Origin of the sequence: Pseudomonas kulmbachensis, from assembly GCF_963681935.1 — a bacterium.
GTDB classification, from domain to species: domain Bacteria; phylum Pseudomonadota; class Gammaproteobacteria; order Pseudomonadales; family Pseudomonadaceae; genus Aquipseudomonas; species Aquipseudomonas kulmbachensis.
Map to the genome: position 1 here is coordinate 4,229,369 of NZ_OY817088.1, position 112,589 is coordinate 4,341,957.

Genomic DNA, 112,589 nt, shown 5'->3' on the forward strand with positions numbered 1-112,589 from the left:
CCGGTAACCACCAGCGACAGCGGCGAGGTCACGGTTTTGTCCGTGCCCTCTTCGCTCCAGCGGGTTTGCATCGACATTGAGTCCTTGCCCACCGGAATGGTGATGCCCAGCTCAGGGCACAATTCCATACCGACTGCTTTTACGGTGTCGTACAGACGGGCATCTTCGCCCGGGTGACCGGCAGCCGACATCCAGTTGGCCGACAGCTTGATATCGCTGATCTTGCCAATGCGCGAAGCCGCAATGTTGGTCAGGGTTTCGCCGATAGCCATGCGGCCCGATGCAGGAGCATCCAGCAGTGCCAGCGGAGTACGCTCGCCCATCGCCATCGCTTCACCGGTGTACACGTCGAAGCTGGTGGCGGTGACGGCAACGTCAGCCACTGGCACTTGCCACGGACCAACCATCTGATCACGAGCAACCAGACCGGTAATGGTGCGGTCGCCGATGGTGATCAGGAAGCTTTTGCTTGCCACGGCCGGGTGATGCAGAACGCGTTCAACGCACTCGCCGATGCTCAGCGCAGCTGGATCGAAGTCATCGCCCAGCTCTTGCTCACGCACTGCCGAACGGTGCATGCGCGGAGCCTTGCCCAGCAACACTTCCAGTGGCATATCCACCGGGCTGTTACCGAAGTGGCTGTCGGTGACCGTCAGTTGCGGCTCGGCAGTGGCTTCACCGACTACGGCAAACGGGCAACGCTCACGTTCGCAGATCGCCTGGAAGCGGTCGAAGTCTTCGACGCCCACGGCCAGAACGTAACGCTCCTGGGATTCGTTGCTCCAGATTTCGTGCGGGGCCATGCCCGGCTCGTCATTTGGAATGTTGCGCAGTTCGAAACGGCCACCGCGGTCGCCATCATTCACCAACTCAGGGAAGGCGTTGGACAAACCACCAGCACCCACGTCGTGGATAAAGCTGATCGGGTTCTTGTCACCCAACTGCCAGCAGCGGTCGATCACTTCCTGGCAACGGCGTTCCATTTCCGGGTTTTCGCGCTGTACCGAAGCGAAATCCAGGTCAGCCGAGCTTGCGCCGGTAGCCATCGAGGAAGCAGCGCCGCCGCCCAGGCCGATCAACATCGCCGGGCCACCGAGCACGATCAGCTTGGAGCCTACGGTGATTTCGGCTTTCTGTACGTGTTCGGCGCGGATGTTGCCCATGCCGCCAGCCAACATGATTGGCTTGTGGTAACCACGGACTTCTTCGCCACGCGGGGTGGTGATGGACTGCTCGAACGTACGGAAGTAGCCGGTCAGAGCCGGACGACCGAATTCGTTGTTGAATGCAGCGCCGCCCAGCGGGCCTTCGATCATGATGTCCAGCGCGGTAACGATGCGCTCAGGCTTGCCGTACGGCACTTCCCACGGCTGTTCAAAGCCCGGGATCTGCAGGTTGGATACGGTAAAACCGGTCAGGCCGGCCTTTGGCTTGGCGCCACGACCGGTTGCGCCTTCGTCACGGATCTCGCCACCGGAACCGGTCGCTGCACCCGGGAACGGGGCGATCGCGGTTGGGTGGTTGTGGGTCTCAACCTTCATCAGGATGTGAACAGGCTCCTGCACCGCACCGTACTGGCGGGTATCAGGATCCGGGAAGAAACGCCCGGCAACACTGCCGACGATGACCGAAGCGTTGTCCTTATAAGCAGACAGAACGCCTTCGCTGTGCATCACGTAGGTGTTCTTGATCATGCCAAACAGGCTTTTTTCCTGGCTTTGACCGTCAATATCCCAACTGGCGTTGAAGATCTTGTGGCGGCAATGCTCGGAGTTGGCCTGGGCAAACATCATCAGTTCGATGTCATGCGGGTTACGGCCCAAACCGTTGAAGGCATTGACCAGATAGTCGATTTCGTCTTCGGCCAGCGCCAGGCCCAACTCGATGTTGGCTTTTTCCAGCGCGGCGCGACCGCCACCCAGCACGTCAATCGCAGTCAGCGGCTTGGGTTCGGCGTGACTGAACAGACCGGCAGCCTGTTCCAGGTTACCCAGCACGATTTGCGTCATGCGGTCGTGCAATGCAGCGGCTATCAGTTCAGCATCAGCGTCGCTGAATTGACCGGCAACGTAAAACGCAATGCCGCGTTCCAGGCGCTGGATTTTAGCCAGGCCACAGTTACGGGCAATGTCGCTAGCCTTGCTGGACCAAGGGGAGATGGTGCCAAACCGCGGCAACACCAGGAACAATCGGCCACTCGGCTCTTGGACCGGCACGCTTGGGCCGTACTTCAGGAGACGAGCCAGTACCTGCTGTTCATCGCTGGTCAGCTCACCGGTGGTATCGGCAAAGTGGGCGAATTCAGCATACAAACCAGTGACAGCCGGAACCTTGAGGCTCAGTTGTGCAAGGAGTTTGCTGTGGCGAAAGGCAGAAAGGGCAGGAGCGCCGCGCAGGATCAACATCTTCGGGACAGCCTCGGGAGGGGTATGCTTTGAGGCCCGGCATTCTAGCCTAAACCGTTCGCCACGGCACCCGAAACGGCACACCTGAAGCACACCAAACGTCACTAATCGACCAAAGCCTTATTCTTTATGGCTATCAGCCGCTTGGCGAATGCTCACTTATGATCTTTAAACATTGACGCAACCCCCATTCCACAAGGGTTTCAGCTATTTTGACGGCTGTTATCAGAACCTTCGAAAATTGTCGAGATATGGCACCTGCGCTGCTTTGCGTATACTGCGCGGATGTTTTCTCTAACTGATATCCGCCAGCGTGGAGCCAGATGGCTCCTCGCAACCGGACTCTTCCTGATGCTCGGTGCCTGCGTTGAAAAACCCAGCACCCTTGAGCGCGTAAAGGAGGATGGGGTACTGCGGGTGATTACCCGTAACAGCCCCGCGACCTACTTCGAGGATCGCAATGGCGAAACCGGCTTTGAATACGAGCTGGTGAAACGCTTTGCCGACGATTTGGGGGTAGAGCTGAAAATCGAAACAGCTGACAACCTGGACGACATGTTCAATCAACTGGGCCAGCCTAACGGCCCGGCTTTAGCTGCTGCCGGTCTGGTCAGCAGCGAGAAGCGCCTGCAACAAGCCAAGTTTTCTCACCCGTACCTCGAAGTCACACCGCAGATCATCTATCGCAACGGACAATCGCGCCCCACGTCCGCTGCCGATCTGGTCGGCAAGCGCATCACCGTCATGAAAGGCAGCTCCCACGCCGAACAGCTCGCCGAACTCAAAAAGCAATATCCCGGCATTGAATACGACGAATCCGATGCCGTCGAAGTCGTCGACTTGCTACGCATGGTGGATGAGGGTCAGATTGATCTGACACTGGTCGACTCCAACGAAGTGGCCATGAACCAGGTGTACTTCCCCAATGTGCGCGTGGCGTTCGATCTGGGGGATGCCCGCAGCCAGCGCTGGGCGGTCGCGGCAGGTGAAGACAACAGCCTGCTCAACGAGATCAATGCGTACCTGGACAAGGTCGAAAAAAACGGCACCCTGCAACGCCTCAAAGACCGTTACTACGGGCACGTGGATGTACTTGGCTATGTCGGCGCCTACACTTTCGCCCAGCACTTGCAGCAGCGTCTGCCCAAGTACGAAAAGTTCTTCAAGGACGCCGCCAAAAAAGAACAGATCGACTGGCGACTGCTGGCCGCCATGGGTTATCAGGAATCCTTGTGGCAACCCGCCGTTACGTCCAAAACAGGCGTTCGCGGCCTGATGATGCTGACCCAAAACACTGCGCAGGCAATGGGTGTATCCAATCGCCTGGACGCCAAACAAAGCATCATGGGCGGTGCCAAATACCTCGCGCTGATCAAGAGCGAGCTCGACAGTGATATTGAAGAGCCTGACCGGACCTGGTTTGCGCTGGCGGCCTATAACGTTGGCGGTGGCCATCTGGACGACGCACGCAAGCTGGCCAAGAAAGAAGGCCTGAACCCGAACAAGTGGCTGGACGTGAAGAAAATGCTGCCTCGCCTTGCGCAGAAGCAGTGGTACAGCAAAACCCGCTACGGCTATGCCCGAGGCGGCGAGCCAGTGCACTTTGTGGCCAACATCCGTCGTTACTACGACATCCTGACATGGGCTACACAACCGCAACTTGAAGGCGATCAGGCCGCTGACAGCAAGCTGCACATCCCCGGTGTCGACAAGACCAAGCCGAAGGAAGAGCCGCAGCTCTGACAAAAAGCGTCATTTCGTAGCAGCTACCGAAGGAACGAGGCTGCGTTCGGCGGCGCAGCCGTCGTGAAACCTGAATAACTCGATATATCTGACACATTTAGGCGTCTGATTTGCGACGACTACGTCGCCGAACGCAGCCTCGTTCCTTCGGCAGCTGCTACAAGGGGATTAAGCCTTCGCCGCCGCCAGGATCAGCGCTTTCATCTCGGCCACAGCTGATTTGAAGCCCACGAACAATGCGTGCGCCACCAGCGCATGGCCAATGTTCAACTCGTTGATGCCCTTGATCGCAGCCACTGCCTCTACGTTGTGGTAGTGCAAGCCATGACCGGCATTCACGATCAACCCCTGAGCCAGGCCAAACGCCACACCATCGGCCACACGCTGCAGCTCCTCAGCCACTTCGGTCGGGGTTTGTGCATCGGCATAACGCCCGGTGTGCAGTTCGATAGCGGGCGCGCCCACGCGCTTGGACGCTTCTATCTGACGCTCGTCCGCATCGATAAACAGCGAGACTTCACAGCCGATTTTAGCCAGACGATCAACCGCCGCCTTGATCCGCGCTTCTTGCCCGGCAACATCCAGACCACCTTCGGTGGTCAGCTCCTGGCGCGTTTCAGGCACCAGGCAGATATGCGCCGGGCGAATGCGCTCGGCAAATACCATCATCTCTTCGGTTACGCCCATTTCGAAATTCATGCGCGTTTGCAGCACATCCTTGAGCAGCAACACATCACGCTCCTGAATGTGCCGGCGGTCTTCGCGCAGATGCACGGTGATGCCATCGGCGCCCGCCTCTTCCGCGTCCAACGCAGCCTTGACCGGATCAGGGTAACGCGTGCCGCGAGCCTGACGCAGCGTAGCTACGTGGTCGATATTCACGCCGAGAAGAATGCGGTTGCTTTGGGTCACAGGGGCTCTCCTGAAGAGTTGAAGATTCGGCGCACAGCATACCGGTCTATTCAGGGCTTGCGAAACAACTCACGACTGGCCAGAGGCTTGCCAGCCAAATGAACGGCCAGTGCCTGACGCATCAGGCGCTTGGCGGCCGATAATGCGCCAGGCGCAGCCCAGTCCGCCTCGGCCATCGCATGCAGCTGCGCGCCATGAAACAGCCCCGGCTGTTGCAGCCAAACCCGCTCCAGCCCTGCATCAACCTGCAGGCGGTACATGCCATCGGCCTCTACCGGTTCGCCGTGAATATCGACGCTCAGCGAAAAGCCGTAACCCAGATCGTCCAGCAAACGCCATTCGAACGCCCGCAGCAAAGGCTCCAGCGGTCGGCCTTCGGCCAACGCCAGCAAGGTCGCTGCGTAGTGATCAAATACAGCAGGATGAGGGTCTTCAGCCGGCAACAGCCGAATCAGCAATTCGTTGAGATAGAGGCCGCTGAACAGCGCTTCGCCATTGAGCCAGGTTGAAATCCCGGCGCTTTCCATGCGCCCGACGTTTTTCAGCTCGCCACGCCCGCGAAACTCGATTTCCAACGGAACAAAGGGCCGCGCCAACGTACCGGCCTTACCCCGCGCACTGCGTAACACCGCCCGCAGGCGCCCTTGAGGCGTGATGAAATCAACCAGCGCGCTGGTTTCACGATAGGGTCGACTGTGCAGGACGTAGGCGAGCTGGGGGACGATGGGCTTGCTGGACATGGAGTTTTGTATACGCCTGAAATCACCGTGGGAGCGAGCCCGCTCGCGAAGGTCTGAAGAGCGCTGCGATTATCCAATAAACGCGCACTATCGTTAACGACCTTCGCGAGCAGGCTCGCTCCCACGGGTAGAGCTGTGTTTACAAGTCGCCGTAGCCCAGGGAACGCAGGGCGCGTTCGTCGTCGGACCAGCCGCCTTTCACTTTAACCCACAGGTTCAGCATGACCTTGGAGTCGAACAGCAGCTCCATATCCTTGCGCGCCTCGGTGCCGATACGCTTGATGCGCTCGCCCTTGTCGCCAATGATGATTTTTTTCTGACCGTCACGCTCAACCAGAATCAAGGCATGGATATGCAGGGTTTTGCCCTGCTGCTTGAATTCTTCGATCTCTACGGTGATCTGGTACGGCAGCTCTGCACCCATCTGGCGCATGATTTTTTCGCGTACCAGTTCGGCGGCCAGGAAGCGGCTGCTGCGGTCGGTAATCTGGTCTTCCGGGAAGAAGTGCTCGTTCTCCGGAAGGTGATCGGCGATCACACGCTCCAGCGCTTCGAGGTTATGCCCGTGTTGAGCCGAAATCGGAATGATCTGGGCGTTCGGCAGTTGCTCCTGAAGCCAGCTCAGGTGCGGCATCAGCTCGGCCTTGTCTTCGATACGGTCGGTCTTGTTCAGCGCCACGATCAATGGACCGGTCACGTACTGAACGCGCTCCAGCACCATTTGGTCTTCGTCGGTCCACTTGGTGCGGTCCACGACGAAGATCACCACGTCAACGTCTTTCAACGCTGCCGAAGCGGTTTTGTTCATGTAGCGGTTCAGGGCCTTTTCGCCGCCTTTGTGCATGCCCGGGGTATCAACGTAGACCGCTTGCACGGTGCCTTCGGTCTTGATGCCCAGCATGTTGTGGCGAGTGGTCTGCGGCTTGCGCGAAGTGATCGCCAGCTTTTGACCCAAAATGTGGTTCAGCAGTGTGGATTTACCCACGTTTGGTCGACCAACAATGGCAACGTAGCCACAGCGAGTTGCAGTTGTATCAGTCATGGCCATTCTCCACGCCAAGGGCTATCAGTGCTGCGGCGGCCGCTACCTGTTCGGCAATACGACGGCTCACACCCTGACCCCGGCTTTTTTCATTCAATAGGGCAATTTCGCACTCAACGAAGAACGTGCGGCAATGCGGTTCGCCCTGGATATCTACCACTTCGTAACGCGGCAGATCGCAGGCACGCGACTGCAAGAACTCTTGCAGGCGGGTCTTTGGATCTTTATTGGTATCGACCAGAGTCAGGGTCTCGAACTCACTGGCAAGCCAGGCCAATACGCGGTCGCGGGCGGCATCCATGCCCGCATCCAGGTAAATGGCGCCAATCAGCGCTTCAAGGGCGTCGGCCAGAATCGATTCACGGCGAAAACCGCCGCTCTTCAGTTCGCCAGAGCCCAGGCGCAAGTACTCGCCTAACTCAAAACCACGAGCCAGTACGGCCAGGGTTTCGCCTTTTACCAAGCGCGCGCGTAGACGCGACAACTGGCCTTCACGGGCCAACGGGAAGCGGTCAAACAACGCTTCGCCAGCAACAAAATTGAGAATGGCATCACCCAGGAACTCAAGACGCTCGTTATTGCGCCCCGCGAAACTGCGGTGTGTCAGGGCCAGAACCATCAGTTCCTGGTCTTTGAAGGTATAACCGAGCTGACGCTCTAAACGTTCTAAAGAAAAACTCACGATTTACCCACGCTGAGTTCGTGGCCGAATGTCACCACCGGACCGATATAAGGGATCAGTGATGCTCGTTTATCGCATAGCAAATGGACAGGGAACAGGCTGTTCGCCGCCGTCACACTTAACGCTTTGTTCAAATCCACATCCTGAATACTCAGGCACACGACTTATTCGTACACCTGAAAAGCATTCGGCGCTGTTATTAACAGCGCCGTCTTGACTACTTGATCAGACCAACCCGCGAGAAGTTCGGCAGGTTGCTCGCCTTGGGCTCTGGCCAGCTCATCCAAACAGCAAAGGCCTTGCCGACGATATTCTTGTCGGGAACCATGCCCAGCTCGTCTTTGGGAATGTTCGGATCATCCCAGTAACGGCTGTCGTTCGAATTGTCACGGTTGTCACCCATCATGAAGTAATGCCCGGCCGGAACCGTCCACTCCTTGTCAGGTGGCGCACGGTAGCGGCTCATTTCCTTGCGGATCATGTGCTCGACCTCGCCCAGCTTCTCTTTGTACAACTCGGCACTGCCCAGGGTTCCTGGTTCGGTGCCCACCAGTTGCTCGGCAACCAGTTGATCGTTGACATACAGATGCTTGTCGCTGGTGTAGCGAATCTTGTCGCCCGGCAGGCCAACTACACGCTTGATGTAGTTAACCGTCGGATCGCTTGGGTAGCGAAACACCATCACATCGCCCCGCTTCGGATCACCCACTTCGATGACTTTCGTATCGAGTACCGGCAAGCGGATCCCGTACGAAAACTTGTTCACCAAAATGAAGTCGCCCACATCCAGGGTCGGCTTCATCGAGCCGGACGGGATCTGGAACGGCTCAACCAGAAACGAACGCAGCACCAACACGATGAACAAAACCGGGAAGAACGACTTGCCGTATTCAACCAGCAGCGGTTCCTTGTTGAGCTTTTCGACTACCTGCCTATCAACCGGCGTAACGCTGGCTTGATAGTTGGCAATGGCCTTGCGCCGGCGAGGAGCCAGGAAGACCAAATCGAGCAGCGCCAGCAAACCGCACACGGCAACAGCAATGACCAGCAACAGCGGGAAATTTAGTGACATAGGACCTAGCTATCCAACCTGAGCACTGCAAGGAAGGCTTCTTGTGGAATTTCCACGTTACCCACTTGCTTCATGCGTTTTTTACCGGCTTTCTGCTTTTCCAACAGCTTGCGCTTACGGCTAACGTCACCACCGTAGCATTTGGCCAGTACGTTTTTTCGGAGCGCTTTAACAGACGAGCGCGCAATGATTTGGCCACCAATGGCAGCCTGAATTGCCACATCGAACATCTGACGCGGAATCAGCTCTTTCATTTTCTCGGTCAACGCACGCCCTTTGTAGTGAGCGTTGTCGCGGTGAACGATCAATGCCAGCGCATCAACTTTCTCGCCGTTGATCAATACATCCAGCTTGACCAGATTAGCCGACTGATAACGGTTGAAATGGTAATCAAGCGAAGCATAGCCGCGACTGGTGGACTTGAGACGGTCAAAGAAGTCCAGAACCACTTCGTTCATCGGCAAGTCGTAGGTCACTTGAACCTGAGAACCCAGGAACAGCATGTCGTGCTGAACGCCGCGTTTTTCAATACACAGGGTAATGACGTTACCCAGGTGCTCTTGAGGCACAAGGATATTGGCGCGCACGATCGGCTCGCGAATGTCTTCAATAGAAGATACATCCGGCAGCTTGGACGGGTTATCGACGTAAATCGTTTCGCCAGTCTTGAGCAGCAGTTCGAAAATTACGGTTGGCGCCGTGGTGATCAGGTCCAGGTCGTACTCGCGCTCAAGGCGCTCCTGAATGATCTCCATGTGCAGCATGCCGAGGAAGCCGCAACGGAAGCCGAAGCCCAGCGCGTCGGAGCTTTCCGGGGTGTACTGCAGCGACGAGTCGTTCAGCGTGAGCTTTTGCAGGGCTTCACGGAAGTCTTCGAAATCGTCAGAGCTTACCGGGAACAAACCGGCATAGACCTGCGGCTGAATACGTTTGAAACCTGGCAGTACGTCAACATCAGGGGTTGAGCTCAGGGTCAGGGTATCGCCCACTGGCGCACCGTGAATGTCCTTGATGCCCGCAATGATGAAGCCTACTTCACCGGCTTTCAGATCAGCGGTAGCCGTGTGCTTGGGGTTGAACACACCCACGCTGTCTACCAGGTGCATCTTGCCGGTGGACTTGACCAGAATCTTGTCACCCTTTTTCACGCGGCCGTGGCGCACGCGAACCAGGGACACAACGCCCAGGTAGTTGTCGAACCAGGAATCGATGATCAACGCTTGCAGCGGATCTTCGTAGTTACCGGTTGGCGCAGGGATGGTATGCACCAGGCGCTCAAGCACCTCGTCCACACCCAGGCCGGTCTTGGCGCTGCAGGTCACGGCATCAGTGGCATCGATGCCAATGATCTTTTCGATCTCTTCTTTCACGCGATCAGGATCAGCCTGCGGCAGGTCGATCTTGTTCAATACCGGCATGACCTCAAGGCCCTGCTCGATAGCGGTGTAGCAGTTGGCGACGGACTGGGCTTCTACGCCCTGCCCCGCATCAACTACCAGCAAAGCACCTTCACAGGCCGCCAGGGAACGGCTGACTTCATAGGTGAAGTCGACGTGACCCGGGGTATCAATGAAGTTCAGTTGATAGGTAATGCCATCTTTGGCCGTGTAGTACAGAGTAACGCTGTGGGCCTTGATGGTGATCCCGCGCTCACGCTCCAGATCCATGGAATCCAGTACCTGGGCTTCCATTTCGCGCTCGGCGAGGCCGCCGCACATCTGGATAAAACGATCGGCCAGCGTCGACTTGCCATGGTCAATGTGGGCGATGATGGAGAAATTGCGGATATGACTCAAATCACTCACGGGTCAACACTCAAAAAAGTCGCAGGCAGACTGCCCGCCGAAAAATAGCCGGGAATTGTACCTGATCCTCTCGCCAAGCGTCACGTTCACAGGCCAATGGACACCTACAAAAAAGCCCCTGTCGCGAGATAGGGGCTTCTGGCGAACTCAATGAAGGCTTGTCAGCCTGCTCGACGCAGCAGCCAGATGCCTGCCAATGCACAGATTGCAGTCGGTGCCAGCACCGCGAACAACGGCGAGAAACCGAACACCAGGCTCATCGGGCCCAGCAGGTCCTGGGCAATCTTGAAGGTGAAACCCACCAGCACCCCGGTAAATACCCGCTGGCCAAGAGTAACAGAGCGCAATGGGCCGAAGATGAAAGATATGGCCATCAACACCAGAGCAGCAGTCACCAGCGGCTGTAATACCTTGACCCAAAATGCCAGCCAATAACGGCCATTATTCAGCCCCTGTTCCTTGAGGTAGTGGATGTAGCTCCACAAGCCAGCGATCGACAGCGATTCAGGCGCCATGACCACGGTACTAAGCAGCTGCGGGCTCAACGAAACGTCCCAGCTTTCTTCCGGAACCTTGATCACTTCAGTGCTGCGATCGTGAAAAACCGTGGTACTGACGTCGTTCAACTGCCAGTGCCCCTGATCGAACTGCGCACGCTTGGCGAAGCTCGCCGATAACATGTTGCGCTCTTTATCGAAGCGATACCGGGTCACACCATAGAGCAGCCCGTTGGGCTGAACAGCGTTGATATGGATGAACTCATCACCCTGGCGGTGCCACAGGCCATGCTTGGAACTTTGCGCATCACCACCACCTTGCGCCAGTGCGCGGTTGGCCTGGGCAAGGTTTTCAGAGGCGGGTACTACGTACTCGCCAATCAGCACACCTGCCAGCATCAAGACCAGCATCGGCTTCATCACGGCCCAGACAATGCGCCCCAGGGACACACCCGCCGCGCGCATGATGGTCAGCTCACTGTTGCTTGCAAGACCACCCAAACCGATCAGGCAGCCGATCAACGCTGCCATCGGCAACATTTCGTACAAGCGACGCGGAGCAGTCAGCATTACAAAGCTGAAAACGTCCATGATGGTGTAGCTGCTGCTGATACTGCGCATCTCGTCGATCAACGCAAACAGCAGCGCCAGACCCAGAATAATCCCCAGTACCGCCAAAATTGCCATCAACACACTGCTACCAATGTAGCGGTCGAGCTTAACCACGGGTCATCTCCTTGGCACTACGGCGACTCGCCAACTTCAAGCGCAGCGGCTCCCAGTACATCAGCCCCAGGCCAATGATCAGGAACAGGGCATGTACCCACCACAAGCCCAACACCAAAGGAATCTTGCCGCCCTCAAGCAGGCCTCGGCCCCAGGTCAGCATGCTTAGATAGGCCATATAAAGAAGAATGGCCGGCAACAGTTTGAGGAAGCGCCCCTGACGCGGATTTACCCGCGACAGCGGCACTGCGATCAAGGTCACGATAAACACCAAAAACGGGAAGGCAATACGCCATTGCAACTCGGCGACCGAGCGCGGCTCCGGGTTGCCGATCAGGTTTCGTGTCGGGATCGCATCGCGGTCCGTCACGTCATTACTGACATCCGGCTTCGGTAGCAATACACCGTAGGTGTCGTATTTGATGGCGCGATAATCAGCCTGCCCAGGGTTGCCGTCATAGCGGTAGCCGTTGTCCAGAATCAACCAACGGCTGCCGTCGGGGCGAACCTCCTGACGACCTTTTTCAGCCAGCAACACTGAAATATTGCGGTCCTTGGCGTCCCGCCCGAGATTCTTTTGAGTAATGAATACGCCGGACAAATGGGTCCGGTCATTGGTCAGCTCTTCGGTGTAAGTAACCCGCGAACCATCGCTCAACGACTGAAAGCGCCCGGCTTCCAGGGTGTCGAACTCGGTCAGGGCATCCTGTTTGTTGAGCAACAACTGAAATTCATTGGCACCCTGCGGGGCCAGACTCAGGCTGAGCCAGGCCACGATCAGTGCAACCAGTGCGGCAGGTGCCATGGTCATGCCCAGCAGACGTTGCTGGCTCATGCCGGTAGCCGACAGCACGGTCATCTCGCTCTCGAGGTACAAGCGCCCATAAGACAGCAAAATGCCCAGGAACAGCCCCAGCGGCAGAATCAACTGCATGAAGCCTGGCAGGCGAAAGCCCATGATCAGGAACAATGAGCCTGGATCCAGTGCGCCCGAGGCGGCCTGAGCCAGATATTTGATGAAACGACCGCTCATGATGATGACCAGCAGCACAGCGCTGACAGCGCTCAATGTAAGCAGGACTTCGCGGGATAGATAACGGAAGACGATCAAACCAGACACTCCAGGGTCGTCAGGCTAAGGCGGCCAAACAAGCAGCATAACGAGTCGGTTCAGGCTCATGGGGATGAGCTGAGCCGTTTAAAAAGATGGTGCATTATCCTGTGAATGGCCGCCCCTGTCACTGCGCAGTCTTGAAAGTGGCAAGTTGGCCCTATACCGGGGTTGTCAGGCTCGTCCGACGGGGTTCAAACTGCCCGCCTTGTCGCCAGCCTGGATCGCAGGTGAAGCGCCTCCTCTATCAAGCAAGCAAACAGCATTGTTTGTGCGCATGTTGACTATTTGACTCAGGGACCCCGACATGGAACTGGTTGTAAAAAGCGTTAGTCCAGAAACGTTGAAAACGGCCACTCTGGTGGTCGCCATTGGTGAAGGCCGCAAGTTGGGCCCTACCGCCAACGTTATCGACGAACTCACCGGCGGCGCTATCAGCGCAGTCCTCAAGCGCGGTGATCTGGCCGGCAAAGCCGGTCAAAGCCTGCTGCTGCACAGCCTGCCCAACCTCAAGGCCGAACGCGTACTGCTGCTGGGCACCGGCAAGGATGAAGAACTGGGCGACCGCCCGTTCCGTAAAATCATCAGTGCCGCGCTTGGTGTCCTCAAAGGCCTGGGCGGCAGCGACGCGGTGTTCGCACTCGACGAACTGGTGGTCAAGGGTCGCGACAGCTACAGCAAAACCCGCCTGCTGGCCGAAACCCTGATCGACGGTGAGTACACTTTCGACCGATTCAAAAGCCAGAAGGCCGAACCTCGCTCCCTGAAAAAAATCACCCTGCTGACCATCAAGGCTGCACAGGCCGAAGTCCAGCGTGCCGTAACCCACGCCCAGGCGATTGCAGCGGGCATGTCGTTCACCCGCGACCTCGGCAACCTGCCGCCAAACATCTGCCATCCGACCTTCCTGGCAGAACAGGCCAAGGAGTTGGGTAAAGAATACAAAGGTCTGAAAGTCGAAATTCTCGACGAGAAGAAGATCAAGGATCTGGGCATGGGCGCGTTCTACGCCGTGGGCCAGGGCAGCGACCAGCCGCCACGCCTGATCGTGATGAACTACGCCGGCGGCAAGAAATCCGAAAAACCGTTCGTACTGGTCGGCAAAGGCATCACCTTCGACACCGGCGGCATCAGCCTCAAGCCGGGCGCGGGCATGGACGAAATGAAGTACGACATGGGCGGTGCCGCCAGCGTGTTCGGCACCCTGCGCGCCGTGCTTGAGCTGAAACTGCCGATCAACCTGGTATGCATTCTGGCTTGCGCCGAAAACATGCCAAGCGGCGGCGCTGCGCGTCCGGGCGATATCGTGACCACCATGAGCGGCCAGACCGTCGAGATCCTCAACACCGACGCCGAAGGTCGCCTGGTGCTGTGCGATGCCCTGACCTACGCAGAACGCTTCAAGCCACAGGCCGTAATCGACATCGCCACCCTGACCGGTGCCTGCATGGTTGCACTGGGCGCCCACACTTCGGGCCTGATGGGCAACAACGACGAGTTGATCAACCAACTGCTGGAAGCCGGCAAGCAAGCCGACGACCGTGCCTGGCAATTGCCGTTGTTCGACGAATACCAGGAGCAACTGGACAGCCCGTTCGCCGACATGGCCAACATCGGCGGCCCTAAAGGCGGCGCCATCACCGCTGGCTGCTTCCTGTCGCGCTTCGCCAAGGCCTATCATTGGGCCCACCTGGACATCGCGGGCACCGCATGGGTCAGCGGCGGCAAGGACAAGGGCGCCAGTGGCCGTCCAGTCCCCCTGCTGACCCAGTACCTGCTGGATCGCGCCAACGCTTGAAGCTGACAATCCAAGGCTGCGCCGCTTGACGGCGGCGTAGCCCGGATTCAGGAACCGCAATGACCCAAGAATTAACCAAAGAGCCGACCAAAATCGACTTTTATATCCTGCCCAGCGCCGAACCCTCGGCGCGGCTGGATTTTGCCTGCAAACTCACCGAGAAGGCCTGGCGCCTTGGCCACCGCGTGTATTTGCACTGCACTGACGCCGCACAACGCCAGGATCTGGATGAACGTTTGTGGCGTTTCAAGGGCGAAAGCTTCGTGCCCCACAGCAACACCGAAGATGAACCCGATGGTGTAGTTGTCATGGGTTGCACGGATGCCCCCCTGTCCCATCAGGACTTGCTGATCAACCTGGACCTTAAAGTCCCGGAATTCTTCAAACGCTTCGCCCGCGTGGCTGAAGTAGTGGTCGAAGACCCCGCCGTTCGACTGGCCGCACGGGAGAGTTTCCGCTTCTACCGTGAACAGGGCTATCCTCTGCAAGACCACAAGTTACAACGACTCTGAGCACACGATGGACACTTCAAATTCGCCGCAAAAAGCCGCACACCTGCTCGATGATCTTGAATCCATTCGCAAGCTGCTCGGCGATGAGGGCCTGCAACCGCCGCTGCTGACGGAGATGGTCGGCCAACAGGATCCACAGATCCCGTTGCTGTCTGAAGTGATCAGCGATGAAGAAGAGCCCGAGCCAGCCCAAATACCACTGGTCGGCATAGCTCCGGCCCCCGTGGCAGAAAAAGCCCCGGACGCGCTGTTGGTGCATCTGGACAAAGAACTGCGCACTGCTGCGCAAGCGATCATGCAAGACGTGATCAACGACTTCGCCCCGCATATCGAAACCGAGATCAAACGCCGCCTCGATGCGCATATGGAGCGCCTGCTCGCTCAACACCAGAGCTGATCCGGGTCTTGTAGCAGCTGACGAGCGGAGCGAGGCTGCGTTCGGCTGCGCAGCAGTCATAGGTCAGACACCTCGGCGCGTCAGATAAACTGAGAACTCGGACTTTACGACTGGTTCGCAGGCTAACGCAGCCTCGTTCCTTCGCCAGCTGCTACAAATTTTTCCTGCACCACACCACAACTCGCCCTGCGCCTCCCACCCCGCTATACTTGTCGGCTTTCCTGAATTAATGCCAATAGGGTCCCGCCGCGCATGGATAAGACCTACCAGCCGCACGCCATTGAAACTTCCTGGTACAAAACCTGGGAAGAAGAGAATTATTTTGCCCCGCAAGGCGCGGGCGACCCGTACACCATCATGATCCCGCCGCCGAACGTCACCGGCAGCTTGCACATGGGTCACGGTTTTAACAACGCGATCATGGACGCACTGATCCGTTTCCGCCGCATGCAGGGTCGCAACACCCTGTGGCAGCCGGGCACCGACCACGCGGGTATCGCCACCCAAATGCTGGTTGAGCGTCAGATCGAAGCACAAGGTCTGAACCGCCATGACTTGGGCCGCGAGAAGTTCCTGGACAAGATCTGGGAATGGAAAGACCAATCCGGCGGCAACATCAGCCGTCAGATCCGTCGCCTTGGCTCGTCCGTAGACTGGAGCCGCGAACGCTTCACCATGGATGACGGCCTGTCCGAAGCCGTGAAAGAAGCCTTTGTTCGCCTGCACGAAGACGGTCTGATCTACCGCGGCAAGCGTCTGGTCAACTGGGACACCAAGCTGCACACCGCAATTTCCGACCTTGAAGTGGAAAACCACGACGAGAAAGGTTTCCTGTGGAACCTGCGCTACCCGCTGGCTGACGGCGCCAAAACCGCCGAAGGTCTGGATTACCTGGTGGTTGCTACCACCCGTCCAGAAACCATGCTCGGCGACGCTGCCGTTGCGGTAAACCCGGAAGACGAACGCTACAAGGCCCTGATCGGCAAGTTTGTTGAGCTGCCACTGGTTGGTCGCCGCATCCCGATCATCGCTGACGATTACTGCGATCCTGAATTCGGCACCGGCTGCGTGAAAATCACCCCGGCCCACGATTTCAACGACTACGAAGTCGGCAAGCGCCATAACCTGCCACTGCTGAACATCTTCGACAAAAACGCCAAAGTGCTGCCTGCTGCTCAGGTGTTCAACCTCGACGGCAAGCTGAACGAAACTGTCGATGGCACCCTGCCGGCCAAATACGCCGGTCTGGATCGCTTCGAAGCGCGCAAGCAAATCGTGGCGGACTTTGACGAAGCCGGTCTGTTGGTCAGCGTCGACGATCACGCCCTGAAAGTACCGAAAGGCGACCGCTCGGGCACCATCATCGAGCCGTGGCTGACCGACCAGTGGTACGTGTCGACCAAGCCATTGGCAGAACCAGCGATTGCCGCCGTTGAAGACGGCCGCATCGCGTTCGTGCCAAAGCAATACGAAAACATGTACTTCTCGTGGATGCGTGACATCCAGGACTGGTGCATCAGCCGTCAGCTGTGGTGGGGCCACCGCATTCCGGCCTGGTACGACGAATCGGGCAAGGTCTACGTAGGCCGCGACGAAGCCGAAGTTCGTGCCAAGCACAACCTGGGTCCGGACGTTGCGCTGCAACAGGACAACGACGTGCTCGACACCTGGTTCAGTTCGGGTCTGTGGACGTTCTCCACCCTGGGCTGGCCAGAAAAAACCGACGCGCTGAAAACCTTCCACTCCACTGACGTGCTGGTGACCGGTTTCGACATCATTTTCTTCTGGGTTGCCCGGATGATCATGCTCACCATGCATTTGGTGAAGAACGAAGACGGCACCCCGCAAGTTCCGTTCAAGACCGTGTATGTACACGGTCTGGTGCGTGACGGTCAGGGCCAGAAGATGTCCAAGTCCAAGGGCAACGTCCTGGACCCGCTGGACATCATCGACGGTATTGAACTCGAAGACCTGGTGGCCAAACGCACCACCGGCCTGATGCAGCCAAAACTGCTGAAGAAAATCGAGAAGCAGACCCGCGACGAATTTGCCGACGGCATCGCCAGCTACGGCACCGACGCCCTGCGCTTCACCTTCTGCTCGCTGGCATCCACCGGTCGTGACATCAAGTTCGACATGGGCCGCGTTGAAGGCTATCGCAACTTCTGCAACAAGATCTGGAACGCGGCGCGCTACGTGCTGGACAAGGGCGAAGACTGCGGCCAGAACGGCGAAGCCTACGAACTGTCGCTGGCCGACCGCTGGATCATCTCGCAGTTGCAACGCACCGAAGCCGAAGTGACCCGTCACCTCGACCAGTTCCGTTTCGACCTCGCGGCACAAGCCTTGTACGAGTTCATCTGGAACCAGTACTGCGACTGGTACCTGGAACTGTCCAAGCCTGTGCTGTGGGACGAAAACGCTCCGGTAGAACGTCAGCGCGGCACCCGCCGCACGCTGGTACGTGTACTGGAAGTGGCCTTGCGTCTGGCGCACCCGTTCATGCCGTTCATCACCGAAGAAATCTGGCAGCGCATCGCGCCGCTGGCCGGCGTTGAAGGCAAGACCATCATGCTGCAACCGTGGCCGGTGGCTAACGAAGCACGCATCGACCAGGCTGCCGAAGACGATATCGAATGGCTCAAGGGCTTGATGCTCGGCACGCGTAACATCCGTGGCGAAATGAACATCGGCCCGGGCAAACCGTTGCAGCTGTACCTGAAAAACGTCAGCAGCGAAGACCAGCGCCGTCTGACCGAGAACGATGCCTTGCTCAAAAAGCTGGCTAAACTCGAATCGATCACTGTGTTGCAAGATGGCGCCGAAGCACCTCTGTCTGCTACCGCTCTGGTAGGTGAGATGGAAGTACTGGTGCCAATGGCCGGCCTGATCGACAAAAATGCAGAGTTGGCGCGCCTGGACAAGGAAATCCAGCGCTTGCACGGCGAAGTTGCGCGAGTGGGCGGCAAATTGTCGAATGCCGCGTTCGTTGACAAGGCTCCGGCCGAAGTCATCGAAAAAGAACGTGCCAAATTGGCCGAAGCCGAACAGGCCTTGAGCAAATTGGCAGACCAGCACGCGCGGATTTCCAGCCTGTAAATACGCTGCGCACCTGATCGCGGGCAAGGCCGCTCCCGCAGGGTTTAACTCTGCAGGAACGGGCTTGCCCGCGATTGCTTTTGTGGAATGAATTGAACATGACTACCCCACGTACTTCCAAAGCCACACGCCACAAGCCCAAGGCTGCCAGCGATGCCAAGCCGGTCGAGCCACGGGTCAAACCCAGCCTGCACCCGCGCAACCGCCATCAGGGCCGCTACGACTTCCCTCAGCTGATTTCGGTATGTCCGGAGCTGGCCGAGTTCGTGATCATCAACCCGTACGGTAAAGAGAGCATCGACTTCGCCAACCCGACTGCCGTGCGCGTATTCAACCGTGCCCTGCTCAAGGCGTTCTACGGCATTGCTCACTGGGATATCCCGGCCGACTACCTGTGCCCGCCTGTCCCGGGTCGTGCTGACTACGTGCACTTCCTGGCTGACCTGCTGGCCAGCATGAACGACGGCGAAATCCCGCGCGGGCAAAACGTTCGCGTACTGGACATCGGCATGGGCGCCAACTGCGTCTACCCGCTGATCGGCCATAGCGAATACCGCTGGCAGTTCCTGGGCACCGAAGTCGACCCAACAGCCGTCAAAGCGGCCAAGGCAATCGTGCAGTCCAACGGCCTGAACAAAGCCATCAGCCTGCGTCTGCAACCCAACCCGCAGAAAATCCTGCTGGACCTGCTGGAAAGCAGCGAACGCTTCGACCTGACCATGTGTAACCCGCCGTTCCACGCATCCCTGGATGAAGCGACGCGCGGCAGTGAGCGTAAATGGCGCGCATTGGGCAAGGCGGATCCAAAGCGCAAGCTGCCGGTTCTGAACTTTGGTGGCCAGGCGGCCGAGTTGTGGTGCGAAGGCGGCGAACAGCGCTTTGTCACGCAACTGATCCGCGAAAGCATCCAGGTGGGTCGACAAATTCTGTGGTTCAGCGTTTTGGTATCCAAGGCATCGAACTTGCCGGCCATCCAGACTGCGCTGAAAAAAGCCGGTGCGCGGGAAAGCCAAGTGGTGGACATGTCCCAGGGCAACAAGCAAAGCCGCTTTGTGGCCTGGACCTTCCACGACAAAGAGCAGCAGCAGATGTGGCGTGAAAAGAACTGGAAGTAAGTGCATAAGCCTGTAGCCGCTGCTGCGGGCTGCGATAAGGCCTGAAGGGCCTTCAAAAAGCGGGGCTGCCTCGCAGCCCATCGCAGCCTCGTACCCCGTCAGCGGCTACAGGATTTGCGCCCATAAAAAAGCCGCGCCCGGACTTGTCCGGGCGCGGCTTTTTTAATACTTACTTGTTAACAGCGTCAGTCAGGCCTTTGGCCACAACGAGCTTGATAACTTTTTTGGCTGCGATTTCGATGGCAGCGCCAGTCGAAGGGTTACGGCCAGTACGGGCAGGACGCTCGGTCACTTTCAGTTTGCCAATACCTGGCAGAGTGATTTCGCCGCCATTTTCCAATTGATCAGCAACGATCTGAGCCAGTTGGTCCAGAGCGTTACGCGCGGTAGTTTTTGGCGCGTCGATAGCTTCAGCGATATCGGCGATCAGTTGGTCTTTAGTAATAGCCATTGAGATGTTCCTTCCCTATCAAATTCATTTGGTTTGCAGAGTGCAATGTCAGCCATCGAGCCAGATCTCAAGGGTCTGGCACACCCGCCAGCTTTCACGACGAATCGCGTATGTAGATAGCAAAAACGGGGTTTGGTTCGACCTGACACATGCTGAATGCACGCTTTACGCCGTTTCCGAGCGCAAGACCGGGCAAAACTAGCACAGAGACGGTGAAATATCCGCCTCTACCTGGGCTTTTGGTCAGCTTTATCGCCTTAAAACCGTAAAAAAACCGTCTGAAGCAGTCTCAAGCCCCCCAAACTCCGACCTATCGCTCAGGTGCGGTACACTTGGCGTCTTTGCGGGGTACGCCCCCTGTCCTCTCATTACTCGCCGAGAAGCCCATGCCGATCCGTCATTGCATCGTCCATTTAATTGACAAAAAACCCGACGGTACGCCCGCAGTTCTCCACGCCCGTGACTCTGAACTGGCCGCGTCTCAAGCCATCGAGAACATGCTCGCTGACCTCAACGAAAGCTATAACGCCAAGCAAGGTAAAGCCTGGGGCTTTTTCCATGCGGAGTCCGGCGCGCATCCGTTCAGCGGCTGGCTCAAGGAGTACCTCGATGGCGGTAAAGATTTCACCGCTTTGAGCCGCATTGCAGTCGAGCACCTGCAAAAGCTGATGGAGGAGTCCAACCTCTCAGCCGGTGGCCACGTACTGTTTGCCCATTACCAGCAAGGCATGACCGACTATCTGGCCATCGCCCTGCTGCACCACAGCGAAGGCGTGGCGGTGACCTCGGAGCTGGACGTGACGCCTTCGCGCCATCTGGACCTTGGCCAACTGCATCTGGCCGCGCGGATCAACATTTCCGAGTGGCAAAACAACAAGCAGTCCAAGCAGTACATTTCGTTTATCAAAGGCAAAAACGGCAAGAAGGTGTCGGAGTACTTCCGCGACTTCATCGGCTGCCAGGAAGGCGTCGACGGCCCGGGCGAAACCCGCACCCTGCTCAAGGCCTTCAGCGACTTCGTAGAAAGCGAGGACTTGCCCGAAGAGTCCGCCCGCGAAAAAACCAAGACCCTGGTCGATTACGCCAGCAGCCAGGCCAAAATCGGCGAGCCCATGGGCCTGGCAGAGTTATCAGAGCTGATCGACGAAGAGCGTCCGAAAGCGTTCTACGACCATATCCGCAACAAGGACTACGGCCTGTCGCCAGAGATTCCGGCAGATAAACGCACCCTTAACCAGTTCCGCCGCTTCACCGGGCGCGCTGAGGGGCTGTCTATCAGCTTTGAGGCCCACCTGCTGGGTTCCAAGATCGAATTCGACGAAGAAGCCGGCACGCTGGTGATCAAGGGCCTGCCGACCCAACTGCTCGACCAGCTCAAGCGCAGCAAGTAATGCTCAACGGTATTTTGAAGAAAGTCCTGTTTGTTCTGGTGGTAGTGGTCATTTTCCAGAACTGGGGCAAGATCGAGCGCATGCTCAACCCCTCGGGGGTCGTGCCTGAACAGACCAGGGCCAACGCCCGGGTGGTGCTGTACTCCACCGAGTGGTGCGGCTACTGCAAGGCCACGCGGCGGTTTCTGGATGAAAAAGGCATTCCGTTCAAGGAGTTTGATATCGAGAAAGACCCGGCTGCCCGTCAAGCCTACGAGGCCCTGGGTGGACGCGGAATTCCGATACTGGACGTGAACGGCACGCTACTCAGGGACTTCAAACCGGATGCGATACTCGCGGCGTTGAAATAACATCACACCACTCTTGCTGTAGCCGCTGACGAGGAACGAAGACTGCGATCGATCGCAGCCTTCGTTCCTCGTCAGCGGCTACAGGTGAAAACCGTCTCTGCCTGGCTTTGTACCAAACATTCCTTGGCGCTTTTCCTGAGCTTTTTGATCAGCCGTTCCTGGCGCAAGGCTTCGCCTTTATCGGGCCAAGTCTCGACATACACCAAAGCCACGGCCGGGCTTGAAGCAAAAAAGCGCGCGCCCTTACCGCTTTGATGCTGGGCAAAGCGGCGCACCGGGTCATCGCTGATACCGCAATACAGCGAGCCATTGGCAGCCCGCACCAGATAAACAAACCAGGGTTTTGCGCTCACCTTCAACGGCTGGCCTGAAAGGCCTTGAGCCCTTTTTGGGCCTGAGCCCGGATGGCGTTTTTCACCAGCGGCGTCCACCCCAACAACAAGCCCTTTGTACCCAACGCCTGACGCGACCAGCGCCAGAGGTCAAAGTGATCGTGGTGCTCGCAGATCTTGCCGTCGCGAAACACAAAGCGCGCCTGAATATCATTGACCACCGTAGCCCCGGTCTGGCTGAACACATAGGTTGCCACCCAGTGCGCACTGCCGCGCTGCCCGTCGGCCTGAACCTGATCGAAAGTCAGGCTGAAGTCCTTGGCCCGCGAAGTCAGCATGCGCCACATGTCAGCAGCACTCTGTCCACGCAGCTCGCCAAACACCGGATCGCTGAACAGCACATCGTCGGTGTAACAGGCGGCCATGGCTTGCGCATCAAGCTGCTGGAAGGCCTGATAAAAGCGCGTAATCAAAGCTTGATGGTCTTGGCTCATGGCAGGGTCCGTGCGGGTCAGGAATCCGAACACGATAATCTGCCATGAACAGAAACACTATGGGCCTCAGACTTTCTCGCTCTGCACATTCACGTACAAGGATCGGCCAGCACCGAGCCCGGCGATAATGGCGCCCAGGCCGATGACCGCGAAAATCCAGCCCACCGCATTCCAGCCACCGGTCAATTCATGCACTACACCGACGGCCAACGGCCCCATCGAAGCCACGGTATAACCAATGCCCTGGGCCATGCCCGACAGGTTGGCCGCGACATGAGCGTCCCGCGAGCGCAGCACTATCATGGTCAAGGCCAAACTGAACGTACCACCCTGCCCCAGGCCAAGCACAATCGCCCAACCCCACAAACCTTCGATGGGGGCATAAAGACAACCGAACAGACCGGCCAGGGTCATCGCCATTACCAGCACAATTGCCAGCCGTTGATCTTTACCCCGCGTTGCCAGCCACGGGGCGCTCAATGCCGTGATCAATTGCACGATGACCGAGCCGGACATCACCAGCCCTGCCTGGGTTGGGGTCAAACCGCGACCAATCAGAATTGAGGGCAACCAGCCAAAAACGATGTAAGACAACGAGGATTGCAGCCCCATATAGAGCGTCACTTGCCAGGCCAATGGATCACGCAGCAAGCCGCGCACGCGATAAGCAACGTTGTGTGAGCCCTGACGTTTGCCCACTTGGGGCAACCAAAAAATGGCTGCTAACAGTGCGGGTAATGCCCAAAACCCAAGTCCCATGGCCCAGCTCTGGCCCAGCGACTCACTAAGGGGCACCGTCGCGCCCGCCGCCAGTGCCGCGCCCAAGCACAGGGCCATGGTGTAAACCCCGGTCATGGTCCCGGCATGCCCGGCGAAATCACGCTTGATAATGCCAGGCAGCAGTACGCCAATTACTCCGATACTGGCTCCGGCCAAAATACTCCCGGCAAACAGCCCGACCTCACCCAGGCAACTGCGCAAGACAATGCCGCCACCCAGCGTAAAAAGAATCCCCAGCACCACCCGTTCCGTCCCGAAACGTCGGGCCAGGATCGGCGCCAAAGGCGCGAACAGCCCCAGGCAAAGCACCGGTAAGGTGGTCAACAAGCCTGCCTTCGCTGCCGACAAACCAAGACTGTCCGAGACCTCGCCAAGCAATGGCGCCATGCTCGACAACGCCGGACGCAGGTTCAGCGCCACCAGCACCAGCCCCAACAGCAGCAGCCAGGGGCGCAGCACGACGGGTGGCGTGTGTTGCACCTGCTCATCGTCAATTTCGGCGTCGATCAGTAACTCTTCCAGCTCATCCAGATGACGAGCGGGCTCAACGCTGGCATTGGCGATTGACGAGGGGTGACTCATGGCTTGCTCCGGCTCAGGGTTCATTGATCAACGTCCGGCACAGCGCCATGGCTCGTTGCGGGTTTTGTTGTTCTACGGCTTCCAGTAACTCGACATGCAGATCAAACACCAACTGACGTCGCGGATGAATATCCATCGTCTTGCGCAAATGATTGGTCACGACGCTCGAGGTGTAGCGGTACAACTCGCTCAAGGCAGGGTTGTGCGCGGCATCAATCAGCCGCTGGTGAAATACCAGGTCGCAGCAGATATAGGTATCGAGTTCGCCGTGGTAATGCTGGCCACTGGCATTGAGTGCCTGATGCAACAGCCGCAAGTCCTCATCGGTGCGACGCAAGGCCGCCAGGCCAACCGCTTCGACTTCAAGGATTTGCCGCATCTCCCGGCCCTGCTCCATCGAGCACGATGACAACGCACGCAGCGTGTCCATCGGGTCGACGCGCCCACGCAGGTAACTGCCGTCGCCCTGACGGATTTCAATCAACCCGGCAAACGCCAGCACGCGCATCGCTTCACGCACAGTGTTACGGCTGATGTTCAGCTGCGTCGCCAGCTCGGGTTCGGTCGGCAAGCGCTGCCCCACCTCCCAGGTGCCGTTGTTTATGCGTGTTCGCAGTTGCTCAAGGGCCTGATCAACCAGGGAACGTTTTATCAGCGGAGAAGCGTCTGTCATTGAGTTCGCCTTTTCATCCAATCATAGGATGAATTTCCCTACATCCTATCCAGACACATCCAGTTGGGCAATCAACTACAGCTTAAAGACCGCAAAAAAACGATCACTAACCATTGAACAAAAAACCCTTTAAGGGTAATTTAAATCGTATCGAGGCTGCCTCTTATGGAAAAGAAAACACCTCACTACAACCTGCCGTTGATTCAAGCCGATGTTCGACGGCTTGGCGCTGTAGCGTTTACCAAAAGCGCATTGGATGGCGGACGAACCATGGGCCTTACCCTCGCGCAAATGCAGCGGGTCATTGCCACTTTAGAGCGCAGATCACTTTACAAGTCGATGTCGACCCACGCCGACCACAAGGTCTGGCAGGACGTCTATCACGCACAGGCCTACGGTTTGGCCATCTACATCAAGGTGACTTATCGCCCAAGTGGAGGGCCGCCAGTCATCGCTTTCAAGGAAAAAGACCTATGAAAAAACATGACTGCTACACCTGCGGTGCCGGCGATGTGATGCAAGCGTTCAAAGGGCGCAGCTTCAAAGTGGACTTCAAGCAGTTGAACCGGATGGTGCACAACCTGGCCGGCTACGAATGCACGGAATGCGCAGAGATCGAATTCGACGCTCCCAGCGCCGAGCGTTATGCCCAGGCGGGTGACGAACTGATTGAAGATGCCAAACGGGTAATGGCAGAAGAGATGAAGCGAATCCGGCGCAAACTGCACTTCACCCAGAAGAGTGCCGTGCAGTTGCTGTCAGGGGGCGGCCACAATGCGTTCAGCCGTTATGAGCGGGCCGAGGTTGAGCCTCCAAAACCATTGTTTGTGCTGATGCGTTTACTCGATCGCCATCCCGAACTGGTTCAGGAACTGCCTGCAATCAACGCGTGTGCCGACATCAATGCGCTGCTGGTGCAAAAAGAGCAGCAGCGCCATAAATAACCCTGTAGCCGCTGCCGTAGGCTGCGATAAGGCCCGAAGGGCCTTCGCCCTTCAACACCGCAAACCCTTCGGGCTCGATCGCAGCCTGCAGCAGCGCCTACAGGTGCTGTTGAATCAATGCAGAATCTGATTCAGGAACAATTTTGTCCGGTCATTTTGCGGGTTGTCGAAGAAGTCATTCGGCGCGGCCTCTTCTACGATTTCGCCCTTGTCCATAAAGATCACCCGGTTAGCCACGGTGCGGGCAAAGCCCATTTCGTGGGTCACGCAGAGCATGGTCATACCGTCTTCTGCCAGACCGATCATGGTGTCCAATACCTCTTTGACCATCTCCGGGTCGAGCGCTGAAGTTGGCTCATCGAACAACATGATTTTTGGCTTCATGCATAGCGCCCGGGCAATCGCCACCCGCTGTTGCTGACCACCCGACAACTGACCCGGGTACTTGTGCGCCTGCTCCGGAATACGCACCCGTTCCAGATAATGCATGGCGATTTCTTCAGCCTTTCGCTTGGGCATCTTGCGCACCCACATCGGTGCCAGCGTGCAGTTCTGCAGGATGGTCAAATGCGGAAAAAGGTTGAAGTGCTGGAACACCATGCCCACTTCGCGGCGTACCGATTCGATCTGCTTGATGTCATTGGTCAGTTCTACACCATCGACCACGATGCGCCCCTGCTGGTGCTCTTCGAGGCGATTGAGGCAGCGGATGGTCGTTGACTTGCCCGACCCCGATGGCCCGCACAACACAATGCGCTCGCCCGGCTGCACATTGAGGTTGATGTCCTTGAGTACGTGGAACTGGCCATACCACTTGTTGACGCCCTGCATCTGAATAATGCCTTCAGCGCTCGCGGTTTTTTTGATTGCTTCACTCATGTCGCACTCCTACCTAACGCTTATGGCCAGTGTCCAGCTTGTGCTCCAGATGCATGGAGTAGCGGGACATACCAAAACAGAAAATCCAGAACACCAACGCTGCAAACACATAGCCTTCGGTCGCCATGCCCAGCCAGGTCGGGTCGGCAGCCGCTTGCTTGACGCTGTTGAGCAGGTCGAACAGGCCGATGATGATCACCAGGCTGGTGTCCTTGAACAGGGCAATAAAGGTGTTGACGATGCCAGGGATCACCAGCTTCAGGGCTTGCGGCAAGATCACCAGGCCCATGCTGCGCCAGTAGCCCAGGCCCATCGCCGCCGCTGCTTCGTACTGCCCTTTGGGAATCGCTTGCAGACCGCCGCGCACCACCTCAGCCACATACGCTGACTGGAACAGAATCACCCCGATCAGGGCCCGCAGCAGCTTGTCGAAGTTCATGCCCTCAGGCAGAAACAGCGGCAGCATCACCGAGGACATAAACAGCACGGTGATCAACGGTACGCCACGCCAGAACTCGATAAAGGTCACGCACACCACGCGAATGGCCGGCATGTCCGAACGTCGTCCCAGCGCCAGCAAAATCCCCAATGGCAAGGCGCCAGCAATACCCACTGTGGCAATAACCAGCGTCAGCATCAGGCCACCCCACTGGCTGGTAGCCACGTTAGTGAGCCCCCAGTGACCGCCGTGCAGCAAGCTGTAAGCCAGAATCGGGTACACCACCAAAAAGCCCAGGCCGTAGATTGCCTTGTGCTTGAAGCGCGAGATAAACAGCGGCGCTGCGCCAATCACGGCCAGCCACACACTCAGATCAACCCGCCAGCGCAACTCGGTAGGGTAATAGCCATACATGAATTGGCCGAAACGCTGCTGGATGAACACCCAGCAGGCGCCGTCCTTGGTGCAGTCAGCCCGCGTGCTACCGACCCAATTGGCATCAAGAATCGTCCAGCTCAGCAGCGGCGGCACGATCAGCCAAATAAGGTAAAAGGCAAACAGGGTGAGCAAGGTGTTGAGCCAGCTGGAAAACAGATTGGCCCGCGCCCAAGCGACAATACCGATGCGGTTACCCGGCGGTGGCATGTCGGGTTTAAAAACATGAGTCGTCATAGTCCCGTCCTCATCGCTCGATCAGCGCAATACGCGTGTTGTACCAATTCATCAGCAGCGAAATGCTGATGCTGATTGCCAAGTACACGCTCATGGTGATGGCAATGACCTCAATCGCTTGCCCGGTCTGGTTAAGTACGGTGCCGGCAAACAGTGAAACCATTTCCGGATATCCGATGCCCGCCGCCAGCGACGAGTTTTTCACCAGGTTCAGGTATTGGCTGGTCAGCGGCGGAATAATCACCCGCAGTGCTTGCGGGATGATTACCTTGCGCAATGTCGGCCCCGGGCGCAGGCCCAGCGAGCGGGCAGCTTCGGTCTGGCCGTGGCTGACCGACTTGATCCCCGAACGCACGATTTCGGCAATGAATGCCGCGGTGTACACCGTCAACGCAATGGTCAGCGCCAGCAGCTCAGGGATAAGCACCCAACCACCGACAAAGTTGAAGCCCTTGAGTTGCGGCATTTCCCAATGCACCGGAGTGCCAAACAGCAACACGCACAAGCCCGGAATCACCAGCATCAGTGCCAGCCCGACCCAAAACTTGTGAAATGGAACACCGGTCTCTTCGAAGCGCTGGTTGGCCCGGCGAACCATCAGCACCACAGCCACAATCGCCAGCAGCACACTGGCCATAAACGGCCAAAAGGCCTCGGTGCCCACGGCGGCTGGCATGTTCAGGCCACGGCTGCTCATATAGAAAATGTCAGCAAAGTTGTGGCTGTTGCGTGGCCCCGGCATGGTCAGAAAGACCGCGAAGTACCAGAACAGAATTTGCAGCAGAGGAGGAATATTGCGAAAGACCTCGACGTAAACCGTTGCCAGTTTGCTGATCATCCAGTTCGACGATAACCGCGCGATACCCACGATAAAACCGAGAATCGTCGCCAGAACGATACCGATCACTGACACCAGCAAGGTGTTGAGCAAACCGATCAGAAAGACCCGGGAGTAGCTGTCGGACTCGGTGTAATCAATCAGATGCTGCGCAATGCCAAATCCGGCACTGCGTTGAAGAAAGTCAAAACCTGAAGTAATGCCACGGTGCTGGAGGTTGGTCTGGGTGTTGTTGAACAGATACCAGCCCATAAACACCACCAGTGCGACGGTGATGATCTGGAATAACCACCCACGCACACGCGGATCGCCGAGGCTGAGCCTGGGCTTTGGTGCGCCGACTTTAGTTTGCATGAAGTGCCCCTAAAAATGGATCAAACAACATCACCCGGCAGTTGGCCTACCGGGTGAAAGGGCTATCAGCGCACGGGTGGTGCGTATTGAATGCCGCCGTTATTCCACAGAGCGTTCAGCCCGCGGTCGATGGCCAGAGGAGTACTTTTGCCGAGGTTTTTCTCGAAGACTTCGCCGTAGTTACCGACCTGGCTGACAATCTGTACCACCCAGTCTTTTGGCAGTTTCAGGTCTTTGCCGTACTCGCCGTCAGCACCCAGCAAGCGGGCAACATCCGGGTTTTTGGTCGACTTGGCTTCAGCCACGACGTTTTTGGAGGTGATACCTGCTTCTTCTGCATTGAGCATGGCGAACAGAGTCCACTTCACAATACTGAACCAGTCTTCGTCGCCTTTACGCACTACAGGGCCCAGAGGCTCCTTGGAGATGGTTTCAGGCAATACCACGTAGTCATTTGGGTTCGCCAGTTTGGTGCGCTGTGCGTACAACTGCGACTTGTCGGAGGTCAACACGTCGCAACGACCGCTTTCCAGCGACTTGGCGCTTTCATCAGAGGTGTCGAAGGTGATCGGGGTGTACTTCAGATTATTCGCGCGGAAGTAATCCGAGACGTTCAGCTCGGTAGTCGTACCAGCCTGGATACAGATGGTTGCACCGTCCAGTTCCTTGGCACTTTTTACGCCCAGCTTGTTGTTGACCAAAAAGCCAACACCGTCGTAGTAGGTCACGCCCGCAAACACCATGCCCATGCCCGCGTCACGGGAGCTGGTCCAGGTGGTGTTGCGCGACAGCACGTCAACTTCGCCCGACTGCAGCGCGGTGAAACGTTCCTTGGCGTTCAACTGGCTGAACTTGACCTTGGTTGCATCGCCAAATACCGCTGCGGCCACTGCGCGGCAAATATCGGCATCAATGCCCAGGATCTTGCCGTTTTTGTCAGGTACCGAAAAACCCGGCAACCCGTCGCTGACGCCACACTGCACAAAGCCTTTCTTTTTGACGCCGTCCAGGGTTGCGCCTGCGTGGGCAAAGCCACTGACACTCAACACGATGGCTGCGGTGGCCAGAGCCAGGGTGGATTTCAACTGCTTCATTCAAACCTCCAGTACTGCGCTTTTATTGTGTTTGAACAAGACCCGCCGCCCCCTTGTGAGGCAATGTTGACCCGTGTTGGCTTTTATTGGGTCAAGCGGCATAAGTCTTGAGCGATGGGTGCATCGCACGAACCGTCAAACTGAAGCGCTCACTTGAGCTGTTGAATTCCTTGTCTAACTTCAACCTCGGGATTTTTGCTGTCCCCCCATCGGCAGTAGCCTGTTAGTGTTACCGCCGAAGGTGAACGCATTCACGTCCCTGTCCACATAGCAAAGCGCGTACCACACCAGCTGCTTAAGTAAGTTCAGTACGTAATGCTGGAAAAAACGTTCAAGCAAGCGACATTTTCTGTAATTTTTCACCGATCGAGCACTTTTGTAGCGCACCCGGTTTGCGCACATGCACAACGATGGAGCAGCCATGACCCAACCTCTGATTATCCAACCCCAAAAGACTGCGGACGCCTGTGTTATCTGGCTCCATGGCTTGGGTGCCGACCGTTATGACTTCATGCCGGTGGCCGAAATCCTGCAGCAGTCGCTTTTGACTACACGCTTTGTATTGCCCCAGGCACCGACCCGCGCCGTGACCATTAATGGCGGTTATGCCATGCCGAGTTGGTATGACATCAAGGCCATGAGCCCTGCCCGCTCCATCTGCGAAGAAGAGCTGGAAGAGTCGGCTGACATGGTCATTCAATTGATCGAAGCCCAGCGCCAGAGCGGTATCGACGCCAACCGGATTTTCCTCGCCGGTTTCTCCCAGGGTGGTGCCGTGGTGTTCCACACTGCTTATTTGAAATGGCAGGGACCATTGGGTGGCGTACTTGCCCTTTCCACCTATGCACCGACGTTCAGCGATGTGCTGCCATTGTCCGCCAGCCAGCAACGTATCCCGGCCCTGTGCCTACATGGGCAGTACGATGATGTAGTCCAAAACGCTATGGGCCGTACGGCTTATGAGCGTTTAAAGGCAGCAGGCGTAGCAGTTACATGGCAGGAATACCCAATGGGCCACGAAGTGTTACCCGAGGAAATTCGCGACATCGGGGCCTGGCTGACGAAACGTCTGACCTAAAACCGAAACATCCTGTCGTTCACTACGCCGAGCACCCGACTTGCATTACACTGCCCGGCGTACACTCCTTAACCAACTGATGAGATGACCGTGCTCAAAGCACTCAAAAAAATATTCGGTAAAAGCGAGGCTGAGCCGCTCGCGCCAGCTTCCGTTACACCTTCGAGCAACACCAGCCCGCGAACCGACGCGCAACAGCCTGGTCGTTCTGCTCCTGCTCCTGCTCCAGCCCCAGCGCCGGTGACCACTCCTGACGCACAGCCCGCGGATGAACAACCGCGTATCGAAAAGCCTAAAGTTGCAAAACCACGGCGCGAAGTGGCCCCCAAGCCACCGGTCATTCCCTGGAAACTCGAAGACTTTGCGGTCGAGCCACAAGAAGGCAAAGTCCGCTTTCACGATTTCAAGCTCGCCCCCGAGCTGATGCACGCCATTCAAGACCTCGGTTTCCCGTATTGCACGCCGATCCAGGCGGGCGTGCTGGGCTACACCCTGAGCGGTCGCGATGCGATTGGTCGGGCCCAGACTGGCACCGGCAAAACCGCTGCGTTCCTGATCTCGATCATCAGCCAATTGACCCAGACCCCGCCGCCCAAAGAGCGTTACATGGGTGAGCCACGCGCACTGATCATCGCGCCGACCCGCGAGTTGGTGGTGCAAATCGCCAAGGACGCGGCCGACCTGACCAAATACACCGACCTCAACGTCATGACGTTTGTCGGCGGTATGGACTTCGACAAACAGCTCAAGCAGCTTGAAGCGCGTCATTGCGACATTCTGGTCGCCACACCGGGCCGTCTGCTGGACTTCAACCAGCGCGGCGAAGTGCATCTGGACATGGTCGAAGTGATGGTGCTCGACGAAGCCGACCGCATGCTGGATATGGGTTTCATTCCGCAAGTGCGCCAGATCATTCGTCAAACGCCGCAGAAAGCCGAACGTCAAACGCTGCTGTTTTCCGCGACCTTTACCGAGGACGTGATGAACCTGGCCAAGCAATGGACTACCGACCCTGCCATCGTCGAAATCGAAGCGCTCAACGTCGCCAGCGATATGGTTGAGCAGCACGTGTATGCCGTTGCCGGTGCCGACAAATACAAGTTGTTGTTCAACCTGGTGAACGACAACGGCTGGGAGCGCGTCATCGTGTTCGCCAACCGCAAGGACGAAGTGCGCCGCATAGAAGAGCGCCTGGTACGTGACGGCATCAACGCTGCCCAGCTATCGGGCGACGTGCCGCAACACAAGCGCATCAAGACGCTGGAAGGCTTTCGTGAAGGCAAGATCCGCGTGCTGGTGGCCACCGACGTCGCAGGTCGCGGAATTCATATCGACGGCATCAGCCACGTAATCAACTTCACCCTGCCTGAAGTGCCGGACGATTACGTGCACCGCATTGGCCGTACTGGCCGCGCAGGTGCCAGCGGGGTTTCCATCAGCTTTGCCGGTGAAGACGACTCGTATCAACTGCCGTCGATCGAAGCCTTGCTGGGTCGCAAAATCAGCTGCGAAACGCCGCCAACCGAATTGCTGCGCCCGGTGGTACGAGCGGTACGCAAACCGCACGATCCGGATGCAATCGCGTAATACGCTGAATCGGTAGTTACTCTGTAGCCGCTGTCGAGGCACGAGGCTGCGATGGGTTGCGAAGCGGCAACGCTTTTTGAAGGGCCTGGCTCCCTTATCGCAGCCTTCGGCAGCGGCTACAAAGCTCGTTAGCTACTTCCAGCGATCTGCCGCCACTTCGTCGCTGGCCCGCCCTTCAACCCAGTGCGGGCCGTCAGCGGTCTGTTCTTTTTTCCAGAACGGGGCGCGGGTCTTCAGGTAGTCCATCACAAACGCACAAGCGTCAAACGCCGCCTGGCGATGGGCACTGGCCACTCCCACAAACACGATCGGCTCACCCGGCCCCAGCGCACCCACCCGGTGCAGCACTTCAAGCTTGAGCAACGGCCAGCGTTGTTCCGCTTCAACCATGATCTTGGCCAGGGCCTTTTCGGTCATGCCTGGATAGTGTTCCAGAAACATCCCCGCCACATCGCGCCCTTCATTGAAGTCGCGCACATAACCGACAAAGCTCACCACCGCCCCCACGCCCAGATTGGCCGCGTGCAGTGCATTGACTTCAGCGCCAGGGTCAAAGGTCGCCGCTTGTACCCGAATCGCCATGCTCAGCCTCCGGTCACGGGAGGGAAGAAGGCGACTTCATCGCCGTCTGCCAGCGGTTCATCCAGTTTGCACAGCTCTTCGTTGCGCGCACACATCAGGTTGGACTCGGCCAGCACCTGCCAGGCGCCACCGCGTTGCGCCAGGTGCGCCCGCAGCTGTTCGATGGACGCAAACTCACCGTCCACCGACTCGCCATCCAGCCCCAGCGCCTCACGGTAACGAGCAAAGAAAACGACGTTGAGCTTCATGACGCGTCTGCCTGAAAGTGCCCGCTCTTGCCGCCGAGCTTCTCCAGTACCCGCACACTTTCGATGGTCATGCCGCGATCCACCGCCTTGCACATATCATAAATCGTCAGGGCCGCCACGCTGGCAGCGGTCAGGGCTTCCATCTCGACACCGGTCTGCCCGGACAACTTGCAACGCGCCACGATCAGCACCGCATCAGTGCCTTGGGCACTGAGTTCAACCTTGACGCTGGTGAGCATCAGCGGATGGCACAGCGGGATCAGGTCCGAAGTTTTCTTGGCCGCCTGAATCCCGGCAATCCGCGCCACGGCAAACACGTCACCCTTGGGGTGGCCGCCACTGACGATCATGTCCAGGGTTTCAGGGCGCATGCGCACCACGGCTTGTGCCAGCGCCTCACGGGATGTCACCGCTTTATCGGTGACATCAACCATGTTGGCGCGGCCTTGAGAATCTAAATGAGTCAGCACAGGGGGTACTCCAGACAGGAGCAAGGAGTGTAAACCCGAGAATTGGTTAAGACCATCGACCCCGCGAATACCGCGCATCAGAACATCGAATTGGCCGCCTGCCGGCATTCGCCGTACAACGGTTGAAACTTCGGAGCCGTGCTTATGCCTCTTTTTGTTGTCATTGCCCTGAGCCTGTTTGCAGGCTTTGCCGTGCCCTTGCAGGCTGGCAGCAACGCCCGGCTTGGCGTTGTGCTCGGCCACCCGTTTTGGGCCACGGTGATTTCGTTGCTGGTCAGTGGCGCGGCCATTGCGCTGGTGATGCTGATCGTGAAAGTGCCCCGCCCCAACCTCGCGGCGCTGCTCACCGGCCCTTGGTGGATCTGGCTCGGAGGCCTGGCCGGGGTGTTTTACATCACCGTCGCACTGATCACCGTGCCGCGTCTGGGAGCACTGAATTTCATCATGGCGGTGGTGGTGGGCCAGCTGATTATTTCGCTGGTGATTGATTATTTCGGCTTGCTCGGCCTGCCCAAAAACAGCCCGAGCCTGCAGAAAATTCTGGGGGTGAGTGTGGTGCTGGCAGGGTTTGTCATTGCCTCACGGGGTTGAAGGCGCGCTTACCTGTTTGACCAGCTCACGCAGCCAACGATGGGCCGGATCCTGATTAAACCGCTGGTGCCAGACCTGCACATAGTTGAACGGCGCCACGGTCAGCGGCGGAGGTATCGCCACCAGCGTGTCCCCCAGCGGCACGTTGTCCAGAGTGCGGGTGGCCACGGTGAGGATCAGATCGGTGCCGGCAATCATCCCCGGCGCGGTGCCCCAGTGGGGAACGTTGACCGCCACCCGCCGCTGCAGCCCCCGGGCGCGCAAAACGTTGTCGACCTCGCCCTGGGTGTTGCCATCCATCGACACCAACAAATGCGGACGCGCCAGATAGCTGTCCAGGTCGAGCACGCCACTATCGGGCAACGAACGACGGTTAAGCAGGCAGGTAAAGGTTTCTTCGAACAGTACGTCGCAGCTGATATCCGCCGGCAGCGTCGCAAACACCCCCACGGCCAGGTCGATTTTGCCCTGTTCGATTTGCTCCAGCATGCCCAGGCGGCTGTCCTGAATCACCACCAGCGAGGTGTCCGGCGCCAGCTTGCGCAGTTGCACCAGCAATTTGGGCAGCACGATAGCGGCGCCGTAATCGGACATCGCCACGCGAAAGGTGCGCTGCGAGTCTGCCGGCACAAAGTCGATGGACTGGCCAAGCAAGGTCTCGATCTGGCCGAGCACGGCCTTGAGCGGCGCCTGAAGGTTTTGCGCCAGCGCACTGAGCACCACCTCATTGCCCTGGCGAATCAGTAACGGGTCATCCAGCAGCAGCCTGAGCTTGTTCAGCGAGTGGCTGATGGCCGGCTGGCTCAGATGCAAGCGAACACCGGTGCGGGTCACGTGTTTTTCCGTGAGCAACGCATCAAGCACCACCAGCAGATTCAAATCGATATTGCGCAGTAACACTCCGACTCTCCTGTCATTAGCCCACTCCAAGGGAGCGCTGCATGCTAGATCCCACACCCTCCACTGCCACGGCGCGTAACACGCGCCAGCTTACCCTACGCAACGCCCTTTACGGGTTTTCAGGCCTGATGCTGATCCTGATCTTCTGGGCTGTATGGTGCTGGCAACAACCGGCACCCGCCGCGTATGAGGTCGCGCCGGTCAAGGTGGCCGTGGCCATGGTCAGCAACCAGCCGTTTATCCGTTATCTGGACGCGATTGGCGAGCTGGAAGCGGTGCAGGAAGTCAGCGTGCCCGCCGAGATCGGCGGGCGGATCGTCGAGCTGCCCATTGAATCCGGGCAAAGAGTCACCCGCGGGCAAGTTCTGCTGCGCCTCAACGATGCGCCCGAGCGTGGCCAACTGGTGCGCTTGCAGGGCCAACTGGACAACACCCGGGTACGCCTTGAGCGGATGAAAAAACTGATCGATTCCAATGCCATTTCCCGGGAAGCGCTGGACAACGCCCAAGCCGAATACACCACCGCCCGCGGTGCTGTTCAGGGGCTGGTGGCACAGATAGAGCAGCGCACCATCAGGGCACCGTTCGACGGCACTTTGGGCATTCGTAAAGTCCATTTAGGCCAGTACGTGAACCCCGGCGATACCCTGATCAACCTGATCGGCAACAAGGGCCTTTACGTCAATTTCAGTGTGCCCGAGCAGGCCCTGCCCCACTTCGCCACCGGCAAAAGCCTGCTGGTCGAACTCGATGCCCTGCCCCATCAACCGCTGACGGCCGTGGTCAGCAGCATCGATCCGTTCCTTGAGCGTTCCCGTACCGCCAGCGTGCAGGCACACCTGAAAAACCCGCCAAGTGCTGCTCTGCCGCGCATGTTTGCCAGGGTGCGCTTGCCCCAGCCGCTGCCCGAAAACACCTTGAGCGTGCCAGAAACGGCAGTGACCTACAGCGCGTATGGCGAAGACCTCTATGTCGTGCAACCTGCAGGCATACCCACTGTGCGCCGGGTCTCGGTCGAGACCGGCGAGCGCCGCGAGGGTTGGGTAGTGATCACCCGGGGGGTGGCGCCGGGGGATCAAGTGGTGATCTCCGGTCAGATCAAACTCAGCGATGGCGCACGTATCGAGCCCATTACCGACAGCGTACTGGCCGTTGACGCAGGAGCCATCGAGTGAAGTTCACAGATATGTTCGTCCGCCGCCCGGTGCTCGCGCTGGTGGTCAGCCTGATGATCCTGCTGGCCGGGCTCAAAGCCTATATGGGTTTGCCCGTGCGCCAGTACCCGTTGCTGGAAAGCTCCGTGATCACCGTCAGCACCGACTACCCCGGGGCCCCGGCCGAACTGATGCAGGGCTTTGTCACCCAGCCCATCAACCAGTCGCTGGCCTCGGTGGAAGGCGTCGACTACATCAGCTCATCCTCGGTGCAGGGCCATAGCCTGGTGACGTTGCGCATGGCGCTGAACCAGGACTCGGCCAAGGCCCTGAGCGAGGTGATCGCCAAGGTCAACCAGGTCAAGTATCGCTTGCCGGAACAGGCCTACGACCCGGTGATCGAGCGCTCGGCCGGTGAATCCACCGCCGTGGCGTATGTCGGTTTTACCAGCGACACCCTCTCGGCCGCAGCCCTGAGCGACTACCTGAGCCGGGTGGTGCAGCCCTTGTTCGCCACGATTGCAGGCGTGGCCAAGGTCGATACCTTTGGCGGCCAGCGCCTGGCCATGCGCCTGTGGCTCGACCCGCAACGCATGGCCGGCCATGGCATCAGCGCCGCCGAGGTCGAACAGGCGATCCGCGCCAACAACTTCCAGGCCGCCCCGGGGCAAATCAAAGGGCAATACGTGGTGTCATCGATTCAGGTCAACAGCGCCCTCACCACCCTAGACGAATTTCGCGACCTGGTGATCAGCAATCGTGGGGACCGCCTGCTACGCCTGCGCGATATTGCCGAGATCGAGCTGGGCTCGGCCGCCTACGAAACCAGCGCCCTGATGGACGGCAAACCCGCGGTGCATCTGGGGCTGTACGCCACGCCCGGGGGCAACCCGCTGGTAATTGTCGAGGGCATCAAACGCCTGTTGCCGGACATCCAGAAAACCCTGCCACCTGGGGTCGAAGCCGCACTTGCGTTCGAAACCGCGCACTTTATCGAAGCCTCGATTGTGGAAGTGATCCAGACCCTGCTCGAAGCGATCCTGATTGTAGTGCTGATCATTTTCCTGTGCTTGGGCTCATGGCGCACGGTGCTGATCCCGATCCTCAGCATCCCGCTGTCGATCCTCGGCGCCCTGGCCTTGATGGCGTTATTTGGCTTCAGCATCAACCTGCTGACGCTGCTGGCGATGGTGCTGGCCATCGGGCTGGTGGTGGACGACGCGATTGTGGTCACCGAAAACATCCACCGCCATATCAAGGAAGGCCTTGCCCCGCTTGAGGCTGCGCTGATTGGCGCCCGTGAAATCGCCTCACCGGTGATCGCCATGACTGTCACCCTGGCCGCGGTATACATGCCCATCGGCCTGATGAACGGCCTGACCGGCGCACTGTTCAAGGAGTTCGCCCTGACCCTGGCCGGCGCGGTGCTCGTGTCAGGAGTGATCGCCCTCACGCTGACCCCGGTGATGTGCGCAAAACTGCTGCCGGCCGGACAAGACGAAGGCGCCATGGGCATGCTGGCCGAGGGGTTCTTCCACCGTTTATCGCGGCGTTATCAGCGAGGCTTGCTGCTGTCATTGCGCAAGCGCGGCGTGGTCCTGGGCTTTGCCGTGCTGATCCTGCTCAGCCTGCCACTGCTCTACGGCCAGGCCGCAAAAGAACTGGCGCCCAATGAAGACCAGGGCAACCTGCTGCTGGCGATCAAATCCCCGCAACACGCCAACCTCGACTTTGTTGAGCGCTATGCCGCGCAATTGAGTGGCGTCCTCGGTGCCATCCCCGAAGCTACCGGCACCTGGATCATCAACGGCACCGACGGTGTGGCGGCCAGCTATGCCGGAGTCAATTTCAAGGAATGGAACCAGCGCGGGCGCAGCGCAGCGCAGATCCAGACGCAATTGCAGCAGCGGGTCGACGGCGTGGAAGGCAATGCCATCTTCGTCTTCCAGATGCCGGCGCTGCCCGCCTCCACCGGTGGTTTGCCGGTACAACTGGTGATCCGCAGCACCGAGGATTACCGCTCGCTGTACCTGGCCATGGAACAGCTGAAGCAGCAGGCCCGGGCCAGCGGATTGTTCGCCGTGGTCGACAGTGACCTGGCGTTCAACAACCCGGTGACCGAGGTGCGGATCGACCGCAACAAGGCCAACAGCCTGGGTATCCGCCTGCAAGACATCGCCAGCACCCTGGCAATACTGGTCGGCGAAAACTACACCAACCGCTTCGCGATGCAGGGCCGCTCCTATGATGTGATCGCGCAAACCGGGGCCAGCCAGCGCCTGACGCCCGAGGCCTTGAACGGCTTCTACCTCGCCACCGATACCGGGGTGCAAGTACCGCTGGCCACCGTGGTCAGCCTGCACAGCGATATCCAGCCCAACCGCCTGAAACAGTTCAACCAGCAAAATTCGGCAACCTTCCAGGGCATCGCGGCACCCGGCGTGAGCCTGGGCCAGGCCGTGGCTTTTTTGACCGAACACAGCAAGCAATTGCCCGCCAGCTTCAGCCATGACTGGCAGTCCGATTCGCGGCAATTTATCCACGAAGGCAACGCGCTGATGCTGACCTTTGTGTTCGCCCTGATCGTGATTTACATGGTGCTGGCGGCGCAGTACGAAAGCCTGCGCGACCCGCTGATCATCCTGATCACCGTACCGCTGTCGATCTGCGGCGCCCTGATCCCGCTGGCACTGGGCTGGGCCACGCTCAACATCTACACCCAGATCGGCCTGGTGACGTTGATCGGGCTGATCAGCAAGCACGGGATCCTGATGGTCGAGTTTGCCAATGAACTGCAAGCCGCTACGGGCTGCTCACCGGCCAACGCCATCATCCGCTCGGCCCGCATCCGCTTGCGGCCAATCCTGATGACCACCGCCGCCATGGTGGTCGGCCTGGTGCCCTTGCTGTTTGCCAGCGGCGCAGGGGCCAGCAGCCGCTTCGGACTGGGCATCGTGATTGTCGTGGGGATGGTAGTGGGGACGCTGTTTACGTTGTTTGTACTGCCGTCGATCTACAGCCTGATCTCCAGAAGACACACGCCGGCTCCCTCCCCCTGAAACGCAACCGGGCGGCTCAAGGCCGCCCGGGTCAGGGTTAAACCATCAAGGTTACAAATGCGATTCGGCGTATTCGGCCAGAATCGAGCGAGGCACCCCTTGCAGGGCAATGTGCACCCCGTTGGGGAAGTCTTTGAAACGCTCCGTCAGGTAGGTCAGCCCCGAGCTGGTGGCCGACAGGTACGGCGTATCGATCTGTGCCAGGTTGCCCAGGCACACCACTTTGGAACCGGCGCCCGCACGGGTGATGATGGTTTTCATCTGGTGCGGCGTGAGGTTTTGACACTCATCGATCAAGATCAGGCTCTGCTGGAAGCTGCGACCACGAATGTAGTTCAGGGATTTGAACTGCAACGGCACCTTGCTCAGGATGTAGTCGACGCTGCCGTGGGTGTTTTCATCCTCCATGTGCAGGGCTTCAAGGTTGTCGGTGATAGCCCCCAGCCAAGGCTCCATCTTCTCGGCTTCGGTGCCCGGCAAGAAGCCGATTTCCTGATCCAGCCCTTGCACGCTGCGGGTACAGATAATCCGCCGGTAGCGCTTGCTGACCATGGTTTGTTCAATCGCGGCCGCCAGCGCCAGGATGGTTTTACCCGAACCCGCCGCACCCGACAGGTTGACTAGATGAATATCCGGGTCGAGCAAAGCAAACAGCGCCAGCCCCTGATAAATATCCCGAGGCTTGAGCCCCCAGGCTTCCTGGTGCAGCAGTGGCTCCTGGTGCATGTCGAGAATCAGCAACTGGTCCTTGCGCACCTCTTTGATCCAGCCGACAAAGCCCTGCTCATCAATGATGAATTCATTGATATGCACAGAGGGCAGGTTTTCGTTCATCTGCACCTGATGCCAGGTGCGGCCATGACCTTGGCGGGTCTCGACCTTGTTGACGCGGTCCCAGAACGAACCGGTCATGGTGTGGTAACCACGCGACAGCATCGATACGTCGTCAACCAACTGGTCGGTGCTGTAATCCTCGGACTCGATCCCGCAAGCCCGGGCCTTGAGGCGCATGTTGATGTCTTTGGTCACCAGCACAACACGCAACTTCGGTTCGCGGGCGTGCAGGTCAATCAACTGGTTGATGATGATGTTGTCGTTGAGGTTTTCTGGCAGCAGCGTGTTGGGCTCGCGCCGCTTGCTCATCATGATCGACAGAAAGCCTTTGGGCGCGCCTTTGCCACGCTGGATCGGCACACCCTTTTCGACATCTTCAGGGCTGGCAACTCCCAGCAACTGATCAATCAAACGGATAGCCTGACGACACTCCGCGGCCACCAGCAGCTTGCCGGTTTTGAGTTTGTCGAGCTCTTCGAGCACCGTCATGGGGATCGCGACGTGATGTTCCTCGAAGTTCAGCAATGCGTTTGGATCGTGAATCAGTACGTTGGTATCGAGCACATAAAGGATTGGCTGGTTGGAAGAAGGAGTGCGTCCGTGATCATCCATACTCGGTCACCTTTTTGGGAGCCATTCGACGCAATACCACAACAGTTCTGCGCCTCGGAGTGACTGCCGTAATTACCCTGCCCGGTGGGTCTTGGAAGACGCCACCTGTGTTGCAGGTTTCGGCCGTCTGTCTTCGTAATACTCCTAAATGTGTGACAAAAAAAAGCTTTTTTAGCGAATAGGCAATTTATTTCATGGAATGACGAATACCCTTGGCGGATGCCTGAAGCGGGGCTAGAGTCATATATTAACTGCGTGTTCTACAACACTTCGCAATCTTCCCAACCCAAGCCACTTTGTGCCGTCGCCTTCAGCAACCAAGGCAACGCCGTACGCACTTTGTCCTGGGTATCGTGAAACGCAATCACCCCATGACGCCACAACAGCATCAGGCTCAACACCCGTTGCGCTGACTGTTCGGCGCTCAGGCTGGCTGACATGTCTTGCGCATCAATATCCCACAATGACACCTGCAAACCCTGCGCCTGGAAAAACCCCCCGCTATCTGCCCGCCGCTGCCCATAGGGTGGGCGAAACAGAGCGACGTAGTTGTTCGGTACAACCTGTTTGACCAAGGCCGTGGTGCGCAAAATCGAGTCCTGCCAGTCTTGCCAGTGACTGTGTGAGCGATATTCCCAGCCCTGCACGCCCACACACTGGCCCTTGTACAGCGCTTGCAGAGCTTGTGTACCGCTTTTGTCGAGGCGCACCTGCGCGCTATTGCCCAACACAAAAAAAGTCGCGCTCATGGATTGCTTGCGCAGGTAGTCGGTCAACCAGTCGGTGGTGCCGGGCAATTGGCTGGGGCCGCTGTCGAACGTCAATGAAAACAGTCGATCATGCATCGCTTCGCCGTTGCTTTCCTGCTCGCCGAACAGCTCGATTTCGCTGCTGATTTGCGGGAACAGCGCGGCCTTGCGCAGTTGTTCATCCAGATAACGCTGGTGAAACTCACGGCTCGGCTCGGCCCAGGCCACATAAAACGAGTCGTCGGCGATTTCAAACTTGCCGGCCTGCTCGCGCAAGCTGTCCATGCCGTCGACGTAATAGCAAAACGAGGCATCCTGATCGCAGCTTTGCTGGGCAAGGTTGTAATTGGCCAACAGCCGCTGCCACATGCGTTTACGCAGGTTATCAATGGTGTCCAGGTTGATGGTCTTCAGGCCAAGGCGCTGCTTGAGCGCGCTTTCGTCCAGCGTTTCACTGACCAGCAAGGCATGGGCGAAGGCAAGAATTTCGGCCCGCGAAGCAACATCGAACAATGCGGGGCTGATCAATTGCTCGGGCCAGGTACTGCGATCCAGCGTTGCGGGCTCATTGGGCGCCGCCACTGCCCCCAGGCACACCAGCATGGCCGAGAAAAAAAGAGCAATGCGCACGGATCAATCTCCCAATAAAAACTGGCAGCACTATAACCCGGACAAATGCCCGTGACCTGTAGTCGCTGCCGAAGGCTGCGATAGGTTGCGCAGCAGCCCCGAAAGTCCTGCGGACTTTATCGCAGCTTTCGGCAGCGGCTACAGAGTCTCAAACGCCTATCGCGACGATAGGTGGAGTCAAACCGCCCAACCCCCTAGAATCCCCAGACGCTAAAAGGAGACGACCTCATGCTGATGGTGATTTCACCCGCTAAAACCCTCGATTACGAGACGCCGCCGGCCACTGCGCGTTTCACCCAGCCGCAATACCTGGACCACTCCCAGGAGCTGATCGAACAATTGCGCGAACTGAGCCCGCAACAGATTGGCGAGCTGATGCATTTGTCCGACAAGCTCTCGGGGCTCAATGCGGCACGCTTCGGCAGCTGGACTCCAGCGTTCACCCCAAAAAATGCCAAACAGGCACTGCTGGCATTCAAGGGCGATGTGTATACCGGCCTTAACGCCGTGGACTTTAGCGAAGCGGACTTTGATTACGCGCAAACCCATCTGCGCATGCTCTCGGGACTCTACGGCCTGTTGCGCCCGCTGGACCTGATGATGCCGTATCGACTGGAGATGGGCACCAAGCTGGCCAATGCCCGGGGCAAGGACCTGTACGCCTTCTGGGGCACGCAAATCAGCCAATGGCTCAATGAAGCACTGGCGGAACAGGGCGATGACGTTCTGCTCAACCTGGCGTCCAACGAGTACTTCTCGGCAGTGAAAAAATCGGCCCTGAACGCACGTATCATCAATACTGAATTCAAGGACCTGAAAAACGGCCAGTACAAGATCATCAGCTTCTACGCCAAAAAAGCCCGCGGCATGATGAGCCGGTTTGTAATCAAGGAACGCATCAACAACCCCGAGCAGCTCAAGCAGTTCGATGAGCAGGGTTATCGTTTTAGCGCTGAACAATCCAAGCCGGATCTGTTGGTGTTTTTGCGCGACCACGCTGAGGAATGACCCCTCCAGGGGCCTCAGGCTGGTAAGTTAGACTCACTCCATGCAAGAGGCGCTGCCATGTTTATCGGCGTGTTACTGATCATCACCTGGCTTGTGCTGTTGCTGCGCTATCCGTCCAAGGCTTTCCCGGTTTCGCTGGCGGCAGTGTTCGGGCTAGCAATTGTTGCAGCGTCTGTGGCCTGGCTCGACAACCGCGAAGCACAGCAACTGGCACGCCTGGAGCTGCGTATCGTCTATGACCCCGTGCATTGCCCGGCAGACCGCCCATTGCAACTGACCCTGAAAAACCGCAATGACGTGCCACTGGTCGAACTTGGCTGGCGCATCGCCGCCTATGCACCGGGCGATACCGTCAACCTCGCCGATAACCTCTATACCGCCCCACGCTATCGCGGGCCCGGCGAACTGCAAGCCCAAGCCAGCTGGCAGGACTGTTTACCGATGCCGCCCCTGCGCGCCGGTTATCGACCGCAAACCCTGGAGTTCCGAGCAGAACGTCTGCAAGGCAGCTTTTCCAATTAAGGATTTTTCGATGCTCCGTGTTTTGATCACCGGCTGCTCCAGCGGCATTGGCCGCGCCCTGGCCGATGCCTTCAAGGCAGCGGGTCATGAGGTCTGGGCCAGCGCTCGCAAGCCTGAGGATGTGGCCCGGTTGGCGGCAGCGGGGTTCACCGCAGTGCAACTGGACGTAAATGACCCACACGCATTGGCGCAACTGGCTGAACGCTTGGCGCACGAGGGCAGCGGGCTGGATGTGCTGATCAATAATGCCGGTTATGGCGCCATGGGCCCGTTACTCGATGGCGGCGTCGAGGGGCTGCAGCAGCAATTTGAAACCAACGTGTTTTCAGTGGTCGGTGTCACCCGCGCGCTATTTGCAGCGCTGCGCCGCAACAAGGGGCTGGTGGTCAATATCGGCAGCGTTTCCGGTGTATTGGTGACTCCGTTTGCCGGGGCCTATTGCGCTTCAAAAGCCGCAGTACATGCATTGAGCGATGCACTGCGCATGGAACTGGCGCCTTTTGCCATCCGCGTACTGGAAGTACAGCCCGGCGCCATCGACACCAGCTTCGCGAAAAATGCCAGCGCCCAGGCCGAGCAGTTGATTGGCCAGCAATCTGCCTGGTGGCCCGTGCGCGACGGTATTCGCGCAAGAGCCAAAGCCTCGCAAGACAACCCCACAGCTGTAACAGCCTTTGCAGATGCGGTACTCAAGGCCGTACAAAAAACCAGGCCCCCAATGTTGTTGCGCTATGGCAATGGCAGCCGTGCCATGCCGTTACTGGCTGCGTTGGTGCCGAGTGGTTTACTGCAGAAAATCCTGATGAAGCGGTTCGGGTTGGATAAAGAACTGTGACTGCAAAAAACCTGTAGCCGCTGCCGAAGGCTGCGATAAGGGCTGCAGGTCAGCCATGGACCTTCATAAAATCGATAAACACCCGCACCTTCAGTGGCAGATGCCGGGTGTCGGGGTACAGCGCAAATACCCCCTGACGAGTAAATTGCCAGCCGGGCAGCAGATGTACCAATCGACCGGCCTGCAAATCCTCTTTAATCAGCCAGTCGGGCAAGATCGCAACGCCCTGCCCGGTCAGGGCAAAGGCAAGCAGCACCGATGAGTTGTCTGCCTTGATCCGCGCCTTGCCGGGATTGGGCTGATAAGGCTGGGCAACACCGCTGCTCGAGTCGGTAATGTTCAACTCCCCTACCCGTCCATGCTCCAGCCAGGGTGTTTGTTCAAGGGCTTGCACGCTATTGATGGGCGCCACGCTGGCAATAAACGCCGGTGAAGCCACGGGCAGAATCTCGAAAGTACTCAACTGCACGGCACGGTGGCTGGAGTCGAGCACACGGCCCAAGCGCAAAGCCACATCAAAACGTTCGGAGATCAGATCGGCATGGGTCGATGAGGTCGACAAGTGCACGTTGAGGTCGGGGTGCAAGGCGCGAAACAGCTCCAGTGCAGGCACCACTTTGGCCAATGCATATTCCACAGTGGTGGTGATACGCAGCGTGCCCTTGAGTTCCGTGTGCTCGCTTCGGGCTTCGTCAATCGCCAGCCGGGCCGCTTCCAGCATGCTCAGGCAGTGCAGATAAAAACGTTCACCCGCCTCGGTCAAGGCCAGCCGCCGGGTGTTGCGCGTCAGCAGGGTCACGCCCAGCTCAGCCTCAAGCCGCTTGATGTTGAAGCTGACCACGGCACGGGTTTGCCCCAGCAGATCCGCAGCGCCGGTAAGGGAGCCAGCTTCGACCACGGCTTTGAAAGTGTCGAATCGATCGAGACTAACCATGCTTCATCCTGCCAATTGTCAAAATAATTTTGACAATCTAGCAGCGAGCGGACGGTTCCTCCACAAGCAAAAGCTGCTTACTGTGCGGTCTCCGATCAAGGAGCCGACCATGGCCTACCGCAACAAAATCGCGCTGGTGTATTTGCTGGGCTATGCGCTGGATCTGGTGAACATGTTCGCCGCAGCCATTGCCTACCCGCAAATCAGCCTGGAACTGCACGCATCCGTCACGCAGCTGGCCTGGATCGGCAACGCCTACATGCTCGGCCTGACACTGATCATTTTGCCCAGCGTGTGGTTGGCAACCGTGTTTGGCGAAAAGCGATTGATCATGGCTTCACTCCTGTTGTTCAGTCTGGCGTCCTGGTGCGTGGCACAGTCGGGCTCGATAGAAGCACTGATGGGTTGGCGTTTGCTGCAGGGGCTGGCCGGCGGATTATTGATTCCGGTGGGGCAAGCCATGGTGTATCGGCACTTTCCCGTGCGCGAGCGGGCTCGCCTGACTTCCGTAATTTTACTGGTGGCGTTGCTGGTACCCGCGCTTTCGCCGGTTTTGGGCGGCTGGGTGGTTGAGTCATGGTCATGGCGCTGGGTGTTTTACGCCAACCTGCCACTGGCAGTGCTTGCCCTGTTGCTGGCCGCACTCTGGCTTGAAACAGAGCCCCGCCCCACTTCGCGCCCGACGCTGAATTATCGGAGTGTGGCGACAGGAGCGCTGAACATGGCGCGCTTGCTGAAAAGCCCACTGCTGCGGGTCGGGATGCTGACGTATCTGTTTATTCCCGGAATTTTTATCGGCACCCAGTTGGTGAGCATTTTGTACCTGCACCAACTGGGCTTGAGCCCTGCGCAAACCGGCGCCTTGATGCTGCCGTGGGCGCTGGCATCGGCGCTGGGCATTTGCCTGAGCCGTTATCAATTTAACCGTGTCGGGCCAAAGCCGTTGCTTTTGCTGGGCATGACGGCACAAGCCGTGGGTATTGGGTTGTTGACCCAGATTGATGGTTCAAGCTCCTGGCTGCCAATCGCGCTGTACGGGCTGATGGGATTTGGCGGCAGCCTGTGCAGCAGCACGGCGCAAAATACCGCGTTTATTGATGTCTCTGCCCAGCACATGGGCCACGCCAGCGCGCTATGGAATATCAACCGTCAGCTGAGTTTCTTGCTTGGCCCGGCATTGATGATGGCCCTGTTGGGCGCTTTGACCCTGATCACCTCGACGCCCCACGCCTATGCCCTATGCTTTGCCATCGGTTGTGCATTGACGCTGGTGCCGCTCATTCCCGTTCTGCGCCTTGATACATCCCGCGTGCTGGCTTTACTCGCACCTTAACCTGGAGATTCCGATGACTGACTACGCGAGCTACTTTGATCTGGTAAACGAAACCCACGTCGAAATTGAAGGCTGGTTTTCCGGCCTGGAGCCCGGCGTACTGCCGGTTTTGCTAGCGCGTTTTTCGCCGCAATTTTCGATGATTACCCCCGGCGGCAAAGTGCTGGATCTCGACGGGGTAGAAACACTGTTTGAACAACTGCGCGGAGCGCGCCCTGGGTTGAAAATCACCCTCAGCGAGTTCAAGGGCATTGCCTTGCACGCAGGCGGTGCGGTGGTCAGCTACCGCGAGCTGCAAGAGGAACACAACGGCAACCGCACTGATCGCCGGGCCACCGTGGTATTTGAAAAAACCGCCGACGGCAAGGTGCTGTGGCGGCATTTGCATGAGACGTTTTGTGCGGATTGACAGGCAACAAGCCGGTACTTGAGATCGAAGTGCAACGGTAACGGTCATGACTGTGCGTTACCGCTGCAAGGCAAGGGGATCAAAAGTTGGATAGTGCTCCAGACCCTTGCCGGGGATTTGATGCTTGATCAAATGCGGCGGCAAACAGGCGCCTGTTCATGGCGCTGTACCGACCGCTGGAAACGAGCGACTCGAGGGCTATGGGCGAATCGGTCAGTGCCGCGAAATGCGCGTCCACAGGTAACCTGTTAATTGCCATTGAAGGCATAGAAGTCTGCGCAGGAATAACTGCATATCTGATTGCTGTATCCGTCAGTTGCGCATATTGCATCTGCGTTTGTGCTTCACTCTGTTTCATCAGCTGCCCCGCTTTTTTTGCGATATGCCCCCCTGCAGAGAGAAGCGGGTGTCTGCTGTGCGACGCCAGGTCCCCTGCAATTTGTATAGTATTGGCAACTGCACTCCGTCTCTGTGCCAGTACCGCAGGATCCTCCACAGGACTGTTAAAAACAACAGACATTGGACCCATTATCTTGCTTGTATTTCCCTCACCCACGACAGTACTCAACACTCCCGACATAGCCTCTCCAGCGTGATACAACACTGGCCCCGAGGGAGCTGCCGTTCTGGTTCGGGCTGCTGCAATGACATGAGCTTGATGAGTATTGCCAAGCGCCTGGCCATGTCGAGCATTCAGTTCTTCGAGTGCCACGGGAATTTCACGGCGATAGGCTTGGGTGCTCGGATCTTCGCTGTCCGCAAAAAAATTACGTATCGCCTGCATACCTGCTGCCTGCAGAGGACGAACAGCGCCCTGCTCGGAAAGCTCGTGATAGCGCCGGTCTTTCGTACCCTGCCCCTCACCATGCACCGGCATGAGTCCATCCAGATCACTGTAGTAAATTGGGTTATTGCGCAGGGCTCTATACAGGTTTAATCCATCGATAAAGCCACCAGGATCAGGATTTATCCAGCGCCAACCCATCACGAAGTACCTAAAGCCGTAGTAGTAAAGCCCAGTTGCATCTCGCTCCTTACCCGAATAGCGCAAAGTCCGGTAAGTCACCTCGCTCGAATCACCTCGCTCACTAAACGCCGTAGTGCCAAACGGATGATAAAGCTCACGACTAATAATCCGGCCCTCACTGCCCAGCTCCAAGGTGAAAGAGCCCAGGTGGTCGGCAAGTGTGTAGCGGTACTGTTCATCTACCGAATTCTTCGCCAGCGGTGTTTCCCACTTCAGCACCTGCACCGAATTGCGCGCTGCGCGGGCACTGATTACGTTCAGCGTTTCCCCCGTGGCCTTGCTCAATCGAATTTCCAGCCCCGGTAAATAACGGGTTTCGTTAATCACCTGACGGGAATTTGTTAGCGTTAAACGTACTTTGCGCTGGCGCATGCCGTTGGCGCCATAACGGTAGCTCTCACTATCATCAAGGCCCGACTCACGCTCTACAGGCCTGACTTCACTCAACTGGTTGCGCAAGTCCCAATTCAGCGTCCGACCTTTTTCCAATGCCCGCAAATTACCGTTTTTATCAAAACCTGCGGCGATATCGGCCTCCGTCGGCGCGATCCCCTTGTTATCGGGCAGGCAACGATTGCTGAACTTGCCCGCAGTCAGCACGCGCCCATGGCTTTGCGGCCCTTGATGGGTCAACTCCAGCAAATTCCCACCGGCGTCGTAACGGTAGGTCTGACGGTAATTGGCAACCGCTTGTGGGTCTTCAATCTGATCAGGGCCCTGGTTGTCGCTCCCTGACTCCCACCCCGTAGCTTCGATAAGTTGATAAAGGCTGTCATAGGTGTAGCGATTAATCGGCTCGATGCGTTGGTTGGCAAAGAAACGCACCGGGAGGGCTTTGTCCTCGATACTGAGAATATTACCCACCGGGTCGTACAGGTAGTTCAGGTCCTGCAAGGCTTCCTGCTGTGGCCGGCTGGCTCGCAGGCGGCTGAGTCGACCGTCCTGAGGTGAATAGTCGAAGCTGCTGATCACACCGTTACCGGCAGTCTGTTGCTGAGTTTGACCGCCAGCGTTGTAATGAATGCTGCTGGCTATAACCTTGGCGGTCGATGCCCCTGCAAGCAGCAGTCGCTCCTCTCGCAACTGACCGCCGAGGGTGTGATCAAACTGCTGCTGATTGCCCTTGGCATCGGTTTGCAGCACGACAGCGCCCAAAGGGCTGAAACGAGACACGGTTGTGTACCCCGCTCCCGTCTCAAGCAACTGGTCCCGTTCACTCTCTGACGCAGGCCAATTCGGCGATTCCAGTGTCTGTAAAAAGTGCTGATTTTGCTCAATAAGCTCGCCCGTTATGCCGAACTCATTAAAATGCTTCGTACCAGCTGGGTCATCGTGACGGATCAATTGTCCGTACTGGTTGTGGTCGATACAGATTGGATCTACAGAGCCATAGATATAACGCTCAGCACACGATACCGGGGCATTTGACTCATGCTCAAAAATCGCCAGGGGGCGCAGCAAGGTGTCGTACTGAATATGTTGCTGACTACCTCGCCCATCCCAGCTGTGCAGGAGCTGCCCCACTTCACCCGGCAGGCTGATTCGCAGGCCAGCATCAACACTCAAGGATCTCAAGGGAATGCCTGTCAGCGTGTAAAGGTGCTCGGCATTGGCCGGCGTCGAGGCATCACTGCCATGCAGTACCCACAATCGCGGGTCCCACTGAGCCACCACTCGCCCCGCCTCGTCGAACCGGGTTCGATTGATGCGAACCTCGGCATCTGCATCGCTGGCAGAGCGGCAATAAGTGATTGAACGCACGGTCAATCGACGCGAATCAATGGTTGTTAAGGTTGGTGTGTGGCAGTGAATATTCATCATCAAGAGCCTTTGCAGTTCTTGATCAGAGTAGAAACGCAAACCAGCGGACTGCCTACTGTCAGAAATACCAGATTCGCCTGTAGCCGCTTGCGATGGGCCGCAAAGCGGCCCCAGGACTAACCCAAGGTCAGTCCACTTTGCCCTGCTCAACAATCACCGTACACGTAGTGCCTGCGGCCAGCAGGAAACCATCGGGGATTTCGTCGATGTGGATACGTACCGGCACCCGCTGCGCCAGGCGCACCCAGTTGAACGTCGGGTTTACGTCGGCCACCAGTTCACGGCTCTCGGGGTTGTCGCGGTCGTAGATGCCGCGCGAAATGCTTTCCACATGTCCCTTCAATACTTCGCCGCTCATCATTTGCAGGTCGGCTTTGTCGCCCACACGGATGTGCGGCAGTTTGGTTTCTTCGAAGAAGCCATAAACCCAGAACGAATCCTTGTCGATCACGGCCATTTTCGGATCGCCCACCCGCGCATAGTCGCCACGGTGCACGTTGAGGTTGGTGACGTAGCCGTCAACGGTAGCCAGCACTTTGGTGCGTTTGAGGTTGAGCTGCGCCGCGTCAAGCTGAGCCAGCGCGTGCTGGTAGTCAGCCAGGGCCGAGTCGGCGATGTTGCTGGCGTCGTCACGGTTTTCGCGGGAGATCACCAGGCTGTCCATGTCCGCCCGGCGATGGGCGTTGACCTTGCGCATCTCCCAGGTGGCCTTGCGGGACGCCACCAGCGATTGCGCTTGCTTGACCACGATTTGGTAATGCTCAGGGTCGATTTCCAGCAGTACGTCACCCTTTTTTACCAACTGGTTGTCTTTGACCGGCACGCCTGTCACGTAGCCGTTAACGTCGGCCGCAACGTTGATGATATCGGCCCGCACCCGTCCATCACGGGTCCACGGGGTGTTCATGTAATGCTCCCAGAGGGTGCGGCCGATCCATATCGCAAGGGCCAGAACCAGCAAGGTAGCGAGCAGGCTGAAAAACTTTTTCATCGGATCGGTCTCAACGGTAAACAGTGAGCGCCATGGCGCCAAAAAGACAGGCAAACAGGCTCAGGCGCAACAGCGCCGGATGCCAGAAGAAGCGGTACAGGTCGTAGCCGGAAAACAGTCGGTCAAAGCCCCATGCCAACCCCGCCGCGATAAAAAACATCAGGGTCATGGTGGGCATGTAGACGCCGTGGAAGGCGATTTCACGAGGCATGTTCAAGTCCTTGCGGCTGGGCATATGCGGCCAGCGGCGATTGCGGGTCGAGCAGTGAAGTACGGATAAAGTGCAGGTAGCTTTGCACCCGGACCAGCGCCGAAGTGTCGAAGTTACGGGCGAAAGGTTCGTCGGTGGACTGCACCCGGCTGATGGCGTGATCGACGGCAATCAGCGCACGCTCCAGGTTGCTTTCGCTGGGGGCGATAAACAGCCGCACCAGCGCCCGGCCCATAACCCGGATGGCCTGACGCCATGGCTGGGCCTCGGCGTACGCCGGGTGCACCGGCAAAATTGCCTGTTCCTTGCGCAGCTCGATGATCGCGTGGCCGACTTCCAGCACCACAAACATCCAGCGCAGCAGTTCGCGTTGCACCTGCGGCTTGCCGGCTGCCAAGCCATAAGCCTGGTGCATCAGGTCGCGGGTACGGCTTTCCAGGCTGGAACTCAAACCGCGCAACTTGCCGCTGATGGCGTACACCACTTGCTCACGCAGATCCTGCTCCAGGCGACTCCACAACCAGCGGCTGTTAGGCGGCAGAATAATCGCGCCGGCAGCCGCACACACCAGCATACCCAGCACCATCGCGATGTAGTCGTTGATGAACTGGTACGGGTTGTAGATCGTCAGGTTGTCGGGGACCGAGCCGATGCTGAAAAAAATCAGCAAGCCCAGTCCAACCCCGGCGTAATTGGCCCGCGAGGTCAGGAACGAGCCGAACACGATCACCGGCGTCAGCACCAGGCACAACAACGGGAAGCCGTCGATATGGGGCAACACAAAGAACATTTCGACAAAGCCCACCAGTGCCCCGATAAAGGTCCCGCACGCCATCTGAAACGCCATGCGTTTGGGGTTGGGCGTGGCGGCGGACAAGCCCACGGTGGCGGCAGCGACCAAGGTCATGGTGGCGCCGCTGGGCCAGGCGGTCATCACCCAGTAGGTGCCAAGCACCACCAGAATAAACGCCGCCCGAATCCCCGACGCCGCCGCTGACCACCAGTTGGTTTGCGAGATAAAGGGCTGATCCCAGCGCTCCCGTTCGTGGGTGTGGTCGGCCAGCGAGGCGTGGGTCAACGCGTAGCTGTGCAAATCATCAACGAAGCGGAACAACAGTTCGTAGGCGGTATTGAAGTCCAGAAAGTCCGAGGGGCTGGGCTCACTGTCCAAAAACTTCACCCGCAGCGCACGTACATGTCCCGGCAGGCTGCTCTTGAAAGCATCCAACTGCTCGGCCAGCAAGGCTGCGTCTTTATCGGTCAACGAGCGACCAGCGTAGGTGTCGAGCAACTGCGCAAGTATTTCCAGCTCGGGCTCGATGGCCGACACCACGTCTACCACACCACGGCTGCGCAAACGTGCGAGCAGTTGGTGCAAGGCATTGAAGCGTGTGGTGATGGCCATGAATTCACTGTTCAGACGGCTCAAGCGGCCACTGCGACGACGCATGTGCGGGTCTTCAAACACCGTCACGCTGCGCATGCCTTCCAGCCCTACGCTCTCACCAATAAAGCGCACGTTGCTGGCTTCATAGGCCTCTTGAGTGGACTGGCCGCGCAAGCCTTCGGCAACAAAACCGGCAAACACACCAAAGCGTTTGTACAGCGCGTCATGCATGGCCGCGCCTGCGGTTTTGGGCAAGATCGCGGCACTGATGACCGTGGCGCAGAGGATGCCCAGGGAGATTTCCAGCACCCGCCACACAGCGGCCATAAAGGCCCCATCGGGATGCGCCAGCGCGGGCAAACCGACCATGGCGGCGGTGTAACCGGCGAGAACGAAACCATAAGCACGAAAGTTACGGCAGCGCGCCGCACCGGCCGAGCAGATACCCACCCAAATCGCCAGCGAGCCTAGGAACAACACCGTGTTCTGCGCAAACAAGGCAATCAACGCGACCATCACCGCCGAACCGGTCAGGGTACCCAAAAATCGGTAAAAACTTTTGGCAAACACCTGGCCACTTTGCGGCTGCATCACGATAAACACTGTGATCATCGCCGTGCGCGGTTGCGGCAACTCAAGACGCATGGCCAGCCACAGGGTCAAAAAGGCCGCGATCAAAACTTTGAAGATATGCACCCAGGTCACGCCATCGCTGCGTGCCCAGTCATAAAAGCCACGGCGCCATTCCAGGGAATACAGCCAGCGTACCGGGGCGGGCAAGTGGTTCATCTACCGGATCTCAAAATTAGCCATCAGTGGTTTAGTGATTGAACAGCGCCATGACGGCCGGGGGTTTTTCGGGGACATAGCGGTCATCTTTGGGCACATCAAAGCCAGCCCCAAGACCGCCACCCAATGCAGTAACAAGCTCGGCATGGGCGCTCAGGCGGGCGGCCTGAACCTGCTGCTGGATTTGCTGCTGCTTGAACAACAGGGTTTGCGCGTTCAGTACGTTGAGGTAATCGGTAAGCCCGCGCTGAAACGCGACCATGGCGATGTCGTAGGTTTTCTGCGCGGCGGCAACCGACTCGGCGGCGAACACCTGCTGGTTTTCCATCGACTCGCGTTTGATCAACTGATCGGAAATACCCTTGAGTGCAGTCACCAGTGTCTGGTTGTACCTGGCCACGGCCATGTCATAACCGCCGGATGCCACGCCCAACTCCGAACGCAGGCGGCCGCCATCAAAAATCGGCAGCGAGATCGCCGGGCCGACGTTGTAGTTGAGCTTCTTGCCGGTCAAAAAGCCCAGCGCGCTGCCACCGGTGGCCATAAAACCAATGCTGCCAACCAGATCGACGTTGGGATAAAAACCAGCATGGGCCACATCGATGCCCCGGGCCTGGGCCGCTACTTCCCAACGGCTGGCGACCACGTCCGGGCGCTGACCCAGCAGTTGTGCGGGCAAGGCCGAGGGCAATTTGAGCGCGGTATTCAGCGCCAGGGTTGGGCGCTTCAGACGGGCGCCCTCGCCCGGGCCTTTACCGGCCAACGCCGCCAATTGGTTGCGGGTCAGGGCAATTTCTTCTTCCTGGGCATCGATCTGGCGATGAATTTCGGGCAGCGGCGCCTGCGCCTGGCTGACTTCAAAATGCGTACCGATGCCACCGTCCAGACGCTTTTGCGCCAGGTCGAGAATCTGCTCTTGCTGACGCAAGGTCGACTCGACGATGTCGAGCTGAGCGTAATGCAGCGACAACTGGATATAGGCGCGAATGACGTTGTTCTGCAATTCGAGCTGGGCCTGGCGCCCTTCGGCGACGCTCATATGCGCCATGTCCACGGCCTGTTCGGTGGCATTGCTTTCGCGGCCCCACAGGTCCAGTGCAAAGCTGAAGCCCAACGCGGCGTTGTTGTCCCAGGTGGTGGTGTTGTCCAGCGCGCCCGGACCGTAAAACGGGTCAGAAGGCCAATTGTGCCGTTTGAGGGTCGATTCGCCATTGATTTGCAGTGACTCAGCCGACTCGGCGACGCCCGCCAGAGCCCTGGCCTGACGTACACGGGCAGCAGCCATGGCCATGGTTGGGCTACCCTGTACCGCCAGAGTGATCCATTGATCCAGTTGCGGGTCGCCGTAAGCGTGCCACCATTGGGCTTTGGGCCAGTTTGCATCTTTCGCGGCGCTTTGGATCGCCTCGTCGGTGGCCAGGGTATTGGCAGGTAACATTGCGTCTTTGGGACCAATGCCGCCGAAACCAATGCAGCCATTTAATGCTAACGATAAAGCCAGAACACTGAGGGCTTTAAGCTCTCTGCTGATGCGACGCTGCACTGCTGCAAATTCCTGACATGAGGGGAGATGAGGCTTGAGATAGAGAAGTCTATGGCTTGGCAGGCACAACGATAAGCGGGCATAAATGTGAATCTTTATTACCGTTCTTGGGATAATCCGTTGGTCGAATGAAAACCGGCCGGTAAACCCTGAAACTTCATGTCACAATTTGTCGCTGTGTAATTGGTAGCTGTCCCCTATATCGCCCCTTGAGAGCACTTCATGGACACTTTGCAAAACATGCGCGCCTTCAGTTATGTGGCCGAAGCCGGAAGTTTCACGGCCGCTGCCGCCATGCTGGACACCACCACTGCCAACGTCTCGCGCGCGGTCTCCAACCTTGAGGCCCACCTGCAAACCCGCCTGCTGAACCGCACCACCCGCCGCATCGCCCTGACCGAAGCCGGCAAACGCTACTTATTGCGTTGCGAGCAAATCCTGGCCTATGTCGAAGAAGCCGAAGCTGAGGCCAGCGACGCCCACTCACGCCCTGCTGGCCAACTGAAAGTGCATACCATGACCGGCATCGGTCAGCACTTTGTGATCGACGCCATTGCCCGCTATCGCAAGACGCACCCTGATGTGACCTTTGACCTGACCATGGCCAATCGTGTGCCGGACCTGCTCAACGAGGGTTACGACGTATCCATCGTGCTGGCCAGCGAGCTGCCGGATTCCGGCTTTGTGTCCCAGCGTCTGGGGATCACCTACAGCATCGTCTGTGCATCGCCCGCTTACGTGAAAGCCAATGGCACTGCAATCAAACCCAGCGACCTGCTCAACCACTCCTGCCTGCGCCTGGTCAGCCCGGTGATTGCACTGGACAAATGGGTGTTCGAAGGCCCGGAAGGCCAGGAAATGGTCCTGATCAACTCCTCGCCGTTTCTGGTCAACTCGGCCGATGCAATGAAAACCGCGATCACCAGCGGCATGGGCGTGGGCGTGTTGCCGGTGTACGCCGCCATCGAAGGCCTGCGTAACGGCACACTGGTGCGCATGCTGCCCAAGTACCGCTCGCAGGAGTTGAACCTGTACGCCATCTATCCCTCGCGCCAATACCTGGATGCGAAGATCAAAACCTGGGTCGAATACCTGAAAAGCTCGTTGCCGGAAATTTTAACCGCGCATCAGACCGAGCTGGTGACGTATAGCTGAAACAAACGCCTCTGTAGCCGCTGCCGCAGACTGCGATAAGGGCCGCAGGACCTGCGGCTTCGCAACCCATCGCAGCCTTCGGCAGCGGCTACAGGATTGGCGGATGGTGGGCGGGAATGTTAGCTTGCTTGCATTCCCGACAGCCGATGAGCCTTGTTCCGATGAGCCTTTCCAGCGCAAAAAAAACCGTACTTGCCTTCAGCCGTGTCACGCCCGAGATGATCGAGCGCTTGCAACAAGACTTCAATGTGATTGCCCCCAACCCCAAACTGGGCGATATCAACGCACAGTTCGATGAGGCATTGCCCCACGCCCACGGTTTGATCGGCGTCGGGCGCAAGCTGGGACGCAAGCAGCTGGAAAACGCCAAACAGCTGGAAGTGGTGTCCAGCGTGTCGGTGGGTTATGACAACTACGATGTCGATTACTTCAACGAGCGCGGCATCATGCTCACCAATACTCCGGACGTGCTCACCGAAAGCACCGCTGACCTGGGTTTTACCCTGATCATGAGCAGCGCTCGCCGGGTCGCGGAGCTTGACGCCTGGACCAAGGCCGGCGAGTGGAAGGCCAGCGTGCCGCCCGCCTTGTTCGGCAGCGATGTGTACGGCAAGACTTTGGGGATCGTCGGCATGGGCAATATCGGCGCAGCTGTTGCTCGCCGGGGTCGACTGGGTTTCAACATGCCCATCCTGTACAGCGGTAACAGCCGCAAGACCGAGCTTGAGCAAGAACTGGGCGCGCAGTTCCGTAGCCTGGATCAACTGTTGGCCGAGGCTGACTTTGTGTGCCTGGTGGTTCCACTCAGCGAAAAAACCAGGCACCTGATCAGCCACCGCGAACTGGGGCTGATGAAGAAAAGTGCGATCCTGGTAAATATCTCCCGTGGCCCGGTGGTTGACGAGCCTGCGCTGATCGAGGCCCTGCAAAACGGCACCATCCGGGGCGCGGGTCTGGACGTTTACGAGAAAGAACCGCTGAGCGATTCACCGCTGTTCCAACTCAAAAATGCGGTCACCCTGCCCCATATTGGCTCGGCGACCCATGAAACCCGTGAAGCGATGGCCAACCGCGCCCTGGCCAACCTGCGCAGCGCTCTGCTGGGCGAACGCCCACAAGATCTGGTCAACCCGCAGGTGTTCAAGGGTTGACCCGCCTGGCAACATAAACCCTGTAGCAGCTGTCGAGCTCCGCGAGGCTGCGTTCGACGGCGCAGTCGTCGCAAAACCAGCCCCTGCGGTGAGTCAGGATAATTCCGGATTAAGGATCTACGGTCGCTGCGCAACCGAACGCAGCCTCGTTCCTTCGGCAGCTGCTACGGGGTGGCTCCTCACGCCAGCTTGGCTTGCAGTGCCACAGGCTTGGGCTTGCGAAACACCAGTACGTTACCCAGCATCACCAGCACCAGCCCAGCCAGCGCCGGCGCGGTCCACTGATAGCCTTCGACGAAGGCCGACACGTTCAGCGCCACCAGCGGGAACAACACCGTGCAGTAAGCAGCGCGCTCCGGCCCCATGCGCCCGACCAGCGTCAGGTACGCGGTAAAGCCGATTACCGAGCCCGGTATCACCAGGTACAACAACGAGCCGATATAGCGCGTGTTCCATTCCATGCCGAACGGGATGCCACTAAACACGCAGTACAGCGCCAGCATGCTGGCACCATAGAACATGCCCCAGGCGTTGGTGGTCAGAGGCTTGAGGCCAGACTTCTGCTGCACACTCGACAGCATATTGCCCGCCGAAAAACATAAGGTACCAATCAGCGCCAGGCCCAGGCCGAGCAAAATATGCGGCGTCGCGGTATGCCCGCTCAATTCAGGCCAGAACAACAGACCCAGGCCGAGCATCCCCAAGGCACCACCGGCGATCACATTGCGGGCGATTTTCTGCTTGAAGAAAATCCGCGCATTCAGTGCGTTCCACAGTGTGGCGGTGGAAAACACCACCGCAATCAGGCCGGTCGTGACCCACTGGCTAGCGGTCAAAAAGCACATGAAATTGACGCAAAACAGACACAGGCCCTGGGCCAGGCAAATCAGATGCCCGCGCCTGTTCATCACCTGCAACTTGCGGCTGAGCAACAGCACGACAAACAGCACCAGTGCGGCCAGACCAAAGCGATAAACGATGGACACCGGAATCGCCACCTCCCCCAGTTGCAGCTTCAGGGCGATCCACGTGGTGCCCCAGATCAGCACGGTCAATACATACAAGAACAGGTTCATGGCGCACTCCAGACAATGGCTTTCAGTTTGTGCCTTCGCTTGTGCGCGCACTTGCAGATTCTTGCGCTTTTGTTGGTACGGGGCTGGCAGCCGAGGCGCGACGGAGTAGGATGCAAAGCGTTGGAGAACTGACCATGTACCCACTGCAAACCCTGCAAGTCTTTCAAGCTATGGGCCGCTCGCCCAATGCACGGCTGGAACGTAGCGTCGAACTGGGTGACGGCATGGCTGCGGCCATGTGGAGCAACCATCACGACATCCGCAATTATGAAGCGCCGACTCACCACACCCTGTCGTGCTACATCTCCGGCGGCACCGGCACCTTTCGCCGTGAACAACCCGGGGCCAGAGGCGCACCGGGCAAACTCTGCGTCCTGCCCGCCGATCATCAATCGGCGTGGGTGATCAATGGCGAGATTCGTCTGGCCCATGTGTATGTCAGCCAGGAGCAATTTGCGTTGGGCTGCATCAGTCTGCTCGACCGCGAGCCACGAGAGCTGCAACTGAGGGAAATCACCTTTCAGGATGACGAGCCGCAAAATCGGCGTTTTCACCAACTGCTCGGCATGAATTGGAACGAGCCCGGCGAACGCCTGCTGACCAGCAGCCTGGCCAGCGCCCTGCTCGACCATGCCGTACTGACTCAAGTGGGCTTGCGCGAGGGGCTGCAACTCAAGGGCGGACTGGCCGCCTATCAACGACGCCAACTGGTCGACTACATCGAACACCGGCTGGCCGAGGCGCTAAGCATCGGTCAACTGGCGACGCAGTGCGCGCTGTCGCCTTATCACTTTGCGCGCATGTTTCGCGAAAGCTTCGGCGTGCCGCCCCATCAATACCTGCTGTCCCGCCGCCTGGCCCGCGCCCGCGATTTGCTGCGCAACAGTACTCTGGCACTGGGCGATGTAGCACTTGCCTGCGGTTTCGCCAGCGCCAGCCACTTCGCCAATCGCTTCAAACAAAGCCTGGGCAGTACGCCGGGGGAATATCGGGCGGCGTTCAGGTAGCGCAGTGAGAGCGGCGGTGCCACTTGTTCGCGATTCAAACAGCGCGGTATTGCATATACACCGCAGCGATCCGATCGCGGGCAAGCCCGCTCCCACCAGATGCAAAATCCATCCCGTGCGGCCTTAAAACTCCAGCGTACTGGAGAAGGTAAATTGCCGTGCATCGCCAATGGAGACGAAGGTGCGGCTGGCCGCTGAGGTGTAATAGGTGCGGTCGAAAAGGTTTTTGACATTGACCTGGAATTTGACCTTTTGCCCTTCGACGTGAGTGTCGTAGGTCGCAAAGGCATCGGCCACGGTGTAGCCCGGCAGGTCGAAGTCGTTCAGTGCATCGCCTGCCCGTTCGCCCACGTAGCGTGCGCCTGCGCCAACCCGAAGTTTGTCGCCACCCACGATAGTGCCAAAGTCATACACCGCCGACAGCGAGCCGCTGTTTTTAGCCACGTTCTGCAAACGCATGCCTTGGTATTTCGTGTCTTTTGTCACTTCGGCATCGGTGTAGGCGTAGCTGCCGATCAGGCTCCACTGCTCGCTCAACTGACCGCTGACATCCAGCTCCAGGCCCCGCGAACCGACATCACCGGCCACCGAATACACAGTGTTAGTACCCACTGTGGTGGACACCAGCACGTTGCGCTTTTTGATGTCATACAAAGCCACGGTGCCGGTGATACGCCCCGGAATATCAAGTTTGGCGCCCAGTTCCCAGGACTTGGACTCCTCCGGGGCAACAGACGAATCCAGTACTACGCCCCCGCTCAGCGGTGCGATGCTGGAGTTGGGCTTGAACGATTCGGTGTAGCTGCCATAGAACGACAGTTCATCGGTGTAGCGGTACACCAGGCCTGCACGGGGAATCCATTTCACCCCGTTGGTGTCGGTGCTGACCTTGAACGGAATGCTTTTGCCTCCCAACTGGTCGTACTTCTGAAAACGTGCCCCAGCCACCAGAATCCACTGGTCGGTGAGGTGAATGGAGTCCTGGGCAAACAGCGAATCGCTGCGTAGCAAGTCGGTCTGGTTGCTGTCAGTGGCGCTGACCGTGGTGCCGGCAACTTCATTGCCATACACCGGATTCTCGTAGTTGAAGATGGACTGACTGTCCTGGCGGATCAGATCGGCGCGGTAGATTTTGCGGTACTCGTCATCGAACCCGAACACCAGATCATGCTGCATGCCCGCAGCCTGAACCTTGCCTTGCAGGCTGACGGTGGAGAAGCGGTCAGTGGTGATCGCGCCTTTAGTGCCGTCCATTTTGCGAGTCAGGGTGCCGTCGGAGTTGACCTGGGTGACGCGAACCTGGCTGGCATCGTAGGTCTCGCGGTTCCAGCTGTAGCCGAAATGGGCTTTCCAGTCGTCGTTGAGGTCGTGATCGACTTCAAGGCGATACAGGTCGGAGCGCCCTTCCATATTGTTGAACGGCTCATCCAGACGGCGCGTAGCCGGGATATCCAGCGGGTGGTTGGTGGCCGGGTTGATCGCCGTACCCCGGTCAAAGGGAGTCAGAAACTCGCGGTGCTCGTATGCCAGCAGCACTTGGGTATTGTCGCCATACCAGGCCAGCGACGGTGCAATTAGCGTCTCGCGATGCAGGCCGAAGTTGCGCCAGTAATCTTCGTCTTCGTGATCGATGATCATCCGGTAAGCCAGCCCCGAGTCACCCAACGGGCCGGTGCTGTCCAGGCTGCCGCCACTGCCGTTTTTGCCCGCACCGTAGGTTGAGCCACGCACTGTCAGCGCGTTGTACTGCTCCAGTTGCGGCTTTTTGCTGACCACATTGACTACCCCGCCCGGATCCTGAATCCCGTAGAGCAACGAGGCTGGCCCCTTGAGTACCTCGACCCGCTCCGTGGTCGCATTCATCGCCCGCCCCTGCACCAGAGGCATGCCATCGCGCATGATCGAACCGTCGCGGTTGTCACCGAAGCCGCGCTTCATCACCGAGTCCTGGGTGCCGCCCAGCGTGTTGCCCTGGGTAATACCACTGACGTTGTTCAGGGCGTCATCCAGATTGCGCGGTGCCTGGTCACGTATCACTTGGGCAGCGACTACGTTGATAGTCTGCGGAACTTCCATGGACGAACCCGTGCCACGCATCACTGAGGTGTTGGCTGGCGGCTGGTAGCTGGTGTCGTTTGAGACCTGCGAGGTGATGCTGGTGGCACCCAGATTCAGGGCGCCTGTCATGGGCTGGGGTTCGAGGGCAAAGGTATTGGCGTCGGTGCGCCGCACATTAAAGCCCGACTGCGCGAGCAACTGCTGCAAGGCCTCATCTGCGCTCATGCGGCCCTTGATTGCCGGGGCTTGCAGGCCGAAGGGGGCTTCGTCGGTATAGACCACGCTAAAGCCGGTCAAACGGGAAAAATCGTTCAGGGCCTGGGGCAGCGGCTTGGCCGGCTGGTTGAAGTCGAACATCGCGCTGACCTGCTGTTGAGGTGCCTCGCCGGCAATCGCCAGGCACAGCGGGTTTAGCGCCAACCCGGCGATCAAAAAAGCAGAAGCCCCCAACCACTGTTTCACCGAACTTGCCCTGGACTTCATGCTCATGACCTGTGTGTCGACTCGATACGGAATGCGAACTTTTCGCATTTTCAAGCACTACACGGATGGGGGCGGGAGTTACCTCACCTGCGATTGAAAATTAATTTTGTGTGCGGCCCTTTCCCCTCACCCCAACCCTCTCCCGGAGGGTTGGGGTGAGGGGAGCAGTCAACGCAATACAATCACCCGCCCAAACAAACTGTGCTGTTCAAACCCCAACACCCCTTGCAGGGAATTGAGTACCGCTTGCGGGTCCTTGCTGGGGAAGCTGCCGCTGATGCGCTTTGCGCCCAATTGGCTATCGAGCAACACGATCTGGCCGGGGTAGTAGCGCTTGAGATCCGCCACAACGTCGACCAGCGGCGTTTTGTAGTAGGTCAGCCAACCCGAGCGCCAGCCCAGTTGGGCCTTGCTGTCGACGCGATGCACCACATCTGTCACTCCAGCGTCGTAAGCCAGTTGCTGATCGGCAGTGAGGATTTGCTGCGCCCCGTCCTTGCTCGCCTTGACCCCTACCCGCCCGGACAACACCGTGACCTGGGCGCCATCGGGTTGCAGGCGCACTTCAAACTCAGTGCCCAACACCCGCGATTCACCGCCCTCGGCATCCACGACAAAAGGCTCGCCGGTATGGGTGACATGAAAGAAGGCCACCCCACGGCGCAATTGGACATGCCGCTCGCCACCGCTGAAGTCCACTGCAATGGCGCTGTCGGCATCGAGAGTAACCTGCGATTGATCGGCCAAAATGACGGTGCGCACCTGCCCCGGCGCACTCACGTAATCAGCGCCCAGATCGTCCAGCCAACGCGCTGGCTGCCAACCGGCAAACACGCCGACCATCATCAGCAAGCACGCGGCAATCGCCATCCCGCCTGACCAGTGCCGCAGGCGGCTGCGCTTTGAAGTTTTCATCGCTGACAGGTAACGCTGCATCACCAGTGCTTCTTCGTCCGCCAGGGTGCTGGCCGCCACCTCGCTCAGTTCCCACACAACTTGTGCCTGGGCATAGGCTTCGGCATGGGCCGGATCAGCCTTGAGCCAACGGCTGAAGGTGGCCTGATCGCCGCTGTCGGGCTGATCGTGCAGCACACTGAGCCACGCCAGCGCGGTGCGCTCCTGCTCGCGGGTGATGGGAGTTTTCGAACGACTGATCACAACGCCTTCCCTGATCTCGGCTCACGCAAACTGGCCTTGCAGGCCTCAAGGGCACGCATCATATGTTTTTCAACAGCACTCTGGGACACGCCCATGACCTTGGCGATCTCGGCATAGGTGCGACCGTGGATTCGGTTGAGCAAAAAGATATGCCGCGTGCGCTCGGGCAGGCTGCGCAAGGCCGCTTCGACCTGACGCAAATCATTGCCTGCTTCCAGCGCTGCCTGGGGCTCGCAGCTTTGGGCATCCGGCTCGGGCTGCCAGTGATGGCTGATCCGCCCGCGCGTACCTTCGCTGCGCAAATGGTCGATAGCTATATTGCCCGCGCAGCGCAGTAAGTAGGTACTGAGTTCTTCGACCTGCACCAGTGGCCGCCGCCAAAAACGCAGGAATAAATCCTGCACCAGATCGGCGGCCGTGGCCCGGCACCCCACGCGGCGGCTCACCAGCGCTTCCATTTGCGGACGCTGGGTTAAAAACACCTGCAGAAAATGCGCCCGTCCATGGCGCGCTTCGCTACTGGAGCCATCATCAAGTTCGGGTGGGGTCATGTCATGGACATCGGTGCGCAGGTCAAAAAGGAAAGCGATACTAATGATAAATATTCTCATATGCAAAAACAGATGACGGCCAGCGCTCACCTCATTGATCAGCGGTGATTGCTCTACTCAATAAGCCACTACTACAATGCGAACAATTCTTGTTCTCTAAAGCGTTTTCAGCGCAGCTGGAGTGGTCGTTGCCGCAGTCAAATACCGTCGAGGTCCTGTATCAGGACCACCACAGCTGGCTCACGAGCTGGTTGCGGCGCAAGCTGGGCTGCCCGCAAAGTGCTGCCGATCTGGCGCAAGATACTTTTATGCGGCTGCTTACAGCCCGCGAAACCCCGAGCCTGAACGAACCCCGGGCATTTTTGACCGTCGTCGCCAAGCGCGTGCTGTTCAACCATTACCGCCGTCAGGATCTGGAGCGCGCCTATCTGCAGGCACTCGCCCAGATGCCGGAGCAACTCGCACCCAGCGAAGAAGAGCGGGCGATCATTCTGCAAACCCTGATGGAGCTGGATCAGTTGCTCGACGGCCTGCCCTCCCCAGTCAAACGCGCCTTTTTGCTGGCCCAGGTCGATGGGCTTGGCTACGCCGAAATCGGCGCACGACTGGGTATTTCGATTGCCACGGTCAAACGCCATTTGAGCAAGGCAGCCATGCGCTGCTACTTCGCCCTGTGAACGGTGGATTCAATCAGCCACCCGACATCGGCTCCGCAGTCGCCGAGCAAGCGGTAAGCTGGCTGATCGAAATGCAGGATGGCGCGCTGAGCCCGAGGCGCCAGCAGGCATGGGAGCAATGGCTGCAGGCACACACTGAACACCAGCGGGCGTGGGAGCATATCCAGCGGATCAACCAGCGCTTGCGCGGTTTGTCGTCACCACTGGCCCATGCTGCCCTGAACGCACCAAAGACCAGCAACCGACGCCAGGCCATGAAACTGTTGCTGCTGTTGGGTGCAGGCTCGGCGTTGACCTATGGTCTGCGCGATCAGCTGCCCGTCACCCCGCTGCTGGCCGACTTCAGCAGCCCGGTAGGTCAGCGGCGCAAACTGCAATTGCACGATGGCAGCCAGATCCAGCTCAACACCGCAAGCTCGGTCGATGTGAAGTTCGACGCGCAGCAGCGAGTGATTCGCTTGCTTGAAGGTGAAATATTACTGACCGCCGCCCAGGATTCGCGCCCCTTGCAGGTGCTCACCGCCCACGGCAGTTTGCAGCCACAGGCCGCACGCCTGAACGTGCGTCAATTCAGTAATCACACTGAAATCGCCGTTTTTTCTGGCCGGGTCAGGCTCACACCTACTGTGCACTCAGGCCCCCCGCTCTGGGTCGAGCCACACCAGCAACTGAGTTTTAACCGTCAGGCCTGGAACCCGCCGCGCCCGCTGGATGCGGGGAGCGGCGCCTGGAGCGACGGCATGCTGGTCGCCGCCCATATGCGCCTCGCAGACTTCCTGGCCGAGCTGGCACGCTATCGCCGTGGCCAGCTCAACTGCGATCCCAAGGTTGCCGACCTGTTGATCTCCGGCACTTACCCGGTGGACGACAGCGAACGGGTGCTGGAGTTGCTTGCTGTCAGCCTGCCGGTGCGGATCAAGCGCTTTACCCGGTATTGGGTAACGGTTGAGGCACGGGCGTAATGGTTGCATGAAATTTAATGTGGGAGCGAGCCTGCTCGCGAAGGTCTCAGAGCATCGCGATTTAACGACATTCGCGAACAGGCTCGCTCCCACAAAAAGGCTTTATTTTAATTTCAGAAATGTGAGCTGATTTCAAATCTGGCGTGACAGAGAAGGTAAGCCACTTTGATTCCCTTCGTCTCAGGATCCCTTCATGCCCGCTCAGCCCTTTCGCCTCACATCCCTGGCCCGCTTGCTATTGGGTGCCAGTTTGAGTTTCAGCGTCCTGCCGATGGCCTTTGCCGACACCAAGGCTTACAACATCGCGCCGTCATCGCTGGAAAACGCCCTGAATCAATTTGGACGCGAAGCCGGGGTGCTGATTTCATTCAGTTCCGCTACCGCCAGCGGTATTCAAAGCAAGGGCCTAGAAGGCACCTACGACCCCGAACAAGGTCTGCAGGCCTTGCTCGAAGGCACGGGCCTGCAAGCCCGCGCCGAAGGTCAGGGAGCGTTCAGCTTGCAACCCGCTGCAGCCTCGCTGGCACCAGCGAGCATTGAGCTGGGCGCCTCCAGCGTAGTCGGCGACTGGCTCGGTGAAGCAGCGCAAATCGATGTGTTCGAACACGCCGGCGCACGTGATGTGATCCGCCGCGAAGCATTCGAACGCCAGGGCGCCACCACTGCCCGCGACGTACTCAATCGCATTCCAGGCGTCAACGCCCCGGAAAACAACGGCACCGGCAGCCACGACATGGCGCTCAACTTCGGCATTCGCGGCCTCAACCCACGGCTGGCTACCCGCTCCACCGTCTTGATGGACGGCATCCCCGTACCCTTCGCCCCCTATGGCCAGCCGCAACTGTCGTTTGCCCCGATCAGCATGGGCAATATGGACGCGCTGGACGTGGTTCGTGGTGGCGGTGCCGTGCGTTATGGCCCGCAAAACGTAGGCGGCATCGTCAACTTCGTGACCCGCGCCATTCCCGACGAACCGACCGTCAAGGCTGGTTTCCAGACCGAAACCAGCCCGTCCTCCACGCAAGACGGCTTCAAGAAAACCGCCAACCTGCTCGCCGGCGGTACGGCCGACAATGGCCTGGGCGGCGCCTTGCTGTACTCCGGTACCCGCGGTGGCGACTGGCGCGAACACAGCGATACCCGTATCGACGATCTGATCCTCAAGGGTAACTACCAGATCGACGAAGCCAACAGCCTGCACGCAATGGCCCAGTACTACGACGGCGAAGCCGAGATGCCCGGCGGCTTGAGCACTGCGGCCTACAAAGCTGATCCGTATCAGTCGACACGTCCGAACGACAAGTTCTGGGGCCGTCGTACGCTGGTCAACTTCGGCTACCGCTATCAGGAAGACCGCCGTGAATTCACGGTCAACAGCTTCTTCACCAAAACCCTGCGCAGCGGTTATCTGGACCAGGGCACCTTCCTTTCGCTGTCGCCACGGGAATATTGGGTACGCGGAATCGAAACCCGCATTGCACAAGGCTTTGACCTGGGCAACACCCGCCACGAAGTGGGCGCGGGCTATCGCTACATCAACGAAGCAGGTCATGAACTGCGTTACCGCGCACCGATTGCGGCCAACGAATTGCCGACCACCAACAGCCGCAATGACCGCGATACCCGTGGCGCTACTGAAGCCCATGCATTCTTTATCGACGACAAGATCGACATCGGCAAATGGACGTTCACCCCCGGCATTCGCTACGAAATGATTGAACAGCAACAAACCAACCTGCTGACCAACGTCAAATACAAGGGCGACTACAACACCCCATTACCAGCGCTGAACGTGATGTACCACGTCACCGACAGCTGGAATATCTATGCCAATACCGAAGGTTCGTTCGGCAGCGTGCAGTACAGCCAGATGCCCAATCGCGTCACCGGCGGCGAAGTAAAACCGGAAAAAGCCCGCACCTGGGAACTCGGCACACGCTACGACAATGGCAACCTGCGCGCGGAGATCGGCGCATTCTTGATCAATTTCAACAATCAATACGACAGCAATCAGACCACCGATACAGTGATCGCACGGGGCAAGACCCGGCACCAGGGGATCGAGGCTAGCGTCAACTACGCGCTGGATGGCCTGAGCCCGGTACTGGCCGGTTTCGACGTATACGCCAGCTACGCTTATGTTGACGCGACTATCCGCGAAGATGGACCGAACAAGGGCAATCGCGTGCCCTTCTCCTCGAAAAACAAGGGCAGCATCGGCCTGGGTTACACCGAAGGGCCGTGGAAAGCCAACCTGGACACGACCTTCCAAAGTAATCAGTTCGCCGACAACGCCAACACCCGCGCCGAAAGCGCTGATGGCAGCACCGGCTCAATCCCCGGATACATGCTGTTCAATACACGGGTGGGCTACGACTTCGGGCATCAACTGTCTGACTTGAACGTGGCGATGGGGGTCAAAAACATCCTCAATCACGAGTACTACACCCGTTCGTTTGACGATAACAACAAGGGCAAATACGTCGGCGAGCCGCGCACGCTCTACGTTCAGACATCTGTCGCATTTTGATATAAATCAACCAAAGCCCGCCCATGCGGGCTTTTCTCACAGCCAAAGACTGACGCCGGTCACAGCACGTGAGACTTCCTGAAAATAGTACTTGAAATATTTGGTCATCGGCCCAAACACTGTAACTGAGCGATGACGATGAACCTTTGAACACACGAGGCCGTCAGACCTCACACGAGCACGCTATATAAGGGAAGAATTATGCAAACTGAAGTCTTTTCCGATAAGAACATCGCCGTTGACGTACGTACCCAAAATTGGGTGACTGCGACAGTTGAAGTTACGCTCGAACGTCACTTGGAAGACCTGACTCGAGTTATCGTGCATGTCACCGATGAAAACGGTGGCAAATCTGGAACTAAAGACAAACGTTGCAAAATGGAGGCTCGACCTAAAGGGCATCAACCGTTTCTGGTTTCCCACGACGCTGATTCGCTGACAGAAGCGGTAGAAGGTGCCGCTACCAAACTGGAGCACAAGCTGGAGCACTTGTTCGGCAAGCTGCGTGGCAAACGTACCGTGACGCTCTCTCCGGAAGGGTTTGAGGAGAAAGAGCCAAAGCAGAGTGCTGACGCCCTGCTGGAAGAAGAGTTTCTAGAGAAAGAAAAAGAACTCGAACTCAATAGCTGATTCAGCGTTCAGGACGCAAAAAAAGGGCGGGCTTACTTCGGTAAGCCCGCCCTTTTTCATGTTGTTGCGGTTACAACTCGCCCTTCTCCACCTCAGGGTGTTCACCGGAGCCGGCACCGGTCTTGCGATGCGGGTTCTCGATTTTCACCGACGGGAACTGCGACGAGGCATAACGCACCACCAGGATGGCAAACGCCAGTAACAGAATCGCCCCGGTCAGGTACACCACGCCCATGTCCGGCGGGTTGTGATGAGATACGTTGGAAATCAGCAGACGGGTCAACGCCGTGATCGCCACGTAAATCAGGAAACGCACGGGCATGTGGTTGGTCTTGAAATAAATCCCGACCATCGCTCCCAGCTCGAGGTAGATAAACAGCAGCAGGATGTCATCAATAGAGATGTTGCCCTTCTCCACCATCCCGAGAAATTCCATCACCGCCGCCCAGGCAGTGACCGCACCAATCGCAAACAGCGCAAGGTAATGGAAGGTTTCGACGAACAGATTGCCCATCGATTCGGCCAGTTCATGAACCTGGCGACGTAGCTTTTCAGCTTTATTAACTCTCACGATGCAGCTCCTTGAATCGACTCGAACGGATCATCCGCGATGCACATGACGCTTTTTACATGCAGAAAAAAGGCCATGTGAGAGCGCACTACTTTCAACTGTGGGCGCAAGCCTGCTCGCGAAGGTGCCAAGACCGTCGCGAGCAGGCTCGCTCCCACATAAGATGATGACGGGCGGCTATTAGACACGTCAGGCACCCGATACGCCTACCAATTGCAGCTAGAGTGAAAAAGCCGCTATTCAAAACCTGGTGATTGGCTTATCCTTTTCGCTGTATATAAATACAGTAATCGCAAGATAATTTACGTGAAGGCATATGAGGTGGTAAATGGCCGTCGAAGTGGTATACCGCAGCAGCCGAGATCTGGAGCGCTTGTTCATGGATAAAGCCGAAGCTGACCGTCATGACAAAATGCTGGAACTGGCTGAGTTGCTGGCAGAAGTGTTGCAAAAAGCTGTGCCGTCGCTGAGCGAGCAGCAGGTCGAAGAAGCCGGTATTTACATGGCGAAAAATCGCGATGTGTTTGCCAAGGCATTCAAGAGCCAGCCGGACGCCCTGTCCGAGTTGCTGGTCGACAGCGAGTAACCGCACCGGGCTCTCGCTTGACTCTCCCCTACGGGGCAGCCCCTACCCTCAAAGGCCCCCTTTCAAGTTGGCGTGATGATGAGCAAGCGAGTACTGGTGATCCTGGGTCACCCCAGCACGGATAGTTTCTGCGGTGCTCTGGCAGACACCTATATAGAAGCGGCCAAGGGTGCCAACCATGATGTGCGGTTCATGCAGTTGGGTGCTCTGCGCTTCGATCCGGTGCTGCATGAAGGCTACAGGCAGATCCAGGCGCTTGAGCCTGACTTGCTCAACGCCCAGGCTGATATTCTCTGGGCTGAGCAGCTGGTTCTGGTCTACCCGATCTGGTGGGGCGGGATTCCCGCATTAATGAAAGGCTTTTTCGACCGCATCCTGCTGCCCGGTTTTGCCTTTCAGTACCGCAAGGGCAAGGCATTCCCCGACAAGCTGTTGAAAGGCCGCAGCGCGCACCTGCTGGTAACCATGGACACCCCGCCGTGGTACTACAAATGGGTTTATCGCATGCCGGGGCTGCATCAAATACGCAAAACCACCTTGGCATTTTGTGGCATAAAGCCCCTCGCAACCCTGACGTTTGGCCCGATTCTCGACGCCACGTCACCCCAAAGAGACGCCTGGCTTCAAGAGGCACGCAGGCTCGCCACTCGATAATCTGGCGGGCGGCGATTAAAAGGATTTTTCATGTACATCGGCAAAGCCGCCCAGTTGTCGGGCACCACCATCAAAAGCATTCGCCATTACGAAGACATAGGCCTGTTACCACCCGCGCAACGCCGTGGCGCCTATCGCGTCTACAGCGAGCAAAGTGTTGAACTGCTGATGTTTATCAAATGCGCGCAGCAGTTGGGCTTCAAGCTCAAGGAAATGCAGGCAATTCTTGATCAACACCGTGGCCAGACATTGCCATGGGAAGTGGTGAACGACGCCATCGCCCGCAAAAAACACGCTGTGATGAGCCAGATTGAGGCATTGCAGCAAGTGCATGCGGGGCTAGTGGAATTTGAAACACGGTTTGCTGTAGACGCGCCAAAACTGGATTTAGCCTGCTTTTAATCCTTTGGGTACAACAACCGTTGCGCCAGCTCATCCGAGACCCGTGCCGGTGAGCGCTTTTCGGCCTGGGCGTGAGCATAGATGCCGGTCAGGCGCTGGCTGATCTGCAACAACTGCTGGTTGATGGCCTCGGGCGCAGCATCCTGATGGGTCAGCGCCATATAGATCAGCCCGCCGGAATTGATGACGTAATCGGGCGCATACAAAATACCCCGCCGTTCGAGTTGATCGGCTACTTGCAGATTGGTCAGTTGGTTATTCGCACACCCGGCCACGGCCGAGCAGCGCAGCTGCGCCACACTGTGCCAGTTCAACACACCGCCCAGGCCGCACGGCGCAAGGATGTCGCACGGCGTGCTGAGCAAGGCTTCGCAGGCAATGGGATGCGCACCCAGTTGTTCCATGGCCAGACGTACTTTACCGGGGTCGGTATCGCAGACCAGCAACTCGGCACCCGCCGCATGCAGTTGCTCAGCCAGCGCGTAACCGACCTTACCCAAGCCCTGAACCGCAACCCGCAAACCTTCCAGGTTGTCACTGCCCAAGCGCGATGACGCGGTGCTGCGAATACCGGCAAACACCCCCATGGCTGTATGTGGCGAAGGGTCGCCTGCCGCAGTGGTGCTGGTCACGTGTCGGGTGTGTTGGGCGATGCAATCCATATCGGCGGTAGAGGTGCCGCTGTCGATCGCGGTGATATAACGCCCGTCCAACTGATCGACACAGCGGCCAAACGCCTCAAAAAGGGCCGCACGACTCTCGACATGAGCCGCGCGCACAACCACGGCTTGCCCACCCCCGACTGCCAGGCCGGCCAGCGCCGCCTTGTAGCTCATGTCTTGAGCCAGACGGATAGCATCGTTCACAGCACTTTCGTCGTTCGGATACGCCAGGTAACGACAGCCACCCAGCGCCGGGCCCAGGCGAGTGTTATGAATGGCAATAACCGCCTTGAGGCCTGTAACGGGGTCCACACTAAGGTGCAGCGACTCCAACTGAGCGCTTTGCATGAGAGCAAACATCATCAGGCCCTCGAACGATTATGGGTATTCGCCAGTATAGGCGGCGCCAAAAAAATCGTTGAAGTGCGCAGGAATAAGCCTGCGCGGTTTTCACGATTTCGGACATAACCCGCAGAACGTAGCAGCTGCCGAAGGAACGAGGCTGCGTTCGGCTGCGAAGCAGTCGCAAAATCAGACGCTGCGGTGTATCAGTTAAACTCGGCCCTCAGGGTTTACGACGGCTTCGCCGCCGAACGCAGCCTCGTTCCTTCGGCAGCTGCTACCTGTTGCGCTTCCTTCAGGCAGGGGTATCGGGTTGATTGGCCGGATGCGCCTTGATAAACGCCGGATGTTTATCTGCCAGTGCCGCCACCCGGGTAATGCGCGGGTACGGCGTCAACGCGACGTTGAACCGCTGCGCGGCATACAACTGCGGGATCAAATACACATCCGCCAACCCTGGCTCGGCCCCGAAGCAATATCCATCATCACCAATCAGCTGCTCAATGGCCGCCAGCCCTTGAGTGATCCAGTGACTGATCCACTGCACCACCTGCTCTTCGCTCTGCCCCAATTGGCGCAGTTGATTGAGCACGCTGACGTTGTGGAGCGGGTGGATATCGCAGGCCACCAGCGCCGCCACCGCCCGCTCGTGCGCACGGGTGACAAGGTCCCGGGACAGCAGCGCCACCTGCGGGTAGCACTCTTCGAGATACTCGATGATCGCTGGCGATTGGGTCAGCACGCTGCCCTCATCGGTGCGCAGAACAGGTACACGGCCTTGCGGGTTGACCTCCAGATACGCCGCCTGGCGGTGTTCACCGCCAGGCGGCGCGATCAGATTGACCGGCACTGCCTGATAATCCAGACCTTTAAGCGCCAGCGCGATCCGCACCCTGTAAGATGACGTTGAACGGTAATACGTAAACAGTTCCATGACCCGCTCCTTTAGCGCGCGGCGACGACCTTGCCCCGGCACTCGCCAAAACCGATGGAGGCATGGCCTTCGCGGGTACAACGGGCACGCAGGATGATTTCGTCGCCATCTTCCAAGAATTTACGTACCTCGCCCGAAGCCAGCTCGATCGGGTGTTTACCGCCTTCGGTGATTTCCAGCAGGCTGCCCAGCTGCGAGCGGTCCGGGCCCGACAAGGTACCCGAACCAAACAGATCGCCGGACTGCAACTGGCAACCGTTGACGCTGTGGTGGGCCACCAACTGTGCAGCGGTCCAGTACATGTTCAGCGTGTTGCTCAAGCCCAGGCGATGGGCTGGCAGATTTTGCTCACGCATTGATTCAGTCAGCAGCAGCACTTCAAGTTCGATATCCAGCGCACCACTGGACTGATCCCTGCTATCCAGCAGATAGGCCAGCGGCTGCGGATCACCTTCGGGACGGGACGGTTGCGCACGGCGGAACGGCTCCAGCGCTTCGGCGGTCACGACCCAAGGCGAGATGCTGGTGATAAAGCTCTTGGACAGAAACGGGCCAAGCGGCTGGTATTCCCAGGCCTGGATATCGCGGGCCGACCAGTCATTGAGCAGGCAGAAACCGGCAATGTGCTCGCCCGCTTCGCTGACCGGGATCGAGTCGCCCATGTCGTTACCCTGACCAATCCAGATCCCCAGTTCCAGCTCGTAGTCCAGACGTGCGCACGGGCCAAAGGTCGGCTCGGTCTGACCGGCTGCCAAGGTTTGCCCTTTAGGGCGACGGACTTCGGCGCCAGACGCACGAATGGTCGAGGCACGACCGTGATAACCAATCGGCACATATTTATAGTTAGGCAACAGCGGGTTGTCGGGGCGGAACAGTTTGCCGACGTTTTTAGCGTGCTCGATGCCTACATAAAAGTCGGTGTAGTCACCGATTTTGGCAGGCAAATGCAGTTGGCAATCGGCCGCCAGCGGCAGCAGCCTGGCGCCTTGGGCTTCGATTTTTCCGCGCAGGGTACTGCCTTCGCTCAGCAATTCCAGCAAGCGCTCACGCAGGGCAACGCGGGCACTGCGGCCCAACGCAAAATAGGCATTCAACGCGCCGCCCAACGAGGCCTCTACCGCCACTTTGGCCTGGCCTTCAAACAGACCGGCCGCCAACCCGGCTTCCAGATCGAAAATCGCATCGCCAATGGCAACCCCGCTGCGCGCAGCCGAGCCATCAATGCTGAAGATGCCCATCGGCAAGTTCTGCAGAGGGAAGTCGCTGTGACCGTTGGCGGAGGTGATCCAGCTACGGGGGAAAGTGGACTGGGTCATGGGTTATCTCCGATTCGGGGTGAAGGTCACGGGCAGCGTGGCCCAGCAAGCGTCGTAATTGGATTGCAGCTGCGGGCATTCGAGGGCAAAACGGCTTGGGCGCAACACCTGGCTGGTCTCGAACATAAAGGCCATGGTGTTATCGATTTTGCTCGGTTGCAGTTCGGCCGCAATCGCTTTGGTACAGGTTTCGCCGTCCGGGCCGTGGGCGCTCATGCAACTGTGCAGCGACGCGCCACCGGGCAGAAAGCCTTCGGCCTTGGCATCGTAGCTGCCCTGGATCAGGCCCATGAACTCGTTCATCAGGTTGCGATGGAACCAGGGTGGCCTGAAGGTGTTTTCAGCCACCATCCAGCGCGGCGGGAAGATCACGAAGTCCAGGTTGGCCAAGCCCGGCACACTGGTCGGCGAGGTCAGAACTGTAAAAATGGATGGGTCAGGATGGTCGAAACTGACGGTGCCGATGGTGTTGAAACGGCGCAAATCATATTTGTACGGCACGTTATTGCCATGCCACGCGACGACGTTAAGCGGCGAATGATCCAGCTCGCAGCCCCACAGCTCGCCCAGAAACTTTTGCACCAGAACCGTGTTTTGGCGCGTGTCTTCGTAATGCGCAACCGGGGTCAGAAAATCACGCGGGTTGGCCAGGCCGTTGCTGCCAATCGGCCCAAGGTCGGGCAGGCGCAGCGGCGCGCCGTGGTTTTCAGCGACGTAACCACGCGCCTGCGAGTCAAGCAGCTCGACACGAAATTTGAGACCTCGAGGGATTACCGCAATCTCCAAAGGCGCCAGATCCAGACGCCCCAGCTCGGTGCAAATGCGCAAGCGGCCTTGTTCTGGCACCAGCAGCAACTCGCCGTCAGCATTGAAGAACACCCGCTGCATCGAGGTATTGGCACGGTAATGATAAATGCTGATACCCGAGGGTTTTTCCGACCCGCTATTGGCCACCATGCCTACCAGACCGTCGATAAAATCCGTGGCGTCATCTGGGATCGGCAACGGGTTCCAGCGCAAGCGATTAGGCGTCACCGGGCCCAGCGGACCACCGGCCAATTGCCGTTCCAGCTTGACGAACGCCGGATGGTTGGCGGAAGGCTGGATGCGGTACATCCAGGTGCGCCGCGCCTCGCTGCGAACCATGGTGAACGCAGTGCCAGAGAACAATTCGGGGTACAAACCGTACGGGGCTTTTTGCGGGGAGTTCTGACCAACCGGCAAGGCGCCGGGCAGTGCTTCGCTGCTGAATTCGTTGCCAAACCCGGATTGATAGCCAAGGGCTGGCGAAGACGCGTCGAGGTTCATGGAGCCTCCAAAGTGGAGAAGACAGTTGACCGCGCGCTGCAGTGAAACAGTTTGCGCGTCGCTGCGTTATTTTTATCGTAATTCAATTACGCATAACGTAATTTGATTGGTATTAAGCGTCAAGCTATAAAGACGCCCATTCGTCCCGAGATATAAGCATCACCATGGAAAAGACCCGCAGCAGCAACGACAGTGCCGGCAAGCAAAAAGTGCGCTCAGCCGAAGTCGGTACAGACATCCTCAAGGCCCTGGCCGAGCTGTCCCCCTCGACGTCACTGTCGCGTCTGGCCGAACACGTGCAGATGCCCGCCAGCAAGGTGCATCGCTATTTACAGGCGCTGATTGCCAGCGGGTTTGCCGAACAGAACATCGCCACCAACCATTACGGGCTGGGGCGCGAGGCGTTGCGCGTAGGGTTGGCCGCGCTCAACAGTATGGATGTGCTGAAAGTCGCCGCCCTGCCCTTGGCCGAGCTGCGTGATGACTTGAATGAAACCTGCTTTTTGGCCGTATGGGGCAATCAGGGCGCGACCGTGGTGCATATCGAACCTGCGGTGCGGGCAATTACGGTGGTCACTCAATTGGGCTCGGTTCTACCGCTGCTGAGTTCATCCACAGGGTTGGTGTTCAACGCCTTTTTGCCGGATCGCGAAACCGCTGACTTGCGTGAACTGGAGTTGAAAACCGATCTGGTGCACCCCCTGGAAAAACCCGAGGCCTACACCCGGCTCTGCGAGCAAATCCGTCAGCGTGGATTGCACTTCGTACACGGCTTGCTGATGCCCGGCGTCGATGCGCTATCGGCCCCGGTGTTCGATGCGACTGCCAAGGTGGCGGGCGTACTGACCGTAGTAGGCCCAACGTCGCTGTTCCATGCCGATGAAAACGGGCCCGCAGCCAAACGTTTATTGGCTGCGAGCCAGGCCATCAGTTGGCGGATGGGGTATCAGCCGGACTGACGACGAACGCTATCAAAACATCCATACGAATTTAGCTTCATCGAGCAGATCCTGGCTATCCGTCGAAGCGACCAAACCCTTGAGCCACAGACGTTTTTTCGCACTGTAACTGTTGTCGAAGCTGTAAAAGAGATTGTCGCAAAGCGGGCTTACTCCGCAGCGGGCGAGCCCTTATTCTTGTCGAACTTTCCAGCACGGACACACGTCCAACGCATTGAGTCGCATCGACTCTGCCCCCCAATTTACCCTGACGTTGATTTGTAGCTCCTTGATGAACGTCTTCTTTGGCCGCTGTTTTCAGCGGCCTTTTTTATGCCTGCGATAATCCAAGCGCGTCTTCTGTGGGAGCTGGCTTGCCTGCGATACAGGCGATGAAGTCCGTCAGGCAAAACCGTGGGATGCCATCGCAGGCAAGCCAGCTCCCACAAAAGCAAGGGATGCATTTATGGTTAAAACACCATGTTCAGCAACGGCGCCGCGAACAGGTTGAGGATGCCGGTCAATACCATCACCAGCCCCGCCACCGATCCTTCTTCGCTGCCCACTTCACGGGCGCGGCTCACACCTGCACCGTGGGCGCCGATGCCGAACAGTGCGCCTCGGGCCAGGCTGCTGCGCAGCGGCAACCACTTGAGCAGGATGCCGCCCAGCAATGCGCCGAATACTCCGGTAAACATTACAAACACCGCCGTGAGCTCGGGCACGCCACCCAGGTCTTGCGCCAGCGGCATGGCAAACGGGGTAGTGATGGAGCGCGGCACCAATGACATCGTCAACGCAGTGTCGAGTGACAACGCCTTGGCCAACCAGAAAGAACTGGCAATAGACGACGCGCTGCCCGCCAGCATCCCCAGCAGCAACGCCACCCAATGCCGGGCCAGCAACTTGCGCTGCTGCCAGATCGGCACGGCGAAGGCCACTGTTACCGGCCCCAAGACCAGCATCAGCCAATGCGTGTTGCGGGAGTATTCGGCATACGCCGTGTGCAACGGCACAGCCACGGCAAGCAACATGGCCGGCACCAGGATCAGCGGTGACAGCAGATAACGCCCGGTGCGCCGATACAGCCAGCGGCTAAAGCCATAACTCCCCAGCGTGAGCGCCAGCCAGAACATGGGCATCAGTTCAAACTTCATGGCGCACTCTCCAGCGGCACACTGCTTCCACGGTAAACGCCGTGACTACCATCACCAGCAAGGTGCTGACGCCAATCACCAACAGGATGCGCCAACCGTCATCGCGCACAATTACGCCGTAATCGAGCAAGCTCATCAGTGCGGGAATAAAAAACAGCAGCATTTCCGCCATCAATGCACCAGCGCCCAGTTGCAGGGTCGAAGGCTTGACCCAGCCCAGAGCAAACGCCAGCAACAACAGCGCCATACCCACAACCCCTCCCGGTATTGGCAAGTGCCACCAGGCCGCCAGTTGGCAGCCCAGAAAGTACAGCGCCAACAACACGGCCAGTTCACTGAGCAAACGACCCAAGCGTTTTACATCGAAGCGTTTCATGATGTTTCCATTCCAGACAGACCCTCAGTTTAAAGAGCCTGCTACCATCCCGAAAACGAATTGTCAGACTTATAGCCATTCCAAAATGGAATCACGCACATGGAATTCAAACACCTGCGCACCTTTGTTGAAGTCGCACGCCTTGGCGGCTTCACTCCAGCCGCTCACAACTTGCATATCAGCCAATCAGCGGTGAGCAAGCAGGTGGCGCAACTTGAGCACAGCCTCGGCACGCCGCTGTTTGACCGGCTGGGTTCACAGGTCAGGCTGACGGCTGCGGGCAAGGTGGTGTTGCAGCGGGCCGAAGGTATGCTGCGTTTGCATCAGGAGTTGCTGAGTGAGCTCGACGACTTGAGCCATCTGACCCGGGGCGAGCTGCGGGTCGGCCTGCCGCTGCTGGGCAGTAACACACTGTTCGCCGGGCTCTTTGCAGAATACCGGCGGCGCTATCCGAATATTCAAGTGCAGTTGCTGGAAGAAGGGAGTCTGAATATCGAGCAGGCGGTTTTGAGTGGTGAACTGGAGTTGGGCGGTAGTCTGACCCCGAAAAACCCCACGTTTGCTTACCAACCTTTTTGCGACGAGCCGCTGGATGTCTTGATCCCGGCCGATCATCCGCTTTCAGAAGGCCCCAGCGTGCGCCTCGAGCAATTGGCCGACACGCCATTTTTGCTCTACCAACGCAGTTTTATGCTCAACGACCGCGTGCTCAAGGCTTGCCAGCAAGCAGGCTTTACCCCCAAGGAAGGCGGACGCAGTGGCCAGGCGGATTTTTTGGTGGCACTGGTAGCCGCAGGCCAAGGCGTGGTGTTGCTGCCCAGCGTGGTTGCCCGTGCTCTGGAGCGCCCCGGCGTGGTTCGGGTCAAGCTTGTGGCGCCGGACTCCCTGCGCTGGGATATCGCGTTTATCTGGCGCGACGGCGCGTATTTGTCACGGGCAGCTCAAGCCTGGCTTGAGCTGCTGCGTGAACGACCGGTTATGGGTTCAGTGCTTTAATCAAGTCTGCAACCCACGGTTCGGAGTCTTCTTCAGGAGTAACCGTGACGCTGGAATCCAGACGCAACATCGGCAGCACTTCACGCACACCAAGCTCGGCGAACAGTTCGCGCATCTGTTCGCCACCGCCACAGAAAGTGTCGCCGTAGCTCTCGTCACCCAACGCGATCACGGCGCCGGGCAGACCGCGCCAGGCGGCTGGCAACTGATCGCGGATGGCGCTGTACAGCGGCACAAGGTTGTCCGGCAGCTCACCCATGCCAGTGGTCGAGGTCACGGCCAAAAAAGCCTCGGGAGCAAACGCCTGAATATCGGCCAGGGTGGCGCGAGTATTGAGCAAAACCTCAAAACCGGCATCGGTAAGCAGTTGCTTGGCATTGCGGGCGACTTCTTCAGCGGTGCCGTACACCGAGCCGGAAAGGATGGCGACTTTCATCAATCTGATCCTGTAACTGACTAAAAGGCTGGGATACTAGCAGGTGATACGCCACTCACGTACCGATGCCTTAACATCCTTGAATCTGTTCGACTAAAGAGAATCGCACAATGATCAACTCCCGTTTGTTGCAACGCATGGTAGACGCGTCCCAGGACGGCATTGTGGTTGCCGAACAAGAGGGCGAAGACAACATTCTGATTTATGTAAACAACGCGTTTGAAGCCCTCACCGGCTACAACCGCGAAGACATCCTGTATCAGGATTGCCGTTTTTTGCAGGCGGGCGACCGCGACCAGATTGGCCTGCAGTTGATCCGCGAAGCCATCGCCAGCGGGCAGCCAACCCGCCAGGTGCTGCGCAACTATCGCAAGGACGGCACGCATTTCTGGAATGAGCTGTCGATCACCCCGGTGTTCAACGAGAACGACAAGCTGACGTACTTTATTGGCGTGCAAAAAGATGTCACCCAGCAGGTCAAGGCCCAGCAGCGTGTCGCCCAGCTCGAAGCCCAACTGGCCGCAGTACAGGCCGAACTGCAAGCGCTCAAGGCGACGAGCGGATTAAACAAAACGTAGAAATAGCGGTCTGATACTCACTGTGACGAATTTTCATACCCTTTTTTGAGCCCCATCCATGTCTCATGATTCCCTTTTGACTCAGGACGAGCTGGATTTCATCCAAACGATGCATCAGAACCCGCTGCTGAATTCGCGGGATGCGTCGTCCAGCCTGATGCTCAACGGAATGTCACAAATCCGTGATCTGCTGACACGCCTGGCGGCCCATGAACAGGTCACGATCCAGGCGCAATTTGCCAACCAGCAAATGAGTTTTCCGCTGCGTCTGGTCGAAGACGAATTCCATGCCCAACATCTGCAACTGGGTGCTCCGAGTATCTTCGAAGACGGGCCAAAGGCTCGCCCTTGGCGCCTGACGCTGGCCGAACCGGTGCCGCTGGAAAATATCCGGGGCAAAGCCGGGCATCTGTGGATAACCGAAATTTCGTTCAAAGGCGTTCTGGTTGAAATGCGTCACGACAGCCGGCCGCCCCGCCAGTTTGCGCAGTGGTTCAGCCCCGACGGATATGAGCGGATCGCTCTGCGCGGCACGCTGGAACGCAAGACTGAGCTGGGCTTTTACGCATATCGGCTAAGCCAGCGTGACAAAGGCGAAATCGAACAGTTGCGCCAGTACATCCTGCAGCAACACCGCCTGGCGCATCCGAGCCTGCACATCTGACTCCGATCAACTGCCCTGCGTTGCCTTGAGATCAGCGTCCAGCCGCTGGTTCATCAATCGCGCCTCACTGCCAAGGCAGCCAATGGATGATCCCGCCAGCGCCTCCTGGGCCACATTTGCCGCCTCCCCGGCCAATGACACCGAACAATTCAAGGCCTGCGCCAGCCGCTCCAGCCTGCGGTGCTGCGCCGTGTTCAGCGCATGGTTGGCAAACAGCACAACGGCCTGCGGTTCAAGCCTGTCGCAAACAAGAGACAGCTCATCCAGTGGCTGACCGATGGCCAAAACCCTGACGACCCGATCACTGCGGGTCAACAGCAAGCCTGCCACCAGCAACTCCAGCTCGTGGCACAGCTCAGGCATTGCCACTACAACCACGCACTGCCGGGCATCCATCGCCTGCAATTGCAGACGGTGCTGCACCCGCCCGCGCAAAAAACCGTCCAGCAGCAGCCACTCGCTGGTACGCCCAAAAACATCCCGGGTTTTCAGCAGTTGCTGCCACAACGGCAGAAAAACCCCCTGAAACACCACTTCTGCCGGGTAACTGGAAAAAACCTGCCCATAGAGGCGTTCCAACTCAGGTTCATTGAATGCAGCAAGGGCGCTGCTAATGCGGCTCTGCCATTCGGCATATTCGTTGGCGACCGGTTGCGGGTCGTCGCAGGCCGTGTTGCTGGCGAGCAGTTGCGCGACTTTGCTTACCGTAACCCCACGCTCCAGCCAGTCCATTACCCGACGAATTGTCCCAATATCGGTCACCGAATACAGGCGATGCCCACTTTCGGTGCGTTTTGGCTCGATCAAACCATAACGCCGCTCCCAGGCGCGCAGGGTTACCGGGTTGATGCCAGTGAGTCTGGCGACTTCCCGGATCGGGTAGAGGTCTTGGCAATCATCAGCCTGTGTAATCGGCTCAGCGTCAGTAATCACGGGCATCGGGAGGGCAACGGTTTGAGATAGATGGGCGCATTCTACGCTCCAACTTGCATAAATGCCCCGCACTCGTAACAGCGACCTAAGGCTGCGTCCGGCGGCAAAGCCGCCGTAAAGTCAGGCTCTGCGGTGTGCCAGTCAGTTCAAGAACTCAGTATTTACGATCGCTTCGCAATCGAACGCAGCCTTCGGCAGCTGCTACACAAGTTCAGGCGATTGGTATTCAGGAACAATCCTTGCTTGTTTTTCATCACACAGGCCACCACCCCGGCGCTGTGTTTTGTGTCTGCCCTACCCGGGCAGCATTAGCCTCATGGAGATACACAATGTCTACCTCCCCTGTCACGTTGATGGTTGCGCGCCGTGTCGCCAAAGGTCGCTATCAGGAATTAATTGCCTGGCTGCATGAAGGCGAACAGTTGGCCACGGACTTTCCCGGTTATTTGGGCTCCGGCGTATTGGCTCCGCCTGCAGGCGATGACGAGTTTCAAATCATTTTCCGCTTTGCCGACGAATCCACCCTGCACGCCTGGGAGCATTCGGTCTCGCGCAAAGCTTGGTTGCTACGCGGCAGCGACTTGTTCGCCGACCCTTCCGAGCACCGTGTCAGCGGTATCGACGGCTGGTTTGGCGCTGCCGGGCAGCGACCACCGCGCTGGAAGCAAGCCGTTGCCATCTGGCTGGCATTTTTCCCTGTCTCGCTATTGTTCAACTTTGTGTGCGCACCATTATTGGGCGAGTTGAGTTTGTTGCCACGGGTACTGGTCAGCACTCTGGCCCTGACACCGCTGATGGTTTATCTGTTTATTCCACTGTCTACGCACTTGCTTGCCAGCTGGCTGCACAGCACGCCGGGCAAACCCATGCGCAACACGATTGCGACACAGCGCAACTAAAACTCGGGCTTGGGCGTTATGTCGCGCACGCTGGTATAGTTTTGCCACTGCGCCGCGACTGTTTCCGGCTTTTGTGCACTGAGTCCGTCATGCCCACTTCTTCAGCTCCGATCCTGATCACCGGTGCAGGCCAACGTATTGGCCTGCACTGTGCGCAGCAATTGCTGGCAGACGGCTACCCGGTGATTTTCAGCTATCGCAGCGAAAAACCCGGGGTGCAAACCCTACGTGACCTGGGCGCTACTGCGTTGTTTGCCGACTTCTCGACCGAGGCCGGCATTCTTGATTTTATCGAGCGTCTTAAAAACCACACCCCCAGCTTGCGCGCGATTGTCCACAACGCCTCAGCTTGGCTGGCAGAAACGCCAGGCACAGAAACCAGCGCCTTCATGCAAATGTTCAGCGTGCACATGCTCGCGCCGTACCTGATCAACCTGCATTGCAGCGAACTGCTCAAGCACTCGAGCCCGGCGGACATTGTGCATATCAGCGATGATGTGACGCGCAAGGGCAGCAGCAAGCACATTGCCTATTGCGCGACCAAGGCCGGGCTTGAAAGCCTGACCTTGTCGTTCGCGGCTAAACTGGCACCACGGATCAAAGTCAACGGCATCGCCCCGGCCATGCTGTTGTTCAACCCTGACGACGATGCGGCGTACCGCACCAAAGCGCTGGCCAAATCCGTACTGGGCATCGAGCCCGGTGCCGAGGTGATCTACCAGAGCCTGCGCTATCTGCTGGATAACCCCCATGTGACCGGCACTACCCTGACCGTCAATGGCGGCCGGCATCTAAAATAAGCCGTCCCGCGAGGAAGTATTTTCATGAGTGCATCACTGCCCGGGCATTACCGCAATATCCTCATTGGTCTTGGCGAAGACCCTGAGCGCGAAGGCTTGCTCGACACCCCAAAGCGCGCCGCCAAAGCCATGCAATACCTGTGTCATGGCTACGAGCAGAGCCTTGAAACCATCGTCAACGGGGCTCTGTTCGCCTCGGACAGCGATGAGATGGTGATCGTGGCCAACATCGAGTTGTATTCACTCTGCGAGCACCATCTGCTGCCCTTTATCGGCAAGGCCCATGTAGCTTACATCCCGACCGGCCAAGTGCTGGGGCTGTCGAAAATCGCCCGCATCGTCGACATGTTCGCCCGTCGCCTGCAAATCCAGGAAAACCTCACCCGGGAAATCGCCGACGCCATTCAGAGCGTCACCCAGGCCGCTGGTGTGGCCGTGGTGATTGAAGCCCAGCACATGTGCATGATGATGCGCGGTGTAGAAAAACAGAATTCGACCATGAACACCTCGGTCATGCTCGGCGCCTTTCGCGAATCGAGTACCCGCATGGAATTCTTGCAACTGATTGGACGGAGCAAGTCGTAATGTCACAACTTCAGCCAGGAATGGCCCGCATTCGCGTCAAAGATCTGTGCCTGCGCACCTATATCGGCATCAATGAGGAAGAAATCCTCAATAAGCAGGATGTATTGATCAACCTCACCATCCTCTACGCGGCGCAAGAGGCAGTACGCGATAACGATATCGACCACGCACTCAATTACCGCACCATCACCAAGGCCGTGATCCAGCACGTCGAAGAAAACCGCTTCGCCCTGCTGGAGCGCCTGACCCAGGAGTTGCTGGACCTGGTGATGGCCAACGCGGCCGTGCTGTATGCCGAAGTCGAAGTCGACAAACCGCACGCGCTGCGCTATGCCGAATCGGTGTCGATTACCCTGGCGGCGAGCCGCCAGGCTGCAACCTCTTAACCTCGGTGAAACCCATGACAGCCCAAGAACAACTTGAACTCGAAGCCGCGGCCTTTCGTCGCCTTGTTGCGCATCTGGACAGCCGCAAGGACGTGCAAAATATTGACCTGATGAACCTCTCGGGTTTCTGTCGCAATTGCCTGTCCAAGTGGTACAAGGCAGCGGCTGACGAGCGCCAGATCGACATCAGCCTCGATGACGCCCGTGAAGTGGTATACGGCATGCCGTATGCCGAGTGGAAATCCCTATACCAGAAAGAAGCCAGCGCCGAGCAGGCGGCGGCGTTTGACCAAGGAAAAAAGCATGACTGACTTGAACACCCTGCGCGCCAGCCTCACCAGCGGCGAACACGTTTTTGCCGATACCCTGGCGTTTATCGCAGCGCACTACGATTACCAGCCACAGGCCTTCAACAACGGTGGCGTGGAAAACGCTGCCGGGCAGAACGAAGGTTCATGCAAGACTCTGGGCCTGGCCCTGCTGGAAGGCCTGAGCGATCAGGAGTCGTTGCTGGCCTTCGGCGAGCACTACCGCTCGGTACTGGCCACCCCCGAAGGCACTGACCACAGCAATATCCGTGCACTGATTACCCACGGCCTGGCCGGGGTCAAATTCGACGCCCAGCCGCTGACGCGCAAGGCGTAATCCCAACCTGTAGCCGCTGCCGAAGGCTGCGATGGGGTGCGCAGCAACCCGCTTTTGAAGGTTCTTCGAACCTTATCGCAGCCTTTGGTAGCGGCTACGGGTTGTGGGTTGGCACAAGACACAAAAAAACCGGCCTAGGCCGGTTTTTTTATTGGGGCGGGCTATCAGAACTGGGCGTTCTGCAGGCCGTCCAGGTAGCGCTCGGCGTCCAGCGCAGCCATGCAACCAGCACCCGCCGAGGTGATGGCCTGACGGTAAACGTGGTCAGCCACGTCGCCCGCAGCAAACACACCTTCGATGCTGGTAGCCGTGGCGTTGCCTTCACGGCCGCCCTGCACAACCATGTAGCCGTCCTTGAGCTCCAGTTGGCCTTCGAACAACGAGGTGTTCGGCGTATGGCCAATGGCGATAAAGACGCCGTCGACTTTCAACTCGTCAAAGCTGCCGTCGTTGTTCTTCAGGCGGGCACCGGTCACGCCCATGTTGTCGCCCAACACTTCGTCCAGAGTCGCGTTCAACTTGAGCTCGATCTTGCCTTCAGCGACACGGGCGTGCAGCTTGTCGATCAGGATCTTCTCGGCACGGAACGTTTCACGACGGTGGACCAGGGTCACTTTGCTGGCGATATTGGCCAGGTACAGCGCCTCTTCAACAGCAGTGTTGCCACCACCCACCACGGCAACCGGCTTGTTACGGTAGAAGAAACCGTCACAGGTCGCACAGGCCGAAACGCCCTTGCCCATGAACGCTTCTTCAGACGGCAGGCCCAGGTAACGGGCACTGGCGCCTGTCGCGATGATCAGCGAGTCGCAGGTGAAAGTGCCGCTGTCGCCCTTGAGGGTAAACGGCTTGTTTTTCAGATCCACTTCATTGATGTGGTCGAAAACAATTTCAGTCTCGAAACGCTCGGCGTGCTCGCGCATGCGCTCCATCAGTGCCGGGCCGGTCAGACCATGAACATCACCCGGCCAGTTGTCGACTTCAGTCGTGGTGGTCAATTGACCGCCAGCCTGCATGCCCGTGATCAGCAGTGGCTTGAGGTTGGCGCGGGCCGCGTAAACAGCGGCGCTGTAACCGGCAGGGCCGGAACCCAGAATAATCACACGCGAATGACGTACTTCAGACATGACTCACTCCTATGACCGCCCGCATTGCAACCGGGTCGGAACGCCGCTTTACCGGCTGGAATAAAAAGAAACCGTAAATCTGCCCAGGCTATGCCTGGAACGCGCAGATCCTGAAAAATATGGGTGAAGCATATAGAGGCCGCAGAGAGTAAGGAAATACGCATTAACAATCCAGCTCATAGCGGGTCTCTATGTAGTCGAATCCGATTTTAGACGGCTTTGTTACAGTAATTGTCGAACCTGATACAAGACTTTCGCCTTACGGATAAAGCCGTTAAGGTCGCCCGGTTTTCCACTGCTCGGAGCACTCTATGCCCGCCCCCGTTCTCTCTGGCCCGCAGTATCTGCGTGAAGGCCTGAAATTGGTTCTCAGCCCCGGCTTGCGCCTGTTCGTGCTGCTGCCATTGCTGATCAATCTGGTGCTGTTCGTCGGATTGATTTACTTCGCCGGGCATCAGTTCAGCCTATGGGTCGATGCCCTGATGCCGTCGCTGCCCAGCTGGCTGAGCTTCCTCAATTACGTGTTATGGCCACTGTTCGTGGTGCTCGTCGCGTTGATGGTGTTTTTCACCTTCACCATGCTGGCCAACATCATTGCCGCGCCGTTTAACGGTTTTCTATCGGAAAAAGTCGAAGCCGTGGTACGCGGGGTCGATAACTCCCCGCCCTTCAGCTGGGCCGAACTGGCAGCAATGGTGCCGCGTACCCTGGCCCGCGAAATGCGCAAGCTGGGCTACTTTCTGCCGCGGGCCATTGCGTTGCTGATCCTGTCGTTTATTCCGGTGCTCAACCTGATTGCCGCACCGTTATGGCTACTGTTCGGGATCTGGATGATGGCCATTCAGTACATCGACTACCCGGCCGACAACCACAAGCTGGGCTGGAACGAAATGCTCGCCTGGCTGCGCGAGAAGCGCTGGCAGAGCATGAGCTTTGGCGGCATCGTCTACCTGATGCTGCTGATCCCGGTGGTCAATATCCTGATGATGCCCGCTGCCGTGGCCGGGGCGACTCTGTTCTGGGTACGCGAACGTGGCGATGAAGCACTGGCAGCCTCCAGCCGCAGCCGCTGACTTCATAAATCCATCATCACCGTGACACATGGGCGTCATGACTCCAAAGCACACTGGGGTCATGACCACAGCCCTGCATATCGCCCTGATCACCGACACCTTCGCGCCCGAAATCAATGGGGTCGCCAATACCCTTGGCCATCTGTATGACGGTTTGCGCGCACGCAATCATCGCATTGAACTGATACGCCCACGCCAGACCGACGATGGCAACCAGCGCAGCAACGACGGGCTGATGCTCTGCCGCGGCTGGCCGTTACCCGGTTATCCCGGCCTGCAATGGGGCCTGACCTCTACCCATCGCCTGACCAAACGCTGGCGCCAGCAACCCCCGGATGTGGTCTATATCGCCACAGAGGGACCGTTGGGCTTGTGTGCATTAAGGGTTGCCCGGCGTTTGGGCATTACCGCGATCACCGGCTTTCACACCAATTTCCAGCAGTACTTGCGCCAACACGGCCTGACTCTGTTCACCCGCGCACTGACGCACTACCTGCGCTGGTTCCATAACCGTTCGGCGCTGACTCTGGTCCCCAGCACCAGCCAGCGCGTGGAACTTGAGCGCCGTCATTTCGAACGCCTGGATCTGCTCCCGCGTGGGGTCGACAGCCAGCTGTTCAACCCTGCAAAACGCCAAAACGCCTTGCGCCAGAGTTGGGGACTCAGAGAAAACGACATAGCGCTGTTATATGTTGGACGCTTGGCTCCGGAAAAAAATCTCGACGCACTCAAGCGCTGCTTTGATGAGCTGCAAGCCCGTTATCCCGCACGCCGCTTCAAGCTGATTGTGGTGGGCGACGGAGCAAAACGCGCAGTACTGGAAGCAGCGTTGCCTGAAGCAATTTTCTGCGGCCAGCAGTCCGGACACGCGCTGGCTTGCCACTTCGCCAGCGCAGATGTGTTTTTGTTTCCGAGCCTGGGCGAGACATTTGGCAATGTGGTGCTCGAGGCCCAGGCTTCAGGTTTGGGCGTGGTCGCGTATGACGAAGCCGCTGCTGGCCTGCATATCCGTCATGGTTACAACGGTGTGCTGGCCATGCCTGGCGATGAATACGCCTGGATCGAAGCTGCCTGCTGGCTGCTGGAAAACCCCGAAACCTTGCGCACCCTGCGCCTCAATGCCCGCCGCCATGCCAGCCGCCAGAGCTGGCCGGGCATTATCGAACAGTTCGAAAACCAGTTGCAGCGGGCTTGCCAGGGCTGCGCTGGCGCAGCCGCAGCAGCGGTTCAAATCGCGGCGAAAAAAACTTAAGCCAAGGATTTTTCAATTGCCTGAATCACCGTTGCATCGTCTGGTGCGGTGCGCGGTGAAAAACGTGCCAGTACTCGACCATCCTGACCAACCAGGAACTTTTCGAAGTTCCAGGTGATATCCCCTTCAAACTCGGCCCCCTCGCCAGCCAACAGACGATAAAGCTGATGACGCTCAGGCCCGTTGACCTCAAGCTTGCTGCTCAGAGGGAAGCTGACACCGTAGTTGAGGCTGCAAAATTCCTGGATTTGCTGCTCAGTGCCAGGTTCTTGTCCGGCGAACTGGTTGCATGGCACACCTAATATGCTGAAACCCTGGCTCTTGTACTGCTGGAAGATGTTTTCCAATGCCGCGTATTGCGGCGTCAAACCACATTGGGAGGCGACGTTCACCACCAGCACCACGTGGCCCTTGAAGGTTTCCAGTGGCAGTAGTTTGCCGTCCAACGCGTCCAAGGTTAGGTCGTGAAAAGCACTCATGACGGACTCCAAATTTCCCGGGGCTACATTCAAGCAATCGCTCAAGGTGCCAATTGCCATGATCTACGATGCAAAAAAGGCGCCCGAAGGCGCCTTTTTTATAGCTAGCTCACTGTGAGCTTAGCAGCACTTATCAGTGCTGATGACCGCCTTCACCGTGTACGTGGCCGTGAGCAACTTCTTCTTCGCTCGCGTCACGTACAGCAACAACCTTAACCTGGAAGGTCAGGCGCTGACCGGCCAATGGGTGGTTGCCATCAACAGTCACGTCGTCGCCGTCCAGGTCACGGATAGTCACGATCTGCATTTGGCCGTCTGGAGCGGAAGCGTGGAACTGCATGCCCACTTCCAGTTGGTCAACGCCTTCGAACATGCTGGCGCTCAAAGTGCTGACCAGCTCGGCGGAGTACTCGCCGTAAGCGTCTTCAGGTTCAACGGTAACAGTCAGTTCTTCACCAACGGCCTTGCCATCAAGAGCCTTTTCCAGACCTGGGATGATGTTACCTGCGCCTTGCAGGTAAACCAGCGGTGCGCCGCCGGCAGAGCTGTCGATGACCTCACCAGCGTCGTTGGTCAGGGTATATTCGATGGAGACTGCCTTGTTGGTGGCGATCGTCATGGGGCGAGACCTTTTGCAAAATAATAAAGAAGCGCAAGTTTAACCAAGCAATCACTCGAAAGCGAACACAACCAAGACCAACGGATAATTTTGAAAACTTCAACAATCATTGGCTGGCGTCTGGATCAAGAGGAGCACTGGGTTGTCGTGCTCTCCTGCGGCCACACCCAGCACCAGCGTCACCAACCCCCCTGGCAATCCAGGCCCTGGGTGCTTGATCCATTGCAGCGCCAGAAAAAAATAGGCCAGCCCTTTGACTGCGGTTGGTGTGCTCAGGAGGCGGATAGCGCTAATCTTGGCAATTGATTCAGGCACAAACCCCGTTTAAAGGGTGTTGCCCTTGCACTGCCACGTCAGGAAGCTCGCATGCAAACTTTCTTTATCGCCCCCACCGATTTTGGTGTGGGTCTGACATCCATTAGCCTGGGCCTGGTTCGCACTCTGGAGCGCGCCGGGTTGAAAGTCGGTTTTTTCAAGCCCATTGCCCAACCGCATCCAGGCGATCTTGGCCCAGAGCGCTCGACCGAACTGGTCGCCCGCACCCACGGCCTCAAGCCGCCTACCCCACTGGGCCTGGCGCATGTCGAGCGCATGCTCGGCGACGGCCAGCTGGATGAGCTGCTCGAAGAGATCATCAACCTTTACCAGCAGGCCGCCGTCGGCAAGGACGTACTGATCGTCGAAGGCATGGTGCCCACCCGCACCGCCAGCTACGCGGCACGGGTCAATTTGCACCTGGCGAAAAGCCTGGATGCCGAAGTGATCCTGGTCTCCGCCCCGGAAAACGAAGTGCTGACCGAACTCTCCGGCCGGGTTGAGTTGCAGGCACAGCTGTTTGGCGGCCCCAAAGACCCCAAGGTGCTCGGCGTGATCCTCAACAAGGTGCGCACCGACGAAAGCATGGAAGTCTTCTCGGCACGCCTCAAGGAGCATTCGCCGCTGCTGCGCAGTGGTGATTTCAAGCTGCTGGGCTGCATTCCGTTCCAACCTGAACTCAACGCCCCGCGCACCCGCGATGTGGCCGAGTTGCTGGGGGCTCAGGTGCTGAATGCCGGGGACTATGAAACCCGGCGCATGTCGAAAATCATCCTGTGTGCCCGCACCGTGCTCAATACCCTGCAACTGCTCAAGCCGGGCGTACTGGTGGTGACCCCGGGCGATCGCGACGACATCATTCTGGCCGTGAGTCTGGCCGCGATGAACGGCGTGCCGCTGGCGGGCTTGCTGCTGACCAGTGACACCCAACCCGATCCGCGGTTGATGGAACTGTGTCGGGGAGCGCTACAGGCCGGGCTGCCGGTGCTGTCGGTGAGTACGGGGTCGTACGACACCGCCAACCGCCTCAATGGCCTGAACAAGGAAATCCCGATCGATGACCGCGAACGTGCGGAAATCATCACCGACTTTGTCGCCAGCCATCTCGATGCCCAGTGGCTGCACCAACGCTGCGGCACGCCACGGGAAATGCGCCTGACCCCTGCGGTATTTCGCTATCAACTGATCCAGCGCGCCCAAAAAGCCAACAAGCGCATCGTTCTGCCAGAAGGCAGCGAGCCCCTGACCGTGCAGGCGGCAGCTATTTGTCATGCTCGCGGCATCGCCCGCTGTGTCTTGCTGGCCAAGCCCGAAGAAGTCCAGGCGGTGGCCAAGGCCCACGGTTTCGAGCTGCCTGAGGGCCTCGAAATTATCGACCCGGACCTGATTCGGGCCCGTTACGTCGAGCCAATGGTGGCCCTGCGCAAGACCAAAAGCATCAACGCACCGATGGCCGAGCAACAACTGGAAGACCCGGTGGTGATTGGCACCATGATGCTGGCGCTGGATGAAGTGGACGGGTTGGTCTCCGGGGTAATCCACTCCACCGCCAACACCATTCGCCCTGCCCTGCAGTTGATCAAGACGGCGCCGGGCTGCACCCTGGTATCGTCGGTGTTCTTTATGTTGTTCCCCGAGCAGGTGCTGGTATACGGCGACTGCGTGATGAACCCGCACCCCACCGCCACCGAACTGGCTGAAATCGCCCTGCAAAGCGCCGATTCTGCCGCCGCCTTCGGCATCACTCCGCGAGTGGCGATGATCAGCTATTCCAGCGGTGATTCGGCCAGTGGCGAAGAGGTCGAAAAGGTTCGCGAAGCCACTCTATTGGCCCACGAAGCCCAGCACGCATTGCTGATTGACGGCCCGCTGCAATACGACGCGGCCGCCAACGAGGTGGTAGCTAAACAACTGGCCCCTAATAGCCAGGTGGCGGGCCGTGCCACGGTATTCGTGTTCCCCGACCTCAACACCGGCAACACGACGCACAAAGCCGTACAGCGCAGCGCCGATTGCGTCAGCCTTGGGCCGATGCTGCAAGGTCTGCGCAAACCGGTGAACGATCTGCCACGCGGCGCGCAAGTGGACGACATCGTCTACACCATCGCCCTTACGGCGATTCAAGCAGCCAACCGACCTATGGATGTGTAAATGCTGGACTTTCTGCCTGCGCCGTTACGCGGCGTCATCGCTTCACTGCTGCTGGCGATCAACACCATCGTGTGTTGCACGCCGCTGTTTATCGTCGCGATTTTCAAGCTGTGCTTGCCCTTCCCGGCAGCGCAGCGGGTGACCGACGAGTTGATGCGCCGTATCCACGAAACCTGGGTCGGCAACAACAATCGCTGGATGGATTTACTGCGCAAGACCCGCTGGCATATCAAGGGGCTCGAGGGGCTGGACTACGAGCATTCGTATCTGGTGACCAGCAACCACCAGAGCTGGGTCGACATCATGGTGCTGCAATACGTGCTCAACAAACGTATCCGCCCGCTGAAGTTCTTCCTCAAGCAGGAGCTGATCTGGGTGCCCGTGATTGGCCTGGCCTGGTGGGCATTGGGCTTTCCGTTCATGAAACGTTACTCCAAGGCCTACCTGGCCAAACACCCGGAGAAGAAAGGCGCCGATCTGGCGACCACACGTAAAACCTGCGCCAAGTTCAAAGACCAGTCGGTGGGGATCTTCAACTTCGTTGAAGGCACGCGCTTTACCGAGGCCAAACACGCACAGCAGAACTCGCCGTTTCGCTACTTGCTCAAGCCCAAGGCCGGTGGCATCGCCTTTGTACTCGATGCAATGGGCGAACAGCTGCAGTCGATCGTCAACGTGACGATTCACTACCCGGGCGGACGTCCGGGGTACTGGGACTTGCTGTGCGGCAATGTGAAAGAGGTGGTCGTGGTGTTTGAAGAGCTGAAAATCCCGGCTGAGTTTCTCGGTAAAAACTACGATCAGGACCCCGAGTACCGGCTGGCGTTTCAGGGCTGGATCAACCGGCTTTGGGAGGATAAGGACCGGTTGCTGGGCGAGCTGCATCGGGAGTATCCCAAAACCTGATTCACAACCCTGTAGCCGCTGCCGAGGTACGATGGCTGCGATCGGGATCCCAGAGCCCGTACAACCTGAGTCCCTGATATGTTGAAACACCGGGGACATTATTCACGACGGCTTCGCCGTCGATCGCAGCCTTGGTACCTCGGCAGCGGCTACAATTATTTGATTGCCGCACCCAATAAAAAAGCCCGCCACCGATCACTCGGTGACGGGCTTTTTTAGTGCGGCTTAAATCGCGCCGCGTTGACGCAACAGATCCAGCACCAGCTTGACGCTGTCTTCCAGTGGCAGCGATTGCGTGTCGACCACCAGGTCGGCATTCAACGGCACGTCATACGGGAAGGACTCACCCGGGATGTTGTCGCCACCTGCCGCATACAGCCCTTGCGGGTCACGCTCGGCGCACACGGCCGGGGATGCCTGGACATACACGGTAAGCAAACGGTCACTGCCAATCAGCGCCTTGGCCTGTTCACGGCCTTCGGCATCCGGGGCAACAAACGCAGCCAATGTCAGCAGGCCCGCTTCGTTGAACTGACGCGCCACATGCGCAGCACGACGCCAGTTTTCAGTACGCCCTGCACGATCCTGTGGCAGACCCTTGTTCAGGTCATGGCGCAGGTTCTGGCCATCCAGTACGAACACCGCACGGCCCATGTCGAACAGCTTGCGCTCAACCGCATAGGCCAAGGTGCTTTTGCCGGCGCCGGACAAGCCGCTGAACAACACAGTCGCTGGCTGCTGGCCAAAACGCTGGACGCGCTCTTCAACCGCTACGTGCGCCAGTTTGCCGTGATGGGTTGCACTGCCATGACTCAGCGGCTGAGCAACGATCATGCCTGCACCGACGGTGCCATTGGTCAGGCGGTCGATGATAATGAACGAACCGGTGGTGCGGTTGCTGTCATAACCATCCAGCGCAATCGGCGCATCGAGGCTGATCTTGACCTTGCCGATCTCGTTCAACTGCAAGGCGCTGGCCGGACCTTCTTCCAGGGTGTTTACGTCAACTTTGTTGACGATGCTGGCAATCGAACCAGGCACGTAACTGGTAGCGCGCTTGATGTCGTACTTCTTGCCCGGCAGCATCGGTTCTTCAGCCATCCACACCAGCATGGCTTCGAAGTTATCGGTCACCAGCGGCACGTTGTCGGCATGCACCAACAGGTCGCCACGGGAGATATCGATCTCGTCTTCCATGGTCAGCGTTACCGCCTGGCCAGGACCGGCGTGCTCCAGCTCACCTTCAAAGGTGACGATGGATTTGACCCGGCTGCTCTTGCCCGACGGCAACACAACGATTTCATCGCCCTTGTGCACAATGCCGCTGGCCAGCGTACCGGCAAAACCGCGGAAGTTCAGGTTGGGACGGTTCACGTATTGCACCGGGAAGCGCAAGTCGGTGAGATTACGGTCCGCTGCAATTTCTACGGTTTCGAGGATTTCCATCAGCGACTGACCGGTGTACCACGGCGAACGCTCGGATCGGTTCACCACGTTGTCGCCTTTAAGGGCAGACATCGGCACAAAGTGCAGGCTGGTCGGCTTGAGCTTCAAACCTTCGGCAAACTTCAGGTAGTCGGCCTTGATCGACTCGAACACACCTTCATCAAAACCCTTGAGGTCCATCTTGTTGATGGCCACAACGATATGTTTGATGCCCAACAACGAGGCAATAAAGCTGTGGCGACGGGTCTGGGTCTGCACGCCGTAACGGGCATCTACCAGAATGATCGCCAGGTCACAGGTCGACGCACCGGTGGCCATGTTGCGGGTGTACTGCTCATGGCCTGGGGTGTCGGCAATGATGAATTTGCGTTTGGCGGTTGAGAAATAGCGGTACGCCACGTCGATGGTGATGCCCTGCTCGCGCTCGGCTTGCAGACCGTCTACCAGCAGCGCCAGGTCGATATCGTCGCCCGTGGTGCCGCTTTTTTTCGAGTCGCGGGTAATGGCTTCCAGATGGTCTTCATAGATCATCTTGGAGTCGTGCAGCAGGCGCCCGATCAGGGTGCTCTTGCCGTCGTCGACGTTGCCGCAGGTCAGAAAACGCAACATCTCTTTGCGTTCGTGCTGGCCCAGGTAGGCGAGGATGTCCTCGCTGATCAAATCAGATACGTGCGACATAACAACCCCTTAGAAATAACCCTGACGTTTTTTATCTTCCATTGAGCCTGCGCCATCGTGATCGATGACTCGGCCCTGGCGCTCGGAAGTTCGCGTCAGGAGCATTTCCTGGATGATGTCAGTCAAGGTTTCAGCCTCAGACTCCACCGCGCCAGTCAGCGGGTAGCAACCCAGGGTACGGAAGCGGACCTTTTTCTTGACGATGCGCGCCTTGTCTTCGTCAGACAGGTGCTCAAGGATGCGCTCGTCGTCGATCATGATCAGCGTGCCGTTCTTTTCGATGACATCGCGCTCGGCGGCGAAGTACAACGGCACAATCGGGATGCCTTCGAGGTAGATGTACTGCCAGATATCGAGTTCGGTCCAGTTCGACAGCGGGAATACGCGGATCGATTCGCCCTTGTTGACGTTGCCGTTGTAGACATTCCACAACTCGGGGCGCTGGTTTTTCGGGTCCCAGCGATGCTTGCTGTCGCGGAAGGAATACACGCGCTCTTTGGCACGGGATTTTTCTTCGTCGCGACGTGCACCACCAAAGGCGGCGTCGAAGCCGTATTTGTCCAGAGCCTGCTTGAGGCCCTCGGTTTTCATGATATCGGTGTGCTTGGCACTGCCGTGGGTGAAGGGGTTGATCCCTTGCGCCACGCCGTCCGGGTTGACGTGAGTGATCAAGTCCAGGCCCAGCTCGGCGACCATCTTGTCGCGAAAGCTGTACATCTCCTGGAATTTCCACTGGGTGTCGACATGCATCACCGGAAACGGCAGCTTGCCAGGGAAAAACGCCTTGCGTGCAAGGTGCAGCATCACGGCGGAATCTTTACCGATCGAGTACAGCATCACCGGGTTATCGAACTCGGCGGCCACCTCGCGGATGATGTGGATGCTTTCCGCCTCCAGCTGTTTCAGGTGCGTCAGTTTGTCGACCATGGCTACTCACGAAAGCTATCTTATGAACGGCCTGCGGGCCGTGTTCGAGGGTCGAATGCTAGCACAGCACCCTCTTCTATTGATCGCGTCTACTAGATCGAAACGGTCTAAGAATAGATCGCCGAGTTTGGGCTGTAATTGCCTGTGGGAGCGAGCCTGCTCGCGAAAGAGATGCTGATAATGGCCTCTTCGCGAGCAGGCTCGCTCCCACGGTTAGTCATCGTTGCTTGGAATCAGATCGGATTCGGGCAATCAATAAACAGGTGTTCCAGGGCAAAGCGTCGCGCCAGGTAATCACCCAGGGCCTGCACGCCATAACGCTCGGTGGCGTGATGCCCTGCGGCAATGAAACTGATGTCGTTTTCGCGGGCACTGTGGAAGGTTTGCTCGGACGCTTCGCCGCTCAGATACAGGTCCACTCCGGCCAGCACTGCCTGATCGATGTAGCCCTGCCCGCCTCCGGTGCACCAACCCACGCGGCGGATCATTTCACTGCCTTCAATCAGCAGCGGCTGACGCCCCAACGCCTCTTGAACGCGGCGCGCAAAGTCACGGGCGGTCACCGGCTCAGCCAAGGACCCCACCAGCCCCACTACTTTCGAATTGCCCGGATCCAGCGGGCCTTCAACGGTAATGTCCAGTTGCCGCGCCAATTGCACGTTATTGCCCACCTCAGGATGCAGATCCAGCGGCAAGTGGTACGCCAACAGGCTGATATCGTGCTTGAGCAAGGTTTTCAGGCGGCGCTGCTTCATCCCGGTGACGCATGGATCTTCGCCCTTCCAAAAATAACCGTGATGCACCAGCACCAGATCGGCCTGGGCCTCGACGGCAGCATCCAGCAATGCCTGACTGGCGGTCACGCCGCTGACGATCCGCATCACTTGCGGGCGGCCTTCGACCTGTAAACCATTGGGGCAGTAATCACTGATGGAGGCACAGTTGAGGTAACGATTTGCTTCTTCTACCAGCGTGCTCAGGGCGACAGCCATAAAAGACTCCTAAATATAGCGTTCAGAGCCGGGCGGCCCTCGTATAATGGCGCCATTATGGGCCGTCAAGATGGCTCTGCAACCTTCAGGACTGAGTTCAATGTTTAAGGCTTTGCGTTTCTTTGGCTGGCCACTGCTGGCTGGCGTGCTTATCGCTTTGCTGATTATTCAGCGTTACCCGCAATGGGTTGGACTGCCGAGCCTGGACGTTAATCTGCAGCAAGCCCCGCAAGCCAGCTATGTGCAGCAAGGCCCTGTGACCTATGCCGATGCGGTGGTACGCGCGGCTCCCGCCGTAGCCAACCTGTACACCACCAAAGTGGTGAACAAGAACGCCAAGCCATTGTTCGAGGACCCGCAGTTCCGCCACTTTTTCGGCAACAACGCGCCCAAACAAAAGCGCATGGAATCCAGCCTGGGTTCGGGGGTGATCATGAGCCCCGAAGGTTACTTGCTGACCAATAACCACGTGGTCGCCGGGGCCGACCAGATTGTGGTGGCGCTCAAGGACGGGCGCGAAACCTTGGCCCGGGTTATCGGCAGCGATCCTGAAACCGATTTGGCGGTGCTGAAGATCAACCTGAAAAACCTGCCATCCATCACCATCGGCCGCTCGGACACCCTGCGCATCGGCGATATTGCCCTGGCAATCGGCAACCCGTTCGGGGTGGGTCAGACCACCACCATGGGTATCATCAGTGCCACCGGCCGCAACCAGTTGGGGCTGAATAACTACGAAGACTTTATCCAGACCGATGCCGCGATCAACCCAGGCAACTCGGGCGGTGCGCTGGTGGATGCCAACGGCAACCTGACCGGGATCAACACCGCGATCTTCTCCAAGTCCGGTGGCTCCCAGGGCATCGGCTTTGCGATCCCGATCAATCTGGCGATGGAGGTCATGAAATCAATTATCGAGCACGGCCAGGTAATTCGTGGCTGGCTGGGGATTGAGGTTCAACCGCTCACTCAGGAACTGGCCGAATCGTTTGGTCTCAGTGGGCGTCCGGGGATTGTTGTCGCGGGGATTTTCCGTGATGGCCCGGCGCAAAAAGCCGGTCTGCAACTGGGGGATGTGATTCTGAGCATTGATGGCGAGCCCGCCAACGATGGCCGTCGCTCGATGAATCAGGTGGCGCGGATCAAGCCTTCGGACAAGATCACGATTCAGGTCATGCGTAACGGCAAAGAGCTGAAGCTCACTGCCGAAGTGGGCCTGCGCCCGCCGCAAGAACAGCCGCCGCAGAATGACTGATAAACAACACACCCCAACACTGTGGGAGCGAGCCTGCTCGCTCCCACAGTAGTCATTGTGTATTAGATATCCGACAACCCTTCGATCAACGCCGCATTCTGCTCCGGCGTGCCGATGCTGATGCGCAAGAACTGGGCAATGCGCAGTTGCTTGAAGTGACGCACGATCACGCCCTGCTCGCGCAGTTTGGCCGCCAGCGCCGCCGCATCATGCTCCGGGTGACGGGCGAAGATGAAGTTCGCCGCTGATGGCAGCACTTCAAAACCCAGCGCCTGCAACTGCCCGACCACTTGCTCGCGACTGTCGATCACCAACTGACAGGTCTGCTCGAAGTACTCACGGTCTTCAAACGCCGCCGCCGCGCCTGCAATGGCGATACGATCCAGCGGGTAGGAGTTGAAGCTGTTCTTGATCCGCTCCAGCGCCTCGATCAGATCCGGATGGCCCACCGCCAAACCGACCCGCAACCCGGCCAGGGAACGCGACTTGGAGAGGGTCTGGGTCACCAGCAGGTTCGGGTAGCGATCCACCAGACTGATGGCCGTCTCGCCGCCAAAGTCGATGTACGCCTCATCGACCACCACCACTGAGTCGGGGCTGGCCTTGAGGATCTGCTCAATGGCGTCCAGCGCCAGCAGGCAGCCGGTCGGAGCGTTAGGGTTCGGGAAGATGATCCCGCCATTAGGCTTGGCGTAGTCCGCAGGCTGAATCTGGAACTGCTTATCCAGCGGCACAGCATCGAATTCGATACCGTACAAACCGCAGTAAACCGGATAGAAGCTGTAGCTGATATCCGGGAACAACAGCGGCTTGTCGTGCTGGAACAAACCGTTGAACGCATGGGCCAGCACTTCGTCCGAGCCGTTGCCCAAAAACACCTGATTGGCCTGCACCCCGTAGTACTCGGCAACAGCCTGCTTTAGCAGGTCGCTGTTCGGGTCAGGGTACAAACGCAGGTTATCGTTGATCTCGCCCTGCATCGCCGCCAGCGCTTTAGGCGAAGGCCCGTAAGGGTTTTCGTTGGTATTGAGCTTGACCAGTTTGGTCAACTTAGGCTGTTCGCCCGGTACGTAAGGCACCAGTTCTTTAACGAATGGACTCCAGAATTTGCTCATGCTTATTGCCCCTGTTCGTCGGCGATGATGCGGTATTCGGCACTACGGGCGTGACCGGTCAACGATTCGCCGCGAGCGAGAATCGAAGCGGTCTTGCCCAGGTCGGAAGCACCCTGCTCGGAGCAAAAAATGATCGAGGAGCGCTTCTGGAAGTCGTACACCCCCAGCGGCGACGAAAAACGCGCCGTGCCGGAAGTCGGCAATACGTGGTTTGGACCCGCGCAGTAATCGCCCAAGGCCTCAGAGGTATGGCGGCCCATAAAGATCGCACCCGCGTGGCGGATCTGCGGCAGCCATGCTTGCGGGTCAGCCACCGACAACTCCAGGTGCTCCGGAGCAATACGGTTGGCAACATCAATCGCCTGCTGCATGTCCTTGACCAGAATCAGCGCGCCACGACCATTGATCGAGGTTTCGATGATTTCGGCCCGTTCCATGGTTGGCAGCAGCTTGGCGATGCTGGCCGCAACCTTGTCGAGGAATTCAGCGTCCGGGCTGACCAGAATCGCTTGCGCGTCTTCGTCGTGTTCGGCCTGGGAGAACAGGTCCATGGCAATCCAGTCCGGATCGGTCAGGCCATCGCAGACCACGAGAATTTCCGAAGGACCGGCGATCATATCGATGCCGACCTGACCAAATACGTGGCGTTTAGCAGTCGCGACATAGATGTTGCCCGGCCCGACCACCTTGTCGACTTTCGGAACGCTCTCGGTGCCATAAGCCAGCGCAGCGACAGCTTGTGCGCCGCCAATGGTGAACACCCGGTCAACACCCGCAATGCAGGCGGCAGCCAGTACCAGTTCATTGATTTCACCCCGCGGGGTCGGCACCACCATCACCACTTCGGTGACGCCTGCGACCTTGGCCGGAATGGCGTTCATCAATACCGACGACGGGTACGAGGCTTTGCCGCCCGGCACGTACAGACCGGCACGGTCCAGTGGCGTGACCTTTTGGCCCAGTACCGTGCCGTCGGCCTCGGTGTAGCTCCAGGAATCCTGTTTCTGTTTTTCGTGGTAGCTGCGTACACGCTGTGCGGCTTTTTCCAGCGCTTCACGCTGTGGCGTGGTAATGCGTGTCAGAGCCAGCTCCAGACGCTCGCGCGGCAGGATCAAATCCGCCATCGAGTTAACGCTCAGCCCGTCAAAGCGCTGGGTAAATTCAACCAGCGCAGCGTCGCCACGCTCGCGCACAGCTTTGATGATATCGAGCACACGCTGGTTGACCGAGTCGTCAGACACACTTTCCCAGCTCAGCAAATGATCCAGATGCTGCGCGAAATCCGGGTCAGCAGCGTTGAGTCGACGAATTGCAGTGGGAGCGGTCATAGCGAGGGCCTCGGTATTGGGCGAATGCTTGGGATATTGGTTTTGCACAGCTCAGGCACCACAAGACTACCAAGCCATCCGCGTGGGTACCTGAGATTTCTGGCTATTACACGGATAGATGGGCGCGACTCAAGGTCGCGCAGATGAGTCAGCCGCGGTGTCGCGATTCCACTGCTTTGCGCAGGGTATCGATCAGGGCTTGAATACGGGCGTGCTGCATTTTCATCGAAGCCTTGTTAACCACCAGACGGGAGCTGATGGCGGCAATGAATTCCTGAGGTTCCAGGCCATTGGCACGCAAGGTGTTGCCGGTATCGACCACGTCGATGATCTTGTCCGCGAGACCAATCAGCGGCGCCAGCTCCATCGAGCCGTACAGCTTGATGATGTCGACCTGACGGCCCTGCTCGGCGTAGTAACGCTTGGCGACATTGACGAACTTGGTCGCAACGCGCAGGCGGCCTTTAGGCTCGGGGGCACCGATGGCACCGGCAGTCATCAGTTTGCACTGGGCAATCTGCAGGTCCAGCGGCTCATACAGGCCCTGGCCGCCGTATTCCATCAGCACGTCTTTACCGGCCACACCGAGGTCGGCGGCACCATGTTCAACGTAAGTTGGCACGTCGGTGGCACGGACGATCAGCAGCCGGACGTCTGGCTGGGAAGTCGGGATGATCAGCTTGCGGCTTTTGTCCGGATTCTCGGTCGGCACAATGCCCGCTTCAGCCAGAAGCGGCAGGGTGTCGTCAAGGATACGGCCCTTGGACAGTGCAATGGTCAACATGGGAAACGTAAGTCCTTATCAGGGTACTTTTGCCCGAACGCAATCGGCGCCGGACAAGCATCGAGCCTGATATCAGGCTCGACTTGAACGATTCGAGGCCAGGTAAAGTAACGCTTGCAAGCCATTACGTCACCTGGCGGCTGGACACTATCCCTGTGCCCATGAAGCCAAACAGCAAAAACTAGCCCGGAACGCGGCGGATTTTGGCGCCCAGCATCTGCAGTTTTTCTTCGATGCACTCATAGCCACGGTCTATGTGGTAAATGCGATCGATCAGGGTGTCGCCTTCAGCTACCAGAGCCGAAATCACCAGGCTGGCCGAAGCACGCAGGTCGGTGGCCATTACTGGCGCGCCCTTGAGGGTTTCAGTGCCGGTAACGATGGCAGTGTTGCCTTCAACCTGGATCTTGGCACCCATGCGGTGCAGTTCATACACGTGCATAAAGCGGTTTTCGAAGATGGTCTCGATCACAGCACCCGTGCCTTCGGCAATGGCGTTGAGGGAGATGAACTGCGCCTGCATGTCGGTCGGGAACGCCGGGTACGGAGCGGTACGCACGTTCACCGCTTTAGGGCGCTTGCCGTGCATGTTCAGCTCGATCCAGTCTTCACCGGTGGTGATTTCTGCGCCCGCTTCCTTGAGCTTTTCAAGAACCGCTTCGAGGATGGTCGGATCAGTGTCCTTGACCTTCACACGGCCACCGGTCACGGCTGCGGCTACCAGGTAGGTACCGGTTTCGATACGGTCCGGCATCACGCGATAGGTCGCAGTGTGCAACTCTTTTACGCCATCAATGGTGATGGTGTCAGTGCCCGCACCGCTAACCTTGGCGCCCATGGCGTTCAGGAAGTTGGCCAGGTCGACGACTTCAGGCTCGCGTGCAGAGTTCTGCAATACGCTGCGGCCATTGGCCAGTGCTGCGGCCATCATGATGTTTTCGGTACCGGTCACACTGACGGTATCGAAGAAGAAGTTGGCACCGCGCAAGCCGCCTTCTGGCGCTTTGGCCTTGATGTAGCCGCCTTCAACGTCAATCACTGCGCCCATGGCTTCAAGGCCACGGATGTGCAGGTCAACCGGGCGCGAACCAATGGCGCAACCGCCTGGCAAGGCCACTTCAGCGTAACCAAAGCGGGCAACCATCGGTCCCAGAACCAAAATCGACGCACGCATGGTTTTCACCAGTTCGTACGGTGCAACCAAGGTTTTGATGGTGTTCGGGTTGATTTCGACGCTGAGCTTTTCATCGATCACCGGCTCAATGCCCATGCGACCGAACAGTTCGATCATGGTGGTAATGTCATGCAGATGCGGCAGGTTGGCTACGGTTACCGGGCCATTGCACAGCAAGGTCGCTGCCAGAATCGGCAGGGCGGAGTTCTTCGCCCCGGAAATGCGGATTTCGCCATCAAGACGGGCACCGCCGGTAATAATCAATTTATCCATAACAATCTCGACGCCAATGGGCTCAGGGGGCTCAGGTGCGCTCGGCCCAGGCCGCGCTGCTGAAGAATTTCATAGTGACCGCATGGATGCTGCCATCAGCGATCCACGGGTTTAAATGGGCATAGATGCTTTGTTGACGTTTGACCGGGCTCAGGGCCACCAGTTCGTCACTGATCACGTTCAGCTGAAAGTTGCAGCCTTCGCCCTCAACTTCTACCTGGGTTCCAGGCAGCTTTCCCTCAAGAAAGCTCTTCACTTCTACGGCCTGCATGCTCAACCTCATTCGGCGCCTAACGCGCGCGGGTCGGCCATCATACAAAAAAGCCCCGCGCCTGCGAACCCCGTATAACAGGACTCTGACGGGGGGCTTTTCTATAGGTGGCAATTAATGATGTGCCAGCAGCTCGGTCAGGCCCGAGACCTGGGCGATTTCGCGCATGTCTTCGGGCATGGCACGAATGCTCAATGGCTTGTTCAGGGCTTGCGCATCACGGATGTAACACAGCAACAGTGACAATCCGACGCTGCTGGATTTGGTGACTGCCGAGCAATCCACCACCAGGGCTTTGGCCAGGGCTTTTTTGATCAGGGCCTGGCCTTCTTTGCGCAAACGAGGGCCGGTCTGATAATCGAGCACGCCACTAAGACGCAGCTCACTCTCGCCGGCCAGGGTTACACCCGCCTCACTCATTTGCCAGCTGCCTTGGGAGCAGCTGCATCGGTAGTTTCCTTGGCCTTGGCAACTTCACCAGCCCAGTTATCGATGGTCTGATCCAGGTTATTGCCGTTGCGCTGCATGGCATCAGCGAACTGATCACGGAACAGCTTGCCGATGTTGATGCCATTGATAATCACGTTGCGCACTTTCCACTCGCCGTTCACCTTGTTAAGGGTATAGGAGAGCGGGTAAATGGCGCCGCTATCACCTTTCACGGTCATATCGACACTGGTGCGATCCCCGCTTTCATCCTTGGCCGGCGAAACGGTGATGCCCTTGTTGTTGAATTCAAGCAAGGCGTTGCCATAGAACTGCATCAGGCTGCGCTTGAAGTTCTCTTGAAAACGTTGCATCTGCGCAGGTGTAGCGTTGCGCGAGTACTTCACGGTCATGATGCTTTTGGAAATACCGTCGACATCCACTGCTGGGCCAACGATTTCGTTCAAGGCATCGTAAAACTTGGACGGGCTTTGCTTGTACTGCTCTTTGTTGGCAGACAGGTCGGCCAGCAACCGGGTTGTTGTGTCTGAAACGATATCGTGGGCAGATTGCCCCGGCGCAGCATTTGCCATCAGAGGAAGGGCTGCAGCCAGAACTACCAGCAGGCCACGGCGCAAGAGAGAGATCATCTAAAAGCTCCTTATTTGGCGTCTTTGCTAACGGTATTAAGCAGGAATTTACCGATCAGGTCTTCCAGAACCAACGACGACTGAGTGTCGTGAATAGTGCCACCGTCTTTGAGCAGGGTGTCTTCACCACCCACGCTGAGACCGATATATTTCTCACCCAGCAGACCCGCTGTGAGAATAGACGCAGTCGAATCGGTCGGCAGATTATCCACAGCTTTTTCGAGTTGCAAGGTGACACGAGCCATGTAGTTGTCACGGTCCAGATCGATCGCCGTAACCTTGCCGATGGTCACGCCCGCCATGGTGACTTTGGCGCGCACGGTAAGACCGGCAATGTTGTCAAAATTGGCATACAGCTTGTACGTGTCGGTGCTGGCGGTCGGGGACAGTCCACTGACCCGCAGGGCGAGCAACAGCAAAGCCAGGATGCCAGCCAGCAGGAACAGGCCGACACCGATTTCCATGGTGCGGTTTTGCATCAGAAATCTCCAAACATCAAGGCAGTCAAAATAAAGTCCAGGCCGAGGACTGCCAATGAGGCATACACCACGGTCTTGGTAGTGGCACGGCTGATCCCCTCTGAAGTGGGCTCGCAGTCATAACCTTGAAACACGGCAATCCAGGTCACTACAAAGGCAAAAACGATGCTTTTGATGATCCCGTTAAGTACGTCACCACTGAAGGTTACGCTGTTTTGCATATTGGCCCAGTAGGAGCCGTCATAGACGCCCAGCCAATCTACTGCAACCCACGAGCCGCCCCAGATCCCGACCACACTGAAAATCATCGCCAGCACAGGCAGGGAAATAAACCCGGCCCACAACCGTGGCGCAATGATGTACTTGAGTGGGTCAACCCCAATCATTTCCAGGCTGGACAGTTGCTCGGTCGATTTCATGTTGCCGATTTCAGCGGTCAATGCAGACCCCGCTCGCCCGGCAAACAGCAAGGCAGTTACAACCGGCCCCAGCTCACGCAACAGGGTCAAGGCAACCATTTGCCCGACAGCCTGCTCGGAACCATAGCTGGACAGAATGCTGAAGCCTTGCAGCGCCAACACCATGCCGATGAATATGCCGGACACCACAATAATGACCAAGGACATGACGCCTACAGAGTGCAGTTGCTTGAGCAAAAGCCCAAACCCGCCACCGATACCGCCACGCCCCAGCAGTGCATGAAACAGGAAAATCGTCGAACGCCCCAGCACCGAGACAATGTCTATCCCGGCACGACCGAACAATCCGACACGGTCCATTAATGAATGTTTGCGCATCAGCGCTTCCCCAGAAGATCGGTTCGGTAGTCCGAGGCCGGAAAGTGAAACGGAACCGGGCCATCCGGATCGCCGGTCATGAACTGGCGAATACGCGGATTATCGGCATTCATCAGCTCTTCCGGCGTGCCCTGCCCCAGCACCTGACCATCGCCGACTACATACAGATAGTCAGAAATACTCGCGGTTTCAGCCAGGTCATGAGAAACCACAATACTGGTGATACCCAACGCATCGTTGAGCAGGCGAATCAGCCGTACCAGCACCCCCATTGCAATGGGATCCTGGCCCACGAAGGGCTCGTCATACATCAGGATTTGCGGATCCAGGGCAATCGCCCGCGCCAAAGCCACCCGGCGCTTCATGCCGCCAGACAATTCGTCGGGCATCAGATCGATAGCCCCGCGCAAGCCCACTGCCTGCAATTTCAGCAACACAATGTCGCGAATCATTTCTTCCGGCAGCTCGGTATGCACCCGCAGCGGGAAGGCAACGTTCTCGAACACGTCCAGATCGGTAAACAGCGCACCGCTCTGAAACAGCACGCCCATATGCTTGCGGGCATCAAACAAATCACTGCGCGACAGGGTCGGCAGGTTTTGATCATTGACCCACACTTCGCCGCTACTGGGACGCAGTTGCATGCCCATCAGGCGCAATAGTGTGGTTTTGCCGCAGCCCGACGGGCCCATGATTCCCGTGACCTTGCCACGCGGAATACGAATATCGACATTATTGAAGATGCTGCGCGTGCCGCGCTTGAAGGACACTCCCTTCAGCTCGACCGCGTAGGCGTTATCGGCGCTCATCTAAACTCCTTGCGATACAGCGTCTGCCTCTCACCCGGACACCAAACTTCTTATCAAGAAGCACGCGTTCCCTGGCGGGCCGAACTGGCGGCGAACTATACCACCGCTCATAGTGACCGCCCAAGGCCGAAGGAGTGCCGGTTAAGCCTCAATACAGTGAAATAAAGAGGGTTTTTCTTAAATCACACGAAGTCTTTGCCTAAAGAGACAACAATGCACTGCGATCAAGCGTGAGGGATGCGCACATAACCGCTATAATCGTTGCCTTTTCTCAGGCTACCCGACTTCAACCATGAGCCAATCCAGCGACCTGATTCAATCTGCCCAACGCACTATCCGCCTCGAACTGGAAGCCGTAGAAGGTTTACTGGCACATATCGACGCAGATTTCGTACGCGCTTGCGAGATGATTTTGGCTAGTAAAGGCCGGGTAGTCGTGGTCGGCATGGGCAAGTCAGGGCACATAGGCAACAAGATTGCCGCCACCCTGGCCAGCACCGGCACCACGGCTTTTTTCGTTCACCCGGCAGAAGCCAGCCACGGCGACATGGGCATGATCACCCGCGATGACATCATCCTCGCACTGTCCAACTCCGGCTCAACCGCCGAAATTGTCACCTTGCTGCCCCTGATCAAACGCCTTGGCATCAAACTGATCAGCATGACCGGCAATCTAGAGTCGCCACTGGCCAAGGCCGCCGACGTCAGCCTTGACGCACGCGTAGCCCAAGAGGCTTGCCCGCTGAATCTGGCACCGACCTCCTCCACCACGGCAACCCTGGTTCTGGGCGATGCACTGGCCATTGCACTGCTTGAAGCCCGCGGTTTCACAGCAGAAGACTTTGCCTTTTCCCACCCTGGTGGCGCCCTGGGCCGTCGCTTGTTGCTGAAAGTCGAAAACGTCATGCACTCTGGCGACGAGCTGCCGCAGGTACAGCGCGGCACGCTGCTCAAGGAAGCGCTGATGGAAATGACCCGCAAGGGCCTGGGCATGACCGTGGTCGTTGAAGAAGACGGCCGCTTGGCCGGAATCTTTACTGACGGCGACTTGCGTCGCACCCTGGACCGTGAGATCGATATCCGCAATGCAACCATCGATGCGGTCATGACCCCACACGGTAAAACCGCCCGCGCTGACATCCTGGCGGCCGAAGCCCTGAAAATTATGGAAGACCACAAAATCAGCGCGCTGGTTGTTGTCGACAAGGAAGACCGCCCGGTTGGTGCCTTGAACATGCACGATCTGCTACGCGCAGGAGTAATGTAATGACCCAGGAACTTCTCAAGCGCGGTAAAAACATCAAGCTGGCCATTTTCGACGTTGACGGCGTTTTGACCGACGGCCGCCTGTACTTCCTCGAAGACGGCAGCGAGTTCAAGACCTTCAACACCCTCGACGGCCAGGGCATCAAGATGCTGATGGCTGCAGGAGTCCAGACCGCGATCATCAGCGGCCGCAAAACCCCGGTGGTCGAGCGCCGCGCGCAAAACCTGGGTATTCCACACCTGTATCAGGGTCGAGAAGACAAATTGGTCGTGTTGGACGAGCTTCTTGGCCAACTCAACCTAAGCTATGAACAGGTCGCCTATCTGGGCGATGATCTGCCTGACTTGCCGGTCATCCGTCGTGTCGGCCTGGGCATGGCGGTGGCCAATGCCGCTGGCTTTGTTCGCGAACACGCCCATGGCGTTACTCAGGCACGTGGTGGCGAAGGTGCCGCCCGCGAATTCTGCGAGCTGATTCTGCGTGCCCAGGGCAGCCTGGACGCAGCCCACGCCGCCTACCTATAGAGCTTTATATGCTGAGCAAAAAGATTCGCCACATTCTGCTATTCGCGGTCATTGCTTCGCTGTTTGCGGCAGTTGGCTACTGGAATATCAGACCGGAACGCTTTCTCGACACCCCTGCCGTGGCTGTTGATGAACAGGCTATCGACTATTACGCCGTCAATGCACGCAGCCTTCAGTACTTGCCAGACGGCAAGCTGCAATACGAGATGACCTCCGACAAGCTTGAACATCTTAAAGCGTCGGAAGTCACTCAACTGACCCGCCCCGACATGCAAATGTATCGCGGCACGGCATACCCATGGCACGTGCAGAGCGAGCGTGGCGAAGTCAACCCGGACGGTACGCAGGTCGAGCTGATCGACTCGGTGCGTGTTGCCCGCACCGACGAGAAGAACCGCAGCACCGTTATTACCAGTACCCGCATGACTGTATTCCCGCAGAAGCAATATGCGCAGACCGAGCGAGACGTTAGAATCGACGGTGCTGGCGGCGTAACGACCGGCAAGGGCATGAAAGCATATTTGAAAGACGGCAGGATGGACCTGCTGTCCAACGTAAGAGGACAGTATGAGTCTCGTTAAAACCCTCCCTTTATTGCTCAGCTTGAGCGCAGCACTGGGAAGCGTGAGCGCCTGGGCTCTGCCGAACGACAACGAGCAACCTATCCGCATCCAGGCCAACGAAGCCCAACTGGATGACAAGCAAGGCGTTGCCACCTACAAGGGCGATGTAATCATCACCCAGGGTTCGATGAAAATCACTGGCAACACCGTCACCATTACTCGCAATAGCGCGGGCGAGATCGACGTGGTTACTTCCGTCGGCAACCTGGCTTACTTCGAGCAACTGCAGAAAGCCACGGACCCCAAGCCGGTTCAGGCTTATGCCGTTACCATTCAATACCATGCGCCGCAAAACCGCATCGTGCTGATCGACAAGGCTAAAGTCATCAACGACGGCAACACCACCGAAGGTGAAAAAATCATCTACGACACGGTGAAACAAGTCGCCAGCGCCGGTCGCGCCAATGGCAGCCAGGTCACAGCACCTCGCCCACGCATTGACATGGTGATCCAGCCCAAGAAGAAGGCCCAGTAATGGCAACTCTGAAAGCCCAGCATCTGGCCAAAAGCTACAAGAGCCGTCAGGTAGTACGTGATGTCAGCCTGTCGATCGACAGCGGGCAAATCGTGGGCTTGCTCGGCCCTAACGGCGCGGGCAAAACCACGTGCTTCTATATGATTGTCGGCCTGGTACATGCCGATCAGGGCCGCGTCCTGATCGATGACCTGGACGTCAGCCATGAGCCGATGCACGGTCGCGCACGCGCCGGTATTGGTTACTTGCCGCAGGAAGCCTCGATTTTTCGCAAGCTGTCGGTAGCCGACAACATCATGGCGATCCTCGAGACCCGCAAGGAACTCGACAAGGCAGGTCGACGCAAAGAGCTGGAAAGCTTGCTGCAAGAGTTCCACATCAACCACATCCGCGACAACCTGGGCATGAGCCTGTCGGGCGGCGAGCGTCGCCGAGTAGAAATTGCCCGGGCACTGGCCACCGCCCCCAAGTTCATCCTGCTCGACGAACCCTTTGCCGGGGTTGACCCGATCTCGGTCGGCGACATCAAGCAAATCATCTACCACCTCAAAGCCAAGGGCATTGGCGTACTGATCACTGATCACAACGTGCGCGAAACCCTCGACATCTGCGAAACCGCTTATATCGTTAACGACGGCCAACTTATTGCCGAAGGTGATGCTGAAACGATTCTTGCCAACAAGTTGGTGAGAGAAGTGTATCTGGGCAATGAATTCCGCTTGTAAGGCCAGGATATAGCGTGTTGCCGGAGCGCCAAGGACAGAAAAAAGTCCGCATGATTTTTATTATCCAGGCGCTCGATGGGGAGCGCTCTCGATTAGTTGCGCAAGCAAAAAACTAATCTGAGCACCCCCTAGGCAAACGCATCGGTTTCAGGCATATAATTTGCTTATGTTTGGCGCTCACGCGCCCTGTAGTGGATGGCGCCATGTGCGCCGGCGAATAAGGTGTTAAGCCCCTGCCATGAAACCATCGCTAGTCTTGAGAATGGGCCAGCAGCTGACGATGACACCTCAGCTGCAACAGGCCATCCGCCTGCTCCAATTGTCGACCCTCGACCTGCAACAGGAAATCCAGGAAGCCCTGGAGTCCAATCCGATGCTCGAACGCCAGGAAGAAGGCGACGACTTCGACAATGCAGACCCCCTGGCCGACAACATCGAGCAAAAACCCAATACCGACGTTCAGGAACCGACTTACCAGGAATCTGCGCAAACTGTAGATAACCTGGACGAAGGCGACTGGAACGACCGCATTCCCAATGAACTGCCAGTCGATACCGCCTGGGAAGACATCTACCAGACCAGCGCCAGCAGCCTGCCAAGCAACGACGATGACGAGTGGGACTTCACCACCCGCACCTCTGCTGGCGAAAGCCTGCAAAGTCACCTGCTGTGGCAATTGAACCTGGCACCGATGTCTGACACCGACCGACTGATCGGCGTGACCCTTATCGACTGCATCAACAACCAGGGCTACCTGGACGAAACCCTCGAGGAAATTCTCGAAGCGTTCGATCCGGAACTGGACATTGAGCTCGATGAAATCGAAGCCGTTCTGCACCGCATTCAGCAATTCGAGCCATCTGGCATCGGTGCGCGCAACCTGGGCGAGTGCCTGCTGCTGCAATTGCGTCAGCTCCCGGCCAAGACACCCTGGCTGAACGAAGCCAAACGCCTGGTCACTGACTACATCGATCTGCTGGGCGCGCGCGACTACAGCCAACTCATGCGCCGCATGAAGCTCAAGGAAGACGAGCTGCGCCAGGTCATTGAGCTGGTGCAAAGCCTCAACCCGCGCCCTGGCTCGCAAATCGAGTCCAGCGAAGCCGAGTACGTCGTACCTGACGTGATCGTACGCAAGGACAACGAACGCTGGCTGGTAGAACTCAATCAAGAGTCCGTGCCACGCTTGCGGGTCAACCCGCAATACGCGGGTTTCGTGCGCCGCGCCGACACCAGTGCCGACAACACCTTTATGCGCAACCAGTTGCAGGAAGCACGCTGGTTCATCAAAAGCCTGCAAAGCCGCAACGAAACCCTGATGAAAGTGGCTACCCAAATCGTCGAGCATCAGCGCGGCTTTCTGGAATATGGCGACGAGGCCATGAAGCCGTTGGTACTGCATGACATCGCAGAAGCTGTCGGCATGCACGAATCAACGATTTCGCGAGTAACTACGCAGAAATTCATGCATACCCCCCGCGGTATTTATGAGCTTAAGTACTTTTTCTCCAGCCACGTCAGCACCTCCGAAGGCGGCGAATGCTCCTCCACCGCGATCCGTGCCATCATCAAAAAACTGGTTGCGGCTGAAAATCAGAAAAAGCCGTTGAGTGACAGCAAGATCGCTGGTTTACTGGAGGCACAAGGTATTCAGGTAGCCCGTCGCACCGTCGCCAAGTACCGCGAATCCCTAGGGATAGCGCCTTCAAGCGAACGTAAGCGGTTGATGTAAGCCACGGACCCCAGCGTTTCAGTGGCAGGCTGCTCGGCCTGCCGCTTTATGCAATGGCATCAAAGGAGAAACTGTATGCAAGTCAACATCAGTGGACACCAACTGGAAGTCACCGAACCGCTACGCGCTTACATCGGCGAAAAACTCGACCGACTGGAGCGTCACTTCGACAAGATTACCAACGTACAGGTAACGATGGCGGTCGAAAAACTTAAACAGAAGATCGAAGCCACCTTGCACATCCATGGAGGAGAAGTCGTTGCCAACGCCGAGCATGACGACATGTATGCCGCCATTGATCTGCTCACTGACAAGCTTGATCGCCAACTGAAAAAGCATAAGGAAAAGACCCAAAGCCTGCTCCAGGGCGCGACCGGTCGTTAATACTCCCTACCCATGATCCGACTTGAAAGTATCCTGACCCCCGGCCGTTCCTTGGTGAACGCGCCGGGCGGCAGTAAAAAGCGCGCACTCGAACACATTGCCAACCTGATCAGCCGCGAAGTGCCTGGTCTCGAAATGCAGGATGTTTTTGAGAGCCTTATCGCCCGTGAAAAACTGGGTTCTACCGGTTTTGGTAACGGCATCGCCATACCCCACTGCCGCCTCAAGGGCTGTGAGTCGCCAGTCAGCGCCTTGCTTCACCTCGACGCCCCTATAGATTTCGACGCCATCGATGGCGCGCCGGTCGACCTGCTGTTCGTTTTGCTGGTGCCAGAAGCGGCAACCGATGCACACCTGGAACTGCTCCGGCAGATTGCCAGCATGCTCGATCGTAAAGACGTTCGCGAAAGACTGCGTAACGCATCCAGCAACGAAGCGTTGTATCAGGTTGTTCTGGACGTACAGAACGGTCATTAATCATGCGCTTAGTAATTGTCAGCGGACGCTCCGGCTCCGGTAAAAGTACAGCCCTCGCCGTCCTTGAAGATAACGGCTTCTACTGCATCGACAACCTGCCAGCCGGCTTGCTGCCGGAACTGGCCGAGCGTGCGCTGATTCACACCGAATTGGCGCAGCCGCTGGTGGCCGTATCGATCGATGCGCGAAACCTGCCGAGCCACTTGTCACGTTTCCC

General features: G+C 58.1%; 113 protein-coding genes and 1 pseudogene (2 of these 114 running past the window's edge). 55 read left to right on the forward strand and 59 right to left on the reverse strand.

Going from position 1 to position 112,589, the window contains the following annotated elements:
- Positions 1–2,405, reverse strand: the 5' portion of a protein-coding gene (gene purL, locus U5A05_RS19535; protein ID WP_261739522.1) for a phosphoribosylformylglycinamidine synthase. 1,492 nt of this gene lie to the left of the window's left edge; 2,405 of the gene's 3,897 nt are visible here — the first part of the coding sequence; the start codon lies at positions 2,403–2,405; its stop codon lies beyond the left edge, outside the window.
- 285 nt (positions 2,406–2,690) lie between these two features.
- Between purL and mltF the strand changes: the two genes are divergently transcribed.
- Complete coding sequence (gene mltF, locus U5A05_RS19540; RefSeq protein WP_261739523.1) at positions 2,691–4,148, forward strand: membrane-bound lytic murein transglycosylase MltF; 1,458 nt, start codon at positions 2,691–2,693, stop codon at positions 4,146–4,148.
- A gap of 168 nt (positions 4,149–4,316) precedes the next feature.
- Here mltF and pdxJ read toward each other — a convergent pair whose 3' ends face one another.
- The 8 genes from pdxJ to lptF form a co-directional block, all read right to left on the reverse strand.
- Positions 4,317–5,060, reverse strand: coding sequence for a pyridoxine 5'-phosphate synthase (gene pdxJ, locus U5A05_RS19545; protein ID WP_261739524.1), 744 nt, complete (start codon positions 5,058–5,060; stop codon positions 4,317–4,319).
- 50 nt (positions 5,061–5,110) lie between these two features.
- Positions 5,111–5,800, reverse strand: a complete 690-nt coding sequence (gene recO / locus U5A05_RS19550; RefSeq protein WP_261739525.1) for a DNA repair protein RecO — start codon at positions 5,798–5,800, stop codon at positions 5,111–5,113.
- A gap of 139 nt (positions 5,801–5,939) precedes the next feature.
- Positions 5,940–6,842, reverse strand: coding sequence for a GTPase Era (era, locus tag U5A05_RS19555; protein ID WP_261739526.1), 903 nt, complete (start codon positions 6,840–6,842; stop codon positions 5,940–5,942).
- Positions 6,835–7,524: a ribonuclease III gene (gene rnc / locus U5A05_RS19560; RefSeq protein WP_019822045.1), complete on the reverse strand. Its 690-nt coding sequence runs from the start codon at positions 7,522–7,524 to the stop codon at positions 6,835–6,837. Before rnc ends, era begins: the two co-directional genes overlap by 8 nt.
- Before the next feature lie 217 nt (positions 7,525–7,741).
- Complete coding sequence (lepB, locus tag U5A05_RS19565) at positions 7,742–8,596, reverse strand: signal peptidase I (RefSeq protein ID WP_261739527.1); 855 nt, start codon at positions 8,594–8,596, stop codon at positions 7,742–7,744.
- A gap of 5 nt (positions 8,597–8,601) precedes the next feature.
- Positions 8,602–10,401, reverse strand: a complete 1,800-nt coding sequence (gene lepA, locus U5A05_RS19570; protein ID WP_261739528.1) for a translation elongation factor 4 — start codon at positions 10,399–10,401, stop codon at positions 8,602–8,604.
- A 161-nt stretch (positions 10,402–10,562) separates the two neighbouring features.
- On the reverse strand, positions 10,563–11,624 hold the full coding sequence (gene lptG / locus U5A05_RS19575) for an LPS export ABC transporter permease LptG (RefSeq protein WP_261739529.1): 1,062 nt from the start codon (positions 11,622–11,624) through the stop codon (positions 10,563–10,565).
- On the reverse strand, positions 11,617–12,735 hold the full coding sequence (lptF, locus tag U5A05_RS19580; protein WP_321836538.1) for an LPS export ABC transporter permease LptF: 1,119 nt from the start codon (positions 12,733–12,735) through the stop codon (positions 11,617–11,619). Before lptF ends, lptG begins: the two co-directional genes overlap by 8 nt.
- Positions 12,736–13,042: 307 nt before the next feature.
- On the opposite strand from lptF, the gene U5A05_RS19585 reads away from it, so the two are divergent.
- The 5 genes from U5A05_RS19585 to rlmF all read left to right on the forward strand — a co-directional run bounded on the left by U5A05_RS19585 (position 13,043) and on the right by rlmF (position 19,656).
- Positions 13,043–14,533 (forward strand): leucyl aminopeptidase, encoded by a 1,491-nt coding sequence (locus tag U5A05_RS19585; RefSeq protein ID WP_261739530.1) that lies wholly within the window; start codon positions 13,043–13,045, stop codon positions 14,531–14,533.
- Positions 14,534–14,592: 59 nt separating this feature from the next.
- Positions 14,593–15,045 carry a DNA polymerase III subunit chi gene (locus tag U5A05_RS19590; protein WP_261739531.1) on the forward strand — a complete coding sequence of 151 codons (453 nt, stop codon included), beginning with the start codon at positions 14,593–14,595 and terminating at the stop codon, positions 15,043–15,045.
- A gap of 7 nt (positions 15,046–15,052) precedes the next feature.
- Positions 15,053–15,442 (forward strand): DNA polymerase III subunit chi, encoded by a 390-nt coding sequence (locus tag U5A05_RS19595; protein ID WP_261739532.1) that lies wholly within the window; start codon positions 15,053–15,055, stop codon positions 15,440–15,442.
- Between the two features lie 252 nt (positions 15,443–15,694).
- Positions 15,695–18,541 carry a valine--tRNA ligase gene (locus U5A05_RS19600; RefSeq protein WP_261739533.1) on the forward strand — a complete coding sequence of 949 codons (2,847 nt, stop codon included), beginning with the start codon at positions 15,695–15,697 and terminating at the stop codon, positions 18,539–18,541.
- Between the two features lie 98 nt (positions 18,542–18,639).
- A complete protein-coding gene (gene rlmF, locus U5A05_RS19605; protein ID WP_261739534.1) occupies positions 18,640–19,656 on the forward strand; it encodes a 23S rRNA (adenine(1618)-N(6))-methyltransferase RlmF in 1,017 nt (338 codons plus the stop codon).
- Between the two features lie 169 nt (positions 19,657–19,825).
- Here the strand turns inward: rlmF and U5A05_RS19610 are convergent, their stop codons facing one another.
- Positions 19,826–20,107 (reverse strand): HU family DNA-binding protein, encoded by a 282-nt coding sequence (locus U5A05_RS19610; RefSeq protein WP_003440137.1) that lies wholly within the window; start codon positions 20,105–20,107, stop codon positions 19,826–19,828.
- A 386-nt stretch (positions 20,108–20,493) separates the two neighbouring features.
- On the opposite strand from U5A05_RS19610, the gene yejK reads away from it, so the two are divergent.
- The gene (gene yejK, locus U5A05_RS19615; RefSeq protein ID WP_321834443.1) at positions 20,494–21,498 is read left to right on the forward strand and encodes a nucleoid-associated protein YejK; all 1,005 of its coding nucleotides are present in this window, start codon (positions 20,494–20,496) and stop codon (positions 21,496–21,498) included.
- Entirely contained in the window at positions 21,498–21,848 is a 351-nt protein-coding gene (locus U5A05_RS19620; protein ID WP_261739536.1) for a glutaredoxin family protein, read from the forward strand. Before yejK ends, U5A05_RS19620 begins: the two co-directional genes overlap by 1 nt.
- A gap of 71 nt (positions 21,849–21,919) precedes the next feature.
- Here the strand turns inward: U5A05_RS19620 and U5A05_RS19625 are convergent, their stop codons facing one another.
- The 4 genes from U5A05_RS19625 to U5A05_RS19640 form a co-directional block, all read right to left on the reverse strand.
- On the reverse strand, positions 21,920–22,207 hold the full coding sequence (locus U5A05_RS19625) for a GIY-YIG nuclease family protein (RefSeq protein ID WP_321834444.1): 288 nt from the start codon (positions 22,205–22,207) through the stop codon (positions 21,920–21,922).
- On the reverse strand, positions 22,204–22,674 hold the full coding sequence (locus U5A05_RS19630) for a nuclear transport factor 2 family protein (protein WP_321834446.1): 471 nt from the start codon (positions 22,672–22,674) through the stop codon (positions 22,204–22,206). The genes U5A05_RS19625 and U5A05_RS19630 overlap by 4 nt, the downstream gene beginning before the upstream one ends.
- Positions 22,675–22,740: 66 nt before the next feature.
- Positions 22,741–24,060: a CynX/NimT family MFS transporter gene (locus U5A05_RS19635; protein ID WP_321834448.1), complete on the reverse strand. Its 1,320-nt coding sequence runs from the start codon at positions 24,058–24,060 to the stop codon at positions 22,741–22,743.
- On the reverse strand, positions 24,050–24,709 hold the full coding sequence (locus U5A05_RS19640; RefSeq protein WP_261739540.1) for a FadR/GntR family transcriptional regulator: 660 nt from the start codon (positions 24,707–24,709) through the stop codon (positions 24,050–24,052). The genes U5A05_RS19635 and U5A05_RS19640 overlap by 11 nt, the downstream gene beginning before the upstream one ends.
- Positions 24,710–24,874: 165 nt before the next feature.
- Here U5A05_RS19640 and U5A05_RS19645 point away from each other — a divergent pair, with 165 nt between their 5' ends.
- Both U5A05_RS19645 and U5A05_RS19650 read left to right on the forward strand, forming a co-directional pair.
- Positions 24,875–25,186, forward strand: a complete 312-nt coding sequence (locus U5A05_RS19645) for a type II toxin-antitoxin system MqsR family toxin (RefSeq protein ID WP_261739541.1) — start codon at positions 24,875–24,877, stop codon at positions 25,184–25,186.
- Positions 25,183–25,653, forward strand: coding sequence for a type II toxin-antitoxin system MqsA family antitoxin (locus U5A05_RS19650; RefSeq protein WP_321834450.1), 471 nt, complete (start codon positions 25,183–25,185; stop codon positions 25,651–25,653). The genes U5A05_RS19645 and U5A05_RS19650 overlap by 4 nt, the downstream gene beginning before the upstream one ends.
- Positions 25,654–25,767: 114 nt before the next feature.
- On the opposite strand, the gene U5A05_RS19655 is transcribed toward U5A05_RS19650, so the two are convergent.
- From U5A05_RS19655 to U5A05_RS19670, 4 genes are all read right to left on the reverse strand, one after another.
- Positions 25,768–26,532 (reverse strand): amino acid ABC transporter ATP-binding protein, encoded by a 765-nt coding sequence (locus U5A05_RS19655; protein WP_261739543.1) that lies wholly within the window; start codon positions 26,530–26,532, stop codon positions 25,768–25,770.
- A gap of 13 nt (positions 26,533–26,545) precedes the next feature.
- Positions 26,546–27,643, reverse strand: a complete 1,098-nt coding sequence (locus U5A05_RS19660; RefSeq protein WP_261739544.1) for an amino acid ABC transporter permease — start codon at positions 27,641–27,643, stop codon at positions 26,546–26,548.
- 10 nt (positions 27,644–27,653) lie between these two features.
- Positions 27,654–28,835, reverse strand: coding sequence for an amino acid ABC transporter permease (locus tag U5A05_RS19665; RefSeq protein WP_261739545.1), 1,182 nt, complete (start codon positions 28,833–28,835; stop codon positions 27,654–27,656).
- Between the two features lie 65 nt (positions 28,836–28,900).
- On the reverse strand, positions 28,901–29,929 hold the full coding sequence (locus U5A05_RS19670; RefSeq protein WP_261739546.1) for an amino acid ABC transporter substrate-binding protein: 1,029 nt from the start codon (positions 29,927–29,929) through the stop codon (positions 28,901–28,903).
- Between the two features lie 421 nt (positions 29,930–30,350).
- Between U5A05_RS19670 and U5A05_RS19675 the strand changes: the two genes are divergently transcribed.
- On the forward strand, positions 30,351–31,007 hold the full coding sequence (locus tag U5A05_RS19675; RefSeq protein WP_261739547.1) for an alpha/beta hydrolase: 657 nt from the start codon (positions 30,351–30,353) through the stop codon (positions 31,005–31,007).
- An 84-nt stretch (positions 31,008–31,091) separates the two neighbouring features.
- Positions 31,092–32,594 (forward strand): ATP-dependent RNA helicase RhlB, encoded by a 1,503-nt coding sequence (rhlB, locus tag U5A05_RS19680; protein WP_321834452.1) that lies wholly within the window; start codon positions 31,092–31,094, stop codon positions 32,592–32,594.
- 132 nt (positions 32,595–32,726) lie between these two features.
- On the opposite strand, the gene moaE is transcribed toward rhlB, so the two are convergent.
- From moaE to moaC, 3 genes are read right to left on the reverse strand one after another with little or no spacing between them, the layout of a single operon-like run.
- Positions 32,727–33,176, reverse strand: a complete 450-nt coding sequence (moaE, locus tag U5A05_RS19685; RefSeq protein ID WP_321834453.1) for a molybdopterin synthase catalytic subunit MoaE — start codon at positions 33,174–33,176, stop codon at positions 32,727–32,729.
- Between the two features lie 2 nt (positions 33,177–33,178).
- Complete coding sequence (gene moaD / locus U5A05_RS19690) at positions 33,179–33,424, reverse strand: molybdopterin converting factor subunit 1 (protein WP_321834455.1); 246 nt, start codon at positions 33,422–33,424, stop codon at positions 33,179–33,181.
- Complete coding sequence (moaC, locus tag U5A05_RS19695) at positions 33,421–33,894, reverse strand: cyclic pyranopterin monophosphate synthase MoaC (RefSeq protein ID WP_261739551.1); 474 nt, start codon at positions 33,892–33,894, stop codon at positions 33,421–33,423. Before moaC ends, moaD begins: the two co-directional genes overlap by 4 nt.
- A 144-nt stretch (positions 33,895–34,038) precedes the next feature.
- On the opposite strand from moaC, the gene U5A05_RS19700 reads away from it, so the two are divergent.
- Positions 34,039–34,485 carry a DMT family transporter gene (locus U5A05_RS19700; protein ID WP_321834457.1) on the forward strand — a complete coding sequence of 149 codons (447 nt, stop codon included), beginning with the start codon at positions 34,039–34,041 and terminating at the stop codon, positions 34,483–34,485.
- On the opposite strand, the gene U5A05_RS19705 is transcribed toward U5A05_RS19700, so the two are convergent.
- Positions 34,474–35,385, reverse strand: coding sequence for a LysR family transcriptional regulator (locus U5A05_RS19705; RefSeq protein WP_261739553.1), 912 nt, complete (start codon positions 35,383–35,385; stop codon positions 34,474–34,476). The two genes, U5A05_RS19700 and U5A05_RS19705, sit on opposite strands and share 12 nt — an antisense overlap.
- 41 nt (positions 35,386–35,426) lie before the next feature.
- Between U5A05_RS19705 and U5A05_RS19710 the strand changes: the two genes are divergently transcribed.
- The gene (locus U5A05_RS19710) at positions 35,427–36,560 is read left to right on the forward strand and encodes an efflux RND transporter periplasmic adaptor subunit (RefSeq protein ID WP_321834460.1); all 1,134 of its coding nucleotides are present in this window, start codon (positions 35,427–35,429) and stop codon (positions 36,558–36,560) included.
- Complete coding sequence (locus U5A05_RS19715; protein ID WP_321834461.1) at positions 36,557–39,598, forward strand: MexW/MexI family multidrug efflux RND transporter permease subunit; 3,042 nt, start codon at positions 36,557–36,559, stop codon at positions 39,596–39,598. Before U5A05_RS19710 ends, U5A05_RS19715 begins: the two co-directional genes overlap by 4 nt.
- A 51-nt stretch (positions 39,599–39,649) precedes the next feature.
- On the opposite strand, the gene U5A05_RS19720 is transcribed toward U5A05_RS19715, so the two are convergent.
- Positions 39,650–41,044 (reverse strand): PhoH family protein, encoded by a 1,395-nt coding sequence (locus tag U5A05_RS19720; protein ID WP_261739556.1) that lies wholly within the window; start codon positions 41,042–41,044, stop codon positions 39,650–39,652.
- Between the two features lie 260 nt (positions 41,045–41,304).
- Positions 41,305–42,423, reverse strand: coding sequence for a polysaccharide deacetylase family protein (locus U5A05_RS19725; RefSeq protein WP_321834463.1), 1,119 nt, complete (start codon positions 42,421–42,423; stop codon positions 41,305–41,307).
- Between the two features lie 228 nt (positions 42,424–42,651).
- On the opposite strand from U5A05_RS19725, the gene yaaA reads away from it, so the two are divergent.
- Genes yaaA through U5A05_RS19740 form a run of 3 tightly spaced genes read left to right on the forward strand, consistent with a single transcriptional unit; the run spans position 42,652 to position 44,788 of the window.
- Positions 42,652–43,431 (forward strand): peroxide stress protein YaaA, encoded by a 780-nt coding sequence (gene yaaA, locus U5A05_RS19730; RefSeq protein WP_261739558.1) that lies wholly within the window; start codon positions 42,652–42,654, stop codon positions 43,429–43,431.
- Positions 43,432–43,488: 57 nt separating this feature from the next.
- Positions 43,489–43,953 (forward strand): multidrug transporter, encoded by a 465-nt coding sequence (locus tag U5A05_RS19735; protein WP_261739559.1) that lies wholly within the window; start codon positions 43,489–43,491, stop codon positions 43,951–43,953.
- Between the two features lie 10 nt (positions 43,954–43,963).
- On the forward strand, positions 43,964–44,788 hold the full coding sequence (locus tag U5A05_RS19740) for an SDR family oxidoreductase (protein ID WP_321834464.1): 825 nt from the start codon (positions 43,964–43,966) through the stop codon (positions 44,786–44,788).
- 49 nt (positions 44,789–44,837) lie between these two features.
- Here the strand turns inward: U5A05_RS19740 and U5A05_RS19745 are convergent, their stop codons facing one another.
- Positions 44,838–45,722 carry a LysR family transcriptional regulator gene (locus tag U5A05_RS19745; protein WP_261739561.1) on the reverse strand — a complete coding sequence of 295 codons (885 nt, stop codon included), beginning with the start codon at positions 45,720–45,722 and terminating at the stop codon, positions 44,838–44,840.
- A 109-nt stretch (positions 45,723–45,831) separates the two neighbouring features.
- Here U5A05_RS19745 and U5A05_RS19750 point away from each other — a divergent pair, with 109 nt between their 5' ends.
- Both U5A05_RS19750 and U5A05_RS19755 read left to right on the forward strand, forming a co-directional pair.
- Positions 45,832–47,055: an MFS transporter gene (locus U5A05_RS19750; RefSeq protein ID WP_321834466.1), complete on the forward strand. Its 1,224-nt coding sequence runs from the start codon at positions 45,832–45,834 to the stop codon at positions 47,053–47,055.
- A gap of 13 nt (positions 47,056–47,068) precedes the next feature.
- Positions 47,069–47,464: a DUF4440 domain-containing protein gene (locus U5A05_RS19755; protein WP_321834468.1), complete on the forward strand. Its 396-nt coding sequence runs from the start codon at positions 47,069–47,071 to the stop codon at positions 47,462–47,464.
- 79 nt (positions 47,465–47,543) lie between these two features.
- Here the strand turns inward: U5A05_RS19755 and U5A05_RS19760 are convergent, their stop codons facing one another.
- From U5A05_RS19760 to U5A05_RS19780, 5 genes are all read right to left on the reverse strand, one after another.
- Entirely contained in the window at positions 47,544–50,351 is a 2,808-nt protein-coding gene (locus U5A05_RS19760; RefSeq protein ID WP_321834469.1) for an RHS repeat-associated core domain-containing protein, read from the reverse strand.
- An 88-nt stretch (positions 50,352–50,439) separates the two neighbouring features.
- Entirely contained in the window at positions 50,440–51,303 is an 864-nt protein-coding gene (locus U5A05_RS19765) for an efflux RND transporter periplasmic adaptor subunit (protein WP_261739565.1), read from the reverse strand.
- A 10-nt stretch (positions 51,304–51,313) separates the two neighbouring features.
- Positions 51,314–51,514 carry a DUF1656 domain-containing protein gene (locus U5A05_RS19770; protein ID WP_016781859.1) on the reverse strand — a complete coding sequence of 67 codons (201 nt, stop codon included), beginning with the start codon at positions 51,512–51,514 and terminating at the stop codon, positions 51,314–51,316.
- Positions 51,504–53,690: an FUSC family protein gene (locus U5A05_RS19775; protein ID WP_321834470.1), complete on the reverse strand. Its 2,187-nt coding sequence runs from the start codon at positions 53,688–53,690 to the stop codon at positions 51,504–51,506. Before U5A05_RS19775 ends, U5A05_RS19770 begins: the two co-directional genes overlap by 11 nt.
- 31 nt (positions 53,691–53,721) lie before the next feature.
- The gene (locus U5A05_RS19780) at positions 53,722–55,233 is read right to left on the reverse strand and encodes an efflux transporter outer membrane subunit (RefSeq protein ID WP_321834471.1); all 1,512 of its coding nucleotides are present in this window, start codon (positions 55,231–55,233) and stop codon (positions 53,722–53,724) included.
- A gap of 222 nt (positions 55,234–55,455) precedes the next feature.
- Here U5A05_RS19780 and U5A05_RS19785 point away from each other — a divergent pair, with 222 nt between their 5' ends.
- Both U5A05_RS19785 and U5A05_RS19790 read left to right on the forward strand, forming a co-directional pair.
- The gene (locus U5A05_RS19785) at positions 55,456–56,388 is read left to right on the forward strand and encodes a LysR family transcriptional regulator (RefSeq protein WP_261739568.1); all 933 of its coding nucleotides are present in this window, start codon (positions 55,456–55,458) and stop codon (positions 56,386–56,388) included.
- A 161-nt stretch (positions 56,389–56,549) separates the two neighbouring features.
- A complete protein-coding gene (locus U5A05_RS19790) occupies positions 56,550–57,539 on the forward strand; it encodes a 2-hydroxyacid dehydrogenase (protein ID WP_261739569.1) in 990 nt (329 codons plus the stop codon).
- Positions 57,540–57,718: 179 nt separating this feature from the next.
- Here U5A05_RS19790 and U5A05_RS19795 read toward each other — a convergent pair whose 3' ends face one another.
- Complete coding sequence (locus U5A05_RS19795) at positions 57,719–58,615, reverse strand: DMT family transporter (RefSeq protein WP_261739570.1); 897 nt, start codon at positions 58,613–58,615, stop codon at positions 57,719–57,721.
- A gap of 134 nt (positions 58,616–58,749) precedes the next feature.
- Between U5A05_RS19795 and U5A05_RS19800 the strand changes: the two genes are divergently transcribed.
- Positions 58,750–59,622: an AraC family transcriptional regulator gene (locus U5A05_RS19800; protein WP_261742491.1), complete on the forward strand. Its 873-nt coding sequence runs from the start codon at positions 58,750–58,752 to the stop codon at positions 59,620–59,622.
- A 123-nt stretch (positions 59,623–59,745) separates the two neighbouring features.
- On the opposite strand, the gene U5A05_RS19805 is transcribed toward U5A05_RS19800, so the two are convergent.
- The 3 genes from U5A05_RS19805 to U5A05_RS19815 form a co-directional block, all read right to left on the reverse strand.
- Positions 59,746–62,163 (reverse strand): TonB-dependent siderophore receptor, encoded by a 2,418-nt coding sequence (locus U5A05_RS19805; protein WP_321836539.1) that lies wholly within the window; start codon positions 62,161–62,163, stop codon positions 59,746–59,748.
- 168 nt (positions 62,164–62,331) lie between these two features.
- Positions 62,332–63,321: a FecR family protein gene (locus tag U5A05_RS19810; RefSeq protein WP_261739571.1), complete on the reverse strand. Its 990-nt coding sequence runs from the start codon at positions 63,319–63,321 to the stop codon at positions 62,332–62,334.
- Complete coding sequence (locus U5A05_RS19815; protein ID WP_321834472.1) at positions 63,318–63,872, reverse strand: RNA polymerase sigma factor; 555 nt, start codon at positions 63,870–63,872, stop codon at positions 63,318–63,320. The genes U5A05_RS19810 and U5A05_RS19815 overlap by 4 nt, the downstream gene beginning before the upstream one ends.
- 188 nt (positions 63,873–64,060) lie before the next feature.
- Here U5A05_RS19815 and U5A05_RS19820 point away from each other — a divergent pair, with 188 nt between their 5' ends.
- The 4 genes from U5A05_RS19820 (at position 64,061) to U5A05_RS19835 (ending at position 68,671) form a co-directional block, all read left to right on the forward strand.
- Complete coding sequence (locus tag U5A05_RS19820; RefSeq protein WP_321834473.1) at positions 64,061–64,549, forward strand: sigma-70 family RNA polymerase sigma factor; 489 nt, start codon at positions 64,061–64,063, stop codon at positions 64,547–64,549.
- Entirely contained in the window at positions 64,546–65,511 is a 966-nt protein-coding gene (locus U5A05_RS19825; protein WP_321834474.1) for a FecR family protein, read from the forward strand. Before U5A05_RS19820 ends, U5A05_RS19825 begins: the two co-directional genes overlap by 4 nt.
- Positions 65,512–65,704: 193 nt before the next feature.
- A complete protein-coding gene (fecA, locus tag U5A05_RS19830) occupies positions 65,705–68,041 on the forward strand; it encodes a TonB-dependent Fe(3+) dicitrate receptor FecA (RefSeq protein WP_321834475.1) in 2,337 nt (778 codons plus the stop codon).
- A 201-nt stretch (positions 68,042–68,242) separates the two neighbouring features.
- Complete coding sequence (locus tag U5A05_RS19835; protein ID WP_261739576.1) at positions 68,243–68,671, forward strand: HPF/RaiA family ribosome-associated protein; 429 nt, start codon at positions 68,243–68,245, stop codon at positions 68,669–68,671.
- A gap of 70 nt (positions 68,672–68,741) precedes the next feature.
- On the opposite strand, the gene U5A05_RS19840 is transcribed toward U5A05_RS19835, so the two are convergent.
- Positions 68,742–69,242 carry a phosphate-starvation-inducible protein PsiE gene (locus U5A05_RS19840; protein ID WP_261739577.1) on the reverse strand — a complete coding sequence of 167 codons (501 nt, stop codon included), beginning with the start codon at positions 69,240–69,242 and terminating at the stop codon, positions 68,742–68,744.
- Between the two features lie 328 nt (positions 69,243–69,570).
- On the opposite strand from U5A05_RS19840, the gene U5A05_RS19845 reads away from it, so the two are divergent.
- The 3 genes from U5A05_RS19845 to U5A05_RS19855 all read left to right on the forward strand — a co-directional run bounded on the left by U5A05_RS19845 (position 69,571) and on the right by U5A05_RS19855 (position 70,884).
- Positions 69,571–69,828: a YebG family protein gene (locus U5A05_RS19845; RefSeq protein WP_019410845.1), complete on the forward strand. Its 258-nt coding sequence runs from the start codon at positions 69,571–69,573 to the stop codon at positions 69,826–69,828.
- Positions 69,829–69,903: 75 nt separating this feature from the next.
- Positions 69,904–70,482 carry an NAD(P)H-dependent oxidoreductase gene (locus U5A05_RS19850; protein WP_261739578.1) on the forward strand — a complete coding sequence of 193 codons (579 nt, stop codon included), beginning with the start codon at positions 69,904–69,906 and terminating at the stop codon, positions 70,480–70,482.
- A gap of 30 nt (positions 70,483–70,512) precedes the next feature.
- On the forward strand, positions 70,513–70,884 hold the full coding sequence (locus U5A05_RS19855) for a MerR family transcriptional regulator (protein ID WP_261739579.1): 372 nt from the start codon (positions 70,513–70,515) through the stop codon (positions 70,882–70,884).
- Here U5A05_RS19855 and U5A05_RS19860 read toward each other — a convergent pair.
- From U5A05_RS19860 to hmgA, 4 genes are all read right to left on the reverse strand, one after another.
- A complete protein-coding gene (locus U5A05_RS19860) occupies positions 70,881–71,906 on the reverse strand; it encodes a Leu/Phe/Val dehydrogenase (protein ID WP_261742493.1) in 1,026 nt (341 codons plus the stop codon). The two genes, U5A05_RS19855 and U5A05_RS19860, sit on opposite strands and share 4 nt — an antisense overlap.
- Before the next feature lie 277 nt (positions 71,907–72,183).
- Positions 72,184–72,822, reverse strand: a complete 639-nt coding sequence (gene maiA / locus U5A05_RS19865) for a maleylacetoacetate isomerase (protein ID WP_321834477.1) — start codon at positions 72,820–72,822, stop codon at positions 72,184–72,186.
- A gap of 11 nt (positions 72,823–72,833) precedes the next feature.
- Entirely contained in the window at positions 72,834–74,138 is a 1,305-nt protein-coding gene (fahA, locus tag U5A05_RS19870; protein WP_321834478.1) for a fumarylacetoacetase, read from the reverse strand.
- A 3-nt stretch (positions 74,139–74,141) separates the two neighbouring features.
- Positions 74,142–75,446, reverse strand: coding sequence for a homogentisate 1,2-dioxygenase (gene hmgA, locus U5A05_RS19875; protein WP_321834479.1), 1,305 nt, complete (start codon positions 75,444–75,446; stop codon positions 74,142–74,144).
- A 164-nt stretch (positions 75,447–75,610) separates the two neighbouring features.
- Between hmgA and U5A05_RS19880 the strand changes: the two genes are divergently transcribed.
- Positions 75,611–76,405, forward strand: a complete 795-nt coding sequence (locus U5A05_RS19880) for an IclR family transcriptional regulator (RefSeq protein ID WP_261739584.1) — start codon at positions 75,611–75,613, stop codon at positions 76,403–76,405.
- A gap of 449 nt (positions 76,406–76,854) precedes the next feature.
- Here U5A05_RS19880 and U5A05_RS19885 read toward each other — a convergent pair whose 3' ends face one another.
- Entirely contained in the window at positions 76,855–77,541 is a 687-nt protein-coding gene (locus tag U5A05_RS19885) for an LrgB family protein (protein WP_321834480.1), read from the reverse strand.
- Entirely contained in the window at positions 77,531–77,917 is a 387-nt protein-coding gene (locus tag U5A05_RS19890) for a CidA/LrgA family protein (RefSeq protein ID WP_321834481.1), read from the reverse strand. Before U5A05_RS19890 ends, U5A05_RS19885 begins: the two co-directional genes overlap by 11 nt.
- Positions 77,918–78,016: 99 nt before the next feature.
- Between U5A05_RS19890 and U5A05_RS19895 the strand changes: the two genes are divergently transcribed.
- Positions 78,017–78,913, forward strand: coding sequence for a LysR family transcriptional regulator (locus U5A05_RS19895; protein ID WP_261739587.1), 897 nt, complete (start codon positions 78,017–78,019; stop codon positions 78,911–78,913).
- Here the strand turns inward: U5A05_RS19895 and U5A05_RS19900 are convergent.
- The gene (locus tag U5A05_RS19900; protein WP_261739588.1) at positions 78,894–79,349 is read right to left on the reverse strand and encodes a flavodoxin; all 456 of its coding nucleotides are present in this window, start codon (positions 79,347–79,349) and stop codon (positions 78,894–78,896) included. The genes U5A05_RS19895 and U5A05_RS19900 overlap by 20 nt on opposite strands.
- A 110-nt stretch (positions 79,350–79,459) precedes the next feature.
- Here U5A05_RS19900 and U5A05_RS19905 point away from each other — a divergent pair, with 110 nt between their 5' ends.
- Positions 79,460–79,927 (forward strand): PAS domain-containing protein, encoded by a 468-nt coding sequence (locus tag U5A05_RS19905; protein ID WP_321834483.1) that lies wholly within the window; start codon positions 79,460–79,462, stop codon positions 79,925–79,927.
- Positions 79,928–79,985: 58 nt separating this feature from the next.
- The gene (locus tag U5A05_RS19910) at positions 79,986–80,591 is read left to right on the forward strand and encodes a hypothetical protein (RefSeq protein ID WP_261739590.1); all 606 of its coding nucleotides are present in this window, start codon (positions 79,986–79,988) and stop codon (positions 80,589–80,591) included.
- A gap of 6 nt (positions 80,592–80,597) precedes the next feature.
- Here U5A05_RS19910 and U5A05_RS19915 read toward each other — a convergent pair whose 3' ends face one another.
- Positions 80,598–81,530 (reverse strand): MerR family transcriptional regulator, encoded by a 933-nt coding sequence (locus U5A05_RS19915; protein ID WP_321834485.1) that lies wholly within the window; start codon positions 81,528–81,530, stop codon positions 80,598–80,600.
- 323 nt (positions 81,531–81,853) lie between these two features.
- Here U5A05_RS19915 and U5A05_RS19920 point away from each other — a divergent pair, with 323 nt between their 5' ends.
- The 6 genes from U5A05_RS19920 (at position 81,854) to U5A05_RS19945 (ending at position 84,839) form a co-directional block, all read left to right on the forward strand.
- On the forward strand, positions 81,854–82,423 hold the full coding sequence (locus U5A05_RS19920) for an antibiotic biosynthesis monooxygenase (RefSeq protein ID WP_261739597.1): 570 nt from the start codon (positions 81,854–81,856) through the stop codon (positions 82,421–82,423).
- Positions 82,424–82,512: 89 nt separating this feature from the next.
- Positions 82,513–83,223, forward strand: coding sequence for a dihydromonapterin reductase (gene folM, locus U5A05_RS19925; RefSeq protein ID WP_261739598.1), 711 nt, complete (start codon positions 82,513–82,515; stop codon positions 83,221–83,223).
- A 24-nt stretch (positions 83,224–83,247) separates the two neighbouring features.
- A complete protein-coding gene (gene folE / locus U5A05_RS19930; protein ID WP_261739599.1) occupies positions 83,248–83,808 on the forward strand; it encodes a GTP cyclohydrolase I FolE in 561 nt (186 codons plus the stop codon).
- Positions 83,808–84,194: a dihydroneopterin triphosphate 2'-epimerase gene (folX, locus tag U5A05_RS19935; protein WP_261739600.1), complete on the forward strand. Its 387-nt coding sequence runs from the start codon at positions 83,808–83,810 to the stop codon at positions 84,192–84,194. The genes folE and folX overlap by 1 nt, the downstream gene beginning before the upstream one ends.
- 14 nt (positions 84,195–84,208) lie before the next feature.
- Entirely contained in the window at positions 84,209–84,505 is a 297-nt protein-coding gene (locus tag U5A05_RS19940) for a DUF1244 domain-containing protein (protein WP_321834487.1), read from the forward strand.
- Positions 84,498–84,839, forward strand: coding sequence for a HopJ type III effector protein (locus U5A05_RS19945; RefSeq protein WP_261739602.1), 342 nt, complete (start codon positions 84,498–84,500; stop codon positions 84,837–84,839). The genes U5A05_RS19940 and U5A05_RS19945 overlap by 8 nt, the downstream gene beginning before the upstream one ends.
- 164 nt (positions 84,840–85,003) lie before the next feature.
- On the opposite strand, the gene trxB is transcribed toward U5A05_RS19945, so the two are convergent.
- Positions 85,004–85,966: a thioredoxin-disulfide reductase gene (gene trxB, locus U5A05_RS19950; RefSeq protein WP_261739603.1), complete on the reverse strand. Its 963-nt coding sequence runs from the start codon at positions 85,964–85,966 to the stop codon at positions 85,004–85,006.
- 311 nt (positions 85,967–86,277) lie between these two features.
- Between trxB and cysZ the strand changes: the two genes are divergently transcribed.
- Both cysZ and U5A05_RS19960 read left to right on the forward strand, forming a co-directional pair.
- Positions 86,278–87,039 (forward strand): sulfate transporter CysZ, encoded by a 762-nt coding sequence (gene cysZ / locus U5A05_RS19955; RefSeq protein ID WP_261739604.1) that lies wholly within the window; start codon positions 86,278–86,280, stop codon positions 87,037–87,039.
- A 61-nt stretch (positions 87,040–87,100) separates the two neighbouring features.
- Complete coding sequence (locus tag U5A05_RS19960; protein WP_261739605.1) at positions 87,101–88,291, forward strand: glycosyltransferase family 4 protein; 1,191 nt, start codon at positions 87,101–87,103, stop codon at positions 88,289–88,291.
- Here the strand turns inward: U5A05_RS19960 and U5A05_RS19965 are convergent.
- Both U5A05_RS19965 and U5A05_RS19970 read right to left on the reverse strand, forming a co-directional pair.
- Entirely contained in the window at positions 88,288–88,770 is a 483-nt protein-coding gene (locus U5A05_RS19965; RefSeq protein ID WP_261739606.1) for a glutathione peroxidase, read from the reverse strand. The two genes, U5A05_RS19960 and U5A05_RS19965, sit on opposite strands and share 4 nt — an antisense overlap.
- 133 nt (positions 88,771–88,903) lie before the next feature.
- Positions 88,904–89,389 (reverse strand): FKBP-type peptidyl-prolyl cis-trans isomerase, encoded by a 486-nt coding sequence (locus U5A05_RS19970; protein ID WP_261739607.1) that lies wholly within the window; start codon positions 89,387–89,389, stop codon positions 88,904–88,906.
- Here U5A05_RS19970 and U5A05_RS19975 point away from each other — a divergent pair.
- From U5A05_RS19975 to U5A05_RS19985, 3 genes and pseudogenes are all read left to right on the forward strand, one after another.
- Positions 89,388–89,695: pseudogene (locus U5A05_RS19975) on the forward strand (DUF3565 domain-containing protein). The gene U5A05_RS19970 and the pseudogene U5A05_RS19975 overlap by 2 nt on opposite strands.
- A gap of 60 nt (positions 89,696–89,755) precedes the next feature.
- Positions 89,756–91,855: a phosphate acetyltransferase gene (pta, locus tag U5A05_RS19980; RefSeq protein WP_261739608.1), complete on the forward strand. Its 2,100-nt coding sequence runs from the start codon at positions 89,756–89,758 to the stop codon at positions 91,853–91,855.
- Positions 91,856–92,761 carry an acyltransferase gene (locus U5A05_RS19985; protein WP_321834489.1) on the forward strand — a complete coding sequence of 302 codons (906 nt, stop codon included), beginning with the start codon at positions 91,856–91,858 and terminating at the stop codon, positions 92,759–92,761.
- Positions 92,762–92,986: 225 nt separating this feature from the next.
- Here the strand turns inward: U5A05_RS19985 and cysN are convergent, their stop codons facing one another.
- The 3 genes from cysN to U5A05_RS20000 all read right to left on the reverse strand — a co-directional run bounded on the left by cysN (position 92,987) and on the right by U5A05_RS20000 (position 96,804).
- Positions 92,987–94,885 (reverse strand): sulfate adenylyltransferase subunit CysN, encoded by a 1,899-nt coding sequence (gene cysN / locus U5A05_RS19990; protein ID WP_261739610.1) that lies wholly within the window; start codon positions 94,883–94,885, stop codon positions 92,987–92,989.
- Positions 94,886–94,894: 9 nt separating this feature from the next.
- Positions 94,895–95,812 carry a sulfate adenylyltransferase subunit CysD gene (cysD, locus tag U5A05_RS19995; protein ID WP_131655038.1) on the reverse strand — a complete coding sequence of 306 codons (918 nt, stop codon included), beginning with the start codon at positions 95,810–95,812 and terminating at the stop codon, positions 94,895–94,897.
- Between the two features lie 233 nt (positions 95,813–96,045).
- Positions 96,046–96,804 carry a Nif3-like dinuclear metal center hexameric protein gene (locus U5A05_RS20000; RefSeq protein ID WP_261739611.1) on the reverse strand — a complete coding sequence of 253 codons (759 nt, stop codon included), beginning with the start codon at positions 96,802–96,804 and terminating at the stop codon, positions 96,046–96,048.
- Positions 96,805–96,904: 100 nt separating this feature from the next.
- On the opposite strand from U5A05_RS20000, the gene algW reads away from it, so the two are divergent.
- On the forward strand, positions 96,905–98,059 hold the full coding sequence (gene algW, locus U5A05_RS20005) for a Do family serine endopeptidase AlgW (RefSeq protein ID WP_261739612.1): 1,155 nt from the start codon (positions 96,905–96,907) through the stop codon (positions 98,057–98,059).
- A 62-nt stretch (positions 98,060–98,121) separates the two neighbouring features.
- Here algW and hisC read toward each other — a convergent pair whose 3' ends face one another.
- The 10 genes from hisC to U5A05_RS20055 all read right to left on the reverse strand — a co-directional run bounded on the left by hisC (position 98,122) and on the right by U5A05_RS20055 (position 106,165).
- Entirely contained in the window at positions 98,122–99,174 is a 1,053-nt protein-coding gene (gene hisC, locus U5A05_RS20010) for a histidinol-phosphate transaminase (protein ID WP_261739613.1), read from the reverse strand.
- 2 nt (positions 99,175–99,176) lie between these two features.
- Entirely contained in the window at positions 99,177–100,502 is a 1,326-nt protein-coding gene (hisD, locus tag U5A05_RS20015) for a histidinol dehydrogenase (protein ID WP_261739614.1), read from the reverse strand.
- A gap of 148 nt (positions 100,503–100,650) precedes the next feature.
- Positions 100,651–101,286, reverse strand: a complete 636-nt coding sequence (hisG, locus tag U5A05_RS20020) for an ATP phosphoribosyltransferase (protein WP_261739615.1) — start codon at positions 101,284–101,286, stop codon at positions 100,651–100,653.
- Positions 101,287–101,467: 181 nt separating this feature from the next.
- Entirely contained in the window at positions 101,468–102,733 is a 1,266-nt protein-coding gene (murA, locus tag U5A05_RS20025) for a UDP-N-acetylglucosamine 1-carboxyvinyltransferase (protein ID WP_261739616.1), read from the reverse strand.
- A gap of 31 nt (positions 102,734–102,764) precedes the next feature.
- Complete coding sequence (locus U5A05_RS20030; protein WP_003439919.1) at positions 102,765–103,004, reverse strand: BolA family protein; 240 nt, start codon at positions 103,002–103,004, stop codon at positions 102,765–102,767.
- A 114-nt stretch (positions 103,005–103,118) separates the two neighbouring features.
- Positions 103,119–103,424 carry an STAS domain-containing protein gene (locus U5A05_RS20035; RefSeq protein ID WP_261739617.1) on the reverse strand — a complete coding sequence of 102 codons (306 nt, stop codon included), beginning with the start codon at positions 103,422–103,424 and terminating at the stop codon, positions 103,119–103,121.
- Entirely contained in the window at positions 103,421–104,080 is a 660-nt protein-coding gene (locus tag U5A05_RS20040) for an MlaC/ttg2D family ABC transporter substrate-binding protein (RefSeq protein ID WP_261739618.1), read from the reverse strand. The genes U5A05_RS20035 and U5A05_RS20040 overlap by 4 nt, the downstream gene beginning before the upstream one ends.
- A gap of 11 nt (positions 104,081–104,091) precedes the next feature.
- A complete protein-coding gene (gene mlaD, locus U5A05_RS20045) occupies positions 104,092–104,559 on the reverse strand; it encodes an outer membrane lipid asymmetry maintenance protein MlaD (RefSeq protein WP_261739619.1) in 468 nt (155 codons plus the stop codon).
- Complete coding sequence (mlaE, locus tag U5A05_RS20050) at positions 104,559–105,356, reverse strand: lipid asymmetry maintenance ABC transporter permease subunit MlaE (protein WP_261739620.1); 798 nt, start codon at positions 105,354–105,356, stop codon at positions 104,559–104,561. The genes mlaD and mlaE overlap by 1 nt, the downstream gene beginning before the upstream one ends.
- Entirely contained in the window at positions 105,356–106,165 is an 810-nt protein-coding gene (locus U5A05_RS20055; protein WP_048360074.1) for an ATP-binding cassette domain-containing protein, read from the reverse strand. Before U5A05_RS20055 ends, mlaE begins: the two co-directional genes overlap by 1 nt.
- 292 nt (positions 106,166–106,457) lie before the next feature.
- On the opposite strand from U5A05_RS20055, the gene U5A05_RS20060 reads away from it, so the two are divergent.
- From U5A05_RS20060 to rapZ, 9 genes are all read left to right on the forward strand, one after another.
- The gene (locus U5A05_RS20060; RefSeq protein ID WP_321834499.1) at positions 106,458–107,432 is read left to right on the forward strand and encodes a KpsF/GutQ family sugar-phosphate isomerase; all 975 of its coding nucleotides are present in this window, start codon (positions 106,458–106,460) and stop codon (positions 107,430–107,432) included.
- Positions 107,432–107,956: a KdsC family phosphatase gene (locus U5A05_RS20065; protein ID WP_261739622.1), complete on the forward strand. Its 525-nt coding sequence runs from the start codon at positions 107,432–107,434 to the stop codon at positions 107,954–107,956. The genes U5A05_RS20060 and U5A05_RS20065 overlap by 1 nt, the downstream gene beginning before the upstream one ends.
- A gap of 8 nt (positions 107,957–107,964) precedes the next feature.
- Positions 107,965–108,537, forward strand: coding sequence for an LPS export ABC transporter periplasmic protein LptC (gene lptC, locus U5A05_RS20070; protein WP_321834501.1), 573 nt, complete (start codon positions 107,965–107,967; stop codon positions 108,535–108,537).
- Entirely contained in the window at positions 108,524–109,054 is a 531-nt protein-coding gene (gene lptA / locus U5A05_RS20075; RefSeq protein ID WP_261739624.1) for a lipopolysaccharide transport periplasmic protein LptA, read from the forward strand. Before lptC ends, lptA begins: the two co-directional genes overlap by 14 nt.
- Entirely contained in the window at positions 109,054–109,779 is a 726-nt protein-coding gene (gene lptB, locus U5A05_RS20080; protein WP_261739625.1) for an LPS export ABC transporter ATP-binding protein, read from the forward strand. Before lptA ends, lptB begins: the two co-directional genes overlap by 1 nt.
- Positions 109,780–110,017: 238 nt before the next feature.
- Positions 110,018–111,511, forward strand: a complete 1,494-nt coding sequence (locus U5A05_RS20085; RefSeq protein WP_261739626.1) for an RNA polymerase factor sigma-54 — start codon at positions 110,018–110,020, stop codon at positions 111,509–111,511.
- A 75-nt stretch (positions 111,512–111,586) separates the two neighbouring features.
- Positions 111,587–111,895, forward strand: coding sequence for a ribosome hibernation-promoting factor, HPF/YfiA family (hpf, locus tag U5A05_RS20090; protein WP_016781796.1), 309 nt, complete (start codon positions 111,587–111,589; stop codon positions 111,893–111,895).
- 12 nt (positions 111,896–111,907) lie between these two features.
- Complete coding sequence (ptsN, locus tag U5A05_RS20095; RefSeq protein ID WP_261739627.1) at positions 111,908–112,372, forward strand: PTS IIA-like nitrogen regulatory protein PtsN; 465 nt, start codon at positions 111,908–111,910, stop codon at positions 112,370–112,372.
- A gap of 2 nt (positions 112,373–112,374) precedes the next feature.
- Positions 112,375–112,589 carry the 5' end (the start) of an RNase adapter RapZ gene (gene rapZ / locus U5A05_RS20100; protein WP_321834504.1) on the forward strand. 643 nt of this gene lie beyond the right edge of the window, so 215 of the gene's 858 nt are visible here — the first part of the coding sequence; the start codon lies at positions 112,375–112,377; its stop codon lies off the right edge, out of view.

What these genes read in the sequence shown, in the direction of transcription:
- mltF (WP_261739523.1), top strand. Translation starts at nt 2,691, where the DNA reads ATGTTTTCTCTAACTGATATCCGCCAGCGTGGAGCCAGATGGCTCCTC.
- recO (WP_261739525.1), bottom strand. Translation starts at nt 5,800, where the DNA reads ATGTCCAGCAAGCCCATCGTCCCCCAGCTCGCCTACGTCCTGCACAGT.
- era (WP_261739526.1), bottom strand. Translation starts at nt 6,842, where the DNA reads ATGACTGATACAACTGCAACTCGCTGTGGCTACGTTGCCATTGTTGGT.
- lepB (WP_261739527.1), bottom strand. Translation starts at nt 8,596, where the DNA reads ATGTCACTAAATTTCCCGCTGTTGCTGGTCATTGCTGTTGCCGTGTGC.
- U5A05_RS19585 (WP_261739530.1), top strand. Translation starts at nt 13,043, where the DNA reads ATGGAACTGGTTGTAAAAAGCGTTAGTCCAGAAACGTTGAAAACGGCC.
- U5A05_RS19590 (WP_261739531.1), top strand. Translation starts at nt 14,593, where the DNA reads ATGACCCAAGAATTAACCAAAGAGCCGACCAAAATCGACTTTTATATC.
- U5A05_RS19595 (WP_261739532.1), top strand. Translation starts at nt 15,053, where the DNA reads ATGGACACTTCAAATTCGCCGCAAAAAGCCGCACACCTGCTCGATGAT.
- U5A05_RS19600 (WP_261739533.1), top strand. Translation starts at nt 15,695, where the DNA reads ATGGATAAGACCTACCAGCCGCACGCCATTGAAACTTCCTGGTACAAA.
- rlmF (WP_261739534.1), top strand. Translation starts at nt 18,640, where the DNA reads ATGACTACCCCACGTACTTCCAAAGCCACACGCCACAAGCCCAAGGCT.
- U5A05_RS19610 (WP_003440137.1), bottom strand. Translation starts at nt 20,107, where the DNA reads ATGGCTATTACTAAAGACCAACTGATCGCCGATATCGCTGAAGCTATC.
- yejK (WP_321834443.1), top strand. Translation starts at nt 20,494, where the DNA reads ATGCCGATCCGTCATTGCATCGTCCATTTAATTGACAAAAAACCCGAC.
- U5A05_RS19620 (WP_261739536.1), top strand. Translation starts at nt 21,498, where the DNA reads ATGCTCAACGGTATTTTGAAGAAAGTCCTGTTTGTTCTGGTGGTAGTG.
- U5A05_RS19630 (WP_321834446.1), bottom strand. Translation starts at nt 22,674, where the DNA reads ATGAGCCAAGACCATCAAGCTTTGATTACGCGCTTTTATCAGGCCTTC.
- U5A05_RS19635 (WP_321834448.1), bottom strand. Translation starts at nt 24,060, where the DNA reads ATGAACCCTGAGCCGGAGCAAGCCATGAGTCACCCCTCGTCAATCGCC.
- U5A05_RS19640 (WP_261739540.1), bottom strand. Translation starts at nt 24,709, where the DNA reads ATGACAGACGCTTCTCCGCTGATAAAACGTTCCCTGGTTGATCAGGCC.
- U5A05_RS19645 (WP_261739541.1), top strand. Translation starts at nt 24,875, where the DNA reads ATGGAAAAGAAAACACCTCACTACAACCTGCCGTTGATTCAAGCCGAT.
- U5A05_RS19650 (WP_321834450.1), top strand. Translation starts at nt 25,183, where the DNA reads ATGAAAAAACATGACTGCTACACCTGCGGTGCCGGCGATGTGATGCAA.
- U5A05_RS19655 (WP_261739543.1), bottom strand. Translation starts at nt 26,532, where the DNA reads ATGAGTGAAGCAATCAAAAAAACCGCGAGCGCTGAAGGCATTATTCAG.
- U5A05_RS19660 (WP_261739544.1), bottom strand. Translation starts at nt 27,643, where the DNA reads ATGACGACTCATGTTTTTAAACCCGACATGCCACCGCCGGGTAACCGC.
- U5A05_RS19665 (WP_261739545.1), bottom strand. Translation starts at nt 28,835, where the DNA reads ATGCAAACTAAAGTCGGCGCACCAAAGCCCAGGCTCAGCCTCGGCGAT.
- U5A05_RS19670 (WP_261739546.1), bottom strand. Translation starts at nt 29,929, where the DNA reads ATGAAGCAGTTGAAATCCACCCTGGCTCTGGCCACCGCAGCCATCGTG.
- U5A05_RS19675 (WP_261739547.1), top strand. Translation starts at nt 30,351, where the DNA reads ATGACCCAACCTCTGATTATCCAACCCCAAAAGACTGCGGACGCCTGT.
- rhlB (WP_321834452.1), top strand. Translation starts at nt 31,092, where the DNA reads ATGACCGTGCTCAAAGCACTCAAAAAAATATTCGGTAAAAGCGAGGCT.
- moaE (WP_321834453.1), bottom strand. Translation starts at nt 33,176, where the DNA reads ATGGCGATTCGGGTACAAGCGGCGACCTTTGACCCTGGCGCTGAAGTC.
- moaD (WP_321834455.1), bottom strand. Translation starts at nt 33,424, where the DNA reads ATGAAGCTCAACGTCGTTTTCTTTGCTCGTTACCGTGAGGCGCTGGGG.
- U5A05_RS19700 (WP_321834457.1), top strand. Translation starts at nt 34,039, where the DNA reads ATGCCTCTTTTTGTTGTCATTGCCCTGAGCCTGTTTGCAGGCTTTGCC.
- U5A05_RS19710 (WP_321834460.1), top strand. Translation starts at nt 35,427, where the DNA reads ATGCTAGATCCCACACCCTCCACTGCCACGGCGCGTAACACGCGCCAG.
- U5A05_RS19720 (WP_261739556.1), bottom strand. Translation starts at nt 41,044, where the DNA reads ATGGATGATCACGGACGCACTCCTTCTTCCAACCAGCCAATCCTTTAT.
- yaaA (WP_261739558.1), top strand. Translation starts at nt 42,652, where the DNA reads ATGCTGATGGTGATTTCACCCGCTAAAACCCTCGATTACGAGACGCCG.
- U5A05_RS19735 (WP_261739559.1), top strand. Translation starts at nt 43,489, where the DNA reads ATGTTTATCGGCGTGTTACTGATCATCACCTGGCTTGTGCTGTTGCTG.
- U5A05_RS19740 (WP_321834464.1), top strand. Translation starts at nt 43,964, where the DNA reads ATGCTCCGTGTTTTGATCACCGGCTGCTCCAGCGGCATTGGCCGCGCC.
- U5A05_RS19745 (WP_261739561.1), bottom strand. Translation starts at nt 45,722, where the DNA reads ATGGTTAGTCTCGATCGATTCGACACTTTCAAAGCCGTGGTCGAAGCT.
- U5A05_RS19750 (WP_321834466.1), top strand. Translation starts at nt 45,832, where the DNA reads ATGGCCTACCGCAACAAAATCGCGCTGGTGTATTTGCTGGGCTATGCG.
- U5A05_RS19755 (WP_321834468.1), top strand. Translation starts at nt 47,069, where the DNA reads ATGACTGACTACGCGAGCTACTTTGATCTGGTAAACGAAACCCACGTC.
- U5A05_RS19765 (WP_261739565.1), bottom strand. Translation starts at nt 51,303, where the DNA reads ATGAAAAAGTTTTTCAGCCTGCTCGCTACCTTGCTGGTTCTGGCCCTT.
- U5A05_RS19770 (WP_016781859.1), bottom strand. Translation starts at nt 51,514, where the DNA reads ATGCCTCGTGAAATCGCCTTCCACGGCGTCTACATGCCCACCATGACC.
- U5A05_RS19775 (WP_321834470.1), bottom strand. Translation starts at nt 53,690, where the DNA reads ATGAACCACTTGCCCGCCCCGGTACGCTGGCTGTATTCCCTGGAATGG.
- U5A05_RS19785 (WP_261739568.1), top strand. Translation starts at nt 55,456, where the DNA reads ATGGACACTTTGCAAAACATGCGCGCCTTCAGTTATGTGGCCGAAGCC.
- U5A05_RS19790 (WP_261739569.1), top strand. Translation starts at nt 56,550, where the DNA reads ATGAGCCTTTCCAGCGCAAAAAAAACCGTACTTGCCTTCAGCCGTGTC.
- U5A05_RS19795 (WP_261739570.1), bottom strand. Translation starts at nt 58,615, where the DNA reads ATGAACCTGTTCTTGTATGTATTGACCGTGCTGATCTGGGGCACCACG.
- U5A05_RS19800 (WP_261742491.1), top strand. Translation starts at nt 58,750, where the DNA reads ATGTACCCACTGCAAACCCTGCAAGTCTTTCAAGCTATGGGCCGCTCG.
- U5A05_RS19805 (WP_321836539.1), bottom strand. Translation starts at nt 62,163, where the DNA reads ATGAAGTCCAGGGCAAGTTCGGTGAAACAGTGGTTGGGGGCTTCTGCT.
- U5A05_RS19815 (WP_321834472.1), bottom strand. Translation starts at nt 63,872, where the DNA reads ATGACCCCACCCGAACTTGATGATGGCTCCAGTAGCGAAGCGCGCCAT.
- fecA (WP_321834475.1), top strand. Translation starts at nt 65,705, where the DNA reads ATGCCCGCTCAGCCCTTTCGCCTCACATCCCTGGCCCGCTTGCTATTG.
- U5A05_RS19835 (WP_261739576.1), top strand. Translation starts at nt 68,243, where the DNA reads ATGCAAACTGAAGTCTTTTCCGATAAGAACATCGCCGTTGACGTACGT.
- U5A05_RS19845 (WP_019410845.1), top strand. Translation starts at nt 69,571, where the DNA reads ATGGCCGTCGAAGTGGTATACCGCAGCAGCCGAGATCTGGAGCGCTTG.
- U5A05_RS19850 (WP_261739578.1), top strand. Translation starts at nt 69,904, where the DNA reads ATGATGAGCAAGCGAGTACTGGTGATCCTGGGTCACCCCAGCACGGAT.
- U5A05_RS19855 (WP_261739579.1), top strand. Translation starts at nt 70,513, where the DNA reads ATGTACATCGGCAAAGCCGCCCAGTTGTCGGGCACCACCATCAAAAGC.
- U5A05_RS19860 (WP_261742493.1), bottom strand. Translation starts at nt 71,906, where the DNA reads ATGTTTGCTCTCATGCAAAGCGCTCAGTTGGAGTCGCTGCACCTTAGT.
- maiA (WP_321834477.1), bottom strand. Translation starts at nt 72,822, where the DNA reads ATGGAACTGTTTACGTATTACCGTTCAACGTCATCTTACAGGGTGCGG.
- fahA (WP_321834478.1), bottom strand. Translation starts at nt 74,138, where the DNA reads ATGACCCAGTCCACTTTCCCCCGTAGCTGGATCACCTCCGCCAACGGT.
- hmgA (WP_321834479.1), bottom strand. Translation starts at nt 75,446, where the DNA reads ATGAACCTCGACGCGTCTTCGCCAGCCCTTGGCTATCAATCCGGGTTT.
- U5A05_RS19880 (WP_261739584.1), top strand. Translation starts at nt 75,611, where the DNA reads ATGGAAAAGACCCGCAGCAGCAACGACAGTGCCGGCAAGCAAAAAGTG.
- U5A05_RS19885 (WP_321834480.1), bottom strand. Translation starts at nt 77,541, where the DNA reads ATGAAGTTTGAACTGATGCCCATGTTCTGGCTGGCGCTCACGCTGGGG.
- U5A05_RS19890 (WP_321834481.1), bottom strand. Translation starts at nt 77,917, where the DNA reads ATGAAACGCTTCGATGTAAAACGCTTGGGTCGTTTGCTCAGTGAACTG.
- U5A05_RS19895 (WP_261739587.1), top strand. Translation starts at nt 78,017, where the DNA reads ATGGAATTCAAACACCTGCGCACCTTTGTTGAAGTCGCACGCCTTGGC.
- U5A05_RS19900 (WP_261739588.1), bottom strand. Translation starts at nt 79,349, where the DNA reads ATGAAAGTCGCCATCCTTTCCGGCTCGGTGTACGGCACCGCTGAAGAA.
- U5A05_RS19905 (WP_321834483.1), top strand. Translation starts at nt 79,460, where the DNA reads ATGATCAACTCCCGTTTGTTGCAACGCATGGTAGACGCGTCCCAGGAC.
- U5A05_RS19910 (WP_261739590.1), top strand. Translation starts at nt 79,986, where the DNA reads ATGTCTCATGATTCCCTTTTGACTCAGGACGAGCTGGATTTCATCCAA.
- U5A05_RS19915 (WP_321834485.1), bottom strand. Translation starts at nt 81,530, where the DNA reads ATGCCCGTGATTACTGACGCTGAGCCGATTACACAGGCTGATGATTGC.
- U5A05_RS19920 (WP_261739597.1), top strand. Translation starts at nt 81,854, where the DNA reads ATGTCTACCTCCCCTGTCACGTTGATGGTTGCGCGCCGTGTCGCCAAA.
- folM (WP_261739598.1), top strand. Translation starts at nt 82,513, where the DNA reads ATGCCCACTTCTTCAGCTCCGATCCTGATCACCGGTGCAGGCCAACGT.
- folE (WP_261739599.1), top strand. Translation starts at nt 83,248, where the DNA reads ATGAGTGCATCACTGCCCGGGCATTACCGCAATATCCTCATTGGTCTT.
- folX (WP_261739600.1), top strand. Translation starts at nt 83,808, where the DNA reads ATGTCACAACTTCAGCCAGGAATGGCCCGCATTCGCGTCAAAGATCTG.
- U5A05_RS19940 (WP_321834487.1), top strand. Translation starts at nt 84,209, where the DNA reads ATGACAGCCCAAGAACAACTTGAACTCGAAGCCGCGGCCTTTCGTCGC.
- U5A05_RS19945 (WP_261739602.1), top strand. Translation starts at nt 84,498, where the DNA reads ATGACTGACTTGAACACCCTGCGCGCCAGCCTCACCAGCGGCGAACAC.
- trxB (WP_261739603.1), bottom strand. Translation starts at nt 85,966, where the DNA reads ATGTCTGAAGTACGTCATTCGCGTGTGATTATTCTGGGTTCCGGCCCT.
- cysZ (WP_261739604.1), top strand. Translation starts at nt 86,278, where the DNA reads ATGCCCGCCCCCGTTCTCTCTGGCCCGCAGTATCTGCGTGAAGGCCTG.
- U5A05_RS19960 (WP_261739605.1), top strand. Translation starts at nt 87,101, where the DNA reads ATGACCACAGCCCTGCATATCGCCCTGATCACCGACACCTTCGCGCCC.
- U5A05_RS19965 (WP_261739606.1), bottom strand. Translation starts at nt 88,770, where the DNA reads ATGAGTGCTTTTCACGACCTAACCTTGGACGCGTTGGACGGCAAACTA.
- U5A05_RS19970 (WP_261739607.1), bottom strand. Translation starts at nt 89,389, where the DNA reads ATGACGATCGCCACCAACAAGGCAGTCTCCATCGAATATACCCTGACC.
- pta (WP_261739608.1), top strand. Translation starts at nt 89,756, where the DNA reads ATGCAAACTTTCTTTATCGCCCCCACCGATTTTGGTGTGGGTCTGACA.
- U5A05_RS19985 (WP_321834489.1), top strand. Translation starts at nt 91,856, where the DNA reads ATGCTGGACTTTCTGCCTGCGCCGTTACGCGGCGTCATCGCTTCACTG.
- cysN (WP_261739610.1), bottom strand. Translation starts at nt 94,885, where the DNA reads ATGTCGCACGTATCTGATTTGATCAGCGAGGACATCCTCGCCTACCTG.
- cysD (WP_131655038.1), bottom strand. Translation starts at nt 95,812, where the DNA reads ATGGTCGACAAACTGACGCACCTGAAACAGCTGGAGGCGGAAAGCATC.
- U5A05_RS20000 (WP_261739611.1), bottom strand. Translation starts at nt 96,804, where the DNA reads ATGGCTGTCGCCCTGAGCACGCTGGTAGAAGAAGCAAATCGTTACCTC.
- algW (WP_261739612.1), top strand. Translation starts at nt 96,905, where the DNA reads ATGTTTAAGGCTTTGCGTTTCTTTGGCTGGCCACTGCTGGCTGGCGTG.
- hisC (WP_261739613.1), bottom strand. Translation starts at nt 99,174, where the DNA reads ATGAGCAAATTCTGGAGTCCATTCGTTAAAGAACTGGTGCCTTACGTA.
- hisD (WP_261739614.1), bottom strand. Translation starts at nt 100,502, where the DNA reads ATGACCGCTCCCACTGCAATTCGTCGACTCAACGCTGCTGACCCGGAT.
- hisG (WP_261739615.1), bottom strand. Translation starts at nt 101,286, where the DNA reads ATGTTGACCATTGCACTGTCCAAGGGCCGTATCCTTGACGACACCCTG.
- murA (WP_261739616.1), bottom strand. Translation starts at nt 102,733, where the DNA reads ATGGATAAATTGATTATTACCGGCGGTGCCCGTCTTGATGGCGAAATC.
- U5A05_RS20030 (WP_003439919.1), bottom strand. Translation starts at nt 103,004, where the DNA reads ATGCAGGCCGTAGAAGTGAAGAGCTTTCTTGAGGGAAAGCTGCCTGGA.
- U5A05_RS20035 (WP_261739617.1), bottom strand. Translation starts at nt 103,424, where the DNA reads ATGAGTGAGGCGGGTGTAACCCTGGCCGGCGAGAGTGAGCTGCGTCTT.
- U5A05_RS20040 (WP_261739618.1), bottom strand. Translation starts at nt 104,080, where the DNA reads ATGATCTCTCTCTTGCGCCGTGGCCTGCTGGTAGTTCTGGCTGCAGCC.
- mlaD (WP_261739619.1), bottom strand. Translation starts at nt 104,559, where the DNA reads ATGCAAAACCGCACCATGGAAATCGGTGTCGGCCTGTTCCTGCTGGCT.
- mlaE (WP_261739620.1), bottom strand. Translation starts at nt 105,356, where the DNA reads ATGCGCAAACATTCATTAATGGACCGTGTCGGATTGTTCGGTCGTGCC.
- U5A05_RS20055 (WP_048360074.1), bottom strand. Translation starts at nt 106,165, where the DNA reads ATGAGCGCCGATAACGCCTACGCGGTCGAGCTGAAGGGAGTGTCCTTC.
- U5A05_RS20060 (WP_321834499.1), top strand. Translation starts at nt 106,458, where the DNA reads ATGAGCCAATCCAGCGACCTGATTCAATCTGCCCAACGCACTATCCGC.
- U5A05_RS20065 (WP_261739622.1), top strand. Translation starts at nt 107,432, where the DNA reads ATGACCCAGGAACTTCTCAAGCGCGGTAAAAACATCAAGCTGGCCATT.
- lptC (WP_321834501.1), top strand. Translation starts at nt 107,965, where the DNA reads ATGCTGAGCAAAAAGATTCGCCACATTCTGCTATTCGCGGTCATTGCT.
- lptA (WP_261739624.1), top strand. Translation starts at nt 108,524, where the DNA reads ATGAGTCTCGTTAAAACCCTCCCTTTATTGCTCAGCTTGAGCGCAGCA.
- lptB (WP_261739625.1), top strand. Translation starts at nt 109,054, where the DNA reads ATGGCAACTCTGAAAGCCCAGCATCTGGCCAAAAGCTACAAGAGCCGT.
- U5A05_RS20085 (WP_261739626.1), top strand. Translation starts at nt 110,018, where the DNA reads ATGAAACCATCGCTAGTCTTGAGAATGGGCCAGCAGCTGACGATGACA.
- hpf (WP_016781796.1), top strand. Translation starts at nt 111,587, where the DNA reads ATGCAAGTCAACATCAGTGGACACCAACTGGAAGTCACCGAACCGCTA.
- ptsN (WP_261739627.1), top strand. Translation starts at nt 111,908, where the DNA reads ATGATCCGACTTGAAAGTATCCTGACCCCCGGCCGTTCCTTGGTGAAC.